Source organism: Paenibacillus sp. ACRSA (assembly GCF_022346845.1).
GTDB lineage: Bacteria > Bacillota > Bacilli > Paenibacillales > Paenibacillaceae > Paenibacillus.
In genome coordinates this window covers 1-115,343 of sequence record NZ_JAKRNP010000003.1, presented here as the reverse complement: position 1 = coordinate 115,343, position 115,343 = coordinate 1, and the positions used below count along the sequence as shown (strand labels likewise).

The following is a 115,343-nucleotide window of genomic DNA, read 5'->3' as shown; positions in this document are numbered from 1 at the left end:
AAAGAATATGCGCTACTCAATTTGAATCAATGCAAAATGCAAATGATTTTAGAGAAGTTTATTTATGTTCAGAACAAGAAAATCGTATAGAGGATGCATTTAGGGTTTATTGGGGGAAGCAAAAATCTTTGTTAGATCGAATTCTTGAGAATAATAAACAAAGAATCCCCGCGTTTGGGGATCCCGATGTACAAATTCATCACTTTTTCAGACCAGTAAAGTATTTTAAAACCGATCCGTCCCGTACAAAGTCTGAATATACTTTCTTTAATGATAATACGATTTATGAAATCATTTGGAGAGATGCTACAACTTCAATTAACCAAGGTGAGCGTAGAAAACTTATTAAAGAAATTGCTTATGCCTCGGCGAATATTCAAAACGACAGAGTTCTTTCGAATAGAATTCAATCGAAGATGAGATTGTATAGTGCAATTCAGGCAATCTGAAGCCATTAATTTCACCAAAAACATTGATATATGTTCGAAAATGTGTTATATTTTGTTTAAGATTAATCCTAGCCGGTGTATCTGGCACAATTTTTTTGGAATACATAAACAACACTAACTTTCCTGTGTATCGGGAACAAAAAGACCTTCACATAATTTGTGTAGGTCTTTTTGTGTTTTCATTTTTTTCGGATATAATTGCATAATATCCTAGTTGTCTTCTGCAATTAGGGCATTTATTTACTGGATTTAGCTCTTTTCTTAATTGTAAAGCAGTTGCACGGGCTGCATCATAGGTTATAGTGTTTATTACATGTTTGTATTTTTTGTTTGAACATTCTGGATTTCCACATCCAATAACTACATTATATTTTTTTTTCACAGAAGTATATTTCCTTCCCGGCTTATAGCCTTTTCTGACAAAAACCATATTTACTTTTGAAACTTCTAATCAATAGATTATCGCACGCTCATTATTCCCTACTCTCAGTCTATACAGAACATTAAACAAAAATGACAACAATGAATTCCTTATCATTCATTGTTGTATATTTTGAATGAAACGATGCAATGTTCTTATCGTAAGGCTGTCTGCGTGAAAAATATTGCTAGTTGATTATTCGAAGCGCATTGCAGCTTCGGTAGTTCAATGAGGTGTTTGATGCTTAGTCTAATTCGATCAAGTTTCCCCATGAAAAAGGTTTCACCGGTCTGAATTTATGAAAGGAACTTTTAAGCTCTGGTAGGTAGTTTTTAGAAACTGTTACGATATCCCTTTCTTAGCTTTATTAGACACAAAAACCTATAAAGCGTCACTTTGAAGCTCCCAATGCTGCTCTTCGGCTGAAACGCAGGCTTATCCGATCTTGCGTGTCATTAAAACAACTCCTATTCAAATATAAATGGAGTGTATCGTCAACTCGGGCTTCTATGATCGTTTTATGAATGTGCTTTCTAATCACCATGATAAAAAATCTGGAACCGCTCTGGTTCACCCGTAAACGATATAATTGGTGCATTCGGGTCTAACACAGCAAGCGTAAGAATATTCAAAAGTATTTAAAGTTATGATCGAAAGTAATTCTGGAGGGATTGCATTTACGCACTCAAGAGAATTCTTGAAACATCTAATACATCACCTATAAATAAAAGAGAATATCTCTCTAAACTGAGATATCCTCTTTTAAAATGATGGAATTTCACCTGCTTTTTGGAGTAGAGAAAAGCCTGCCAAATATCAACTGGAAAGCTAAAAAGACAAGTGAACCTACAATGATGTGTATAGTCTGAGCTGAAAAAGTAGTGAAGTTTAGTGTGAAAATTGAGTATATAATACCACCTATGAAGCCTAACACTGCATACGCAACAATGCTCATCAGCAATTCGAAATACATATTATTACTTTTTATGATCATGAGTAATCCATCCACAAGGATCGAAAGCGGTGTTATTAAGAAAAGGAAAATAGCCAAGTTGATAAGTAGCCCAATAGTAAATTTATACCCAAAAGAATAGTAGTGAGCGTTTGCAAGCCTCTCATCTAAAGGAACATAGTGATATATACCCATAACAAGTGATAATAAAATGGCGGTTAATATAGCTGCAAGAAATTTTGTCATGTCAAATACTAACCTCCATCTTGAATATGTTATTCATCAACAGACTTTGTGATTTAGAGTTTACTATATTTTAGTATACCCAGAAAAATTCAAATATTATCTTCCAAAGTATAAATTGAAAAAGAGATCCTTGGTCAGTATTGAAAAAGTATGGTTTGGAAGTTCGAAAAAGATAAACTAAAATGGAACGCTATGCAGCATCCTATAATTACCAATATGAGTATCAGAATTTTCCTGTTAGTATAATGATAAAAGGAGTATAGGAGCTAACAAAATGAAAAAAAATCGTGAATTTAAACTTTTAATCTTACTATGTCTAGCAATTGCAATTGGAGGGTGTGGTTATATAAATGAATCTAAAAGTGCAACAGATAAAATGCAGAGTTCTGAAATTGAAATGAAAAAAATCAATGAATCATTAAAATCAATATCTAAGTATATTGATACCCATGTTGAAGGGAAAAAACAATCTGTTTTCTATGAGCCTGAAACTAAAAAAAATGTCGTTCAGGCTGAATTGTCTAATGAAGAAGTTGCCGCACTTTATGCGAAATTTGATAAAAATAATATAAACATTGAGCCAATTGACGGTGAATTCATTGGAATCATGCTAAATGACAAAGAAAACCTTTTTGCTCCTAAATAAAGATTTTTCTTGCTAGAATGTACCAGCATAGTTCTAGAGAAAGTAATGTTAAAGCGTTCATTAGTGAGTATCATGGTTTGTGTCGCCTTGTTTCTAATTGGCTTCAATCGTTTCTGCTCCAAAAAAAGACCCTACATCCTTAGATGTAGGGTCTTTTTTTGGTCGTTACAGATTGAAGTAGTAGTCTATCCAGTCAAATTGCTTGGTGTCCTCTTCTCCATTCTGATTCAGATATAATAATGGCTCATCATCCACATGAACTGCGACGAAGAGATACAAATTACCATCATCAGAATATTGCTTGGCAAAAGACTTAGCTTTTTTCAAAGCATCTTTCTTTGCTACTAAAGGAGCGACTTCTGCAGGGAATACTTCGTACTCCACAAAATCTCCTGAACTGAAACTACTAACACTTACCACGTAAGACCTTGATTGTTGCTTAACCATGGGCGTCCCTCCTCAACAGAAATGTGCGAGGTGCCTCCGGTTTAGATTATTGTAATTTATTCCAATTTTAAATTCAAGTAAAAAAATCCCATTTCCCTTGTTCGCTATATGGAATCGCATCTGTCAGGTTTTTTAATAATGAGCACTTAATTTTTTCAGCGCATATGTATATAGAGATATTTTTTTGTTCACAATTCTAGTAACAAATTTAATAGAAGTGGTGAAAAAAATGATAGGTTATTTCCCTGCACCTTATCCAGATGAACTACTGTATAGCATCCTCGCTCGTTATCATGTTCGCTCAGGAAACACAGGTACAGCTGCAACGTTTCTCGAATTATTTGGAAAAGAGAAAGCGACAATTTCAATTTACTTCCCTTGTTATATCAACACGCTGATAAAAAGAATTGCTAACGAAAGTACTACTTGGAACTCAGCTAATTGTATTTATGATCATACGCTTTATACATATTTCACTTCATTTATGTCAAAGGAACGATCAGAGAATATTTATAATCTTATGCTTTCAGATACCGGAAATAAGTTAAACTTCACCTCCGGAATTACTGCTAGTTCAATTAAGAATATGGATTACCTAAGATATTGTCCTTGTTGTTCAAAAGAGCAGTTGGAGCTCTATCAAGAAATGTACTGGATACGGTTACATCAAGTACCCTCAGTAATGGTTTGTCCAACTCATCAAATACCATTACAAAATAGTACAGTCTTGATCGGATCTATAAATCGTAACCTAATTGAAGCCAACGAGCAGAATTGCCCAATAACTCAAACCCATACTTCATATAGCCAAGATTTAAATGATAAATTTCTAGTTCTCGCAAGAAATACGGAATGGTTACTAAATAATAAATCTGATGTCAAGGATATCACATGGGTGCACAAACAAATAATGGAGCATTTAAAAACATTAGATTTGGCAACCATTCATAATAGTGTTCACCAGTCAAAATTGAATTCGAAGTTTATTATGTTTTTCGGAGAAGAGTGCCTTGAATTAATTCAGTGTGGCTTGAATAAAGGGTTAACAAAAAATTGGCTCCAAAAAGTAGTTCGTGGTGATGGAGATATGGTATATAATCCACTTTATTATCTCTTGTTGGGACAATTTTTATCACAAAAAACTTTTGAAAGATTTCTTAACGAAGAAGTGAAATTTCTACCGTTTGGAACTGGTCCATGGCTTTGCTTAAATGTGGCAGCAGAGCATTATTCGAAACCAGTGATTGATAAAATAAATATCGAAATTAGCACAAATTCAAATAAACCAATAGCTACGTTTAGCTGTAAATGTGGATTCAAATATACACGAACTGGTCCAGATATTGATGATACCGATAAATATCGTTTTGGAAAAGTCATAACATACGGGAAAGTATGGGAACAAGCATTGAGAGGAATAGTAAGCAGTGAAAGACTTTCACTTAAAGATATTGGATTGAAATTGAATGCTTCTGCATTAACAGTTAAAAAATATATGACTCTGTTAGGGCTCAATTATCATAAAGGATTGAAAAAATTGAAGACAGATACACCAAACAGGAAAGCGAAATCTGACTTCAATGTTTCGCTTAACCAGTATAGGGAAAGATGGCGGAGCTTAATTGAAAAAAATCCTAAGTTAACCATTAATGAATTGCGGAAAATTGATAATGCTGCATATACGTGGCTAAGGCGTCATGACCAAAGATGGATCGAGGAAGTCTCACCGGAAAAACAAAAACCTGTAGCTACACAAAGTCGTATTGATTGGGGAACTCGTGATCAAGAAATATTACAAATTTTAAAATCTAAATTTGAAGAGATGAACAAAGAAGACAAGCCAATTCGTCTAACAAAGACGCGTATTCTAACAATGGCGTCATTATTAGATAAGTTGCAACATCTTGATAAACTGCCTTTATCTAAAAAATATTTGGATTCGATAGTTGAAGACAAGGACCAATTTCAAATGCGACGATTAAGGTGGGCTGCTAAAAAGCTCGAGGAAAGTGGAGGACCAATTACGAGAGGCACATTGCTTAAAAAAGCAGTGTTAAATGTAAATCGTTCTAGTTTGGTGAATTCAGAAATTGATAAACTAATTAATGAATATTATTTCTTTAGCACTTCATCGAAAGAAAATCTGGAAGATGAAGGATGAATACTACGATCAAAGATGAACTGTTTAAGTACGATTTAATCAAAGAAAGATGAGCTTCTTTATTCATATTCTATGGGACAAGATCATAGGATGTAGGTAAAGGAGTTGTTTTAATTGTTAGGACACTTTCCAAGATTTTACCCGGATGAACTACTACACAGTGTGTATGCACGATACCATCTTCATTCCGGGAATGGGACATTAGCAAAAACCGCAAGAGACCTATTCGGTAAAAATCATATGCCAAATTCAATTATTATACCAAGCCATCTAGACCTGTTTTGTAGTAACTTCTCTGAAAATACTCAAATTTCTTCTCAAGAGATCATCCATAACCATACGTTGTTTCCATACTTTCAATACTTTTTGCCGCTCGAGCGTGTAAACAAGGTTATTGATGGAATGAGGGGAACTACAAGTTGGGAAGCAATTTTAGCGACAGGAGTAGCACAAAGCTTAGTTCGTCCTCCAGAATTTTTGAGGTTTTGTTCGGAATGTGCAGCTGACGACCGAGAGATGTATTCCGAAGCTTATTGGCATCGAACACATCAATTACCAGGAGTGAACGTTTGCGACAAGCATGGAGTAAGACTCAGTAATAGCAATGTTTACATGACCCCTTCTAAATCGAATCTTAAATACAGAAAATGGTTGTATGATCTTGAGTCGTTCTTAAAAGAAAACTCCTTAGTTCATGTCCCTGCAGACAATCTCTCGATTTCGATTCAAGAACTTACAATAGCAAAGATTAGTCGTTTTCTATTGCATAATAAATCACTATGCATCACAGACAGGGATAAGGTACGTTCACAATATATATTCTACCTTCAAAGGAAAAATTATCTTATGCCTAGAGGTGGAATTAGGTTAACGAAATTAAGGCAAGATTTTGAGTTGTTTTTCGGACGGAGATTCTTATCGAGCCTCTATTGTAGCGAATACGAACATCCATGGATTCATAGTGCCTTTCGTAAATCAGGTTCAATTTGTTTGCATCCGTTAAGGCATATACTTCTCATGATTTTTTTGGGTATGGCAACAGAAGATTACGCTCTTTCAAATCGCCGTTTGAATAATCCATACGGAGAATCACCGTGGATTTGTTTGAATCCTACAGCTGAACACTTCCTACAACCAGTGGTGAAGGTATGTGATATTCAAAGGAAAACAGATGGTACTGGCATTATCGGGATTTTTCGATGTGACTGCGGATTTACCTATACAAGAAGTGGACCGGACAAGTCAGAGTCGGATCGTATGAGGTATGACACTGTAAGAGAATTTGGAGAATGTTTTGAAAAGAAATTACTGAAGTTGCGAGATGATGACAATTTAAAATTCAATGAAATTAGCCGAATACTTGGCATAACTGAAAAAATGGCAAGTGTTTACTATAAACGGGCAAAGAATCAGGAAGATTTAAAACCAAAGATGCAGAGGTCTAAAGGGCTATTTGCATACTATCAAGAGAAGAACAGGAATCTTTGGCTTCAAGCTTTAGTAAAATATAAAGGTGAATCTAGAACTTCCTTGGCGAAGAAAGCAGGCAGCGGTTACGTATGGCTTTATAAACACGATCGTGAATGGCTAAAAAAAAATTCGCCAAAAAAGCGCTCGAAAAAACGGAAAATTGTAAACTGGACAAAGCGAGATCAAATTTATGCTAAGAAGGTGGTTCAGACTGCGAAGGAAATTTTCGAAAGTGAGAACTATCCTGTGCGACTCACGACTTCCAGCATAACCAAAAGATTAGGGACCTACTTTGCGTTTGATAAGATGCCGCTTACTAAAAAAGCGATTTATTCGCTCATTGAGAGTGTGGAAGAATTCCAGATACGCCGAATCAAGTGGGCAGCAAGAACCTTATATAGCAGTGGCGATCGGTTGTCTTCTAACACTGTACGCAAAGCTGCAGTATTACCGGATAAAAGAAAATTATCCTCCAAAGTGATTCAAGCACTTGAAGAACATATAGATTTGTACCAATCACGCCAAGAATTGGCGTGATTGGATGTTTGAATTTTATCTTAAAAAAAGGAAAATAACCTGACTGGTTTCCCGGCAGGTCAATATTCATAAATGGGCTATTAGTTCAATAAGAAATGTAATCTAGTTTTATCGTTTGTAGCTAACCAGTCGACCACTTGGTCCTTGAGCTCGTTCATTATTGGGCAGTAAGCACCTGCATCATGGCATTTACATAAGGGCTGATCATCTTTATGGTATATTGCAATTAAATCAAGTATTTCAGAGTCGAGGGGATTTTGAATTATATCCACTTCATACCATATATTTTCGATCAACATTGCAACAACTTTGATCGTTATCTTTTTTTGTCTAGGATGAGTATATGATCCTACATATTTTATTTCGTCAATTTCCAATTTTAGAACCTCTTGTGGTCAGATTTTTTATAATCATATCACAAGTGTACTGTTTCATCCATAATGTTAAAGTATCTCTGAATTTCTCTATTATAGAAAATTTTAAAGGAGTGGGAATCATTAAGTTTGGTAGTTGTACACATTAGGTATTCTCGTATATAGATTATGATATTTCTTAGTAATTCATAATACTTTAATACAATTTCAGTCATCATATGTTTTGAATACGGTTGCTCTTCAGAAGAAGAGAGAAGGATAATTTTATAGTTTTTTGATTTTGTGCACAAAACAGCTAGATGGATACTTATAGAAGGTACACTTGGGATGTGACATTTAAACTGAATATTTTTGCATAGTGACCCAAAAGGGTTCATAAAGATCTTCTGTTTTTCAAAAGAGAAATTCTTCTCAGAAAAATGGTCTAATTTAAGCTCTTTGAGAATCTCCATGCCGATAATCTGAAATCCTATCGGAACGATTTCTTCATTTTCCAAATCTTTCACCTCTAAAATGAATTAGTATTCTTTTATATTTGTCCTTCCATACAGAATATTACAGACTTAAAGGGTTAGTAGTCGCTTAATCAAACGGAACCATTGGAAAAGCGCTAATTCCACTTTGAATATACCAATTGTTTATTGTATCCTCAATCCAGTCGATATCAGTTAGAACTTCATAGCGATTAAACGTTGTATTACTGCGTATGTCCCCATGTTCTTTGTATGTATTAGCCGGAGTATCAATTCTTTCCATTACCGATGATATCAACTCCCCTGCATCAAGGATGATGCGTCTTTTCGACCGGAAAGTCGTATTCGGAAAGAGTGTGATAATACTTCCGCAAAGCTTGGTCATGAAGTCGTCAAAATCCAATAAATTCTTAAAGTGCAGTATCTCTCCCTGATCAATTGAAGTATTTACGACAGTAACTATTAGGTTGAGGCTGGTAATAAAAAATGATCCAACTGTAATCTTACATACAGCTTGTGGGTAGTACGTGATTTCTGTTTGGGAATACAATTCACTGATTATAAGACCTTTGTTAGCATTTAGGATATCAGTAAACTCTTTCTGGACATGTTTAGATGGTTTCACGAAATAATTACCTCCTTAGATACAAAAAAGCACCACAAATGACCGGTTCATAAAAACCAGAAATTTGCGGTGCTTCCGCTGAATTGAATTAATCGTATAATAACATCTTTGTTAACATTTTTCAATTACCATGTACAGCTAATGTTTAGTTTGAATAAATCTTGCCTTGAATTCTTCATCCGAAAGATCCTCTATTTCGTAGTCGAAGTCATCCTGTACAATGAATTCTTTTCCTGAAGGGAGTAGCTTATGTTTATATCCTACATATTCACTGTTTGGAATCAAAATTTCTTTCACAAAGGGAATTTCTTCGGCGTCTTTTTTGATAAATGTTACCCCGCCGGCAATCCCAGAAATATACCAAGGTTGTTTATGGGGAGCAGAACCAAATTGAGTCTCTATAATTAAACTGAGGTATTGAATAGCCTCCAGAGCATGTTCTCGGGTATATAATAGGGTGTCTGGTGTAAAATGAATTGATCTATTTCTGATCGGTTTCAACTTCAAAAACAATTCTGTAACTTCAGGAAGTAATACCTCCCATGATGTTAAAGTATTTATAGCCAAATCCCAATTATCGAATGAGTTTTTATTATAAACTTTACGATACTCTGGTGTGTTAGCATAATACGATCTCAAGGTAATAAGTAATTGATTGAGGATTCGTTCTCCTAACGAACATGCTCCAGTAAGTGCAGGATAGTAAGATCCAATCACAAATGAATCTCGGACTTGCTGGAAAAATTCATTATGATAAGCTATGACGGAAAATGGTTTGTAACTTAAATCAAGAAAGTTTTGATACTTGGTTTCAAAGTCTACTGGACCATAAGTAGTAATTAACTGCTTCTTGATCATAGATTTATTAGCGTTCCACATTTCCCTAATATGTGGTGCCCACTCATCCTCTATTTTCATGTTTAACAAATTGGCTCTCGTATCAAAATCGTTTGTCATCACACGATATCTTCTCAATGCTTATCAGACCTCCATTCAAAGGTTAAGGCTTCCCCCCTAATAATGATTAGTTATCAGACTTTAATTAACGGCATTGGTTCTGATTTATGTTGATACGAGCACCTAGGACAGGAAATGGTGACCTCCACTTTGTCTTTTCCATATGTATTAAAAAATACACCTTTATTAGGCTCAGTTTTTAGATCAGAGGGTAGAACACCTAATCTTTCCATATCGGTACCGTGCAGAGTTCTTAATTCTAACTCCCAATCAATAAGGTGATTACAGATTATGCAAGTATGCTGACCAGCTTGTTTTATAATTAATTTTCCATTCATCACAGGTAATACACTCCTATTAATAAAATTATTCGAAAAATGTAATAATCTTCATTAATCACTTCCAAAAATAATATCCTTCATGTCGGGATATTTCTTGTATAAATCTCCATATTTAACGGCGGAGTCCCAACCCTGAAGCCCAGGTGTATTTTTGTCTTTAGATGATGCCGATGGTTTAGATCTCCATTTAAGTAAAGACGAATGCATATCCGCAGCATCCGGGTTTTGAGATTCTTTTAACTTTCTTAGAGCATCTTCATAAGTAATTCGTGACTTCTCGACAATCAGCTCGTGATGAACTAGTTCTGCCAAGAATTCCTCGGGGGACTGCTCCAATTTCTGAACAATACCAATCGTGCCTAACAGCATAACTTGTGCTTTACTTAAAGGCAACTTTTCACAAATTTGATCAATACGCTCCATCAATTCGCTTGGAACCATTAAATTGAATCGAACAGTTTCTTTAGGCATAGCTACCTCCTTGGTGTTAAAAATCGGGTCAGCATAGATGCTGACCCTTAATATTGTGTTTATCTATAGTATTTGTCGTAGAGGTGCCGATGTTCTTTTCTGGCAAGTACACCATCAGCTCCTGATTTTCCGTGTTTGGCATTGGCAATGTAATCTTCAACATCTTTAAGAGCTACAGCTGCTCCAGATACTCCTTCTGCAACATCTTTTCGAAGCATATCAACAAGCTCATCAACGGTGAAACGCGGTGTATTGCTCATGAAAAGCCTCCTATAAATAGTGATGTAAAATTTGAGTAATTGTGGTGTAATTCGACTATCACACATTATCCTTAGAATGTCAAACAAGAAGTTAAATTTATCAGTGGATTTTTAGGGGACCAACTATATTGTCTGATGTTATTTTGAAGGGACCAACTTTAATTCATTTTATAACACATGAAAGTTATTGATTTATAAGGATGTGAGGGACCAACTATATTGTATATCTACAATTAGTGAGGTACTGGGTATAGAGAACGGGGAAGTGCTGCTCAATCCTTTGTTTCGATTCCAAGAGCAAGAAGAACGTGAAGGCAAGATCATCGGGGGACTGATACAGGTTGGCATGCTGAGTCAAATCGATAAAATTCAGATGGCTGGCTTGGGGGATTGGTTTGCAGAATACATAGAACGAACAAAGGAACACAATTCATTGAAAAATACATTTTCTGATAACAACGTTAATTAGATATTTGATATTGATTGGAAGGTGATTAGTGTTGGCGGAAGCTAGACAAGCATTAACCAATTACACCGTATTCACGCTATCCCGGAGACAGCGATTTACCTGCATGTTGATCAGTGGATTGTTATTTTTCGGTATCGGGATTCTATTCTACCATCACTGGTTGGCTGGCATCATCTTGGCTGCAGGGTGTATCTGGGTGCCTAAACATTGGACTAAGGTGTTGTTGGAACGAAGGAGAACGACGCTCAGTCTACATTTTAAACAGGCATTGTATGCATTGTCTTCTGCTTTGGCTGCCGGAAAATCGGTTGAGAATGGATTTAAGGAATCCGTTGAAGATTTACGTATGTTAAACCCTGAAGCAGATACGGATCTTATTCGGGAGTTTACTATTCTTCGGACACGGATGGAGTATGGACAGCCTATTGAGGAAGCGTTGCAGGACTTTTCTGATCGAGCACAGGTCGAGGACATTACTAATTTTGCCGATGTGTTTATAACTTGTAAACGAACAGGCGGTGACCTGGTCGAGGTTGTCCGGCGAACTTCTTCGGTAATCGGAGAAAAGCTAGATATTCAGCAGGATATTATGGTTGCCATAGCACAGAAAAAGTTCGAATCCAAGGCGATGTTTGCTGCACCATTTATATTTCTTATTTTTCTTAATTTGACTGCAAAGGATTTTATGGAACCTCTATATAGCGGCATGGGATATCTAATCTCTACAGGTGCTTTAGCACTGCTTGCCTGCTGTTATCTATGGATTACACGAATTATGGATATCAAAGTATAGGGATTGAAACTTTTGATTACGAGGGATGGCTGAATACGGACTACATGAAAAGGAGTGGAAACGATGCTACTTCCCGTCATATTTGTAGGGATGCTCGGGATTGGATGGCTAATACTGGATCGTACCAAAGGACAGACTTATCGCCATTTACGCAAGCTGGATATGGAAGGATTACGATTCAAGCAACTGCACGCTCCATTCTTGTTTCTATTGGATAAGTTTGAGGTGGGTCGTCGATTGCCTGTTGTGATGTTCCGTATGCAGCATGCCATTCAGAAGATGTATGGCATACAACACAGTGGAGAAAAAACGTTGCTCTATAGCGCTGAGATGCTGACGTATACCTGGCTTATGTTATTGGTGGGTTGCTTGTTATCTCTTGTTGGGGATATAGGTCTTGGTGGATTGGCAGGTGGTATAGTGCTTGGCGCTCTCCTGCCATTTGCACTATACAAGGATCTCAGCAGTAAGGTGCAACGCAGAGATCAGGATATTCTGGTGGAATTACCAGAGCTACTGAATCGAATTGTTCTATTGGTTGGTGCTGGAGAGACGGTACAACGTGCCATTATGCATTGTGTTGCCAGTCAGGGGGAACGAGATCATCCATTATACAACGAACTGCGGAAGACAGCCCACGACTTGAATAACGGTTATTCGTTTCAACAATCGTTCGAGCAGTTCAGCCGGCGCTGTGGAGTACAGGAAGTAACGATCTTCACAACAACCGTGTTACTTAATTTTCGGCGTGGAGGAGGTGACTTTGTATTGGCGCTGCGGGATCTTTCGCATGTGTTGTGGGAGAAACGTAAGGCTGTTAGTCGGGCGAAGGGAGAACAGGCTTCTTCCAAACTTGTGTTTCCGATGGTACTGATCTTTTTTACGATCGTTGTGATGATTGGGGCACCTGCTTTTATGATGATGAATATGTAGGAGGAATTGGGATGTTGGAATTAATGAATAACAAGGTAAATGGATTTTGGAAGGAAGAGGATGGGCTTGGCACACTAGAACTCATCTTGATTATCGGCGTTATTATCATTATTGCGTTGATATTCAAGAAACAAATAACTGAATTAGTCACGGATCTCCTAGGTAAGGTGACGAAGAAAAGTGATGAATTTTTCCCGGCTAAGTAAGATGAAGAAGGAGGAAGGGAGCTTCACCATTGAAGCCTCCCTGGTCTTCCCTGTTGTATTGTTTATCCTTGTAATCCTTCTTTTCTTCAGCATGTTTATGTATCAAAAAACGTTCCTGAATCAGCATGCATATGCTGCATCCGAGCGTGCCGCTTATAGCTGGGATAACAGCCATAAGCAAGCAATGACGGGAGAGTTCGCTACAGGGGAGTACGATAACCTGTACTGGAGATTGACGGACGACCAATTGCTTGGTGCACTCTTTGGCTGGGCTGGAGCTGATAATCAAGTTACAGTTTCAGTGCCGGCGGGTGAAGGTGGTAGCTTATCTGAGACAAAGTTATCCCAAGCGGTTCAAGGCATGCCTACGGCGATGACTGGAACGATTGAATACCAGAATACGCTGATCCAGCGGAAAGTAACGACTAAGCTTGAACAGATGCTTTCTCTACCGCTACCTTCTATTTTGTTCGATTCAGGTAACAGCGTGTTTACCACCGCATCATCTGCGGTGGTTGAGCCGGTAGAGTTCATTCGAACGGTGGATTTAATCCGTTATTATGGAGCCAAGTTCAAAGGCAAAGATGGAACCGGAGCTAGTAACGCTGCGGAAGCGGGGCAGGTTGTGCAATATTTCGGAAACCGTAAAAAGTGACAGAAGGAGGGAGGAGCGCTGTTTAGAAAAAAAGATGGTGAAGCAGGAGCCGTTACCCTTTTTTTAATATTAATTTTGGCAGGCGTATATATGTTTGTTGCTGTGTTCATCGATTATGCCCGCATAGCTGCTTTTAAAGTGCAGGCTGAACGCATGACACATGCCGCATTAAGATCCGTCATGTCAGCGTATGACCCTTCACTGCGAGAATATGGGTTATTTGCTTATGGAGATAGCAGTAGCGAAGCCATTATGGCGAAAGTGTTAAACGACAGCGTGAAGCCCTCTGCGGTGAAGGATGGCTTTCCGATTCTCGATATCCAGTGGGATACAACATCCTTAAGCATGGATCGGGAAGTAGGGAAATACGACATCTTCAACCGTCAGATTCAAGAGGATATGAAATATCGAGCACCTGTTGATTTTACCCTTGAAGTCGTTAATCGTTTCAAACCGATGTCCGAAGAGTTGAAGGAAGCAGCACATACGGTAGATTTGCTCAAAAAATTGCAGAAGCTATATGACAAACGTGAAAAATTGTTGGATGAAGCAATTGATAATCAGACAGAATCGGCGGAAAAGCTGAAAAATCTTCCGGATCTGATCATGAAGCCGCCTTCGTCTGCCATATATGATGAGATGCTAAGAGAAGCACCAGAGACTGCTGCTGAAGCTGCAGCCCGTTACGCTGATTATTTTAATAAAAAGCAAATCGACGAGGGTCTGCCCTTTACCCAGCAAATGTACATAGTAGAACTGGGTCGTTATCGGACAGGGGTAGGCAAGGTGGCAACTGGCATAAGTATGACTATTCAGCCAGCGTTTCAGACCCATCAGACCAAGCTGGAGGAAGCACATGCCAAGATCGAAGAGGCTCGCCAAATTAACGAAGAGATGAAGCGAGTTATTGCTGAGGGAGAGAATCGTTCACAGAATGCCGGTTACGATAACGTAGGTAATTCAACGCTGCCTGGCGCGAGCCCTTCATCTGCTGGACGAGGTCATGAGGCTAAAAGTACGCGTTCCCTTGCTTCCGAGCTTGTGAGAGCTGATTCTTTATTCGATCAATTAAATGGGCGAGTCCGTTCACAGACGTCAGATTTCAGTCAAGTTCGAACGGATAGTATGGAACTCAATATGCAGCTTCATAGTGTCACGTCCGTAAACGGTGTTGCTATTAAACCCGCAGTTACACAAGCAAGTCGCACTACGGAGCAATATATGAATACCTATGTACGCAGTGGCTCTTCAAACGTCATTATGCAAAGTAAAAAGCAGCTTGAAGAGGGTCGAGGCTCGGATGCTCAGCGTAAAGCGAACGACAAAGAATCGAAAGGCAAGCTAAAGGAAGTTAAACGTATGTTGTCACAGATTGAAAAGGGCAGTTCAGGATCAAAGGAAGCATTCAAGCAATTAGAGACGTACTACAACGCAAATATTTCTTTTAACGAGGCGAGTCGTGAAGAGGCTAAAAAAGCTGAGATAGATGGTGATCCATACGATTCTGGCGGCAATGCCATGAACGGAATGGACAGCCTGTTTGGTGGGATGTCAGGACTACTAGACAGTCTCGGGGATGAATTGTTCCAGAATGAGTATGCGCTGGCCTATTTCAATTCAATGGATTTTGGGCAACTGTTTAGCTGGACTGAGGGTAGTGGAGATGCGGGTGATGTCTTTAAGCTTGAGAATCAGGAGCTGGAGTATATCATTTACGGTTTCCATAATCCTTCAGGTAACATTGCGGCTGCATATGCTGAGATCTTTGGAATGCGACTAGCAATTCGTACGGCGGAAGGTTTAGTGAAGAATAGCAAATTAGGCAACCCGCTTCTGGTACTCTCCGCAGCTATTTTATATGGGATTACACATGCGATTGCAGACATGGTGGCTCTTGCCAAAGAGGGTAGCGTAGAATTGTCCGATTATATCAAAGTCAAATTGACATACCGGGATCATCTCAGGCTGTTTTTGCTAATGCATAGCAATAATGAACGGAAAATGTCGCGGATGCTTGCGCTGATCAGGATGAATACGGGTGTGAACCCAGACGAGAAGCAGACCTATGCGTCTAGCACGATACGAAGCAGCATCAAATTATGGTTCCTGCCTGACGTCGCCAAAAGTATAGGTGCGGTATTAGGCAGTGCAGATGAGGTTGAGGATGGACGACTTTTCATAGATCGGAAGGCGGATTATTCCTACTGAATAATGAGGTTCTTTCTGGTGGAGGGAATATGGATAAGCAGTATCAGCAGCAGGCTCAGCAAGAGAAAATGTTGGAACGATTGCAGGCACGCCTGACACAGATCAACAGACTAGAGCGTTTGAAAAATCTAAAATCGTTGAAAGAACGTAGCCGTTCTCTGAAAAAGGAACAGGGTAGCATCGTGCTGGAAGCTTCGTTAGTGTTACCTGTATTTTTGTTCTTTGTCATGTTTCTGATCTACATTGTGCAAATGACACTGGTATCTACTGCGCTACAAAGTACAGCAGGCGAAGCCGTGAAACAGCTCTCTACTAAGATATATCCCGTATCCCTAGTATTTACCCCTTCTGATTCAGCAGGCAGCGGAAGCAGTGATTCGGGTACTGGTTGGAAAATACCTGAGTTGTCCCTCACAGAGTGGGCAGAAGGGTATGCATCTTCGCTGCCAGAGCCACTTAGTGACTGGGTACGGGCAGCAGCAGCTCGAGGGGAGCAGCCTTTACAGGAGATCAAAACATCTGTACTAGAAGCTGTACTGGACCCAGTTGTTAAGCCGTTGCTTAAACCCTTCATGAATACTTCTCTACTGGATTATGAACGAGTACATGTGAATGGGGTATCTATCCCTAATCTTAGAAACAAGACCAATCCGTATTTCAGACTTGAGTTAAGTTATGATTTGCCGCTCAAGGTACCTTTTCTCGGCAAATCGCTACGAATTCAGGCTTCTGCCGCAGAACGATTATGGATTGGAGACACAGGAGAGGGCTCTGACGGTAGTGGAGATGGCACAGATTCAACAGGTTCCGTTACGGTGTTGTCCAAGCCGGAGCCTGCATACATAGGCAATAATGCCATGATTAAGGTTAAGGTGGAGCCTGGAACCACAGCAAATCTAACGATCTTTTACAAGTCGGGGGAAAGTACAGCCAAGCACATTGGTTGGGCAACTGCAGATGAGAACGGAGAGATTCAGTGGGAATGGTTTGTTGGAACACGTACAACGGAAGGCACGTGGACGTTTGTTGTAGAGACAGCGGATGGTGTTGCAATGGAAACGGCATTCGATGTTGCTTCAAGAAAGTAATAGAAGTGAGTGGTGTTCATAAAATCGGTTTTCAGAACAACATCTAGAAGGGAGGGGAGTCGGAAGTGACATGGTTCTCTATGATTTGTGGTATCTATGTACTCGCCGCCTTTGTGACAGACGTACGTTCAATGAAAATTCCAAATCGGCTGACGTTGCCTGTAACAGCAGCGGGGCTCTTAGCTCATACGATCTGGCAGGGCTGGGAAGGGTTTATATTTTCAATAACAGGATTTGGAGTTTGTTTCGTAATCATGTTTCTCATGTATGCATTTGGAGCTGTTGGTGCGGGAGATGTCAAGTTATTTGGCGGCATTGGAGCATGGACAGGGCTTATGTTTAGCATTCATGTCTTGGTCTACTCCATTTTGTACGCTGGCGCAATTGGTTTGATCATCTTGTTGTTCCGCAGAGATTTTGCCAAACGAATACGTGCCATGGTAAGTGGGCTTGCAGGCTTCCTCATGCTTGGTTCACTCCAACTGGTAAGTCAAGATAAGACATTAAAGTTTCCGTTTATGCTGGCAGTTTTACCTGGGTTTATCAGTGTCTATGTGTACATGACTTCGATATAAATTGGATTAAATATAGTAAAGGAAAGAGAGGATCGGTATGTATGGATTAACAAGGGATTTTATCCGCAACGGAGGAGCCTTTATGGTTCTGGAGAAGCCGGAAGGCTTGAAGATGGAGAACCTAAGCCAAGTTCAGACGGGCATGCTCACTGCCAATTCGATTCCACGGTTACTACCTATCCATATTCGTGAAGTGGACAGCACGGTGACATTACAGTATGACATTTCAGGCTATAAAATGCTGTCTCAGGTGTTGAAGTCGAGCAAGATTGAGATGGTTGTATTATATGGCTTACTGTATCAGCTTGCGGACACCTTTACCGAATGTCGTCAATATATGCTAGAGTCACGTAAATTGATGCTGCATGAAGAGTATATTTTCGTAAATGGATCGCTTGATCAGGGTGAGCTTGGCTTAGTCTACGTACCTCTCATGGATACGCCAGAAGGGGATTCTACTCCTCTGCAATTTCGTGAACTGGTCATTCGACTAATGGCACATACCAAGGAATTACAAGGGCAAGGGATCCAACGTGTTTTGCAATTATGCGATACGGAGCAATGGGATATTCAGAAATTACGAGAGTTGTTGATGGGGCTATATGCAGATGAACAAAAAGGTTCAAGTAACGTTGAGTTTCTATCTTCACGGTCGACTGGAGACGGCGGTTTCGTCGTTAAGGACGCACAATTAGCAGGTAATCAAGCTTTAGAAGATGTTCGAATAGGACAGCAACAATTTAGTAGTCGGGAGTCTTACTCGCCGCAGCACGTACCTTATGAATCGGAACCTCAGCTCCATTGGCGTCAACAGTCTAAGACTCCTGAGGAAAAGGAGCTGGATATCGTGAACCGGGCGATACCTAGCTCTTCAACTACACGTGCCCAACGGGATATACTACCTCAGTCTCGATTCGGTAATGAACAATCATTAGGGCGTTCGAATAACGCGTCAGTACAAGATGATATGTATGATGAACCGTTGCACGATGAAGTCGAAAAGAAAGCAACTTCTTCCAAAGTAACTTATATCCTATTGGGCTGTATGGTGGGCATGGCATTGGTATGGAGATTCATCTATATGGAGCAGCCAGGTGAGACACAAATGATCCTATCTGCTGCATTAAGTGTTATATTGCTTGCCATTGCGGCATGGGCATGGTTGAGCAAAGGGAAATTTAATACATCCAAAGGTAACGCGAAGCGAAAAAAAGCAGATCAGGAACAGAATGCCTATCCCTACTCGGATTCAGATTCGAACGCTATGGAGCCTTCGATCGATAAAAAACCTACCTTTTTTGGGTTAGGTAAGAAACGTCCTAAAGAGGAGGAAGAGATGTTTCAGGAAAACTGGCGTTGGAATGCTCCTGCACCAGCAGTTGATCAAGCTTCCAGTGCATCTGGTTACGTAGGTCAAGGTGTGAACAATCGTTTTCAGGATTTGCATACGGAAACGCATAATAATCTGACTCCGCAGGCTACCTCTATCGCTCCATCAACTTCTGAATTACCACGTTATCATATGGCGACAGAGCCAACGGTTAATTTGCAGAATGTGTCAGGTGGGGTACAATCAATCGCAGGAACAGGTATGCCTTCATATTATCTGGAACGCCGCTCGGCGACGGGTGAGCGCAATGAACGGATGGATGTAAGCGGAGCTTCGTTTGTGATCGGTAGATCAGCAGAGATGGTGCAGTGGGTCGATACAGCAACCGGTGTGTCCCGTGCTCATGTGGAATTGAGCCGGAACAAAACGGGATATGTGATCAAGGATTTGGGATCTGTCAATGGAACGATTCTTCAAGGCAATCCACTTGCCCCGTACAAAGAATATCCGTTGCAGGATGGTGATACATTTACGTTAGCTGATTCATCATACACTTATCGATCAGTCGGATAAGTCTCGATGCTTCAGATCTTCTAACGCTTTAGTTAGTGTAGGAAATGTAAATTCGAACCCGTGATCTAGAGCCTTTTGAGGAATCACGCGCTGTCCTTGCAGAAGTACTACCGAGAGTTCACCTACCAAAGCCTTGATGAGAAAACCAGGTACGGGGAACCAATGCGGGCGATGGTATACCTTCCCGACAACGCGCCCAAACTCGTCATTTGTTACAGGGTTCGGCGATGACGCATTTACAGGCCCTGAGATGTCTTTGTTCTGGATCGTAAAATCAATAAGACGCACGATATCCATAATGTGGATCCAACTAGTCCACTGCTTGCCGCTGCCGATTCTACCTCCAACCCCTAGCATGTATGGCAGCTTCATAAGAGGGAAAGCGCCCCTTTTGTGACCGAGTACAAGACTTACCCGAATTTTCACCAGTCGTACATCCTGAATGGCATCAGCTGCTACCTCCCATTGCTCGGATACACGGGAAGGGAAATTCATTGATTGCTGCGGACTGCTCTCATCAAAGGTCTTGGTCGGGGAAGTTCCGTAGATCGCCATCGCAGAGGCTTGAACGACAACTTCCGGTTTGTTCTCAAGTGACTTTACGAGCTTGGCTACACGAGCAACGGTCGTTACTCTCGATTCCACAATTTCTAATTTCGCCTTGGTTGTCCAGCGCTGATTCAGTGTCTCTCCAGCAAGGTTAACCAAGGCATCCATTCCTTCTAATAAATGAGGCTGCTCCTCGGCTTGCTCCCAAGAGATATATGTAAGATTCTCACTAGGGTTATGAAGGTCGGGCAGTTTGCGTGTAATGATTTTCACATGGTATCCGGCCTGCAACCAATAATCGACAAGTGCCCCTCCGACAAATCCGGTTCCTCCACAAATAGCAATTTTCATGCAAAATTACCCTCCTCGTATATCATTATGCTGATAATTACCCTGACGAACGATCAACAAACAGCCCCGACTGGTAAGCAATGCCTCAAATGGGTCTTACCTGACGGAGCTTTGTGAAAATAATATCGTAATTAACTTAAGTGAAGATAGCAATTAAGATCTGTAGTGCAACTATTTAATTATCGCTCGTTTTATTTCTTATTTAATTATTTATTTGTTTATTAGATGTTTATAAGGCATATAATCAATTTTATTTTTCTCTAGGAATTTCACGAGGAACTTATTATCACGCTTCGGGGTGGCAATAATGTATCCTTTGATGCAATGATCTCTCGATACTTCTGTAGCTTGATCTTCCACGGCGATTCTACCAATCTCAGCGGCGATGGAATGTTTGGCGATATCACGAAAAGGACCGGGAACAGGTTCCACAAGTTGATCCAAAAAAGCCTTGGCTTCGTCTGTCCATAAGTGACGACTTGTCTCGACCCAATGATTCTGCCAATCTAGCTTGGACTTCCCGTCTGCCTTTGGGAGAACCTTTAGGAACTTGCGCATCATAAAAAAACCGCCAATGCACATACTGCCAAGCAAAACAAATGTCCAGAACGCCATGGTATTCATAAACCAATTGCTGGGTGAACTGCTGGCCAGCGTCAAAGCATAGGAATCGAAAATCATTGCGGAGTCACCTCGGTTCATTGATTTTCACGGATAGACGAAATCCGTCTGCCCATGTTCCAGATGTTAGCTGTAAAAAATAGCCTGTATCCCGAATTATAGCGCATTTCTAGATTTATTTCGATAATCACGTTAGAATAAGGGATAATTCAGATTAAGGGGGATCAATGATGCTGAAAATAGGCTCCCACGTGTCCTTTTCGGACAAGGGATTATTGAGTGCAACGAAGGAAGCGTCCTCGTACGGTTCTAGCTCGTTTATGATATATACAGGTGCACCGCAGAATACACGTCGTAAGCCTATCGAATCCATGTATATTGAAGAAGGCAAACTTGCTATGCAAGCAGGTGGAATGGAAGATATCGTTGTCCATGCGCCTTACATTATTAACCTGGGTTCGTACAAGGAAAATACGTACGAGCTTGCAGTAAGCTTCCTGCAGGAAGAGATTCGTCGTACGCATGCCATTGGTGTCAAAAATATCGTATTGCACCCAGGTGCATTTACGGACAAAGATGCACATTATGGTATTGAGCGGATCGCTCAGGGACTAAATGAAGTGCTGGACGGTGTGAGAGAGACTGATGTAAATATCGCCTTGGAAACGATGGCGGGTAAAGGAACTGAGATGGGCCGTAGTTTCGAAGAAATTGCCCAAATCATTGAAAAAGTGACGCACAATGAACGCCTTACTGTATGTATGGACACATGTCACATTCATGATGCCGGATATGATATCGTGCATGACATTGATGGTGTTCTGAGACAGTTTGACGAAATCGTAGGTCTTGACCGCATTGCGGTTATGCATATTAATGATAGTAAGAACCCTGTGGGTGCACATAAAGACCGGCATACGCCGATCGGCTCTGGCTGGATTGGTTATGAAGCCATTCATCGTATCGTTCACCATGAAGCACTTCAAGGTCGCCCATTCATTCTGGAGACGCCTTGGATCGGGAAGGAAGCCAAGACACAACGTCCGATGTATGAAGCTGAGATTGCTTTGCTGCGCGGCGATATTGAAGGTCGATTTGGCGGAGAGTTCCTGACAGATGTGGAGAGATTGCATCACTTCTTCCAAGGCAAAGAGATTGAAGCGCGTTCTTATGTACTCGATGTGTGGACTTTGCTCAAGAACGATGCCAAAGCCAAAAAAGCAGATCCACGTGAACCGCTAGAGCGCCTATATGACTTGGTAACTGAAGCAGCGCTGTTCCCACAGCTCAGTGAGGAACAACTGAATCAACGCTTGATTGCTTGGCTTGCAGGCAAGGAAGCACTGGTCACGGTTTAATTTGAAGGAGGAAGAATAACCCGATGGAGATTCATGCTAAACAAGTACGTCTTGATGCTAAAAACCGCGCCGATCGGGCGCGGATGCTCATTTCCTGCCCCGATGGGCCGGGAATTGTAGCGGCTGTTTCACATTTCTTGCACCAGCATGGTGCAAACATTGTTCAGTCCGACCAGTACACGATGGATCCGGCTGGCGGCATGTTCTTCATGCGTATTGAGTTTGACCTTCCACAGCTCGAAGCGAGTCTTCCTAAGCTGGAAGATGACTTTGCTGAAGTGGCGACGCGTTTCAACATGGAGTGGACTTTATCGGCTGTAAGCCGTAAGAAGAAGCTTGCTATTTTTGTATCCAAAGAAGATCACTGCCTCGTTGAATTGTTGTGGCAATGGCAGGCCGGTGACTTGGATGCAGACATTGCACTGGTTGTTAGTAATCATCTGGATATGAAAGATTATGTGGAGTCCTTTGGTATTCCGTATCATCATATTCCGGTTACAGCGGACACGAAGAAGGAAGCAGAACAACGTCAGCTCGACATCATTGGTGACGATATTGACGTCATTATCCTTGCTCGTTATATGCAGATTATCTCACCGATGTTCATCGAACATTATCGTAATCGCATTATTAATATCCATCACTCATTCCTTCCAGCCTTTGTGGGTGGTAAGCCTTATGCTCAGGCATATAACCGTGGTGTTAAAATCATTGGTGCTACGGCTCACTACGTTACAGAAGAACTGGATGGCGGACCGATCATTGAGCAGGACGTACAGCGTGTAAGCCACGGGGATGATGTAACTGAATTGAAACGAATCGGACGTACAATTGAACGTGTTGTTCTAGCGCGTGCTGTGAAATGGCATGTAGAAGACCGTATCTTGGTTCACGAAAATAAAACCGTTGTATTTTAAGCTTGTGCTTTAATACTGTGCAAGGTTGATTCGGAGCCACATAAACTGGCAAAAGAAAAAGGCGATTCCTATCGATGTACTCATAGGGGGTCGCCTTTTTTGAGCTTATTGAAGTCTTTTGCACACAAACCAAGAATTACTCCATAGATGAGATGGGCTGTGACCCAGTAGAGAATGGCTTGCGTGTCATTTAGATCAGGAACACGTGTAGATAGTTGGGATAACGGTATATAGAGAAGAGAGGAAACCCCACCAATTAGAATACCCTTGAACATGGGATGCTCAGGCCGTATCTGTACCCACCATATATAGAACACGCCGATGCAGATGGAGACAATGAGGTGGAGGGCAAATTCTACGAGTTCCGGCAAGGTGGGTGGAAGCCCTGGCACGAAATCAATGTTTAGGAGCAAGGTATAGACCGCAATGCCAGTAAATGACTGAATCGCTTTAAGCAGAAAACCAAGTACGAGACCTGAAAGTACACCTGTCCATACGCCTTTGAACCATGGGAAGGTGTGAGGGGGTGACTCGGAACGTTTAACAACAGGGTCAGAAGACATAGCGAGACCTCCAATCCATAAAATAATCTTCGATTCCTGAAGTATACTACGTTTTGAATTCCTAATCAGGATTACAAGGGCAGGTTCATACCAATAAAAACTAAAATGAAATCTACATGCCAAAAAGAGTATGGTTTTCTGGTTAAAGGTTATACTTCTTCCGATGGATTGACGAGGCTCGTCCTGACGAAAGATGGGCTGCAATGTTTTTTTGACTCGATTTTTTGGTGCTGGGAACCCATCTCTCGTAGCAAATCACCGAATTTTCCCGAACTTCTAAAAGAAGGTTATGGAAAAGCTTCACGCCAAGTGATACAATACAAAAGTGAATAAGTCAAAATGAAACACTCAAGCGGATTCACTTATTGTTATATACGGTTTGCTTGGTATTGATGAGAGGGATTCGCTTGCGCACCCGACTTATCTAAAGACATGAGGAGGACAAACCATGACTGACAAGAACGAAGCGATTCAAAAGGAAGAGAACACTACAATCGACAACCTGTCGATCACTACCGTACGTACTTTGGCGATTGATGCAATTGAGAAGGCAAATTCCGGACACCCGGGAATGCCTATGGGCTCCGCACCAATGGGGTACCAACTCTTTGCAAAAACGATGACACATAACCCGAACCACCCAACTTGGGTTAACCGGGATCGTTTTGTCCTGTCCGCAGGACATGGCTCCATGTTGTTATACAGCTTGCTGCACCTGAGCGGCTACGACTTGCCGATGGAAGAACTGAAACAGTTCCGCCAATGGGGAAGCAAAACTCCGGGTCATCCGGAATTCGGACATACAGCTGGTGTTGACGCAACTACAGGCCCACTGGGTCAAGGTATTGCAATGGCAGTTGGTATGGCGATGGCTGAAGCACAACTGGGTGCAACATATAATAAAGAACAATTTAACGTTGTGGATCACTACACATACGCAATCTGTGGTGATGGTGACTTGATGGAAGGCGTATCTCATGAATCAGCTTCCCTGGCTGGACGTTTGCACCTGGGTAAATTGATCATGTTGTTCGATTCCAACGACATCACTTTGGATGGTAAATTGGATCTGTCTTCTTCCGAAAGCATTGCGAAGCGTTTTGAAGCTTATGGCTGGCAAGTGCTGCGCGTTGAAGATGGTAACGATCTGCCTGCAATCGAAAAAGCAATTCAAGAAGGTCAAGCAGACACACTGCGTCCTACATTGATTGAAGTGAAAACTGTTATTGGTTATGGTAGCCCGAACAAACAAGGTAAAGGCGGCCACGGCGGTACTCACGGATCTCCACTAGGTGCAGAAGAAGCTAAATTGACTAAAGAATATTATAAATGGGTTTACGAAGAAAACTTCCACGTACCAGCTGAAGTTCGCGATCACTTTGCACAAGTTAAAGATCGCGGTATCGCTGCAAACCAAGCATGGGATGAGAAGTTTGCTGAGTACAAAAAAGCATTCCCAGAGCTTGCTGCTCAATTCGAAACAGCGATCAACGGCGACCTTCCAGAAGGATGGGATCGTGATCTGCCTAAATATGCAGCAACAGACAAAGCGCTCTCCACTCGTGTAGCATCTGGTAACGCTCTGAACGGTCTGGCGCACAACGTGCCACAACTGACAGGCGGATCTGCTGACTTGGAAAGCTCCACTATGACTCACTTGAACAACCTGACTAACTTCTCTCCAGAAGATTATGCAGGTCGCAACATCTACTTCGGTATCCGTGAATTCGGTATGGCTGGTGCAATGAACGGTATGGCTTTGCACAGCGGCGTAAAAGTATTCGGTGGTACGTTCTTCGTATTTACAGATTACCTTCGTCCAGCAGTTCGTTTGGCTGCCCTGATGGGATTGCCTGTAACATATGTCCTGACTCACGACAGTATTGCTGTGGGTGAAGATGGTCCTACCCACGAACCAATCGAGCAGTTGGCTTCCCTGCGTATCATTCCTAACTTGACAGTAATCCGTCCAGCTGATGGTAATGAAACTTCTGCTGCATGGGCTTATGCGCTTGAGAATAAGAGCAACCCGGTTGCCCTTGTGCTTACTCGTCAAAACCTGCCAATCTTGGAAGGAACAGTTGAAGGCTCACGTGAGAACGTTAAGCGCGGTGCTTATGTTGTTTCTGATGCAAAAGACGGTAAAGCAGTAGCACAAATCATCGCTACAGGTTCTGAAGTACAACTGGCTGTTAAAGCTCAAGCTGCACTTGCAGAGCAAGGTATCCAAGTTCGTGTAATCAGCATGCCAAGCTGGGATCTGTTCGAGAAACAGGACAAAGCGTACAAAGAATCTGTCCTGCTTCCAGACGTTAAAGCTCGTCTTGCAATTGAGATGGCTCATCCAATGGGTTGGGAGAAGTATGTTGGCGATCAAGGCGACATTCTCGGAATCAACACATTTGGTGCATCCGCGCCTGGCGATCGTGTTATCCAAGAATATGGCTTCACCGTGGATAACGTTGTTAGCCGGGTAAAAGCATTGCTGTAATAGCATGACCAACGCGCAATAGACTGAAAGCTTATTTCCGCAGAGAAGGGTGGGTAACCGTCCTGATCTGTTTTGCCTTTTGTTTTCATTAACTTCAGGGGAGCGGGTACGCATGTCACAGTTTGATCAAGTGAGTGTAGTTAAAGAGGCCAACATTTATTATGAGGGTCAGGTAACCAGCAGAACGGTTATTTTTGGAGATGGCAGCAAAGTGACATTGGGCATTATGCTTCCAGGTAGTTACGAATTTGGTACAGATTCTCGTGAGATTATGGAGATTCTGTCCGGAGATCTGAAAGTATTACTTCCCGGTGAAGAAGATTGGCAAGAGATTCAAGGTCAAGCTACGTTTCACGTGCCTGCCAATTCCAAATTTAAACTGGAGATACGCAGCGTTACCGACTACGTCTGCTCGTACCCGGCGGAATAACATAAGAAGGGTAAGCGGAACCTCGTTAGCGAGTTCGGTTTACCCTTCTTGCTATTTATAACTTAACGACAAAGTTCGCGTTGCAAGCTTGTCAGTAAGGTGGATTTGAAGTATCCTTAGGCTAAGTTGTTTGTATGGAAAACGGAAAATTACTTAACGATTATTAGGAGGTTTTTTAGATCATGGCTAAAAAAGTGACTTTTGACTATAGCACTGCATTACAATTTGTCAATCAACATGAAGTAGACTATTTCGCTGAACCAATTCGTTTGGCTCACGAGCAGCTTCATAACGGAACGGGAACCGGATCAGATTACCTCGGATGGATTGACCTTCCAACGGCATATGACAAAGAAGAATTCGCTCGTATTCAAAAAGCGGCTGCAAAAATCCAAAGCGATTCAGAAGTTCTGATCGTCATTGGTATCGGTGGTTCTTACCTGGGTGCTCGCGCAGCGATTGAAATGCTGACACACTCTTTCTACAACAACCTGTCAAAAGATAAACGCAAAACGCCTGAGATCTACTTTGCAGGAAACAACATCAGTTCCACGTATGTAACACATTTGCTGGATCTGATCGAAGGTAAAGACTTCTCTGTAAATGTAATCTCCAAATCGGGTACAACGACAGAGCCAGCGATTGCATTCCGTATCTTCCGCGCAGCTCTTGAGAAAAAATATGGTAAAGAAGAAGCTCGCAAGCGCATCTACGCTACAACAGATAAAGAGCGCGGCGCTCTCAAAAAACTGGCGAACGAAGAAGGCTACGAGTCCTTCATTATTCCAGATGATGTAGGCGGCCGTTACTCTGTTCTGACAGCTGTAGGTTTGCTGCCAATCGCTACTGCAGGAATTAACATCGAAGAAATGATGCAAGGTGCTGCTGACGCATCGAAGGAATATAGCAATCCTAACGTGGCTGAGAATGAAGCATATCAATATGCAGCCGTTCGTAACGCGTTATATCGCAAAGGCAAAGGCACAGAAATCCTCGTAAACTACGAGCCATCCTTGCACTTTGTATCGGAATGGTGGAAACAATTGTTCGGAGAGAGCGAAGGTAAAGATTTCAAAGGAATCTATCCTGCATCGGTTGACTTCTCAACAGACTTGCACTCCATGGGTCAATTCATTCAAGAAGGAAGCCGTAACATCTTCGAAACAGTAATCCAAGTAACTGAAGTTTCCGAGCACATCTCAATCGAGGCTGACGCAGACGATCTGGACGGTCTGAACTTCCTTGAAGGTAAAACGATGGACTTCGTAAACAAAAAAGCATTCCAAGGAACGTTGCTTGCACATACAGATGGTCAAGTACCTAACCTGATTGTGAACATTCCAGATATGACTCCATATTCTTTCGGATATCTGGTATACTTCTTTGAAAAAGCATGCGGCATTAGTGGATACTTGCTGGGTGTCAATCCATTTGACCAACCAGGGGTAGAAGCTTACAAGAAAAACATGTTTGCATTGCTGGGCAAACCAGGCTTTGAAGAAGAGAAAGCCGCGCTGGAAGCGAGACTTTCGGAATAATTCATCGCTCTGCTCATATGATGATATCATGTAAGTGTTAAGTCGATTGGGGAACCAAGGATCATCATTATGATTGATTGATTCAGGTGTCATCCCAAATGTCTAAAACAAGGCAGTTCGTCCGCGTTCTTACGCGGGGAACTGCTTTCTTGTAAAATGGATCAAATTAGAAAGTTGGATTGGAATGATTGAACGCTATCGCACGGTTCGAAAATCGGGCAATCTAGAGATTGTAATTAAAAAGTCCCGATTTATCGGTCATATTATGCCAGTAACGACAGAAGAAGAAGCCATAGCTTTTATCGATGACATTAAGAAAAAGCATTGGAATGCAACGCATAACTGTTCCGCTTATATGATTGGCGAGCGGGATGAAATTCAGAAGCAATCCGATGATGGAGAACCGAGTGGTACTGCCGGTAAACCTATTTTAGAAGTCATCAAAAATCAACATTTGAAAAACGTAGCTATTGTGGTTACACGGTATTTTGGGGGAATCATGCTTGGTGCAGGTGGGTTAATTCGCGCTTACACAGACGGTGCTGTTGCGGCCATCGAAGCCGGAGAGGCAATCACCAAAGTGCTGCATCGTGAAATATTTGTGGAGCTTGACTACACTTGGCTGGGAAAAGTGGAAAATGAATTAAGGAGCCGGGAAGTCCGTACAGGTGAAACTGGATTCACCGATAAGGTTACGTTGACTTGTCTTCCGCCGGATAGTGAATCTGAGGCATTTGTAGCTTGGATCACGGATTTGACGCAAGGGCAGTCCCGGATCACGGAAGGACAGCGGCTTTATTTTATTGAAGGGGAATAAAATATATGGCTAGAAGAGCAGTCGAACAGGAATTGTCGAGGGAGCGGATACTGGAGGCGGCGAGGCATCTTTTTATTACCAAAGGATACCGCGCCATATCGATGCGAAGCATCGGCCAGCATCTAGGCTATAGTCATGGGTCGCTGTATTATCATTTTAAGGAAAAGGCAGAGCTGTTTTATGCCATTGTAGTGGAAGACTTTAACCATCTGGGACATTTGCTGATGCAAGCTATGGTCAGGCCAGTATGTGATGGCGTGAGCAAAGCGGAACATATCATGATGGAGTTTATTCGCTTTGGATTGGATAATCCGTACCAGTACGAGATCATGTTCATGCTGCGGGACGAGGAATTGTTGTCTTATTGTCGTGCCGAACAGGGGCGTTGCTTTGATTTGTTTGCATCCATCATTAGGCAATACATGAAAGAGGAAGGCTGTTCAGAAGAGGATATCGAATGTGTACCACGTACACTGTTTTTGTCTATGCATGGATTCATATCCTATTTTAATCAGGATCGTGTAACCTTTGCTGAAATTGAGCCATCTGCACTGTCTCATGTTAAAGTACTCTGTCGCAATCTCCACCACCAGCCTGGCGTCCAATAATGACGCTTTTGTTGCACTCATACACTTCAGGGCGGTGAATTGTCATAACATTAATTCTTTATAACGTTGTCTCGCGAAAGTTTTATTATGCAAAACAACAAGTCAGGCGGTTCATAACCCGGGAATGGGTGGGAATCGCCTGTTTGTGTTGTGTAACGATATAGTTGAAGATCACGTAGAGTTCACTTATCCTTCCATGATTTTGAGGAAATACTGACGCTTACGTGGGCCATCGAACTCGCAGAAGTAAATTCCCTGCCACTGACCGAGTAGAAGTCTGCCTTCATGGATAATGACCGTTTGTGAAGGACCAGTTGTAATCGACTTCAGGTGAGAGGCTGTATTGCCTTCAGCATGTCGATATTCAGGGTGCTCCCAAGGATACACTTCGTTCAAACGTAGCAGAACATCATGCTTAACGTCAGGGTCTGCATTTTCGTTAATAGCAATGCCAGCAGTGGTATGAGGACAGTAGATTAGCACAGTTCCCTCTTGAACGCCACTAGTTCGGACAATCGCTTCCACGTCCCTCGTAATATCTCTCATTTCATCCCGTCGGGAGGTAGATAAACTTTCAGTATATAACACGTACACCACTCCTTTTTCACTTCTAATTATGTCTCCTAAATTGTACCTTACCCGCCACATGCGAAACAAACCATCCTCATGATTTATCCCACCTCTGGCGGCTGATTTTTTGCCATTAATACATCTCAGATCTGGCTCTAATATATTCAATAAAAGCATTGACGATTAGTACTGTAAACTGGTAAAGTATCAGATAAGCAAAAAACCAAGTAGACTAATGGGAATAATATTAAAGTAATAATACCCATATTAGGGAAAGTGTTGTGCCATAACAGGAAGACTGCCGACCGGACTAAGAACCGGAGGCTGGGAGGGAATACGGCAATGAATACCGTTCTTCGTCACAAGGGATGGACTTGGGGATTTCGCAGTACTGTATTGTTATATTTCATCGTACTTATTGTGCTTCCGATTATCGGGGTGTACGTCAATTCGTTCTCTGAAGGCTGGAGTACCTTTGTCGAGAGTATTATGGATCCAATCGCTTGGAAGGCCGTACTGCTTACCGTTCGGTTGGCTGTGATAGCCACATTGATCAACGTTGTTTTAGGTACGATGATCGCCTGGGTACTCACACGTTATCGGTTTTTTGGGAGGTCGTTTCTGAACAGTCTCGTAGACCTGCCTTTTGCATTACCAACAGCCGTTGGTGGATTGATGATTATGTTGCTCTTAGGACCGGTTAGTGCCATTGGCAAGCTGGCACAGTCCATGGGTTTCGAAATTGTGTTTCATCAACCCGCGATTGTCATTGCGATGACCTTCGTTACGTTTCCTTTTGTTATCCGAGCTGTACAGCCGCTACTTGAAGAGATTGATCCTTCCGAAGAAGAGGCGTCGTATACGATGGGTGCATCGAAGGCTCGTACATTCAGACAGGTTATCTTGCCATCAATGGCGCCAGGTATGATCAGTGGAGGGATGCTGGCATTCTCCAGGGCATTGGCTGAATTCGGTGCGGTTGTATTGGTAGCAGGCAATATTCCAGGGAGAACGTTAACGGCATCCGTATTTATATACGGGGAGATTGAGAGCGATAACCCCACCGGGGCAGCCGCTGTATCTGTTCTGTTATTGACCCTATCCTTCGTCATCCTCTGGATGATTAATCTAGTGCAGATGCGGGGGAGAAGACGATGAGACGGCTGTTAATCGGACTGACGTATGCGGTATTTGTAATTTTGCTGATTATTCCGCTTGGGCGGATTGTTATTGGTGCTTTTGAAGACGGAGCAGGAGGATTCCTGGCTGGACTGATGCGTCCTGAGGCGCTACATGCTCTAATGATGACAGGACTGGTTGTTCTTGTTGTCACTCTGTTAAATACATTGTTTGGTATTATGATGGCTATTTATTTGGTTCGTGCTGGCTGGTTAAGTGAACGAATCAAAGGATTGCTTAACAGCATCGTGGATCTGCCTTATGCGGTATCTCCCGTAATTGGTGGATTGATGATTGTGTTATTGCTCGGTCCAAGTAGCATTATGGGTGGTTTCTTTGAAGGCATTGGCTTCAATGTCGTCTATGCGTTCCCAGGTATGGTGATTGCAACATTGTTTGTCACATTTCCGCTCATGGTTAGAGAAGTTATGCCTGTCTTGCAAGAGCTCGGCTCTCAACAAGAAGAGGCGGCATCCACACTCGGAGCGTATGGTTGGAGAACGTTCTGGAGTGTAACGTGGCCTTCCATCCGTTGGGCTGTTGTATACGGTCTTGTGCTGACTGTGGCGCGATCATTGGGTGAGTTTGGAGCTGTACTGGTCGTATCAGGAAATATTATGAACAGAACACAGACAGCGACGACGCTCGTGTATCAGGATGTAGAGAATTTTAATGTGTCTGCTGCGAATGGTGTGGCATTGGTGCTGGTGACGTTTTCCGTATGTCTATTGCTCATGATGGAATGGGCCAAGAAGCGAAAGGAAGTGCATTAAGATGCATGTAGAAGTCCGTGATCTGAACAAACATTTTGGTCAATTTCATGCCGTAAAAGATGTTTCATTCGATATTGCCAAAGGCCATCTTATTGGTCTGCTCGGTCCTAGTGGTGGCGGGAAAACTTCAATTCTACGTATGCTGGCTGGGCTGGAAAGTCCAGGTTCAGGAGAGATTCGCTTTCATGGAAAAGTAGTAAACCATCTGCCACCGCAAGAGCGGGGCATCGGATTTGTCTTTCAGAACTATGCTTTGTTCAAACATATGACGGTATTTGATAACATCGCTTTTGGACTTAAGGTCAAAAAGACACCAAAAGCACAGATTCGTGAGCGAGTTATGGAGCTGGTAGAGCTGACTGGGCTGAAAGGTTTTGAGCAGCGTTATCCACATCAATTGTCCGGTGGACAGCGGCAGCGTGTAGCTTTTGCAAGAGCGCTTGCACCTGAGCCTCAGTTATTGCTATTGGATGAGCCGTTTGCTGCGATTGATGCGAAGATTCGTCAGGAGCTTCGTTCATGGTTAAGGGAATTGATTGAGCGTGTCGGCATCACTTCGATCTTTGTAACGCATGACCAAGATGAAGCCATTGAAGTCGCAGATGAAATTATGATTATTAGCCAAGGACGCTTGGAGCAAAAGGGAACCCCTTGGGATATTTACAAAAACCCAGAGACACCTTTTGTAGCTACCTTTATCGGTGAATCGACAGTCGTTGAAGATGCTTCCGAGCTGAAAGGCTTTGAACACGCGGTTGAAGGTGAGAGTACTCGTGCTCTGATTCGTCCGGAGTATATTGAAATTGGTCTCAAAAATGAATTCAGCATGTTGTCAGCAACTGAAAAGGGTACGGTGAAGCACCTTCATTTCCGCGGAAGTGAATGGATGGTTGAAGTCGAGGTACGAGGTCATAAGCTGATTACGTATCGTTCCTTGGAGAAAACAACACTGGAAATCGGTCAACAGATTCGCGTGCTAGTGCACCGGGCATATCTATTCAACAATTCCCATAGTTGGGTCGTTGAGAATCGACTTAAGGAAGATCCAATGCCTGTCATGATCTAACGAATCATACCAAGTGGGGATTCACCCAGAACGTTTAGAGAGGAAGACGTTGCCCATGCAGACGAGGAAGAAAAACACATTACCCTTCGTTGCTGTTCTCATGTTTCTGCTCGTCTGCATGACGGTTGGATGCAGTAAGCAAGAAGCTGCAAACGAACCCAGCGATGCTGCTGGAACGGATCAATCCAACACGCTCGTTATTGGGGCTTATAGCGTTGTAAAAGACGCGATGGCAGAACTGTTGCCTATTTTTAAGGCAGAATGGGAATCCAAGACGGGACAGTCGATCAATTTTGAAGAGTCTTATGAAGCTTCAGGCACACAAGCGAGAGCCATCGCAGGTGGTTTCGAGGCAGATGTAGCTCTGCTCGCAATGGAGAATGATATTGATAAACTGGTTAAGGCAGACCTGGTTAACCCTGACTGGAAGCAGGCACCTAATGATGGCATGATTACGAGATCTATTGTTGTGTTAGGTACGAGAGAAGGCAATCCACTGGGTATCCAGGATTTTGATGACTTAACCAAACCGGGTGTGAAGGTGCTGTATCCTAATCCGAAGACGTCAGGCGGTGCACAATGGGATATTAACGCGATCTATGGTGCTGGCTTGAAACTATCGGAAGAGCAGGGGAAGAAAGATCCCGCGGTAGCCAAGGCTTTTCTCGAGAAGGTGCATCAGAATGTTGAATCACTTGATAAGAGTGGTAGATCTTCTATGGCGGCATTTGAATATGGAGTCGGTGATGTCATCGTAACGTATGAGAATGAGTTGCTCGCCCGGATCGCCAAAGGAGTCAAGTATGATATCGTTGTTCCGAAGAACACGATTCTGATCGAAAACCCGGCAACCGTGGTGGATAAATACGTGGATAAACACGGAAATCGCGAATTGGCGGAGGCTTTTGTGGCGTATCTGAATACACCGGAAGCTCAGCGTATTTTTGCGAAGCATGGATTTCGTTCGGTAGATCCGGATGTATATGCGGAGACAAAGTCCACTTTTCCAACACCGCCAGGGCTATTCGATATCAACTACTTGGGTGGCTGGGCTGAAGTTCGAACCACATTATACTCCAAGCGCGGGGTGTGGTATCAGGTATTAGCGGGCTTGTAACTGCTTTGTAACTGCTTTGTTAGAACTGAAACCTTTGGTTTGCCTTGTCCGGCAGGCTGAAGGTTTTTTTGAAGTATCTGGGGTACTTTATTCTTGTGATTCGGACAGGCTATAATGAGATAGGTTGAATATGGCATGGATATTATAGGAGGGTGTGAACGAGATGAGTACAGAGGTTAAGTTGTCCCAAAGTACAGCAATCCGGCTGGAACAAGCCCGCACGAAAGGCATGTCTGATGCAGACATACTGAAAGCCATTCAGGCAAATGATGTTGCGGCTTTTGATGCTGTGTCTGAGGAGGACTATAGATATGATGAATTCCTTTCCTACGCAGCAGATCATGGTGAGAACTTGGAAGTAGCAGTTCAAGATGGCTACCGTATCACGTTTAATACACGTGGCGGATTAGGCATATATTTAGAGAAAGCTTTCGGGGTCGTAGCAGAGAAGGATTTCACGGTTGGTGAAGGTATTGTAACAGGGCTAAAGCTTACGACAGAGCAGTCAGAAGTGTTATCGGAGCGACTTGCATCCAACTGGGTTATTGCTGAATCGAAGGATGGTCCTGCGGGGAAAGAATTGACGCTGAAACTGCGGGCTTTGGTTTAATTTAAGGCGAAGGCCTACATAATACTTAGACATCCAGACATCCAGACATCCAGACATCAGGCTGTCCTGTATTGCGTAATCAATCGCAGCGGGAGAGTCTTTTTTTTGCCAAAACAGAGATTGGAGAATACAATTTAGATCATAGTGAGCTTGAGAGGGGATAGCGACCATGAATCAGCTAACATTTCTTGGAACAGGCGATGCGATGGGGGTTCCGCGTGTATATTGTGATTGCAGCGTCTGCACAGAAGCTCGGCTTACCGGCATTAATCAACGTAGACGTTCTTCTGTTCTAATCCATAGTGAGGGTGCGAATGAACCCTTTATGATTGATTGCGGACCTGACTGGAGAACACAGATGGAAGCGCAGAATCTTAGAATGGTACAGACGATGCTGATCACACATGCACACTTTGACCACATTGGTGGATTGCCTGAGTGGGCAGATGCATGCCGATGGTTGGGGGTAAAGGGCAACTTGTATGCACCACGTGAAGTGATCGCCACGATCCAAGGGCAATTTCCATGGTTAGATCGTCATATGAATTATATGGAGACAGATGATGATATTGAAGTGCACGGGTGGCACATTCACTCATGGAAAGTATGCCATGGGAAGAACGGATATTCCTACGCCTATCGTCTGGAACGAGACGGATTCCACTGGGCATACTGTTCAGATGCGATTGATCTAAAGGAGGAGGAAAAGGATCCGTTGCACGGTTTGGATCTGCTTATTCTGGGAACCAGCTTTGTGCATGAACTGGCAGAATTCTCAACACGCTCTGTATACGATATGAAGGAAGCACAGGAGCTTTTGCAGGAATTACAACCGAAGCGCACGTATTATACACACATGTCTCATGATGTGGATGTACGTCAGGATCATGCTTATGCTCAAGGTGTTACGCTTGCACTCACAGGCATGAAGGTGTCTCTTGAAAAATAAATACAGAAGAGCGTATCCTTTGCAGGAGGTTCTTCGTTTACATAGTGTAAGTCGATTACAGCAAGAGCACAGAAGGATGTAAAAGGAAAGCAAGACCAATCAGGAATCAACAAAGGGGGGCCCCGTAATGGCCTTTGTGAAATCCGTGGATTGTCGAATCAACAGATCACACGACCATGTTAATCAACCGAATAATCCATATACACCACCACACATGAATGCTGGAGATTCATTTCAAGCGGGTGATCTTCATGCTGCATTACTTGATGTACAGCGTTCGTTGTATGCGTATTGTTTGTCCATTACAGGTTCTAGAGAAGATGCTGAGGATCTGGTGCAGGAGACGTTTGCCAAAGTGTTATCTTCTTCCTCGGTTCATCAATCGAGTGCAGACAGGGACATCAATTGGGAAGCATATCTCATTCGCATTGCCCGCAATGCGTGGATGGACGTTCTTCGCAAACGCCAACGTTTACATTGTAAAATGGATGGTTTGAAGCCGCTTATCCAAGAAATGGCGGAAGAGGAGCCACTAGAAGAGCTGGATACCGCTGTTGAGATTTTAATTAAAGAGTTGCCGTCATGGCAAAGAGTGATATATATGTTACGAGAGTTATTAGGATACACGGCGGCAGAGGCTGCTGAGATGTTAGATACAACAGAAGGCGCAGTAAAGTCAGCGTTACGTCGTGCCCGGATGACCATAGCTGAGATTAGGGATCAACTAAATGATCTAGATACCGACGAGGCGAGAGAAGTTAGCGAGGAACGAATCCATATGGAAGAGTTACGCGATTATCTGCTGGCATTACGCCGCGGCGATACGGCTCGCCTAATTGATCTATGTCTGAATCAAACGGATGATCCCATGGCTGTGGCAAGTACGATTTTGCAGCAGGCTCTGCCGTCTTCAACGATGCAACCGATGATGTACAGTTATGCCATCTCAGATTGTTATGGAGGGGGTTATACAGTCAGCATGGTTGCATAATCTGAGGAGGGATATGCATGAATGTAGTGCCTTATGTTGTGGAACAAACGGCTCGTGGAGAACGGAGTTATGATATTTACTCTCGCTTGTTGAAAGACCGTATTATTATGGTATCTGGCGAAATTGAGGATCAGATGGCAAATGCGATTGTGGCACAGCTATTGTTTCTAACTGCTGAAGATCCGGATAAGGATATTCAGATGTACATCAACTGTCCTGGTGGTTCAGTAACCGCAGGATTCTCGATCTATGATACGATGCAATTTGTGAAGCCGGATATTTCCACCATCTGTACAGGTATGGCGGCTAGTTTTGGAACGATCCTGCTCGTTGGCGGCACCGAAGGCAAACGTTTGGCATTACCTAACAGTGAGATTATGATTCATCAACCACTCGGGGGGATGCGCGGGCAAGCATCGGATATGCTTATTCACGCCAACCGAATTATTCAGCACCGACAACGGCTGAACCAGCTGCTTGCAGACCACACTGGTCAGCCGCTGGATCGAATTGAAGAGGATACCGATCGTGATTATTTCCTTACCGCTGCTGAAGCTGTGGATTATGGCATCGTTGATAAGGTGATATCTAGCACGTAGGCAAGTTAGCACAAGAACGCATTTAGGACAGCAAAAGGATAGAAAGAGGACATCTCAAGGTTACTTGACATTTAAGAGGTAAGTGAGCCAGGTGTAAATCGCAGTGTTGAACGCAGAGTTGGGAGAGCTGTCAAATATATCACGACTGAATATTCACAAAGACAAAGCCCAGATGGTCTATTGACCTTCTGGGCTTTGTTGCGGATATAAACTTTGCTCGACTCGATGACTTTAAACATACTCAATGGCACGCTTGGGTAGATAGGCTGCAAAATGTATAACAGACAGTCATTTAATAACATGGGCTAACGTCTAAATGGAGCCTTATTGGTTATTATTTCAAAGCGATTGATTTGATTATTTTGGAAAAATTAAAATTAATCGTTGACCTTTCGCGTATATAGTGTATATATTAGATATATACACTATATACGCGAAACCATGAAAACACCAATGAGGTGAGAGCATATTAAAATTTTATTGTCCAACGCATCGAGCGACCCAATCTATATCCAGATCTTAACCCAGATTAGACAGAGCATCTTGAGTGGTGAGTTGGTCGAAGGAGATAGTCTTCCTTCCATCCGGCAGCTGGCCAAGGATTTACAGGTGAGCGTGATTACAACAAAACGTGTCTATGAAGAACTGGAGAAAGAGAATCTAATCGATTCCGTTGTAGGTAAAGGTAGTTTTGTCTCGGGAACCAATCAGGACTTTATTCGAGAGCAGCGAATGAGAAGATTGGAAGAGAAGATGCTTGAAATCATTCGTGAGAGCAAAGAGATCGGCATGAGTTCACAGGAGTTAATTCAACATCTCACTTTGTTGTCAGAGGAGGAACATACAGAATGAACGCCATTGAAATTCGCAACCTTTCCAAAACGTATCCTTTATTTAAAGTAGAAAATGTATCTTTGGATGTGAAGCAGGGTTATATTACGGGGCTTATCGGTCCCAATGGGGCAGGGAAAAGCACATTAATTAAAATGATTACAGGTCTAATCCACCCGGATTCTGGGAGTATTCATACATTAGGTAGTAAGATGCCTGAGCAGGAAGTGCACATTAAACAGCGTCTCGGTATAGTGTCGGACGAATGCTTTTATTATGAGCATCTGACGATTTATGAGATGAGTCGGATGATTGCTCCGTTTTATAAGAAATGGAATGATCGCACGTTCAAAGATTTTCTAGATCAATTCGAGTTATCTCCAAAGAAGAAGATTGAGGATTTATCCAAAGGGATGAAGATTAAGTTCTCCTTGGCAGTCGCTTTATCCCATGAAGCGGAATTGCTCATTATGGATGAGCCAACATCTGGACTCGATCCTGTATTTAGACGGGAATTGCTAGACCTGCTTGCAGACACGATACAGGACGAGACGAGATCGATTATTTTCTCCACACATATTACGACTGATCTGGAGCGGATCGCGGACTATATTACATTTATCCATCGCGGACAAATTGTATTTAATGAAGCCAAAGATGATGTGCTCGAACGCTACACGATTGTGAAAGGGGATATGGATCTACTGGATGCAGACACCCGTGCTCAATTGGTGGGAATACGCGAAACTGCCGTAGGTTTTGAAGGGTTGTCCGATAACAAGGCAGAAGCAGAACGGCTGTTTGGCAGTTATGCCTTATTACACAGACCCTCATTAGAAGATCTTATTTATTTTACAGCAAAGGGGGCACGGAAACATGGTTAACCTGCTTCGCAAAGACTTCATTGCACTCAAGAGTTCCCTGTGGATCATTCCTTTTTACCTAGCCGTGTTCAGTGTGGCCTTTATTCCCAAAAGTGAAATGTCGATGTATCTTGTGGGCATATACACCGCATTTGGTTCCATCATGCTTGCGACCATGATTGATGTCAAAAACCATAATCATAATTTCCTGGTCACGCTACCGATTAGTCGGAAAAATGTGGTGCAAGCGAAGTATGTATCCACCATTTTCTATACACTTTTTGGCGTTCTCGCATCGTTCGGCATTCATTCTCTCGTTAACATAAATTTCCCTGGACTCCATAAGCCAGCTTTTTCGGTATTGGATATTCTGATTTCAATCGCTATGGTACTTGGTTTAACTTCAATCTATTTGCCTCTTTTTTATGCACTTAGTAAAAAGGGCGCAGGGATCATCAATGTTGTATTCTTGGTTGCCCTCGTTGTGCTAGCCCAGCCATTTGCATTGCTTATGAACTTGGCGAGCGAGGAAGGCATGGTTACTGCACAGGTCATTGGTATGGTGGCCATCGGTATTCTGCTGTTATTCGTTGGATCATATCTGGTCACTGTTCGTTTGTTTAGCAAGAAAGATCTATAAACTTTGAATACGAATAATATTTATAATAATAATCAGAGCGATCTCTTGATCACCTGACAGTGCGGGACGATCGAGAAGGTTGCCTTGATACAAAGTCAAAGTCGCCTTGATGGCGACTTCTTTTTTTTAGAGATTGTACCTACGAACCCGCGAACTAATCCTTGTGAGTACACCCCTTATAGAAAAATGGTTTTTAATTAAGCCTTTTTCTGCGCCAGCTCAATCAGTCTACTCATACCCTCGTGAATCTGCTGCTCATGTGCATACGAGTAAGATAAACGTAATTTACGACTTGCTCCAGGATCGGAAGGATCAAACACCGTACCCGGTACAAAAGCGACGGAATGTTCCATACATCTGTGCAATAATCTACCCGTATCCATGCCTTCTGGAAGTTCGACCCAGATGTTCAGACCGCCTTTAGGTGTAGTCCAGCTCCAGTCTGTCTCTCGCAGGTACTTCTCCATCACTTCCATCCGTAATTGAATGGCGGTACACAGCTTAGAGATATGCTGATACATGCGTGGAGATTGGAAGTAGCGCAAGAACAGCTTCTGATTCAGTAGCGGTGATCCGTTATCTGCAAGTGTCTTAATCGCCTGTAATCCAGGCATGAATCGTGGGCGGCACATAATCGAGGCGATCCGAAGACCAGGGACGACATATTTGCTATAGCTGCGAATGTAGAGCGTATGCCCTGTGGTGTCGTAAGTGAAAATCGGCGCCGGAGGTTTTTCTTTAAAATAAATATCATACGTACTGTCATCCTCTACAAGGAAACATCCATATTGCTCAGCAAGTTCCGGCAATTGTTTGCGCTGTTCAGCGGGAATATTGATTCCGGTAGGGTTTTGAAAAGTTGGCGTCATATAAAAGAGTCTAGGTTTTTCTTGCTTCATCAGCAGCTCAATCTGATCTAGATCGTAACCCTCTGAAGTGATGTCGGTAAACACGAGCTTAGCACCCTGCTTGCGGAATATTTCCATAGCCGGACCATAGGTAGGTCGCTCCACAAGGACACGGTCGCCCGGTTTGACTAAACTGCGTGCAATGAGGTCGATGGCTTGTTGTGCACCCGAGGTAATCAGGACTTCATCTGCGGAGATATAGAAACGTTCCCGTGAGGTCAGATGGCTAGCCAGTTCACTTCTAAGTTCCAGGTCTCCCTGATTCGTAGAATAGGTTCCGAGCAGGCGAGGGTAATGATTGAGCAAATCACGCATTAGCTCCCCCCAATACCGGTTGGGCAAGAGAGAAGGGTCAATCAATGATTTGGAAAACTGAAACTCCGCCTCCAGTGATTGCACACGGTCGAGGGAATCCCAATGCAGCCAAGCCGAAACGGCGGGGTCATCCGCCTGATCCATAATCGGGGCAGGGTCGGCAGGGCTGACATAATAACCGGATTTGTCTTTGACGTAGACTTTGCCATGTTCTTTTAACTCCTGATAGGCTTTGAAAACGGTCAGGCGATGTACACCGAGTAGCTCGGATAGGCTGCGTACAGAAGGCAACTTCTCATGTTCCGTCCATTCTCCTGCTTCAATGCGAACAACAAGATAATGAACGACTTGTTCATATAGTTTAAGGCTGTTATCTGTCATCATGATGGTTTTGCCCACCCGGCTCACGCTCCTTTTGAACTCTATTGTAACAGCATACGGGTCTAACTGTTCTGTTTTCTTCACTCTGTTCTGTAGACAGTGCTATATGATGGAGAACAGATGAAGGAGGGGCTAGCATGATTGGAGTAGCATTTGCAATAATGTGTCTTGTATTTGGAACGACGTTTCTAGCGATTAAGATTGGAGTTGAAGCGGGTCTGCCGCCATTTCTGTCTGCGGGTTTACGCTTTATGATTGCAGGTGCGTTGATGTTTGCCTGGATGCTGATGAAAGAACGGGTTAAGATGTCCTTGTTGTGGCGCAAAGAAATGTTGCTCACTGGCGCAGGACTAACCTTTGGTACGTTCGCCGCTCTATATTGGGCAGAACAGTATGTAAGTTCAGGTGTTGGCGCCATTTTATCAGCGACAGGTCCAATTATGATTATGGTGATGCAAACGGTTTTGTTAAGACAGAAGACGTCTGCTCGCATAGTTACAGGCTGTCTAATCGGCTTTGTTGGCGTTATATTTGTTGTTATGCCTGGCGTAACGATTGGAGGCAGTCCATTGTGGTTATGGGGGTGTATTGCCGTGTTAGTTGGAGAACTGTTTTATTCGGCAGGAGCGCTGTATTCCAAAAAAGTGATTAACCAGTTCAAGGAATGTGATCCAGTAGCGCTTAATGCCGTGCAGATGATGCATGGGGGCTTGTTGTTATTCTTACTCTCAGCCTTCACAGAGTCATGGAACATATCGGTTATGGACTGGTCACCTGCAATTACCTCATTGATTTATTTGACAGTCGTTGGCTCGATGGTGGGGCATAGTCTGTTCTACTGGATCATGTCACGAACCAATCCATTGTTTCCATCAACCTGGCTGTATATCTCACCACCGATTGCGGTCGGTCTTGGCGCAGTTGTCTATAATGAGCACGTAAGTTGGATGACATGGATCGGCGTAGCACTCATTGTGTCTGGATTGTTATTCATGAATGAGAAAGTCACGAGTTGGTTCAAAAGTAGGAAAAATAGCAATACGTTAGCCGAAAATCCATAAATTGGTGTACAATAATTGGAGTGGATTTTTAGCAAACGAGGTGAGGGAATTTGAAAAGCAGGCAATGGGTGTAGCGATGGTATTTGCAGGCATCATTTTATATGGTATCGTGCATCTCTCCACGTTGATGTATCTACCCTCGGTAATGTCCTATTCAACGCAGTGGGGGAAGTATTTACAAGCGGTGTATGAAAGCGGAGGATTGATTGCGTTGATCGCGTCGATCGTACTGTTTCTAATCGGGGTAGTCTTGCTCATACCGAAGTCTTTCTTTTCTACAAAAGATGTCATGAATGAAATCCGGGAACGAGACCGTGAATTTAATGAGAAGTATGGAACTCGGGAAACGTAATAAGAAGCGTAGCATTATGAATGGTTAATTCTCATCAGAGGAGATTGTAGATGAAGATCATCTAGGATTTCCCGTGATGGGAGTTTTTTTTGTTTAGCATAGACGAATATGGAGAAAAAAAGTTTGGATTTTTTATCTCAATATACCTATATTTTCTTGTTGTATGGTGATAGGATGTTGTAGTTATTGATCGTTATCTCAGATTGGAGGGAATGAAGGTTATGGATGCCCAGCTAGATGTGTTGCCTACAGAAAAATTAAAAATTGCATTGGCACAGTGTTCTGCGGTGGATGGGAGTATACAAGAAAACGTTGATCGAGCGTATGAGATGATTGCAGAAGCGGGGGAAAAGCATGCAGAACTTATTATGTTTCCAGAGAAATATCTAACGGGGTATGTCCCCGAAATCGTACAATCCAATCTTTCTGACAATACGCTATCCATAAATGATGTGAGGATTGAAAAGCTGCGTCAAGCATGCAAAACGTATGGGATTTGGGCAATCATTGGAACGCCGATGAGAAGAGGATCGGAAGTATTTATATCTTCTATCATTATAGATTCGCATGGAAACGAAGTGGGCGTATATGATAAGACGCATTTATTTCAAACGGAGAAGAGCATGTTTTCCACCAATTATGAGCAGGTCATCATTCATCTCAAAGGCTGGAATGTTGGCATGGCCATTTGTTATGATGCTGGCTTCCCTGAACACTCACGTCGTTTAGCACAGCAAGGCTGTCATTTATATATGGGTAGCTCACTCTTTAGCAAAGGAATGGGATATAAGGAGTCACGCGTATGGTTTCCTGCCCGAGCGTTAGATAACACTATATTTACTGCGATGTGTAATCATGTTGGCAGAACCGGAGTTTGGGATACGTGCGGCCATAGCGGCGTCTGGAATCCATTAGGGGATAACATCGTTGATGGCTCACAAGACCAAGTTGAATTGTTGATCGCTGAATTAGATCCTACACTTCTTAAACAAGCTAGAGATGGTGAGATGATGCTCGCAGATTCATTTGAGTTAGATCAACAGCCATATTCGCTCGAAACGATTAAGGGCTAACCGGATCAAGGTAACGATACGTGAAGTTCGGGTCTACGCCTTTTACAGGTGAGCTGCTATATTGATAGATTTGTCCGTTCTCCTCTTTGTAGAAGTAGCGAGCAAGAGGCTCATCCTTAAAAATAACTTCTGTGCTGACGAGTGGTGCTTTACCAAAATGAGTATCGATTTGTTGAATATCTTCGTGACTATATTCTTTGAACGAGAGTAAGTACGCTTCGACTTTAAGTTCCATCGTCCGTTGGAAATTCCAAAGGTACAGAGAGACAAGCGCTACTAACGTGATAAGTAGGGACAGAACGAGTTTTGGTTTGCTCATCTTCATCGGCTCATCTCCTTCGGGTCCATCATACATGATAAGAACTAAGGCTACATATAAAATAAGCTTTTATACAAGAAAGAGCCCAATGTGCACATTTTAGGTGCAATCTGGGCTCTTTCGTGATGTGACAATCAAAATTCTAGAGTAGCTTCAATTGGACAGTAGCGTGTCCATTACTCCGCATTCAATACAAATTTCTCAATAACCTGCTTCACACCATCTTCGTTATTGCTAAGTGTGATATAGTCTGCGATCTCTTTCAGTGCAGGGATGGCATTCCCCATCGCAACACCAAGACCGGCAGCTTCGAGCATCTCATGGTCATTCCAGGAATCACCGATAGCAATGCATTCAGACAACTCAACGCCGAAATGATCTGCCAGGAAAGTGAGGGCATGTCCTTTTGTTCCTTCGCGGTGCATAATTTCAAGGAAGTAAGGCTTGGACTTCGTAATATGCACTTCAGGTCCAAGCAGCTCGCGCAGGTCAACAGCTACCTTATCCAGATAATCTGGCTCGTCGATGATCAGCAGTTTTGGTGTTTGTTGCTCAATCACTTTGATGAAATCAGATTCGATATAGTACTGTGTGCCGTTCAATTTCGCGTAATCGCGCAATTTGTCATTCTCTTCACGCGCATACAATTTATCGTCAATGTACGTTTGCAGATGAAGGTTGTGCTCCAAGCAGTAGTCATACAATTTGCGGGAAGCTTCCTGTGGAACGTAGCGCTCGTACAGAACGTTCTCGTCCAGCAGGTTTTTCACCAAAGCTCCTTGGTATGTAATGATCGGTACGTTCAGTTTGGTTTGGCGAGCCAGTGCCTGTGCAGAAGCATAAGCACGTCCAGTTGCCAGTGTTACCACTGTACCGTGTGCAACGGCTTGCTCCAGAGCAGTTTGGGTTGCGGGTGTTACTTCTTTGTTGTCGTTAATGAGTGTGTCATCAATGTCGATTGCAATTAGTTTGTAAGTCATGTCGTTTCTCTCCTTTATTTATCTGTTTATGTTCAACTAAAGAATGTTTATACTGGCCACTTCGATGACAGAACAACCTTCCGATCGCTGTTATCCCCAGATTTTTTTTGAATTCCCTCTCTTAAAGGGAAAATCCGGGGATAAAGGCGAGCGCTTCGCTTCTTCACGTTATTTCTGTCCTCTCCGTTATCGTATAAAAAGTTTAGTTGAACTTATGTGTATCGTGTAGCAAGAACGAAAGTCTATTCTTCCAGGAAAATGAGGCCAATAAAGTCCTCCAGCTCCAGGTTGCCGAAGTAATGCTTCACATCCAGATCTTGCAGTGCTGTGCGCACCTCGGATTCTTCGTAACGTTTGCCACGCAGCATATCCTCGATATCGGCTACATCCCCCACACCGAAGAAGTCACCGAAGATTTTCAGATCTTCAATCCGTCCATCCTTAATGTTCATCCGCAGATCAATGATGCCGACAGGGAATTTACGTGTGTGCTTCACATTGCTTTCTGGAGACAACCCATAGTTCCAATCCCAATTGCTGTAACGCTCAGCAGAGATTTCTTTGATCTTGTCCCAATCTTTCTCAGTGAGTTCGTATTGAGGCACATCTTGGGGCTCCATACGGAAGATATGACGGAGCAACTCGTCGCGGAATTGTTCGATGGTCATGTTGCTGTCGATCAGCTCACGAATGTTAGCAACGCGGCTACGTACGGATTTGGTGCTTTTGGATTTGAATTTCTCAGGGTTCACGTTCAGTGATGCTTGTACATGATCCAGGTTAAGATCGAACATCAATGTACCATGGCTGAACATGCGACCACGTGTGGAAAACTGGGCATTACCCGAAATTTTCTTTTCTCCCACTTGCAGATCGTTCCGCCCAGTCAATTCGGCATTGACTCCAAGCTCTTGCAGGGCCTCAACTACTGGTTGAGTGAACTTGCGGAAGTTGTGGAAGGACTGACCGTCATCCTTCGTAATGAAGCTGAAATTGAGGTTGCCCAGATCGTGATAGACTGCGCCACCTCCGGATAAACGGCGTACGACCTGAACTCCATTCTCCTGAACATATTCGATATTAATCTCTTCAATGGTGTTCTGATGCTTACCAATAATAATGGATGGGCGGTTGATGTAGAACAGCAGGTAGCTGTCGTCCATCGGCAGATGCTTCAGAATGTATTCCTCAATGGCGAGGTTTACGGAAGGATCTGTGATGCCCTGGTTATCAACAAACAACATGGTCATTCCTCCATTAATGTATGTGAGGGATAGAAATCCCTTATGTAGTGTTTGATTCGTAGAAATTAGATTCACCGAACTGACGTTCATGAAACTGAAATTCCTTCTCTATTGTAAACGAATTGCCCTAATGACACAAAGAAATTAGACAAGTCCACGAATTCAGCCAAGCATAGACAAAACAAGATTGACCCCAACCTGTGATCGACTCCATAATAAAATGGACATGCAGAAAGGATGACGGACAGAATGACCGGTATGATCGAAGTATTCGGACATGGTGGTGATGTGGAGACAGCGGCCTCCCGTTTTGGGGGCAATCCGGCTGATTTTCTCGATTTTAGCGCAAACATCAACCCGATCGGGCCACCTCAGAACGTATTACATGCATTGGAACAGGGATTACAAACCATATTGCGCTATCCTGATCCAGGGCACAGATCGTTTAAAGCACGACTTAGCGAGTATCTTGGTGTACAGCCTGATCAGATCTCTGTTGGAAATGGCGCTGCGGAGAGCATGGCATTGATCCTACTGGGTCTTGCGCCACGAACTGTAGGTACGGTGGAGCCTGGCTTCTCGGAGTATAGTGCGTTAGCTAGACAATTTGGAGCTGAGGTTCTTCATGTATATGGACGTGAAGAAATGGACTGGCGAGCAGAGGTAGCTGATATCGAGAGGCTGATGGAACAAGTGGATCTATTGTTTCTAGGGCAGCCCAACAATCCCAACGGAGTTCAATATTCGGTAGAGGTGCTTCATCGTCTGGCTCGCTCAGCAGAGAGAACGGACACGATTTTAGTGATTGATGAAGCGTTCATGGACTTTATCCCTGAAGCTCGGAGGCAGTCACTTGCACCTCAATTAAATGAGTACCCGCAGGTCATGATCATCCGTTCGATGACGAAGTTTTACGCGATTCCGGGATTACGTCTAGGTTATGCGCTGGCACGACCTGAACTAATACAAGCCATGACTGCGAAGCAAGTCACTTGGAGTGTCAATGGGCTGGCGCTGATTGCTGGGGAAGCCTGCCTCTGCGATGGGGAGGGCTTCGAACAGGAAACGCTGGCTTATGTGTCTCGTGAACGGAACCTATTGACTGAGGGGCTGGAGGCTTGTGGTTGTCAGGTTACACGCGGAGAAGCTAACTTCATATTGGCTCGTCTGCCGGAACCGTGGTCAGCGACCACAATGCAGGCAGCACTGGGAGAGCGTGGTATTCTCATTCGCAGCTGTGCCATGTATCCTGGGCTTGGCGAACGACATGTTCGGTTCGCGGTGAAGGATGCGGATGCCAATGGGCGTTTGCTGAGCGCAATGCAAAGTGTAATTGCTCAGACTAATTCACAGCATATTTCTGAGCATATCTCTCAGGCCTTTTCTCAGGACACTCCTCACGTAAAGGAAGGTGGCTCGAACGATGACCTTACCGTTTCTTGATGAAGAGTCGAAGGGGAGACAAATCTATCGTTATCCTGGTGAATACGTTTCTTCTGTATGGCCGGGATTGACAATTAGCGCACAAGAACGTCATGTAAAAGCATGCATTCCCTCTGTAGCTACTGCGATCTCCAGTGCAGTCTATGGCGGGGGCATGGTTGAACTGGATCGGATATTTAACATTTATGTAGATAAGCATTATCGCTGTGACGATCCTCCGCGCGATATACAGTGTCTACTCCGTGAGTGGAAGGAACGAGAGGATGCGTGTACCGGTTTGCTGACAGCCGTCCGTTTGGAACATACTTCAATTCAAGAGTATGCGAACTCTGACTTTGGGCTTCTATGCTGTACAACGGCAGGTGTATCGAATGCTGCACGCGCCGGTTCACCAAGAGTGGTATTTGATGCTATGGGGAATCGAACTGATGCTGTCCAGCAGCTGGATGGAGCGTACACACCTGGCACCATTAATATGATGTTGTGGTTGAACGGTCGCTTGACGAGCGGAGCTATGGTGAATGCGATACAGACTGCGGTAGAAGCGAAGGCTGCTGCACTGGCTGATGTTGGGGTGAGAGATTCCGAGAATGGTCTAACGGCTACTGGAACCACCACAGATGCAATTGTGCTCGCGGTGAGTCAGGATCAGCAGAAACCGCTTTTGACTTATGCGGGAACAGCCACCGTTCTAGGTTCAGTCATTGGCAGACTTGTCTATGATACGATTACGGAAAGTTTGCAGGCCGGGCGCTGGTGCAATGTGGCGGGAGGAACAACAAACAATGATACATGAATTAAATCAATGGTTTTCTTCGTCATTCTGGATCGGCATGACAGGAGCTTGGATCATCGTTGCAGCGTACATATTAGATCGTTGTATCGGAGATCCAAGGTGGATTCCTCATCCAGTCATCGGTATGGGGAAAGCCATTTCTGCACTGGAGCGGGTTATACGATCTCGTGTCACTTCCAATCAAGGCCTCAAAAAGGCGGGAATCTGGTTTCCGATCTTGATTGCAGGTGGTTCTTTTGCCATGACTTGGGGACTGATCTATCTCCTTGCACATATTCATCCGATGGTTGCAGTGGTAGCTGAGGTCATATTGATTGCGACAACGATTGCTTCCAAAGGATTAAAGGATGCAGGGATGGAAGTATATCGTCATCTCGTTAAGGGAGATCTTCCTGCTGCGAGGCGCGCTCTTGGCATGATTGTAGGACGTGATACAGCGCATCTAGATGAACCTGAGGTTGTAAGGGGAACGGTTGAGACGGTGGCTGAGAATATTGTGGATGCTATCGTGTCTCCTTTGTTCTACGCCCTTATCGGCGGCGCGCCGCTTGCCATGGCATATCGAGCCGTCAATACACTAGATTCCATGGTCGGTTACAAAAACGATAAATACCTGCATCTCGGCTGGGCATCCGCTCGTCTGGATGATTGGGCTAACTGGATTCCAGCTCGCATCACGGCTTTATTATTGATTAGTGGAGCATGGGTTATGAAGCTAGATGCAAGAAGAGCAGCACAGATGGTATCCCGGGATGCAAGACTGCATCCGAGCCCAAATAGCGGCTTTCCCGAGTCTGCCGTTGCAGGTGCGCTCGGGATCAGACTGGGTGGGCATAACGTGTATCATGGGGTCTCGTCTTTTCGTGCATATATGGGAGAACCGACTCGCTTAATGGGTGCAGAGGATATTGTGCGTACGACCCGCCTGATGTTCTGGTCGGCAGGTTCATTTGTCATACTGTGTGTACTTGTTTCACTTGTCGTCTGGTTGGCTGGAGGCACGCTATCATGGTGATTATGAATATGGAGAATACCCTACTTTCTTGTGATCTTATTTTTATCCGTCATGGGACGACATTGTGGAATCAGGAAAAAAGATATCTTGGGCATACGGATATCGGTCTCCTACCAGAAGCGAAACAAGAGCTCGCCCCGCTCGCTGAACTGCTGCGCAACATCGGTTGGAGCAGGCTCTATTCCAGTGATTTACTGCGTTGTCAACAGACCCTCTTAGATATCGCTCCATTGCAGCGAGAACAGGCACATTTAGATGCACGGCTCAGAGAGATTGATTTTGGAGAGTGGGAAGGGAAGACATATGATCAACTGCAACACATTCAACAATATCGAGATTGGATTGATGATCCACAGCACGTCACACCACCCAATGGCGAGTCGTGGCAAGCGTTTACTGCAAGGATTGATTCTTTTCTGAATACTTGCTTGTTGCACAATGCATTGTCCGAACCAGTAACGGTTGATGTACCTCAGATTGGCATCGTTACACATGGTGGTGTAATCCGATATGCGATATCTCGCTTAATCCCTGATCTGAACTTCTGGGATACGCAGGTTATTCCAGGGCAAGCCATTAAGGTTAGACTGGAATACGGGGAGAGCGGCTGGATCGGAAGCCGGATAGCTTTTCCTTGAATCGGCTTGTAAGGTTGTACAATATAACCTATAATCACAACAGACGTGTGACGATGCGTATAGGTCTGATGGGGCTAATTAGTGATTAGGTGCTCAACCATACGCATATAACTAATATGCTCAATTGAATGTTTATATCATAAGCGACCAAGGGTTCCGTATGCATTAGAGTTGCATGGTTATGTGTATTCATACCATGTACGCAAGCGGATGAAATAGGGAAGCTGGTGTAAATCCGGCACGGTCCCGCCACTGTGAATCAGGAATAATCCTGTAAGTCAGGTTACCTGCCCTGGACGTAAAGACCGGTGTTCCTTCGAGGAAAGGACAGCGTTTCGGGCAGTGTTCTGTGTATGAACAGCGCAGGTGATTCATCATGCGTAGAGCACGCCATATGCGAGACGTTATCCCTGATCCTGTTGTAAGGATTGGGGATTTTTATTGTTCCAATATTGGTTCTTCACTCTCCGATAACGTGTAAATGTTGAAGTTCAACCTTATACAGGAACATCAAGACATGGGCATTTAGTTTTTGAGCACGACAGAGGATTAATAGAACAGATAGAGAAGGGGAGAATGAATACAATGAGTATCAAGAATTGGAAAAGCGTAGCGTCCCTGCTTAGTGCAGCGGCTCTGGCACTGGCCTTGGCTGGATGTGGCAATGCAACAACGAATGAGGGGTCAGGAGCATCACAGCAACCTGCACAGGAACAGAGTCAAGAACAGACAACAACGGATCTCAAGACACAATATCCAATTACCGTTACAGATGCAACGGGTGAGACATTCACGTTTGAAAAGGCACCAGCCAAAATTGTATCTGTATCTCCAGCGGAGACAGAGTCATTGTTCGCCCTTGGATTGGACGAGCAGATCGTAGGTGTATCTGATTTTGATGATTACCCTGAAGCAGCTACAACGAAGCCGAAAATGGGCGGCGTATCTAAACCGAATGAAGAGTCCATCATCGCAGCGGATGCAGACATCGTATTCACAGGTATTTCCATGAATGAAGAAGCGGTGAAGAAATTCCGTGACCTGGGGATTGTTATTTTCAAGACTGATCCAAAATCAGTAGATGATGTAGCGAACAACATTGAGACATTTGGTCAAATTACAGATACACAGGAAAAAGCACAAGAGATCGTCGCGAAGATGAAGCAGGATGTAGCCGATGTTACTGAAGCGGTGAAGGCGGTTAAACCGGAAGAGAAGAAGAACGTATATGTTGAATTTTCCCCGGGCTGGACAGTGGGTAAAGGTGAGTTCATGGATGAGTTGATCACACTTGCTGGAGGAAACAACGTTGCTTCTGATTTGCAAGGCTGGAATGAAATTAATGAAGAAAATATCATTGCTGCGAACCCAGATGTAATTCTGTATGCCAATGATGTCATTGATGAGAATTCCAAAACACTGGATCAAATTATCAAAGCTCGTAGCGGCTGGGATCAGATTACTGCGGTAAAAGACGATGCGGTTATCGGTCTAGATGCCAACCTACTTAGCCGTCCAGGACCACGTGTAACAGAAGGTCTGAAAGCCGTAGCTAAAGCGATCTACCCTGATCTGTTCCAATGAGTAAAAAGCTAGCGGTGTACGGGACGGCTGGGATAGGACTACTTGTGTTGACGGTGCTGATCTGCACGGGCATTGGTTCAGTATCCTTGCCTGTCCGTGACATTGCAGGTATTCTGCTGCATCACATTCCGTGGATTGGGGATTGGATTACTCCCGATTGGAGCACAGCAGCAGAACAGATTATATGGAAGGTACGTTTCCCGCGCGTACTGCTTGCCGTGCTCGTGGGTGCCTCTCTAGCAATAGCGGGTGCTGGCTTCCAAGGGGTGCTTCGTAACCCTCTTGCAGATCCGTTTACGTTAGGCGTATCATCTGGTGCATCGGTGGGTGCAGCGTTTCTGATTTTCTTCGGATTACAATATGCATTAATCGGAATCTGGACCTTGCCTTTGGTTGCGTTCCTAACCGGCGTGTTGACGCTATGGTTCGTATTGGCACTGGCTCGTGAGGGTCGAAAAATACCAACTCATAGCCTGATTCTGGCGGGCGTGGTCATGCAAAGTTTCCTAGGGGCAGTTGTCTCCTTCCTATCGACCATGTCGAAACAGACGATTAACGAAATTATATACTGGACGATGGGAAGTCTGGCACTGCGTGGGTGGTCGTATACGGCCATCCTTTTCCCATATTTTCTGCTTGGTCTGATCTTCCTCTGGAGTCGTGCACGCTCGTTAAATGTGCTTGCTCTGGGAGAGCGGCAGGCAGCTCATATTGGAGTAAAGGTGGATGGATTGAAGCTATCGGTGCTGGCGGTTGGCACATTGCTCACGGCAGGAGCTGTATCAGTGTCAGGTGTCATCGGATTTGTAGGACTTGTGATTCCGCATATTCTTCGATTGATCGTAGGACCTGATTATCGCCTGCTGGTTCCACTATCTGCAATTGGCGGAGCCATCTTCATGGTGTGGGCGGATACGATTGCTCGAACGGTATTGGCGCCAACTGAAATTCCGCTGGGCGTTGTTACCGCATTTGTCGGTGCCCCATTCTTCGCCTACCTTTTGCACAGAAATAAGAAGCTTCGTAAAGGGATGATGCCATGAGTAAAGACACGAACCAAACGGTGCATGCCAATCGGAATGAACCTAATTATACGGGGAAACAGGCAGATCCGAGCTTCAATGCTCAGCGCAACATCAGTAAACCTTTGATTGAAGTAGATGGGGCAGGTAAACGGTATGGTGAGCATCAGGCGTTAAATGGTGTGAGCTGGCAGATCGCAGAAGGCGATTGGTGGGGTGTTGTAGGTCCTAACGGAAGTGGCAAATCAACCTTGCTTCAACTATTGGCTGGCACGGAGTCGGTTAGTGAGGGCAGTATTCGACTGAATGGCAGGAATATCACTTCGTATAGCCGGAAGGATCTGTCTCGTATGATTGCTGTTCTGCAACAGGATGGCCTACCTGCAATCTCATATCCGGTAAGGGATGTTGTGGAAATGGGGCGTTATCCTTACCAAAACTGGCTTGGCCGTGATTCTAGAGACGGCGAGAAGATCGTTGATCGTGTGCTGGAGGAATTAGGTCTATCCGAGCTTGCGGATCGTCCTCTGGATGCACTCAGTGGAGGACAACGACAGCGAGTAGCCCTTGCTAAAGTGATGGCACAGGAACCAAGTATTCTTTTGTTAGACGAGCCTACAACGTTTCTGGATATTCGTTATCAATTACAATTTATGGAGTTATTATCGACATGGCGTCAAAGAAATCCAATTACGATTGTGGCAGTGCTGCATGATCTGAACCTAGCTGCACAATTTTGTGATCATATTCTGGCTTTGAAAGAAGGCGAAAATGCTGGCTCTGGAACCCCTCATGCATTGATGACTGAAGAACATATTCGGGAGATTTTCCAGGTGAACCCAGCGATGGTGAAGCATCCAGATCATGGTATCCCTCAGTTGCTGCTGCGCCGGGAGCATGAAGAGCCGAAGAATTGATCGGGGTATATACTCACATATTGATGAAGGAAGTGCTAGTTGTATGCGTAATGAACAGGTGTTGGAGCAGTTAATACGTCGAATCACTGGTCCTCATGAGCAGGTCGCGGCAGAAGCTGCAGCTCATGTGGATATCCTCACGAAGCCGCCAGGCAGTCTTGGCAAACTGGAGGAACTCGTTATTCGTCTAGCAGGCATTACGGGACAGAGTCGTCCTTGCTTGGAACGTCGAGCGGTGATCGTGATGGCAGCAGACCATGGTGTAGTTGCCGAAGGTGTCAGTGCATTCCCTGCTGAGGTAACACCGCAGATGGTTCTTAATTTTCTGGCGGGCGGAGCTGCCGTTAACGTACTTGCCCGGCATGCTGGGGCAGATGTACTCTGTGTAGATATTGGAGTGAATGCTGAGCTAGAACACCCCGAGCTCATTTCCCGCAAAGTCCGCAAAGGCACAGCTAACATGGCGAAAGGCCAGGCGATGACTCGGGACGAAGCGATCCAAGCGATCCTGGTTGGTGCCGAAGTGGTCACGTCAGAAGTGGACAGAGGCACGCAGATATTTGTAACTGGAGAGATGGGGATTGGCAATACAACGGCAAGTGCTGCTGTAATGTGTGCTTTAACGGGAATATCACCGGCTTCGGCTGTTGGACGCGGAACGGGGATTGATGATGTTGGGTTACAGCGCAAGGCAACGGTGGTAAGCCAGGCTCTAAGTCTGAATGCACCCCATGCGGAGGATGCGCTGGATGTGCTTAGTAAGGTTGGCGGATTAGAAATTGCCGGACTAACAGGTGTAATTCTTGCTGCTGCAGCGAATGGATGCCCTGTTGTGGTCGATGGCTTTATCTCAACAGCTGCAGCGTTGATCGCAAGACAGCTTGCACCAGTAAGTACGGCTTATATGATTGCTTCCCATACATCCGATGAAAGTGGACATGCAGCACTGCTTCGCGAGATGGATCTGAAGCCAATGCTTGATCTGAATATGCGACTGGGTGAAGGGACAGGAGGCGTGCTCAGTCTTCATCTCATCGATGCGGCTTGCCGTATTCTTAATGAGATGGCGACCTTTGCCAGTGCAGGTGTATCCGATGGCTCGCCTCAAGGAGAGGTTTCTTCATGAGTGTGCTTGTAACTGGAGGGGCGCGAAGTGGCAAGAGCTCGTTTGCTGAGCGTCTATGCATGCAACGCTCCTCAGAGGCTTGGTATGTGGCTACAGCTCAAGCCTATGATGACGAGATGCGTGAGCGAATCCGTATGCATCAGCAGGGACGTGAAGAAGCGGGATACCTGTGGCATACGGTAGAGGAACCATTGGCATTGCCTGAATGGATCACACGTATGGGAGCTTCTCATACGGGGATGTCAGCTCCTACAGTATTAGTGGATTGCCTGACGTTATGGTTGACCAATATTTTACTTGCCCATGAACATGATCCTACGCATGTCATACAGGGACATATGGATGCACTCATATCGGCTGTAGAGTCATATCCGGGGCTACTTGTGCTTGTAACCAATGAAGTAGGGGATGGCATCGTTCCTGAATATGCTCTTGGACGAAGATACCGTGATCTTGCAGGCATATTGAATCAGCGGATTGCAGCGATTTGCGGGGAAGTATTTCTAGTTACGGTGGGGATTGCGATTGAATTAAAGAGCAAGGAGTACCGTCTATGAGTGACCGCAAGCACGATGGGAGAAAACAGCCAGCGGCGGCAGCCTTCCAATTTTTATCTCGCTTCCCGGTTAAAATGCAGATTGATTTTGTCCCACTATTGCTACGTGAAAGCGTAGTTTATTATCCCCTTGTGGGTGCCGCAATAGGGTTAGCTGTCTGGCTTGGAGCGGCTATTTCGGGTGTACTCCTACCCTCGTTTCCAGCAGCGGTATTAACGCTGACCCTATGGGTCTGGTTGACCGGAGGGTTGCATCTGGATGGCTGGATGGATACAGCAGATGGTCTGCTCAGTTATCGCTCTCGTGAGCGAATGTTAGAGATCATGAAGGATAGCCGCGTAGGTGCCATGGGAGTGATAGCCTGTGTTCTTCTCTTAATGATGAAGGCGGCTCTAATTGCAGATTTCATCGCACGTGCTAACTGGATGTATGGAGCACTACTGATCTTACCGATGATCTGGAGCCGATGGTTCATGGTCTATGCCATCTCGGCATGGCCCAATGCGCGAGGGGATGACGGACTAGCTGTTTTGTTTAAAGGATTGGGTGAGCAGCGAGAAGTTCAGCGTGCACGGAGCAGTGCAATTGGACTTACTGTTCTCGTAGGTGTAATCACTCTAGCAGTCGGAATGCTTTTCCAGCCGGAGATGCCGGTAGTAGAGGGGTTAGATATCTGGAACAGTCCAATAACCCTACCGTGGTGGCTGTATCCTGTAACTGCTGTAATTGTTGTTCCGCTTGCTTGTTATATCATAGGAAAATGGATTGCTGGACGTATAAGTGAACGTCTAGGCGGATTAACAGGAGATACCTATGGCGCGATGAATGAGCTGCTGGAAGCTGTCTTGCTTACAGTTCTTAGTGTATTACAAGGATTCTTTTGGATATAAAATATAATCGGTGACTGGGGGATGGATCGTGGACAGTGCGTCTGTACAGAAAACAGCGGCAGTCTTAATGCTGCAAGGAACCGCATCGGATGTAGGGAAAAGTGTAATAACGACGGCTCTATGCCGGATATTCAAACAGGACGGCTTCAGACCTGCACCGTTTAAATCCCAGAATATGGCGCTGAATTCCTATGTCACAGAGGACGGTAAGGAAATAGGTAGAGCGCAGGGAGCACAGGCAGAGGCATGCGGTATTGAGGCAACGACAGACATGAACCCAATCCTCATTAAGCCTGTTCGTGATATGCACTCCCAGATTGTCGTACACGGTGTCCCCTTTGCTCAGATGAGCGCGTCAGACTATCGGCAGCATTTTCTGCCAGAGGCCAAGCAGACCGTGATGGAAGCATTGGATCGTCTACGGTCTACTTATGATGTCGTACTAATGGAAGGTGCAGGCAGCCCTGCAGAGATTAATCTAAAGGATCGGGATATTGTTAATATGAACCTGGCCGGATGGGCAGATGCACCGGTTATTCTGATCTCTGATATTGATCGCGGCGGCGTATTTGCCTCCATTGTAGGTACGCTTGAGTTGTTGGAGCCACATGAGGTACAGCGTGTAAAAGGTTTCATTATTAACAAATTCCGGGGCGATCTGTCCCTGTTACAGCCAGGACTGGATTGGTTGGAGGAACGGACAGGCATTCCAGTACTCGGCGTGCTACCTTACATAAGAGATATACAGATTGAAGCTGAAGATTCAGTCGTTTTGGATTCCCTGCGTCATGGTAAGTCGGGTCAACAGGAATTGGATCTTGCCGTGATCCGGTATCCGCGAATTTCAAATTTTACAGATTTCGATGCATTGTCTCGGGAACCCGACGTCAATATCAGGTACGTTACTTCACCGGAGGAGCTTGGTTCACCAGATGCAATTCTATTACCCGGGACAAAGGACACTATAGGTGATCTGGAATTCTTGCGTGAATCAGGCTTGGAGCAAGCGATTGCCCGTCATATCGAGCGTGAGCATGTGCAACTCGTAGGGATCTGTGGAGGCTATCAGATGCTTGGTCAGCACCTTAAAGATCCTTTTGCCGTTGAGGCGAATCAGGTTCAGGAGGCAAGAGGCATGGGCATGCTGCCGCTATCCACGGCCTTCCTACAGAACAAACAGACCGTTAGAGCTTCGGGTTGGGTACAGGTTAAACATCCAATTCGTTTACACCAGGAAGTAGATGGAGCCCATTTGCCTGGTCAATCAGCTTCTCCGCTGCCCATTGAAGGTTATGAGATTCATATGGGAGTTACGGAATGCCATGAACCGGAGCGTGTGTCGGCTTTATTTGAAATACGTCATCCAGGAGGACAGTCGTTTGATGAAGGTTGGGGAACCCAGGATGGCAAGATTTGGGGAACGTATCTACATGGATTGTTTGAAAGCGATCAGTTTCGGCGTTCCTGGCTTAACGGTTTGCGGGAAAGTAAAGGGCTTGCTCCTCTCCTTAAAACGTACAGTGCACGTGAGCGTAAGGAAATGGAATTTGATCGCGTAGCGGAATCCTTGCGTTCTGCACTGGATCTGGAGCGGATATATGAAATTATGGGTCTGCAAACTCCACAGTAGACTGTGACTTAATAATACGGTGAATATAATAGTATTCAAAAAAAGTCCCCCATGCGGGCATTGATCCTTTATCAAAGGAACCTTGCCGTGTATGGGGGACTTTCCTATCTAGTTGCGACTCCGAGTTCAGCCAGTTGAAGATTGTGAGCATTCCCTTTACGTTCAGTATTGATTCAAACCGTAGAACGATGGGTTAATGGTACATTTGATTAGTTAATTTTGAATTTCTTCATGGCAGCCTGTAACTCTACCGCTTGTTCATGCAAATGACGAACCGTTCCAGAGTGGGAATCCATCTCATTCAGTTGCAGATCTGCGGTGGAAGCAATCTCCTGCATGCTCTGACGGGACTTGGACGTAATCTGTGCAGTCTCTTCAACAGAGGCACTTACTTGTTCTGCCCCAGCAGATACCTGTTGCGTGGAAGCTGATACCGTCTGGATCGTTAAGTTTACATTCTGAATTAATTCATTCAATTGCTGGAAGGCTGAGCCTGCTTGTTGAACAACATGAGTACCTGAGCCAATCTCTTGCGTTACCCGGTTCATGGCATCAACAGAACGCTCGGCATCCTCGCGAATCGTATTCAGATAATCCGAGATTTCCTCGGTTGCTGTCTTGGATTGTTCCGCAAGCTTACGAACTTCTCCAGCAACGACCGCGAATCCACGACCATGTTCCCCAGCACGTGCAGCTTCAATGGAAGCATTGAGCGACAGCATATTGATCTGTTTCGTAATTTCGAAGATGGATGTGACGATGGTACCGATGGCGATGGAGCGTTCATTCATCGTTTCGACATAACGCAAGGATTCACTTGCGGTCTGGCCTACACGTTCCATCTGCTCTACAGCATTCTGTGCCAGGCGATTACCGTTCACAGCTTCACTAGCCGCCTCACCAATCTGCTCTGACACTTCAGCAGAAGAAGAAGCGATATGCATGATTCCCTGGGTGATTTCCTCCATAGCTCTTGCATTCTCAGCAGCACTTGTGGCAATGCTTACACTGCCTTTCTCGGCTTCTTCGGCAGATTGACTGGAGTTCTTAACCATACTGGACATGGATTCAACCCGATTCAGCAGATCATTTGAACCTTCAACCACTTCGTCGGAGGTGGAGAGAACACGACTAATCATTTCTTTGAGATTATGAGTCATCGTCTGGAAGCTAGTCGCGAGTTGAGCAATTTCGTCTTGACCTTTAATCTGGAGCTGGGTCGTTAGATCGCCCTGCGAAATTTGTTTACTATGTTGAACGAGTGAAATAATCGGACGGGTAACTCGCTTAATCATACTCGTTGAGATCAGCCATCCAAGTACAAAGGTCAGAGCTGTAATACCGAGGCACAGCCAGAAAATTTGCGCAATCTTGGACTGGATGAATTGTGCATCCATGCTTACGGCCATGAGCATATTGCTACCTGCTACAGGTATAAATGCAGCCTTATGTACACCAAAAGAGTCGGAATAAACTTCACTAATAGCTAATGCTTTCGTTTCAATAGCTGTATTCATTGCAGATTCAACTGCAATTTCTTCTCCAGCCTTCATACCTGAGGCGTTGTTGGCAATTACGATCTTGGCATTTCCGTCTTGAATAGCAACAACGTAAGCTGCATCCAAGCTATGTTCCTTAGCTTTCTCAGCCAGGTAGGATTCAACCGTTAGAGCAGCACCATCGGAACCGGCTCCGCCGCTTTCGACTTGCGAAATTTTGGAGGAAGAGATGTTTTTGTATATATCCTGAATCGACGTGTTTAAGACCTTGTCGAATTGCGGGAGTACATAACTATTAATAATATTCATCGATACTGCATAAAAACTAATACTAAACAACAGGGATGCAACTAGCAATACGAGGAACAACATTCCTCTGATTTTGCCAGCGACCGTGCGATTACGAAACATAAAATCATCCTTTCACGTCAAGTTCATTAACATAGTCGCTTTTCCGTACTCATCAGTCCTATCTATCAACGAAGAAAGACCTAATTTTTACATTGAGAAAACTTGGGAATAAGCGGATATACCTATATTACATAATTAACCTGAGGTTGAATACAACAAATTTCATAAAACGCTCAGTTTTTTTCAGAAATGCGCAATTAGTTTACATACATATTACACATATTAAATTAATACCTACCGGAATAGTTTGTTATGTGTTATATTGTTCAATACAATATAAGTAAATAGAAAGCCGGAGGTTTCGGCAAGCACATTTAAGAGGAGGATTTACAGTAGTGGATACATTTTTAATCATTTTGAACGTCGTGGTTATGCTCATTCTTCTGGGTGTCCTGTTCTGGATGCAGAAGAAACACATCTCTTTTACGAAGCGTGTATTTACAGGTTTGGGCATCGGGGTAGTATACGGCGTTATACTTCAACTGATCTATTCATCGGGTTCTGATATTATTACCAAGTCAGTCGATTGGTTTAACCTTGCCGGTTCAGGCTATGTTCGTTTGCTACAAATGGTTGTTATTCCTTTGATTATGGTGTCGATCATTTCGGCAATCATGAATCTGAAGGGTAAGCAAAATCTAGGTAAGATGAGTCTATCCATCATTGCAATTCTTCTTATTACAACTGCAATCGCTGCAAGTGTGAGTATCGTAACAAGCTTGAGCTTTAACCTGACTTCCATTGAGATTGAGGGAGGAGATCGGGAGCTAGCACAAGGTCAACGGATGGAGGAACGTCTCGTCGATGTGAAAGATCAGACGATTCCGCAGCAGGTATTGGAATTTATTCCATCCAACCCGTTCGCAGATATGACAGGTGAACGTCGTACATCTACATTGGCAGTTGTTATTTTCTCTGCATTTATCGGTGTAGCGGTACTTGGCTTGGATCGCAAAAAACCACAGCAGGCTGAAACGTTCCGTGGAATGGTGAACGCGGTGTATGCCGTAGTTATGCGGATTGTTACGCTGGTGCTTCGGTTGACGCCGTATGGTATTTTGGCATTGATCACGAAGGTCACAGCGACAACCAATCCGGATGAGATATTGAAGCTCATTAAATTTGTTATCGCGTCCTACGTTGCGTTGTTCGTCATGTTCATTATTCATCTGATTATTATTGCTCTGTTTGGTTTCAACCCGATCACTTATGTGAAGAAGGTTCTGCCAACACTGGTATTTGCCTTTACTTCCCGTTCCAGTGCAGCGGCTATCCCGCTTAATGTAGAGACACAGACGAAGAAGTTGGGCGTCTCCGATGGTATTGCGAATCTGTCGGCAAGCTTCGGGGCTACAATTGGTCAAAACGGCTGCGCCGGGATATATCCGGCCATGCTCGCCGTTATGATTGCTCCTACGGTCGGCATCGATCCGCTTAGCTGGGACTTCATTATTACCCTGATCCTTGTGGTCATGATCAGTTCATTCGGCGTAGCCGGTGTAGGTGGCGGGGCAACCTTCGCTTCCCTGATCGTGTTGTCCACGATGAATCTGCCTGTTGCTCTGGCAGGATTGTTGATCTCCGTTGAACCGCTCATCGACATGGGTCGTACGGCGCTGAACGTCAATGGTTCGATGACATCAGGTCTCGTTTCCAGTAAATTGTTGAAAGAGAATGATCAGGATACCTTCAGCAACCCAACGCCTGATCTGGATGGTGCCGCTCAGGCATAAGCCAAAGTCTCACTGAAGTAATGGCTTAAGCAGCCATCTATTGCACCACGACGATAGTATTACGAGAACCGTCCTTCGGATAACCCGGAGGGCGGTTTTTTGAGCTTGAATGTTTTTAATGTGAGATACATTAGAACAGAAGGTACACCAACGGTTCATTTTTAGCTTAGCAGTCATGGTGTAATTTAGTGCTGTTCAATAGGCAGGAAATATGATAGAGTAATCATGTTTTGGCTCTGTGCCAGACCGCGGTTCGTAACCATCCCGCGTAATCAAAACTAGGAAGGCAGTGTATGTATTTATGTTTAATTTAGGGTGGGGAGCGTTATTCGTTCTCGTCACTTATGGTTTCTTTTTGTTGTGTTATCGCTTGTTCGGTAAAAAAGGTCTATATGCTTGGATTGGTGTGGCAACGGTTATTGCCAACATTCAGGTGACCAAAACGATAGATATTATGGGGATTGTGTTGACACTAGGCAACACGATGTATGTAAGTCTATACCTTACCAGTGACTTGCTTAATGAGAAGTACGGTTCAGGGGAAGCGCGAAAAGCTGTATGGTTCGGTTTCTTTACGTTAATTATGACCACTGTACTCATGCAGATGGTGTTGTACTTTGACCCAGCGTCTACAGACTTCGCTCAAAAGCCAATGGAGAAAATATTCGGTCTACTGCCAAATCTAGCACTGGGAAGCCTGTCAGCGTACTTTATTAGTCAATTCCTGGATGTACGCTTGTACTCTTGGCTACGCAAAATAACACCTGGTCGCAACCAGCTGTGGATTCGTACGAACGGAAGCTCGATTATCAGTTCATTTGTGGATACGCTAGTGTTCACTGCGATTGCGTTTGCATTCATTTATCCATGGGATGTGTGGATTGAGATTTTCCTAACTACCTATGTGATCAAATTTGTACTGACTGCAGTGGGAACGCCGTTCCTATATGCTGCGCGTAACTTTAAATTTAAGGATGAGTCTTAGATTCGAAGACAATCTACGTGCAGATGGTTACCAGAAGTAAATGAATGCGTGCATGTTCATAGACGAAACTAAAAATGTCCCGCAGAGCCATGTCATCATGGACTTGCGGGACATTTTGCATGATAGGTGGCGATCCATCATCGTGTGGCGGGATTTCCTGTATGATGAGGTGATGAATAAAGAATGTTAGTCAGTCAAAATTTGCAGTTCTTTAGGATATGAAGTCAGTACTTCTACACCCGTTTCTGTTACGAGTACATCATCCTCAATACGCACGCCGCCAGCTCCAGTTACATAAATACCCGGTTCAATAGTGAATACGGTCCCTTCTTGCAAGAGATCTGTATTCTGACCATGCAATGACGGATATTCGTGAACATCAATGCCGAGGCCATGACCCACGCGGTGCATGAAGCGTTCACCGTAGCCAGCATCTTCTGTAACTTGCCGCGCAGCACGATCAATCTCTGCACAGGTTACGCCAGGCTTGACTGCTCGAATAGCGGCTTCATTCGCTGCCAGTACCGTATTATAAATTGTTCGCAGCTCAGGAGAGATATCTCCAAATGCAAACGTACGTGTAATATCGGAAGCATATCCACCAGCATATACGCCCATATCAAACATCAACAGATCACCATGTTGAAGCTTACGTTCGCCCGGTGTACCGTGTGGCAATCCCGTTTGTGGCCCAGTGAGCACCATCGTGTCGAAGGAAGGGCCGTCTGCACCCAGCTTCTTCATCTGATATTCCATCTCGGCAACGAGTTCAATCTCGGTTACACCTGTACGAACGTGGGAAAGCCCTTGGCGTAGAACTTCCTCAATTAGATGAATAGCATGACGAATTCGAGCAATCTCGTCTGGCGTTTTCTTCACGCGTAGGGAGCGCAGCAGTGGACCAACATCTTCATATTGGGTGCCGCCCAAAGCAGCGGTTAACTGCTCATAACGTGCAACGGTAACGTATTCCTTTTCCAAACCGACTCGACCAAGACGTCCTTGGTAACGCTCCAATAGCGTGTATGGATTGTCTGTATCCGTATGTGTCGCGATGTTGGAAACGGAAGAAGCAGCAGCTGCGGCATCGGCATCAAGTGCAGGAACAATTAGAAGAGGTTCTTCGCCGCGTGCGAGTACGAGTCCAAGGAAACGTTCATGCGGGTTACTTGCGAATCCTGTTAAGTAGTAGATATGTTTAGGATCTGTGATCAGCGTGGCATCCAGTCCTTGCACAGAGAGGCTAGCTTCTAAGCGGGATAAGGGTGTTTGGTTCGTCATAGGTACGTCCACCTTTCAATTGTCTATATCATCTAATCTATTATAAATTAAATCTTCCCAATTCCATAGGCACGCGTATATGAGAACATTTATATAGAAGAAAGTAAGGAAATCGGACTATCTCTAAATAATGAGAATTAGGGCGGATTTTTCGTTTGAGTACATATTGGGGCGGGTAACGGGTAATACAGGACGAAACCTTGTTATGTCTGAAGCCGTAGAGTTAACGGTCATGATTGTGTTATATCCGTAACTCCATTAAATATGGACTCATATCCATTCATTCCAATTCGAAGGGAGAGGTATACATGAGTAATCGATTAAGCGTTCCTCTATATGCTTCGCTATTAAGCGTTGCGTTATTGACTGCGTGTGCTTCGGGTGATGGCTCCGCAGGATCGCAACCCACGTCTCAGGGCGCAGGTGGAGGTCAGGGACAGACAGCTAACGGCGGTTCTACTAACGTAGAGAGCAGTGAAAATGAGGCACAGGAGAATGCAGTTGTTCCTTATGAGACTTCAGTTCTGGTAGAAGGGCTTAATGCTCCATGGGAATTGGTCGAAGTGTCCGATGGTCGTATGTTTGTAACCGAGCGTCCGGGTACAATACGGGTCATTGAGGATGGCGAGTTGTTGTCTGAGCCATTGATTGAATTTACTGAACCGTTTAATGAGGAAGGTGAGGGCGGGTTATTAGGGCTTGCCGCTGACCCGGAGTTTGAGGATAACGGCTATCTGTATGCCTATCATTCGTACATTGAAGGCAATAACATTGCGAATCGTGTATTACGATTGAAGGTGAGTGATGGGACAGCAGTCATTGATAAGGAATTACTTGGTGATATCCCTGGCGGTGTGAATCATAACGGTGGGCGCATCAAGATCGGACCGGACAATCTGCTCTATATAACATCAGGTGATCGGTATGAGCCTGAATTGGCACAGGATGAGAGTAGCATTGGCGGTAAAATATTGCGAATTGGTCTGGATGGTTCGATCCCGGAGGATAACCCTTGGCCTAATTCTCCTGTATATAGTATGGGACATCGTAATGCACAGGGTCTTGCGTGGAATCCGAATAACGGCTATCTCTATGCGACGGAGCATGGTCAGCGGAATAATGATGAGATCAATCGAATTGAAGCGGGCACTAATTACGGCTGGCCTGAAGTCGAGGGAGATGAACATCAGAACAGTGATTATGTTGCACCACTCGCGCACAGTGGCGATGATACCTGGGCTCCCTCGGGTATTGCCTATATAGAGGAAGGGCCGTGGGCGGGATCGCTGCTTGTAGCTAATCTTCGCGGTCAACAACTGTTAAAAGTTACGTTGTCCGAGGATGGAACTAAAGCGGAAAAATTAGAGCCAGTGTTCAAGGATGAATGGGGACGCATTCGGAATGTAACGACTGGAGCAGATGGACAAATCTATGTACTAACCAACAATCGGGATGGTCGTGGCTCCCCACGTGATGGTGATGATAAGCTCATCGTGCTTACCCCGCAGGATCAGGCGAAGTAACCCGATATGGTATTGGCTTGCTAGGTCTCAAACCCTGAAAAATTGAATGAATCGACGAAATAACGCCTCTGTGATTCATTAGATCTCAGATCTGGGGAAATGGGAGCGAATAGCGTGTGTCAGATTCATTACATCAAAATAATGCTAAAGGGGATGTCCCCAGTCATATTCATGACTTATGGGACATCCCCTTTATTCATTATTTCATCTCTGTAGAGAGATGCCATTACAGGTGATAAGTCAACGTCTGCATGACGATGCACTGTCTGTATCCGTTAACTTATTCACCAAGCTCAGCGAGTTCAGCCACTCGTTCACTTGCGGCTTGGGTGTATTCACCACCGTGGTAACACAGGACGGTATCGATTTTCAAGCCGATTAATCGTTTCAGGCTGCGCAGTGCCTCAGGCATGTCCGGCGTTGCCGGAGGAGCGGGGCCTACCAATTCGTCATCAACTACACGAAGCTCATCGGCTGCGAGTAGAAACTGCTTCTCGCGGAAGTACAAGCAGATATGTCCAGGAGTATGACCTGGTGTATGAATGACTTGGATGCCTCCTTGTAAAGGCAACATGTCCCCATCTTCCAGAATGCGAGCGATGGGGAGCGTAGGAAGCTCGGAGAGCAGTTGCTCAGCTAGCTCCAATGTAGGTGGGGCTAGCATGGCTCTACGTTCAGGGGTAAACTTGATCAGTGGAAGCTTCCCTTGAAGATAGGGGATTTCATCAGCATGTGCCCAGATTTCGACGTCAGGTACAGCTTCAACTAGGGCACCAAGATTACCGATATGGTCGATATCCTGATGCGTGATAATAATGCGTTTAAGCTCATGAAGCTTCGCACCCGCTTCTTCGAGTGCAGATTGCAATTCGGCAAACTGTCCAATCATGCCTGTATCCACCAAAGTAATTCCATCTTCATCACGCAGCATCACGGGAAAGATCGGACTATTACCAGTGGGTGTAGGAATGTTGAGATGAAGAATGGTGATATCAATAGGTTGTATATTCATATTTGTTACCGGAGTCGTTCCGGAGCACCTCCCTAAATAGTATATTGCTTATATTCAGTACCGAAAATGTACACAGTCGGAATGACATGTAGGTAGTGAGTTCATCCCGTCTTCGCATTACTAAGAACGGGGATTTCGTACTTTAAGTGTTTTCTGTATTGTTTAAAGGTATTCAAGATCCACTCTAGCGTTTGTTCCGCATGGCTATCCTGCCCAACGATTGAGGCGAAGGAAAAGTTGGAATGAATTAGTTTGTTTCTTGCTTTGAATACCTTGACTAGTTCGTCATCATCATTCTCTGTCCCAGATTTCACAGCAATGTGTTGGCTTTTTAATTCGGCTTGAAGAATCTCGATATTAGATAAAGAGCGGTATGCAGGAGTTTTCATAAGTTGAACCGAATTGAATGTTTTTTGATAGGTTTGTTCATAGAGGCGAAGTAACCATTGTTCAATGATGGAGCATAGTTCAATCGTCCATGAAGCATACTTTCGATCCTTACGATCATAAGTCAATCGATGGATCTCTTCCTCGTCCCATAGGTCATGTTTCTTAAGCTGGCTTGAAGCATCCTTTTGCTGGAGCTGTTCATACTCTTGTTCAATCCATTTGATCTCATGCTTAGCTTCTTTTTTCAGTTTTTTGAAGTTTTGTTTGGTTAGCATAAGTCATAGCCTCCCTATAGGATCAGATGTAATACTTCTTGAGGTTGTTCAAAAAGTCCGCTTTTGATTACGAAGGATGCCTAGCGACATCTCAGCATCGAATATGGGATTCAGTCGAAATAAGTGGAGGCTTACGAAGCTTGTTTCCGTAGGAAACAATGTAGTTGCTCACGTAGTTTTGCCTACGCTCTGCTACTCCATTTCTATCTTCATCCCATCTTCTTGGTACTGAAAACCGCCCTTTTTGAACACGCACTTCTATTATCTCACATTGTCTTCTTTAGCTCAAAAGTCAACTCATTACTCATTTAGGTTCATACTCATTCAAGCCTCAGTTTAAGAAGGGAAGTGTTATGATGTCCAACATAATCTCCAATACCATGTCCACGCCAGAGACCGATTCAATGTCCAATACAATGCTCAATCCCAACGCCGATCATAAGAAGAATCCTATCGCGATTGTAACGGGAGCGAACTCCGGCATGGGGCTGGCGACCACGATAGAACTTGCGCGAAAAGGTTATCATGTGATCATGGCATGCCGCAGTGAGCAACGTGGACAAGAGGCGCTTCAGGAAGCACTCCGTCAGTCTAACTCAACTGCCATTGAACTGATGCTGTGTGATCTCGGTTCATTGGACAGCATTCGCAAGTTTGCCCATTCGTTTAATGAGCGTTATGACATGCTGGATGTGCTAATGAATAATGCCGGCGTAGTTATGGTAAAGCGCAAGGAGACCTCAGATGGTTTTGAGCAAAGTATAGGGATTAACCATTTGGGTCATTTCCTACTGACACTTCTTCTGATTCCACCTTTGCGGCGTGCGCAGCAGGGACGGATTGTGAATGTATCATCTGGTGCCTACAAAGCAGGCAAGATTCACTTTGAAGACCCACATTTACATAAAAGGTATAACCCGATCAAGGGCTATGCTCAGTCCAAACTCGCCAATGTGTTATTCACTCGGATTCTGGCTCGCAAAGTAGCCGATAGCCGAATAACCGTTAACTGCCTGCACCCTGGTGCGGTTGGCACAAGTATTGGTGTGGATCGGAACACGGGATTTGGTACCCGTATTATGGCTATTGTGGGCAAGCTCCCGTTCTTTCTTACCCCCGAAGAGGGGGCAAAAACGGCAATCTACTTAGCAACCAGCCCTGAAGTTGCAGGAGTGACCGGAAAGTACTTTTACCAGCAGAAGGAACAGAAATTGCAAGCCCACGCCACGGACGATGCTGTAGCTGAACGATTCTGGACGTGGAGCGAGCAGCAAGTAGGACTTGGATCGAACGATCAATTGTAATGCCCTGTCATTGGTTTACATGATAATCTAGCATGTCGGATGTTTTATCTTTTGGCTTGCACAGCTTCATGAATTTGTTGAATCAGATTGTCTATCCGCTGAATGCCTTGATCGCCCTGACCGTACGCACGGACAGAGGCTGACGAGGCATTTTTCTCATTCTCACCAAGGACGAGGGAGTAGGGCACTTTCTCCATCTGAGCCTCACGAATTTTGTACCCTAGCTTCTCGTTACGCAAGTCTGTCTCTACGCGAATTCCTGCTGCTCGCAGCGCTTGTTGAACTTCTAGAGCATACTCAGCGTAATGGTCTGAGATTGGTAGCAGCTTCACTTGTACGGGCGCAAGCCATAGAGGGAATGCACCGGCAAAATGCTCAGTAAGAATGCCGATAAAACGGTCAATGGAACCGTAGATTGCACGGTGAATGACGACCGGACGGTGCTTCAGACGATCTTCACCAATGTAAGTAAGATCGAACTTCTCTGGCATTTGGAAATCAAGCTGGATTGTGCCGCATTGCCAACTGCGTTTCAGTGCATCAAGGATATGGAAATCAATTTTGGGGCCATAGAATGCGCCATCCCCTTCGTTAATGCGGTAGCTGACTCCGCGCCGATCCAGAACATTTTGCAGTGCACGTTCTGCCTGATCCCATAATTCCTCTGACCCCATGGAGTCTTGCGGTCGTGTGGATAGCTCGATGCTATATTCGAATCCGAAAATATCGTACATACGTCCAATCAACGAGATTGCGCGGTTAATCTCTTCTTCGATCTGTTCAGGCATGACATACAGATGAGCATCATCCTGACAGAATGTCCGTACACGCATCATGCCGTTTAACGCACCCGAGTATTCGTGGCGATGAACCTGACCAAATTCCATCATGCGAATAGGTAATTCGCGATAGGAATGAAGCTTGTTTTTGAAGATTAGCATATGACCTGGGCAGTTCATCGGTTTCAGTGCAAACGTAGCATTGTCCACCTCGGAGAAGTACATATTGTCTTTGTAATGCTCCCAGTGACCAGATTGCTCCCACAGCCGATTATTCATCATAAGCGGAGTGCGAACCTCCTGATATCCTTCTTGTAGCTGTAATTCACGGGAGAAATTCTCCAGCTCAGTGCGGACAGTCATGCCTTTGGGTAGATAGAACGGCATGCCGGGTGCTTCCTCCGAGAACATGAAGAGCTCCAGCTCTTTGCCTAGTTTCCGATGATCTCGTTTTTTCGCTTCTTCAAGCATGTGCATATGCTCATCCAGTTGTGCTTGGTTTGGAAAGGCAGTACCGTAAATCCGTTGAAGCATTTTATTGTCCGAGTTACCACGCCAGTATGCGCCTGCTACATGAAGCAGCTTGAAGGCTTTAATACGGCCAGTTGACGGAAGATGTGGACCTCGGCACAGATCGAGAAACTCACCTTGTTCATACAACGAAATCTCTGCGTCCGCGGGCAAATCGTGAATCAACTCCAGCTTATATGGATCCTGCATGTCGGCAAAAATCTCAAGAGCCTGTTCACGGTTAACGACGCGACGACTAATCTTCCAATTTTCCCGCACAATCTTGTGCATCTCCTGTTCAATAACCGCGAGATCATGAATGGAGAGGGCATGCTCCAGATCCACATCGTAATAGAATCCATCGGCAATGACAGGACCAATGCCAAGTTTCACGTGCTCGGCACCGTAAATTCGTTTGATTGCCTGAGCTAGAACATGTGCAGCTGTGTGACGATAACGGTGAAGACCTTCTTCACTTTCGAGTGTAACGATCATGAGTTCGCAGTTCTCTTCAAGCTGTCGATCTAGATCGACATGTTGCCCATTCACAATACCTCCTACAGCCTGCTTGCCCAGACTTATACGGATGGACGAAGCGACTTCTCCCACAGTAATGCCTGCATGGTAATCCCGCACGGCCCCGCCTGGGAGACGGACTTCGATGCGCTGATTTGGTTGATTGGCATCATTTTCTTTTGCTTGGCTAGATAGACTGAACTGTTCTTGATTATTCATGTGAACCACACTCCAATTCTCAAATTAGAAGCGCAAAAAACACCCGTCCCGGAAAAGGGACGAGTGCGCTCAGCTCGTGGTTCCACCCTAATTTGGTTATGAAGCCATCCTTATTCGGCCAGCCGCCGGATACAGGAAACATCATAACCCTCATTGGAATCCGTTAACGGGGATTAGGCGGTGAACTCTACTGGCCCATGTAAGCTCCGAATTCGAATAGGAACTCGTTGCTTAAAGTGCGTGTTCAAAAAGGTCGGTTTTCAGTACCAAGAAGATGGGATGAAGATAGAAATGGAGTAGCGGAGCGTAGATTAAGCTACGTGAGCAACTACATTGTTTCCGAAGGAAACAAACTTCGTAAGCATCCCACTTATTTCGGCTGAATCCCATCTTCGATGCTGAGATGCCGCTAGGGCATCCTTCGTAATCAAAAGCGGACTTTTTGAACAACCTCTTAAAAGGGTGGTTCGAGATCACGGCTGCAGAGGGGTAACGCCGTTTCGTTCGCTGAAGAAGGTTTCACCAATCCCTTCTCTCTCTGGGCAGCACGCAAGCGGAATCATGTCTCTGGTCATCGCCAAATATACGAAATGATAAGGTTGATCCGTCCGATGTGGAGGACTCCATATCAATTTTTTGGGAAACAGGTGTTACTTGAGTGTCGATTATATAGATTGAAAATTCAAAGGTCAAGTGATTTTATTTTGAGAGTCGTGTGAAATACCGTTCCAGATCAATCGAATCTGTGTGCCCTGCTCGGGTACGGAATGCACTTCAATTCGACCTTTCATCGCCTCAATCAGACCCTTGGTCACAGCCATACCTAGCCCGGATCCCACATCAGGAGTTCCCGTATCGGTTCCACGATAATAACGTTCAAATAACCTCCATACCGTCTTTGCATCCATACCTCTCCCATTATCGGCAAACTGTATGCTGAAGTCTCCATCTCGTTGCCCAGCATGCACGCTGACGATGAGCTTGGTGTCTGTAGGGTTATGCAACAGAGCATTGGCGGTCAGATTATCTACAATTCGTTCAAATGAAGGGATGTGCACTTGCCCGTACACAGGAGTCGGTGCCGGTTGAAACTGGATGCGACCTTGTCCATAGGCTGGATTGCGTTCAGCGCGCAGCACGAGATCATGAAGTAGCGTATTCACGTCAGTTCGTTCCACGTCGGGTTGATATCTACCACTGCGTAAGCGGTAAGTCATAGCAAGATCATTGACCAACCGATCCATATACATCGATTTGTCCAACATGATTGCAGCGAACTCCCGTACTTCCTCTGGGGACCAGCTATATTTATCTGCTTCAAGCATGTGGGCATAACCCTGTATAGAGGATAAAGGTGTCTTTAGATCATGCGTGATGCCTGCAATCCATTCCTCGCGAAGAGACTCCGTTTGCTTGCGAAGTTCCTCGTCTTGTTTCAGCGTACTGGATAACATTTGCATCGAGTGTAACACTTCGGCGTATACACGATATTTACGCTTCCATTTGCCATTACGTCGTTGACTGCGAGGTATGCCGTTCAGTCCAGTAGGCTCTTCGTAGTGTCCCTTTTCCAGCCGCTGTAGCCATTGGAGCATGTGCAACATCGGGGAGCCAAAACGATTGGCGTACCAGAGAGCCAGCAGGATTAACAACATGATTACGGACAGAACCAATACCAGCAGTGCTGGCTCCCAAATAAAAGCATAGGGATCTCTCTCATCTTCCGCTGCTGACAAACCGCTAGGGACACTGATCATCCAGGTCGTTCCAGTCTGTTCATCATACATAGTAGATGTGAATGCTCCATATCGGCTAGGGTAGCGGGCACGCAAAACGAGATCCTGAATGTTATATTCGCTCGGCACACCCATTGTAGGTTTATTATAGGAATCTAGCTCCTTACCAGAGGAATCCAATAGCTGAAGGTAGGCCTTGGCTTCGCGAATGGACGTTTGTTGTTCTGGCGCTACGACAAGCTTGCCGTTGGTAAAGGTACTAGTCTGATGAACCTGGTTAAGTAAGGGGTTGGCAACACTGCGTTCTCCATATATCAATGTAAAAACAATGCCGTTTCTTTCTCGAATGATCATGACGATCTGATAAGGAAATGGCTTAGTTCCTTGCCAATAAGCAATTAGCTCTCCTGGTGCATAGTGAGTCGGAATATCGGAGGGGGTATGAAAGGCGTCGATAACCTTACCTTTATCATCGAGCATTTGCAGCCACCCTTGGTTTTGCTCCACCTGCTTCAGAAGATCGGGGGCATAGTGAACGGTGCCATCAGACGAGATTTTGGCGGTATCAATTAATTGATCTAGACCTGTGGTCGCAAAATCATCGACGAGGTTCACTTCATTCACCTTTTGCACTACCCAATATGTCGCAGCTGATCCAAGTATCACAATCAAAAGAACTGCGCCAGCGAGCATGCCGATAAATCGGGTCATCAATCTGCGCCGAATGCTCATGATTGTGGAACCTGCTCAGGCTTAATGAGCTTGTATCCGAGACCTCGTACGTTGACTAGAAGCTCAGGAGTGGAAGGGTCGGCCTCAATTCGTTCCCGAATGCGATGGATGTGAACCATAACGGTATTGTCGTCACTAATGGCTTCCGATCCCCAGACCCGTTCATATAATTCAGACTTGGTAAAAATACGATTGGGATGCTTACAGAAAAAGAGCAGCAACTGATATACAAGTGCCGGGCAGGTAACAGTCATTCCCTCAACTCGTAGCTCTCCAGCCTGTTCCAACACCTGAAATCGTCCAAAATCATATATGTCTTCTTGTGGACTTGAATTTGACGTACTTGCGTCATATTTTGTGTTTAAGGTGTTTGAGGAGTTCGCTGTTTTTGAAGGCAAGTAACGCTTGAGTAGCGACTTGATTCGGGCGACGACTTCGAGTGGATTAAAGGGTTTGACGACATAATCGTCACCGCCCACAGCGAATCCAGTTAACTTGTCATAATCCGTTGTTTTGGCGGTGAGGAACAGAATGGGTGCATCGGTTACCTCGCGCAGAAATGGGCAGATTTCGAGTCCGCTTTTCCCTGGAAGCATGACATCCAGCACGATGCAATGATAGGTTTTACTTTTGCAGGCTTCGAGTGCTGCTTCACCTGTTGTAACGGTATCGATATCAATAAACTGCTCTTTCAGCAGAACGGTGCGGAGCATATGTAGTATGGCTTGTTCATCATCTACAAGGAGTAATGAGACGTGATTCATGCTTGAAAGTGACCTCCTTAGGCTTCTGTCTGGCTCAGTTCATCATATCACTAAGATCGTTGATCTGGAGCATGCGCTATCTTAACAGAATCTTAATTATGAGTTCCTTGGAAGTCAAAGAGTTATGTTAGGTGTAAGCATATGTTAGACGCAGGATAAGATTCATTGTGTACAGTTAACTTCAAGAGATACGATTTTAATAAGGGGTGTGGAACAATGAACAAGATACATGAAGAATTTGAGCGTATGAGGCAACGGCAAGATGAATCAACCGCAGATTCAAAATCCAAAAATGCTGTACAAGTGAGACCACAGTCGAAGAAGAGCTGGAAGTTATTTGCGATGTCACTGGCAGCCTGTATGATTCTCTCTGCTTGTAGCAGTTCCGTGACATCGAATCAGGCAGAGCAACAGTCCACAGCGCAGACATCTGATTCTACTCCAGCAGTTGGAAATGAAGAAAATGATAAGCAAGAGGGCGCTGAAGAACAATCGGGAACAGAGGTGCAAGCGGTGATCACACCAGATAACTTCTTGGATACATTGTTGAATGGTTCGAAGGATGAAATTTATAGTCAGATGAGCCCTGAGCTGAAAGAAGTGGTATCGCTAGAGGAGTTCAAATCATCTGCTGACAGTTTTTTGCAGGGGGTAACTACGTTAGATCAAGTGGTAGATGCCGAGATGAATAATTTAACTGAACGTGTCTGGAAGGATGCAACTGGAACGAAAGCTATTCGGGCTTATTTCTCAGAAAAACAAATTGAAGGTTTATCCATTCATGCTCTGAAACCTCATGAGGATACAGATAACAAGTTTACCCAAACGGAGTTCCAGTTTCCTATGAAGGGCGACTGGTTTGTATTTTGGGGAGGCAATGATGTTCTGTCCAACTACCATTATGAGCATGAGACTCAGCGCTATGCACTTGATATCGTTCGAACGAAAGACAGTTTCAGTTATCAAGATGATCCGACCAAAAATGAAAACTACTATGCTTTTGGTGAGCCGCTCTACGCTGCAGCAGACGGAACTGTCGTGGAAATTAAAAATGATCTCCCGGATAACACACCGGGTGTGATGAATGCGGAAGAACCAGCCGGTAACTTCGTAGTCATTGACCATGGTAATGAGGAGTACAGCATTACAGCGCATTTGAAGGAAGGGAGTGTAGCGGTTAAGAAAGGGGGTAAAGTGAAGCAAGGCGACCTCATTGGAGAGTTAGGCAACTCAGGTAACTCCAGTGAAGCACATTTGCATTTCCAAGTATCTGATGGGGCTGATCTGTTCACGTCCCGATCCATCAACATTCGCTGGGCAGATCAGAGTCAGCAGTTAACACGTGGTAACACCATTCAAGCGAGGTAGTTTCTGCATCATCCCATAATGGCTTAGAGCATCTCGATCAAAGGCGATAGGAGGAAGGAGGCAAACCTTAATCTATCGCCTGTTTTCTTCTATGTGTAAGTATACAAATGTTATGGGTGACGATTGCGCCTGTATCCCGTTATAATATCGTCATAAAGTCGGATTGGACTGGATGATGGAGGCGTTATGATGATGTTAGATCGTGTGCAGATTGAATATGCCCGTATTGAGGATTTGCCAAGAATTGTGGAGATTTATAACTCGACGATTGAGAGTCGTATGGTAACAGCCGATTTGGAGCCGGTAACGGTTGAACAGCGTATTCCGTGGTTTGAGGAACACTCATCCGATCGGCGTCCACTGTGGGTGATGAAGCAAGACGGACAGGTTGTAGCCTGGGCGAGTTTGAGCTCTTTTTATGGACGGCCTGCCTATAATGGGACTGTGGAAGTGAGTGTCTACGTAGATCAAAATTGCCGGGGAATTGGCGCAGGAAGCCGACTGCTGAATACCATCTTTGCGGCGTGTCCACAACTTGGCATAAGTACTATTTTGGGCTTTGTCTTTGGACATAACGAACCTAGCTTAGGTTTACTGCGCAAGCATGGTTTTGAGCAATGGGGCTATTACCCGGAAGTAGCTGTATTAGATGGGGTGAACCGAGATCTAGCGATTTTAGGCAAGAAAATATAGATAGCTCATCATGGTAAATCATTGATTAGTTATATCCTTGAACGAGATAGATGATGAATTGCAGCCAAAGGGAGGCAGTTTCGTGATGTTGCTGGATGATATTGAAATTGTAATGAAGCCTGAGATCAAGCTGGTGGGATACCAGGCGCAGGCAAGTCTGAACGAGGACATTCAGGGCAGCATTGTGAGGAATTTACGCGCAAAATTAGAGTTGAATGCTCCGCACGTTCCTAATATGAAGCATGCTGGGATGTACCTTATCCAGATCTATCCGGATATAGAGTGGACGCCAGATGTGGTGTTCACTCATATTGTCGCGATTGAAGTCCAGGAATCTCAGCAGATCGCTGATGAGATAATTACACATACTGTGCCAGCAGGGCGCTTTATACGATTTATACATGAAGGCTCAGAAGCTGAGATTGATGACACGTATCTTGCGGTCAATGAATGGCTTGCCAATAACGGATATGATGAGCCGCGTGCATTTGATATGGAGCTTTGGACAGAAGAGATGATGTCTGGAGAAATGGGTGCGCAGATTCACATTTATGTCCCTATTACATAAACGGTTGTGTGGCAATCAACATGACATGAAAACTCTGATACGCCTAAATGGCATGTCGGAGTTTTTTTTGTTAAGCAGGCTTCGGCATGGAAGATATTGCTTAGAAGAGGGATGCTGTCCTTATGTTTGGCTCAGAATATGGCTGTTAGAGGTATTTACCTATACAAAAAAAGCTCGTTCTCTGTCAATGAGCTTCTCTCAATAATTACCATCACCAAAAAAGGATTGACGGTTAGACTATGGCATTCTATAATCGGTAGCAAGTAACTCGATATGTAAGGAGTCCTGACATGATATGTTAGTAATTGACGAGGTGTATCACCATACAGCATTGCAAATATCATCGTCCGATTTATTGTACCTTATGGAACAGCTTAAGGTCAAAAAAGAAAATGAAATAGAAACTCTCAAACATAAAATTGAACAATTCGAGCAGAAAAAACGTGCAGAAGAAGTAGCTTATCAGTCATTATCACCAGTACGTAAATGGTTCGCAGGACGTCCGGCTTCACATCATCAGGCCGTAGAATATATGGTTCAGGTGAAGGAGCGTTTTCGTAAAATGGAGCAAATCAGAAGACGGATTCGAGATCTGGATCGTATAATCGAACGAATTCAACATCCTGACAGCATTGAGCGAGATGAGATTGAGCTTTCGCCCGATACCATCCGTGAGATTAGGCAGCTACGTGAAACGGAGGATGTACAAGCATGACGTTAGAGAGCTTGAGCACGGGAATTGATACGGTCTGGGTAGTCCTGAGCGCGGCCATGATTTTGTTGATGGAGGGTGGCTTCGCCCTGTTAGAGGCTGGCTTTGTACGTTATAAAAATAGTGTGAACATTATTATGAAAGTATTTGCTGACATTACAATTGGTACATTATTGTTCTATGCGATCGGCTTTGGCTTGATGTACGGTTCGGATGTTGGTGGTTTGGCTGGTGTTACCGGCTTCTTCTTAAATGGAGACTTATCTCACATTGATGTACCTGTCTCATTAGAGACGTTCTGGTTGTTCCAAGCTGCGTTCACCATCGCCGTCATTTCGATCGTTTCAGGTGCGGTAGCTGAACGGATTAACTTCCGTGCTTACCTGCTATATATCATCTTAATGACTGCGATTATTTATCCGATTGGTGGACACTGGGCATGGGGCGGCGGTTGGCTCAGCAAATTGGGAATGCAGGACTTTGCTGGATCGGCAGTCATTCATGCCTTAGGTGGATTCTCTGCCTTGGCCGCTGCAATTATCATTGGCCCGCGTAAAGGGAAGTACACCCCACTTGGTGTAAGTGCAATTGCGCTTCCTAGTAACTTGCCGTTAGCCTCGGTAGGAGCCTTTCTGCTGTGGTTTGGTTGGTTCGGTTTCAATGCGGGAAGTACGCTTAGTGCAACAGATGTAAGGATCGGACATATCGCCATTGTGACTATGCTATCGGCCGCCTCTGGCGGAGCAGCAACATTGCTGTATACGTTATTCCGCTTTAATCGTTCAGATGCGCCTTCTGTCATTAACGGATCGCTTGCTGGACTTGTTGGGATCACGGCAGGTTGTGCCTTTGTAGGTGATCTGGCAGCCATCTTTATTGGTGCAGTATCCGGTCTGCTCATGATGGCTGCTACGAACTGGCTTGATCGTCGTCAGATTGATGATCCTGTAGGTGCTTTTCCTGTGCATGCTGTATCCGGCATGTGGGGCACGATTGCGGTAGGGTTATTTGCAACCGATGGAGGTTTGTTCACTGGTGGAGGGTGGAGACTACTTGGTGTTCAAACGCTAGGGCTGGTTGCCCTCGTTGTCTGGGGATTTGTCATGACCTGGTTCGGACTGAAGCTGATTGGCAAGATTGTACCTGTTCGTTCGACAGAAGAAGAGGAGGATCTGGGTCTAGATATCAGTTACCACGGGGTGATGGCAGCTCATCAATCCCATGAATTTCTAGATGGAGAAGAGCATATGCGTGCTTTTCGAGAGAGTAATAGAGACTAACGGCTATGCCGCTGGTCTTTTTTTATAACTTCTATGTTTCAGTTCTATTGATTTTTACAATTAGGCAGGGAAAGATGTCTTGGCGGAAGAATATACAGGTGTGAACCTGAATATGTCTCACCATAGATGTATTGTATTGTCTGAAGGGGAGGATCTTGATGATTAAGCCTGAACAATGTGAACGCTTGACTAACAAAGCTCGTAAAACACTAGAAGAGTATGGATTAGGTGAAGTTTCCGACCTGCTCCTAGCATCTGGCCGCTGGGGCATTCGCCTCGATGTGTCCACGATTGATGAGTACCGTAGAACGGGCAATTCGCGAGTTGGTGGGAGTCCTGATCTGCCTGAAAAAATGGAGTGGCCCGTGACACAGGAAGGTGTACCGATGACCTTTTTGGCACAGTTGAACCTTGTGGATCTGTCACCTTATACACCGAATGATGGGCGTGGAAGTTTGCCGGAGCGAGGAATGTTGTACTTCTTCGTAGGTGTGGATGAACCCGCTTATAATATTGAACATCGTGTAATATTTGAGCCGGAAGCTCGGCATTTGGTAAAACGTGAACCAGAAGGCAACACAGCTCTAGAACAAGCTGAATTTGTAGGTCATGCCGTAACAGTACTGCCGAATCTTGAGTTTCCTACATATGCCTATGTTGACTCTAAGGCGCTGAGTGCAGCAGCTGTTACACAACCTGATGTACAGCAAGAAGGGGAAACAGATATTGATCTGTACGACCGATATCTGGACTTCGAGTCCCATTGGAATCATCCGAGTTCAAAGAACTGGGGTGGGATGTTTGGTTACCCTGATGGCCAGCACCCTGATGCTGAACATCAAGCGCTGCTTCAGATTGCGACTGGTGAAGAGTATGGTTATGACGAAAAGGCATGTGAGGAGAAGTTAACCGCTCATTATGATGGGGATCGGAACCAAGCCTTGCAAGAACTTGAGGATACACTGTTGCTGCTGAAGATTGATACACATGACGAGATTGGTTTCCAGTGGTGGGATTGTGGAGAGTTGCAGTTTTTCATCCGTAAGGCTGATCTGCTGGCAGGTCGGTTCGATCAAACGTATTGCTCCTTATATTCTAGCTGAGACAGAATCATATCTATTCGTATAATAAGCGTGCAATCCAAAGAGGAACGTCTCTGAAAGAAATGAATTATAATTGCGTGTTCAAAAAGGTCGGTTTTTTCAGTGCCTAATTTAAAAGCGGACTTTTTAATCAACCTATATAAGCAACAAAATGTCCCGAAACCCGTCTAATAGAGGGTAGAGGGGCTTTTTTTATTCGTAAATGTTAAGTTTCAGATAACAATGGTTTATATATAAAGGAGGAATATCTTGGTTGTAAACCGATCATATGTTCTGTATAATGGAACGAAAAGGAAGTGTAGCTGTTGATTCAATCTGCATTTAAACATATCGACGTGGCAGTGACTTCACTTATTGATATATGTGACCAGCTGTCTGAGCAAGATCTAAAGTTAACTCCAATCGAAGGGAAGAGACCTGTTGGAGAATTGCTATCCCATCTATCGGTGATCTGCCGAGCGGATGTATACATATCGGAAGGCGCGTCCGAAGAGGATATGGCTGCTTTTTACGAAGAAAACAAACCGCATACTTTATGTCAGATCAAGCAGGCTCTTGTGGACAATCAGATGTATCTGTATCAGCGGTATAGGCAGTTTAATACAGAGGAATTATTACAAGTGACCGATTCATATTGGGGTGCTTCGTATAGTCGGCTGGAATGGTTGCTAGAAATTATGGGGCATGTCTATCATCACAGAGGTCAACTGTATACAATGCTTAACATGACAGGGAAAGATCTGAAGGTGGAGTTATTTGAATAGAATAGAAGGTTTGTATGATCCAATGCACGACTAATGAAGGATACATTTTGTGAACCATCGAATACATAGAAGATAAGTTTCTTCAGAATATAGACGCCCACCAATGAGATGTCTCTGCGACGTACATACGGAATATTTACTGTGCGGGAAGAAATGTAAATGGTTAGAGCAACGGAGGTTTCCAAGATGGAAGAGCAGGATACATATGATGTGTTGCACGAGTTGATGGCGAAGATTCCCGAACTACAGGGAGCTTCGGCGTTTGAACCGATTCACAAAGGATACTCGACCGACTTGAAATTCAAAGTCCGACTGTCGGGAGAGAAAAGTTATTTGTTGCGGATCTATGAATGGTCTGAGCAGCCTGTGAAGCAGAAAGAGTATCGAATCATTGCGGAATTGCATCGGAGAGGAGTTCGTTGCCCCCAAGCAATTAGCTTGGGACAATTGAACGAGCAACAAGGTTATATGCTACTTAGCTACATCGATGGGGAAGATGCGGAAGAAGTGTTGCCTCGAATGGACGAACAGAAGCAGCGGAGCATCGGTATCGAAGCAGGGGGACAATTGCAGCGTATGCATGAATTGCAGATCGGAGAGCCTACTGAATCCTGGTACATGCGTAAGAGTAAGAAGCATCAGCGCTATGTAGATAAGTATCATCATTGCCCTATTCGTATGCGGAATGATCAAGCTATATTGGCATTTATCGAAGAGAATATGAAGTGTATGAAGAACCGTCCTGATCGATTCCAGCATGATGACTTTCATCCAGGGAATCTGATCGTGAAGGACGAAAGGTTCGCGGGAGTTATTGATTTTAATCGTTATGATCAGGGTGATCCAGTTCATGAGTTTCTTAAGCTGGGTCTATTTGCTTCGGAGACAAGTACGCCGTATTCGATTGGACAGATCCAGGGGTACTTCAACGGTGGAGATCCGGATGAGCTATTCTGGCGTATGTACTCTCTGTATATGGCTATGGCACTTATATCTTCTGTAGTCTGGATTCAACAAGTGAAGCCGGAGGAAACGGAGGATATGATGGCTAAGATTGAGCGAGTTCGGGAAGACCATGATGATTTTCGCAGATGGATTCCTAGATGGTATAATGTGAAGAATTACTGATTCGGGATAGAATGGAAAGGAACAATGCCGTGGCACATCCAGCAACTATTCTGCTTGTGGATGATGAGCAGGAAATTATTAAACTCATGGAGATTTATTTTGGCAATGAAGGTTATCGCATTCTTACAGCACATGATGGTATTGAAGCTCTTGCACAATTGAAGAATGAGAGGGTTGATCTCATTATCCTCGATGTCATGATGCCCAATATGAACGGCATTGAAGCGTGCATGAGGATCAGGGAAGAACAGAAGATGCCGATCATTATGTTGTCTGCCAAAAGCATGGATATGGACAAAATAACAGGGTTAAGCATCGGAGCGGACGATTATGTGACGAAGCCATTTAATCCGCTTGAACTTGTTGCTAGAGCGAAATCTCAGCTTCGGCGGTATCATACGTTTAATGAAGGTCGGGAGAAAACGGAGCATGAGTTGATCATCGATGATCTTGTTATTAATACAGATACACATGAAGTATGGGTAGACGAGCAGTCTATTCGTTTAACGCCCCGTGAGTTTGCGATTCTGGAGCTCTTGGCACGCCATCAGGGTTCCGTTCTGAGTATGGAGCAGATCTATCAACAGGTCTGGAAGGAAGAATTCATGGAGTCGAACAACACCGTAATGGTGCATATACGCAAAATTCGTGAGAAGATCGAGATGGATAGCAAACATCCCAAGTTCATACAGACCGTGTGGGGTGTGGGCTATAAGATGTTCAAGCCATAACGTGCAAGGATATGAGCGGTGTTATACTGCCAAAGACCTGAACAGGGAGTATCTGAGATGAATTCGACATTGATTAATACGGTTCGCTGGAAATTTATCTATGCATTTCTGCTGAGCGGCATACTGACAGCGGCTATTTTGTATGGGGGCAGCAAGGTTGTTCAATCGATCCTGGGAGCACAGACCTATCCCAATTATTCGATCCCTGCAAGGGGAGTACGGTGGTTAATCAACAACATTGGTTCTATACCGTTAATGATGGTGATTGGTATTTTGGGGTTTGTGCTGTTCTTTTTCTTATTCACACGTAGGACGATCATGGTGTTGAATGAAATCACTGCGGGAATACAAGAAGTTGCCAAAGGGGAGCTATCGCATCGAATTGAAGTGAAGTCATCCGACGAATTCGGTGTAGTGGCGGCCAGCATTAATCAGATGGCAGAGCAATTACAAATATCGTTAGAAGAGGAACGGAGTGCGGTTGCCGCCAAAAATGATCTGATCACAGGTGTGTCTCACGATCTGAGAACACCATTAACGTCAATTCTTGGGTTCTTGGAATACATAGAGAAGGATCGTTATCAGGATGAGATTGAAATGCGTTATTACGTTAGTATTGCTTATGAAAAGTCCCTAACGTTAAGGAAACTCATTGATGATTTATTTGAATACACCCGTGTAAGTGGTGGGAATCTGCCTTTATCTATGACAACACTGAATCTGAACTCGTTTCTAATGCAGCTTGCCGAGGAGTTTACGCCTATGTTAGAGGAGGCAGGTATGACGTATACGTTTGTCGGGGAACAGGAGCCACTATGGATTGAGGCTGCACCGGGAGAATTAGTACGTGCATATGAGAATCTATTTAGTAATGCTATTCGTTATGGCTCCAAAGGAAAGGTTATGGAGATTGGATTAGGGCTTGAAGGAGAAGAGGCTGTCGTGCGAATTAGCAATTACGGTGACCCGATCCCTGCACAGGATTTGCCTTATTTATTTGATCGTTTCTACCGGGTGGACAAGTCTCGTTCGCGTGAAACAGGAGGTACCGGGCTTGGTCTTGCCATTGCCAAATCCATGATTGAGCTACATCACGGCACGATCGCGGCATATAGTGGCAAGGGCAGAACCGATTTTGTGACTCGCTTTCCAATAGCCTCGCCACTTGCAAGTGCTCAGTCAGCGGATAATCAAACTATCCGTTCTTAGATGACCTGTACAATTATAGGCAGGTTAAATGCGCGTGAAGCTTCTAGCACAATCGTATGAGGGTTATTAGTTTAATGCATGTTAAGGAAAAGATAAGAAGTTAATTACATTTTTATTAAGAAGTACCCGGTATCCTAAACTCAATGATCGAAGTTAAATAGATATCTACATTGAGGAGGATACCGATATGAATTCATTACTACGTACGGTTAGATCGCGATACATATACATCTGTGGAGCAAGTGCGCTGCTTAGCGTGGTGCTCTTTTTTGTCGTTTATCAAATGTTACGATTCGCGCTTACTCATCTGTCTGCAGGGGGGACATCATGGTTACCTCACCTCATTCGCTGGGGAATCCATAATATTGGAACTCGGCCTATTATTATCGTTGTCGGAGCGGCCTTATTCTTAACATTCTTCTGGATTCGATCGCAGAAAATTACGGATGACCTTCAGCGTATCTCCCAAATGACCCATGCTTTAGCAAATGGGGAGACGGATTCGCGCGTTGATGTTCTGAGTGGTGGAGAACTACGCCAGATTGCTGCTCAGTTGAACGAGATTGCTTTTCAGATGGAGCAGGATCGAATGAATGGGGAAGGGAGTGAAAGCGAGGGTGATTGGCATAAGAAACAGATATCCAGCAATGAGCATACCACAAGTGTGCAGGTTAACCCCGTAGAGGTAGACTTACCGGTGAAGCTTACCATCTATAGCATTCTCTCTTCTCTTGAAACCATTATTGAAGGACGGTACCAGGATGAGGCTGAGATCCAGCATTGGGTTCGATTGACATATCAGAAAACATTAAGCCTTCAACAAGCCCTCGACGTCGCAGCGGTGCACCAACAGGTGAGCAAGGGGGATTAACATTGAAATTCGAAATGATACCCAAGGCTAGCCATGATCGATCTGCAGCAAAATATTCCAAAACGCAAACCCGAGAGCGTGTACCGATCATGCGAGAGAAATTATCTAGACTAGAAGACTCTACTGTTAAGGGAGCACTCGGATTACGGCGTAGAGTGAAGTTCAATTTCAAAGTTAAACGCGGAATTTATTATGCTTTTGATGCATCAGTGGTTATCGTGATGATGTTATTGATTGGATACATGTACATGGTGACCTATGGTGAACGTATGATTCGAAGTCATCCTGCGATAACCTCCACGATATCCTCAACGACGATTCTGAACTCAGAGGGAGCAGAAATAACGCGGCTACAAGCTGGTAAAAATGGCTATGCAGCGCATGCTGATCTTAACGAAATGCCGGATGTATTGAAACAGGCTTTCCTAGCTACAGAGGATCGACGCTTCTATAAGCATGATGGATTGGACTACATCGGTATTGGGAGAGCAGTGGTACAGGATGTAATTAACCTTGATCTAAGTCAGGGAGGGAGCTCCATTACGCAGCAACTAGCGAGGAACCTGTATCTCAATGGAGACAAAACAATGGTTCGTAAAGTGAATGAAATGTCCATCGCCATAGCCTTAGAGAAGAAGTATGCAAAGGATGACATTCTCGAATCGTATCTGAATCAGATTTACATGGGACAGGGGCAATATGGCGTAAAGGCAGCGACTTGGCGTTATTTTGGCATTAAGGATCTGCGTCAATTAGAGCTCTGGCAGGTCGCAACGTTAGCAGGAATTCCTAAAGGGCCATCCATCTATAACCCGTTAGATGACGCAGACTTATCTAAGGATCGACGTGCAGTAGTGCTCACCCTTATGCATGAACAAGGAATCATTACGAGAAAACAAATGCAGGAAGCTCGCAAGGTGGATTATGTGCCTCCGGCTACTACTGCTAATTCGTCTGCACCCCAGCCTGCTTACGCCTCTGCTATAGATGCAGTCATACAGGAAGCCTCACAGTTAACTGGCAGAAGTGTCACAGATATTCAATCAGCAGGCTGGGTCATACATACTGGATTGAACAGTCGTGCCCAGTCGGCGATGGAAGAGGAGTTTCGCCAATCTGCTCACTTCACAGATGACCGTGCCGATGAACGGGTTCAGGCGAGCATGGTCATTATCGACCAACGAAATGGAGAAGTGAAAGCGATGATGGGTGGACGTAACCCTCGGAGAGGAGACATGAATCGGGCCACGAGAGATGCTCGGCAGCCTGGATCGGCATTTAAACCTATTATTGCGTATGGGCCAGCGCTGGAATCGGGGAAATTCAATGCAAATAGTATCTTACAGGATAAACGTGTGCGATATGGTAGCTATCAACCGAGTAATCTGGGAGGACATTATCAAGGTTCAATCACCATGACTGAAGCAATCCGAAATTCAGTGAATGCACCAGCAGTATGGTTGCTAAATGAGACCGGGATGCAGCGTGCCCAGCAGTTTGCTGCGCATTTGGGGATCGAGCTGGGTCAAGAGGATCTTCACTTGTCGAGTGCTCTAGGGGGATTGCATCAAGGGGTGTCTCCTCTGAAAATGGCTCAAGCGTATACCGTATTTGCGAACCAAGGAAGATTCAATACCGCTCATCTCATTCGAGAGATTACCGATGCACAGGGACGGAACATATATGTGCGTAAGGCAGAGAATCAGCAGGTCGTTTCTCCCAATACAGCAAACGTTATGACTGCTATGCTACAGAATGTAGTCAGTCATGGCACAGGAAACAAGGCGCAATTACATGGATATCAGGTGGCGGGCAAAACAGGTACAACCCAGGCAGCATTGCCTGGCGTGAAGAGAGAGGCGAATCGGGATCTATGGTTTGTAGGTTATACGAATAAATGGACTGCGGCAGTGTGGATGGGGTTTGATCATACGGATGCGGAACATTATATGCTAGCAAGCAGCGGAGCAGCGGCAAATTTGTATGCATCGGTCATGAGGCGTGCGCTGCCATAGCCAAAAATGCGAAGAGGTGAAGAAGTTCTCTGGAAGAAAGTGACTTCCCGAGAATTGCTTCGCCTGAAAGTATTTGAGCAGAAAGTTACATCAGTAGCGTAAGCTTTGCCTGCATCCCCGAAATTCATCTGTGTAGGCTTACAAGCGCGTGTTCTTAAGTGAACTTGTTGAACGGCCTTTAAATCTAAACTATAGGGATAACAGGCGACATTTACGAGATCAATGTATACGAAGTGTTGCGTAGTCATGTTCCTGGGTTTTTATTGTAACTAATCTAACCTAACTAGGTTGTTGCTACTACGTTGGTGTAATTAGGTCTTGGATCGGAATAAATGCGGCGTACGTCGAATCATCTGATTCAGCACCTCGGATAATACCAGTCCAACGGCGATCGCGCCGGATAACATGAGTGCTTTGGCGGCGAGTTCTACAGCGGCATTATAATCGTTTTGCACAAAACTACGCATCGCATTGTAGGCCAGTCCACCTGGAACGAGGGGAATAATACCGGCTACGCTGAAAATAATGACAGGGGAACGGAACATCCGGGAGAATAACTGGCTGATCACACCAACTGCAATCGTGGCAGCAAGCGTAGCAGGAACTGCATCGGCTGCATACTCCAGCACTACATAGATGATCCAACCAATCATGCCAACAAAACCGCCGTGTAACAACATCCGCCGCGGGGCGTTGAAGATAATTCCGAACGCTGCCGAAGCAACAAAGCTGGTCAGGGCTTGCTCTATAAAATGAAGCATCATCTGCACTCCTTCGTCTTACATAAAAAGTGAAAATACAACGGCTATACCTGTGCCGATGGCAAACGCAGTTAGAAATGCCTCGGCTCCCTTAGATAACCCAGACACGAGATGACCTGCCATCAAATCCCGCACAGCATTGGTAATAAGCAGTCCAGGTACGAGCGGCATAACAGAACCGATAATGATTTTGTCCAGCTCGTGGCCTAATCCAAGATAGACCAGCAGAAATGCGAGTAGACCGATCACAAATGAAGCTGTTAGCTCGGCAAAGAATTTTACCAGCACGAGCCGGTGGAAAGCGATCACTGCTGCATAACCGGTGCCACCACAGATCAGCGCCGGGATAAAGTCACCCCAGCCTCCGCCAAACATGATCGTAAAACAGCCACTAGACAATGCAGCAGCCGTAAGCTGCACAGCAAAGGAATAGGAGGAAGGCTGTCCTTCGATTTGTTGTAACAACCCGTAGGCATCAATGGCAGATAACTCACCTTGCCCAATTCGCCTTGATATGGCATTCACCTCGGATACCTTGTGCAAATCCGTTGTTCGTTCGGAGATGCGAATGAGTTTGGCCGGTTCGGTTGCATCCACTGAGAAAAAAATGCCTGTAGGCACAACATAGCTATGCGAATGAGGTAATCCAAGCGCTGCAGCCATACGTTTCATCGTGTCTTCTACACGGTAGGTTTCCCCGCCGCTCTGCAGCATAATTTTTCCTGCGAGCAGACATGTAGCAATCACACGCGATTGTTCTGAAGTTGTCGTACTATTTCCCGCCATTTCCGTCTCAGGCTGAGGGATGGGGGGAGGGTCATGCGGTATGTATTCCAACCGGATCATACTCCGTTTCTTATAAGATAGGGCTTAAGCCGACACCATTGTATCATATTTCACACGAGAGGACGGAAACATACTGTACGAATGGGTGAACACCTATATAAGCCACACGAATTAACACGATAAACCGAATGGAAAGGCTCCGCTTCAATAACCCATAGGGTCGAAACGGAGCCATGTTAAACTTGAAAATGAATTCAAACTACATCAACAACGTAATGACCAGCAGCTCATACAGCACTAATGGCAAAATCGTTGGTCCAAACAAAGCTCGTGGCTCAGGATAGCCATGCATCGGCGTAACTTGAAGATATAGAATCCCCCGGTCTGCGCTAATGATAACACCTTCCCATACCTGACCATCGATATTCTGAACGTGGACTTTCTTGCCTATATGTTGCCGAGCTGTATGATGAATCATATTCCGCACGCTATGTACGGATTGAAGCATAGGTGTATTCGCCTGATAGACAACGCGTGCCGACGGTGTGGATGTAGACTCAGACATGATGCACAACCCTTCCTTTGAATAAACTTCTTACTTCAAGGTATGCATCTGCCTATAAAAGGTGACTACACCAGCATTATTCCATAAATACGCCAACGGAGAGGTCAAGATGGGTGCTCCCATCTTCACATATCATCAATGCAATGACTTCCGATGAAGTAACTAAGTTTCTAGATTCAGTATCAATGAACCTATGGATTCACCGGAATATCAACCGAGAACGGTGATGGGCTTAGTACCGGGTAGGAGAATAACTCCATATCCAAAGCGCCTTGGGCAGAAGCAGCATTTTCAATCGTGATCGATGCTTCAGCTTCGGAAGGATGCCAGCTAACTCCTTTGACCTCAAATGCCTTTCCTTCACTATCCTTAATATCCGTAAATGACAAACCTGAGTTGGCATTCTCTGAATCTGTGACGGAGAAGTGCAATATCATATCTTTACCTTTAATTTCTTTCTTAAGGAATTTCAAATTCTCTGGACCGCCCTCGATCTCACCTGATTCTGGATCAATCTGAAGATGCAGTTTATCTTTGTCCACGGCTCTAATCCCAGACGCATGTAGGGTCAGTTTTTTTGGAGTAGAGAAATACATACTCTCGAAGAAAACCGACATCCCATTCTCGGGAAGCGATGCCTCATTCGTTGTCCAGATTCTACCTTGCTCATCCACGAGCTGTAGATCATCAATGCCAAAGATTTTTTGGGTATTTTTCGGATCGTAGGTCATGTCCAGTACAAGTCGAGTGGGATATAACGTCGCTTGGTTTACATTAATTTGTTGACCATCTACCACTAAGGTTTGGTTAACAGGAATGACTCTTTTCATACCTTTCGTTAAGCTGTGATCGACGGGAAATGTAATTCTCCACTCATTCGCGTCGGTTTCTTTTTGCTCTTTAAACACAACGGTTAACTCTTGTGGAGGGGATGATTCAGTAAAGGATACATTGATCATATTCTCATAGATGTCCTCATCTGAAGTTGGATTAGGGTACGAATAACTAAATCCAACAGGAAGATCTTTACCGTCTTTATCAAGTAATTTAATGTCGTACATGAGATTTTTGGGATTTTGGATGCCTTTCATCGTGTAGAAAATCACCATGCGTGACTCATCCGTAATTACACCTTCAATGGTCACAGAAGTACCATTATGCTCGTCAGTTATCCCGACCTTCTGTAATAAGGATTGATCAATTGCCATCATCAGCCCTTTATCCTGACGAATCAGACTCACAATGCTATCCATCCCAGGCAATTGCTCTACGAAGGAAGCAAAAGCAGGGGATACCCGGATACATCCGGTGAAAATAAGAACGATCGCAGCGGCTGACACGGAGCTCATCATCCAGCGCAACCGGGATTTACGCCGGCTTGTAGCCTTTCGGATACCAGCCTGCACAGCCTGCTGCGTATCGGGTTCAGGTATAGTCATGGCATCGTATTCTAATCTACGACGATGAAGTCGTTGTTCCAGATCTTCGATAGGCTTCATTTCATCAGACATATTATGTATCTCCTTTCGTTCCTAGTTGATCACGGAGCTGTCCGAGTGCTCGATGCAGTCGTGATTTTACGGTTCCGGTCGGAATTTCGAGTATCTCAGCAACTTCTGTTAACGAGAAACCTTCAAAATAACTCAGGATAATAATCTGTTTGCAATCTCGATCCAATGAAGATACGGCAGCAGCCAAGTCAGGGTCTTCGGGTTGATCCCAGCTACTGGATTCCTGAATATCGGTGATCTGGCTGAATCGGCTTTTGCGTTTGCGTTCATCGGCACAATAATTGAGGAGAATGCGAATGAACCAGGTGCCGAAGTAGGACGGTTCTTTTAACTTTTTGAGTTTGCGAAAGGCTCTATAGGTGGATTCCTGTATCGCTTCCAGTGCATCGGCCTCGTTATGCAGATACGCATAGGCGATGCGATATAGTCGGTTCTGATGCATCTCCATTAAGGCTGTAAAAGCTTCGGCATCCCCTTGTTGTGCGGCAACAGTAAGCTCAGCAGGGGTCACATGGCTCCTCCTTTCGTGGATGTGTTGCGTATTAGACGGCGCAGCTCGCCAAACGGTTCTTGAATTTTCCAAAAAAGTTATAAAAATTTCGTTTCGTTGATCCATTTGTTTATTTTCATCACTCAAAAAATAACCGCTAGACTCCATAATACAGCCTAGGAGCCTAGCGGTTAAACTGGGTTTAGCTTACGGGAGATGAAGTTATGACGTTGCTCCAAGGGCATCTCTCAGACATTTAGCTGTTAAATGATTGCCTTTGTCTAATGCAATATCCAGCGCAGTCTGTCCTGAATTGGAAAGGGCTGATGGATCAGCGCCATGCTGTAAGAGAAGCTCAATCAGTTCTGCTTGATCCGTATGGAACGTAGCCGTATGAAGAGCGTTCTGCCCGTCGCTATCAAGAATGTTCGTCGATGCGCCATGTTCTAACAATAAGCGCACAACCTCCACTGAGCGTTCACCCGCAAGTGCGGCATGGAGCGCAGTGTTGGACGGGATAAATGAGATTTTTGAATGAGAAACAGCGTTAACACCGGCTCCCTGTGCTAGAAGAATACGCACCGCTTCAGCTTGTCCATAATGCGCAGCGTACCCAAGTGGGGTGAGGCCATCACTGTTTTCCGTATTGGCGAGATCAGGCAGAGAGGTAAGTAATGTCTTTATTTTGACGATATCCCCGTTCTGACTAGCTTTGAATAGTTCGTTAATCTGTTCTTCGTGTTTCAAGTGGCAGACCTCCAGTCATTCTCCGAAATACATTTTCTTGACAGCATCAAGACCAGGAACAGCGAAGCAAGCGAGTGGAGATGGTAGATCATCCAGCGGGAACCATCCGATCTCACCGATGGCTCCGCCTTCTTCTAGATTCCGAGCGATGCCGCTAATCATTCGGGTAGAGTAGAGAAGAGAAATCCAATGCTCCTGCTGGTCAGGCTGAATCGTCTCTGCTGTGCAGAGCAATCGGTCGATGGCGATATCTAGATCGACTTCTTCCTTAATCTCCCGAATCACAGCTGTTTCAGCAGACTCGTAAGGGTCGATTTTACCTCCGGGTATGCTCCAGGTGAATTGTTCTGGTTCACGGTTGCGCCAGACCAGTAGTACTTCTCTGCGATCGTTAACAATGACCGCGCCTACGCCAATGCGAGGTTGAACAGTGGTGTTCTCACTCGTCGTGGGCAGGGGCTCAGATGCATCACCAGAAGTAGAAGCAGAGACTGCGGCAGCGCGTTGAAATGGTTTTATGTTAACTGACGTTTCGTTTGAGACATTCGCACGAGTAGATTGAAAAGATAGAGGCAGTTCGGTCTGCTTTGACCATTCCTCCGCAAGGATACTCATAGAAATGAGGTCATAGTGCCTCCCATCTCGTAATACGGCTGAGCGCTGACGTCCTTCTACCTGAAACCCAGCTTTTAGGTACGCCTGCATCGCAGTCTCGTTATATTCAATCACTTCCAGTGCAATTCGGTTCAAATTCAATTCATGAAACCCATAGCGCATAATCAGGGCAAGCGCATCACTACCGTAGCCTTTGCCACGATCCTTTTCATCCCCAATAGCAATGGCCAGACGCGCGGAGCGGTTATTCCATTCGATCCGGTAGAGAGCGGTGAAGCCAATATATCGATTGTCCTCTAATGTACGCAAGGAAAACTCAAATCCATTATCTCTGCGGACAGAAGAAGAACCTGTTTCATCCGGCGTTAGCGGTACTGCAATGTCCGTATCGAGATTACGTAGATATCCATAATCGTCCGTAAAACGGGATAATCGCATACAATCTTCCGGACAGGGTGCTGCTAGTCGAACCTTGGAGCCTTGAAAATGATTGAAATGAAGTGGAGCCATGTTGCACCTCTTTTATCGATATGAAATCGTTCATTAGATATCATTATACTACGAATGAGCCCAGATCCGAAAAAAGGAGGAGCAGGACTCACCTTTTAATTAAACTTTCCGTTCATTTTGAGATGAACTAGTTATTCGCGGTTATGTACTTACCCTGCCAAATAAAAAAGCAGCCTACAGGCTGCAGAGTCATGCATTATTTAAGATCATTTAGAAGATTCTTTATCTTTTTGTAGTGTCCACTTACTCGATCGACCATGTAATTGTACATCAACTGATTCTCCGCAAGGTTCGACATTTCCTTGTCAATGTCAACGTTGTTGCCGTTGTTGTTCATCGTTGTGTTGTTGTTCTCTACGATGCGGTATGGCACGACTGGACCAGGGGTACTCACTGGAAAATGTTTCGGATGAGTCCGGTGTAAATTCAAATGATCTGTGTTGCCTTGCTCAACGATGCGTCTAAGCTCTTCTTGGAACTCTACCGACTTCTTCTTATAATTCGGTGTGTCCGCATTGGCTATGTTGTGAGCAGTTACATTATGCCGGGCGGTTAATACTTGTAACAGCGATTCGTTACGCTTGGAAGTGTTCGTTTCGATCACGGCTCATTCTCCTTCACTGCAAAGTAATACCGTTACTCCTATAATAAGAAAATATGTTGCGTCATGTCAACAAATGACGAAAAGACAAGCGTATGCCGAAGGCTTTCACGAAGTGAAGAACCTTACGGCACTATTGCTTGTCTTTAGATATTACTTAATTAGTCACCTTCTAAGGTCAGTCATGGAGTAGGACGGTTAATGTTTTTGCCGTAATAGATCTCGTCCATCTCCAGCTTCAGCCACTCCGTAATTTCATGTTGTTCTGCCTTGCTTAGCTTATCCTTGGTGTACCCAAAGAGATAGTTATCCAGATCAAATTCCCTCAGCTTACATTTGGTATGGAAAATGTTCTCCTGATAGACGTTCACATCAATCATATCAAAGCTGCTCTTGATCTCATCCGGAATGTAGTTCTGGATAGAACCAATCTCATGGTCGATGAACAACTTGCGTCCGCTTGTATCACGTGTAAATCCACGCACACGGTAATCCATCGTCATAATGTCCGTGTCAAAGGAATGAATGAGGTAGTTCAGCGCTTTGAGAGGCGAGATTTCCCCGCAAGTGGACACGTCAATATCGGCACGGAACGTACTGATCCCTTCGCTTGGATGGAACTCTGGGTACGTATGAACCGTAATATGGCTTTTATCAAGCTGCATCACGACGTTATCGGGCAACGGCCCTGGGGATTCATCGAAGGATTCCTCCGGAATTTCCACTATCGGCCCTTCGGATACGAGCATGGTTACACTAGCGCCTTGTGGGACGTAATCCTGCTGCGCCACATTCAAAACGTGTGCACCAATAATGTCGGATACATTTCTGAGAATTTTACTTAATCGTGCCGCATTATACTGTTCATCAATATATTCAATATAAGCCTCACGTTCATCTTTGGTTTTGGTGTAACAGATATCGTACATGTTAAAGCTCAGCGATTTGGTCAGGTTGTTGAATCCGTGCAGTTGAATGCGCTGCTCGGGAGTTAATGTCATGGCTGCAGTTCCCCTTTATCCATACGACATAGTAATCGCAGTTTTAATACTACTTATACCCATATTGCTGCCAAAAAAAACATGAGTAAGCCATTCGAGGCTTTTACAGCCTGCCATGACTTTAGAGAGACCTTAGCGATTCAGTTCCTCTCGTTTCACGTGATCTGGGATAGAGAAACCAGGGGCTTATAGTAACATTAAAGCTTTAACTACAGAAATTAAATTGTTTTTACATCCATCCTTACTTTTTGGTAAAATAAACCTTTCAATGTATAACATACGATTGTTGATGTACGAGGCGATTACTGATGAAAAGGAGGGCTATGCCACATGGAATTCAGATTTGGTGACGTTTTTATTGTTCTCCCACCAATATACATTTCGATTATCTTGATCATTATTATTTTTTTGTTAGTAAGGTGGAGCAGACAATTAGAAACAAGACGTTTTACCATTTTCTTTTACTTTTTGATCAGTACGTCTACTATAATAATTTATTCTCATGCTACAACCAATGGTCTCTTTCAGTTAAAGCTACCCATTGGATTTTTATTGATTTTATTATATCTGTCTAACAAACAAAATTACCATCCAGCTAAAATGAAAGCGAGTCTATTAGGGCTCTGCGTAGCGCTATATAAGCTAATTCTTGAATATTTCGGATAGATAGATGAATAAGGATATATAGGAGTTGAAGGGAATGTCTATTTGGAAAAAGCAAATGATAATCTATATGGAATTCATAGGATTTTTGGTTATTGGTTTCATTGTTACAGAAAATGTAATGAGAAACATTTATGAGAGTTTCAGTATTCCTTTTATGGGGAACGTATGGGTTAATTGGTTTGGGGTCTCCTATTTTTTGTTTTTCCTTTACACACTCATTTGTGCGCTATGTGCAAGAAAGAATGCTAATTTCTTCAGGAAACGTTTGAAATCGGTAATTTTCTGGGTGTTTCTAATGGGCTCGTTGTATGTTATTTTTGTTCCATTTGTTAAAGGAGAGAATCCATTTTGAATAATACACAAAAAGGGCCATCCCCAGTCATTTAAATGACTCATGGGATAGCCCTTTTTACATCCATACAACACTGATTCAGAAGGAAGTATCTTCGTAATGCTGCACATCATTCATCCGTTCATCCTCCGCGATGGATTGAATATCCTCCGACGTTACGCTGATGATGGTATAGTCTTCATTCTGCTGTTTCTTAATCGCCTTTTCCTTCATAAAGCGTGGGCTGCCTTCGCCGGCATCCTCATCGTACACAAGCAATACACCGTCGCTTTTGCGTAGCAAAAGATCGTCCCGGGCTGTGAACTGCCATGGACCAATATAGGGCTGACGACTAATTGCACCATAGTAATCAACCCCTTGCAGGATGGAGCGATAATACTCCTGTTTATCTTCCTTCCATTGTTCCTCGGGATTTTGAAAAGCAGTGATGATCGACAATTTCAGATCAGGGAATGTCTCCTTCAGCTCCAGTACTACTTCACATGCCCACAGATCCACGCCATATTGCCCTGGAGTTAGCACCCATTCCAGCCCGTCTTCCACAAGCGGTGTGAGGCGAGAGGCGATGGCTTTTTTGATATAAGGAATGCCTTCATGCTTCTGTCCAAAAATCTGCAGTTCATGTGCCCGATAACCGGTAATCAGCAAGTTTTTCAGCATCGGTTACTCCTTTCAGCGCGACTCCGTACCCAAGAGCTTCAGTTACTCCGCGGTTGCGTTATCTGCACGGAAAGGATACAAGAATTGCTTCGGAATATCGGTCTCAAATGTCATCAGCTTATCGGTTGTTGGATGGATAAACGAGAGCACACGTGCATGGAGCCCAAGGCGTCCCAGGTCTCTCGTGCGCGCACCGTACTTTTTGTCTCCTGCAATTGGATGTCCGAGGTCTTCCATATGCACACGAATCTGATTTTTGCGTCCTGTTTCCAATCGAACTTCAAGCAGAGAAAACTCACGGTTGGATTTGAGACGTTTGTAGTGCGTTATCGCGTGCTGTCCATCATTCGCACGTGGGCTTGAGTACATTTTCAGCGTTTTGGTTTCCTTCAGCCAGGAGGAGATCGTACCTTCCTCTTTGCTCACAGCACCTTCAACGAGAGCAACATAAACGCGATCCTGTACATTATCTTTCCAGTTGTTTTGCAGCTTCTGTTGTACCTCTTCACTTTTGGCAAACATCATCACGCCAGATGTGTCCCGATCCAGACGATGCACAACAAATATCCGATTGTTTGGATTCGTACGGCGCACATGCTCCATCAACTGGCGGTAAGCTGTAAGGTCGTTGCTACGGTCAGCGGCGATCGATAATAGCCCAGCTTCCTTACGAATGACGATGATGTCATTATCCTCATGCAAAATGTTTACTCCGGTCATGGAAGGGGCAGCTACGGCGCCTTCTTTGCTAATGGATACGGTCTGACCCGGCGTGAGCGCCAGGTTGAACTTCGTCACGACCTTCTCATCTACGGATACCTGACCACGACCTAGAATGGACTTCACGGCATTACGACCATCCTTCAGATGCTTCAGCAGGAACGGTAACAATTCTTCTGGCTCTGTCACTGGGTACTGGCGAGGTGGCTCTTGTTTACGATAATAGGAATTGCCAGAGCGTTTAGACGCACCTGATGATTTGGCTTTGCCAGATCTTGCTTGGTTGCCTGTTGTTGAAGACTTGGCAGCTAGTGGCTTGTTCGTATCCGCTGTATTACGAGATGTGGATGCAGAGGATCTGGATGATTCGGCAGATGAAGCACCTGATCTCTTAGAACGTCCCGTAGAGGGGCGGTTCGATGACTTTCCTTTGGATGATGAATGGCCTGTGGAACGTTTACGTGTATTCATAAATAATAATCTCCTTCTGAACAGCCTGTACCGCTTGCGTGCATACGATCCGTTCATTTCGTTATGCAGTTCAATATACCATTAACCGGGTGTAAATAAAAATAGGTGTATAGAAACTGTTATTTATCCAATCGAACGAGAGTTGAGATTCATAGAATAGGATATCTCATTGCATTGGAGGTGTTACTCTTGGGTGTATTTCTCGATATGAGAACCTCAATGAACTCAGGAAGCGTAGGATCGCCAAACACATCTTTATCCTTATCACCAGAAGTGTTCGGGTCAATTGGGCTGCAGACCTTAGGTGTTGCGAATCCCATTATCACCCTGAATGGCACGGTTGGTGTGACGGGAGAGCAAGGAGATACCTTCGTTGTTGAGTTGGTACGTGGTACGGTATATGATCCGTTCTTTGTCATCTATCGTGCCGAAGGTACGGTGGGACAGACGGGCGGCGCTGAATTTCATTCCTTTACCGCACAGGATTTGGCTGCACCACCCGCACTGGAAAGTGTGTACACTTCATTTATATCCGGGGTGTCTACAGTGGCAAGAACAGGGCCTGAGATGTTCTACGGCATTGCAGCTACTAACTAGCTTATCAGCAGTAGTAAAAGGTTAAAGTCAAAAATCCCGGCTCCAGTATCGAAGGAGTCGGGGATTTTTTTTTGACCATATTTCAGCCGTATTGTGATGTAGCAAGAGCATGAACATAGCCAGCTGTAATTCAAGAAGCAAAGAGCAAACTCAGTTAGCACGGCCTTTCAGAATGATATTGCCTGCTTTGCCAAAATCAATAGCAACTTTGCCCGCTAGGGCGGCTGTGCGCTCAGCGAGAACAACGGCATTAACGCCACAGGAGAAAAGGGCAACATCGAACGTATGCTGGTTCGTGACGATCCATTGTAGCGTTTCATCCGTCTGACCCCAGTTATCAAAGGGAAGCGCTGCTGCGATCTGGAGATGATACGGTTCTTGTACAAGCCGTTCGCGAAGGGCGTCGATCTCACGAGTCACGAGCAGTACCCGTTTACCAGCAAGCATAGACCAGAACCGTGGCATCTGCACGAGTTCCCGATTGACGCAAGCATGGCAGGTGAGTGCAGGAGCGATACCATAGTGAGCAAATACCATATCCGTGAGCGGGCGTTTGAGATAATCCGGTGCTTTAATCGTCATATCCCCTGGGGGAAGCACACCAACAATATTAGCTCGTTGTATAGAAGCGGCAACGTGATCTCTGAGCTGAAAATCGGGGAGACGAAGTCCCTTTTGCCCTAAATTGGCTTTGATCGCCCAGCGCTCTTGAAGCACCTGCTCCACCGTCCAGACCGTTTCCTGAGACATGACAATATTCTCGCCATCGCCCACGCGAACGAGAGAAAATGGACGCTTCTCTACAAGTGCTGCTTCGAGCTGATCAAGTACACCATCTGTCTCCAGATAAATAGCATTCATCGTAGATTTAAACCTCCTTCGTATTCTATTGACCTATTCTATGTAATGGCTGCGCTAACGTTTTGTACGTTCGACCTGTAAAAGGCTGTTCCATAAGTCCACTTTTGATGAAGTGATTACGTTCATCCCATCTTCTCGATAATGAAAACCCGACCTTTTTGAACAAGCAATATAAGGCGAATCTTCGGGTGTATATCAATCTATTTTGTGAAAAGTAGTTCAAGTGTACTGACCGATGCTACCTCTGTTTCATACCTTGTAGAGATGGCAGATAAGAGAATTGCGCTATGAAAGTTGGGTGGAATGCAGCAACGTATTACGTTTATTTCTGCAAGGCATAGGTTGCAAAACTATGAAAATGGTTCAAAGGCAACCAGAAGAGGTTGTTCAAAAAGTCCGCTTTTGATTACGAAGGATGCGGGAGTGGCATCTCAGCATCGAATATGGGATTCAGCCGAATCTACGCTCCGCTACTCCATTTCTATCTTCATCCCATCTTCTTGGTACTGAAGACCGACCTTTTTGAACACGCACTAGAAGAAAGGCTGCTTAAACAAGGAGGGATGTTATGTCTAGGAAAGTCGTTATTGAGATTAACTTCAACAATTATGGAATGGATCCGCAGCGGTTAACGAGAGGATGGCTAGAGCGACGGATGAATATCTTTCGCACCTTTACGTTGCATTGCCTTAAGGCGCAGACGAATCAGGATTTCCTTACTGTTGTGAAGCTGGCGAAGGAATCAGGAGAGTTGATGCAAGAAATTCTTGCGGAACAAGAGCCATTACCTTCTAATATTCGCTTTGGAACCAATATTGAGAGTGTGCGTGCCATTCTAGCTTTTGCACAAGGGGCAGAACATATCTATATTGCCCGTCTAGATTCGGATGATCTGTACCACCGTACCTTTGTTCAACAGTTATACGATATACAACCACAGCCGGGGACAATGGCCTTAATTAATCAGAACGGCTACTTGTGGGATAGTGTGAATCATGAGATGGCACCCGCATTTCATCGTTCTCCGCAGTTCTATGTCTACCTATACCGGACGGAGGAGTACGCTTCAGGCTATCGAGTGAAGCTGCCAGGCCGCGGTACGCATGGAAATGTAATTGATCTACCGCATGAGCTGCTCGCACCCCGCAATTATGTCAATATCGTGCATAGCAGCAACACATCGGTCAAAAAGGTTCCACCCAAAGATCGGTTAAGCCGAGAAGAGATGGCTCAGGTATTACGTGAATTCATGATCTAATGAAGGAGGCATTCTTGCATGATTAAAGGACAAATCATTTTGATCACTGGAGGAACAGGCTCCTGGGGACAGAAGCTGACCGAAGTACTGCTGGAACAGGATCCGGCTGAGATTCGCATCATGTCGCGTAATGAGTATGCTCAGATTGCGATGCAACGTGATTTTGGTCATGATGCAAGGCTACGCTTTGTTATCGGAGATATTCGGGATTATGGAGCAGTGGAGGAAGCGTGCCGGAATGTGGATGTTCTCTTTCATTTGGCCGCACTGAAGCATGTACCTGTATGTGAAGACCAGCCGGATGAAGCCTTCAAAACCAATGTCATTGGCACACAGAATATCATTAAAGCAGCCATTCGTATGAAGATTCCTAAGGTGATTGATGTCTCCACCGATAAGGCGGTCGATCCAATCAATGTATATGGCATGACCAAGGCGCTCGGTGAGAAGATGATGATTCGTGCGAATGGGCTGAGTGAGCATACACGATTTGTCTGCATCCGCGGTGGCAATGTGTTAGGAACAAGCGGCAGTGTTGTGCCATTGTTCCGTCGTCAGATTGATGAGGGCAAGACGCTTACCATTACGGACAAAGGCATGACTCGCTTTTTTCTGACACGGACAGAAGCGATACATTTGCTGCTTAAGGCGGCTGAGGCGGCGGTAGGCGGCGAGACATTTGTGATGAAAATGAAAGCCTGCAAGATGACCGATCTAGCCTCGGTCATGTTAGAGAAGGCAGGTCGCCCATCTTTTGACTACCAGGTTACAGGCATTCGCCCTGGCGAGAAACTACATGAAGTGCTCATCTCACCCTTCGAATCACCTCGAACCTATAAGTATGATACGCAATATTATGTCATATTGCCGCAGGAACCGGACAAGCGCCTGAAAGATCAGTACAGCAGCCTGCCTCGTGTCACACTTTCCGAATACCGGTCAGACACTGCCATGATGAACAAACAAGCGATAGCTCAGTTTTTGCGTGCAGGCGGCTTTATCAATTAATAGAAGGGAGGCGGAGCGTTTGGAGATGGAAGGATTGCAAGACAGCATACACAACCGCTCCCTTCTTGCTGCTGTCATTGGGCTGGGTTATGTGGGGCTTCCGATGGCGGTGGAGATGGCGCAGGCTGGTTATCGAGTACATGGCATTGATATTGATACACTCAAGGTTGCGAGACTTCGAGCGGGAGATTCCTATGTGATTGGTATTGAGGATCAAGTGGTGCAGTCATTAACCGCAGAAGGATTATTCACGGCAACAACGGATTATACGGCAATCGCTAAGGCGGATATCGTTGTCATCTGTGTACCAACACCACTAACGCCAGGTCATCAACCAGATATTTCATATATCGCCGCAGCAGTCGAAGGCATAACTCCTCACCTGAAGCAAGGAAGCCTCATCATCTTGGAGAGTACCACGTATCCGGGAACGACGGAGGAACATGTGAAGCATCCCATTGAAGCGGCCACAGGCTGGACAGTGGGCAAGCAGTTTCATGTCTGCTATTCTCCTGAGCGGGTCGATCCAGGTAGTGTGAATTATGGGGTGAAAAATACACCGAAGATCATCGGAGGTGCTACAGCCTCCTGTTTAGCCTATGGAACAGCGTTCTACGGCTCGTTCTTGAATGAAATTGTGCCGGTGAGTTCTACCACCGTAGCTGAGACCGCCAAGCTGTTCGAAAATACGTTTCGCAGCGTGAACATTGCCCTTGTGAATGAGCTTACACCTGCATGCGAGCAGATGGGCGTGAACATCTGGGAGGTGCTGGACGCTGCTGCAACGAAGCCGTTTGGATATATGCCTTTCTACCCCGGGCCAGGGATTGGTGGACACTGTATTCCGATTGATCCAATCTATCTATCCTGGGCGGCAGAGCGACAGGGGTCGGAGCTGCAATTCATCAAACTAGCCGATGCAACGAACCGGGAGATGCCGGAGCGCATGGTGGCGAGGGCAGTGGAATTGTTAATGAAGAGTGGAATTTTCGTAAAGGATGCACGGATTGTGCTGGCAGGTATGGCGTACAAAAAAGATATTGATGACTTGCGTGAATCTCCCGCACTGGATGTCTTCAGACTGCTGAGTGCAGCGGGAGCAGAGGTCGTCTTCACAGACCCGATGGTGCCTGTCTTCCGCAAGGACGACGGTACGATTATCCAAGCTCAGCCAGCCTCACCTGAACTATGGGCATGGGCGGATCTTGTGATCATCACAACGGATCATAGCGCATTTGATTATCAAGAGATGGCTGACCACGCGAAACGCATCTTCGACACCCGTAATGCTACCCAAGGCATCCATGGGGGCAACATTGTGGTGCTTGGACAGCCAGTCTATGCACGGATCCCTACTGAAATAGAGAAGATGTCTACTAGCCACTCGCCCGAACAAGTTGGAGACAGCGATGGCGAATCATGACCGGGTGAATGAGCGGTACTATGGTGAGATTAATTCAGAAGAATCTCATGAAGCAACGAGGACACGTATTCACTGGATGTGCCGGGAAGCGACAGGTGAGCGAATGCTGGATATCGGATGCAGTCAGGGGATTACCTCTATACTGCTAGCGCGTGAAGGCTTTCGGGTAACCGGCATTGATCTAGAGGAAGAGAGCATCAGGTTTGCGAAGGAAGAACTGGCGAAGGAATCGAAGCCTGTGCGAAGTAAAGTGGATTTCCGGCTGATGGACATTACGCAGTGGAAGGAAAGGGCTGTCTTCGACACGGTACTGCTTGGAGAAGTGTTAGAGCATTTCGCACATCCCGAGAAGTTATTAATGCAGATCCATCGATTATTGCATGAAAAGGGAACGTTAGTCTTGACAGTTCCTTATGGATATCATCCGTTTCATGATCATAAACAGACCTTCTATGCAGGCAAGCTTGCGATGTGTCTGCTCCCATATTTCGAAGTGGTGAAGCTGGAGGTTCATCATAAGTATCTATGCTGCGCTGCACGTAGACGCTGTGAAGTGAATCCATATATGTCCCCTACGCCAAGTGAAATGAAGTCATGGATGGAACTGGACTATGCGCATTTTGCTGAAATTGAACGGAGCCACCTACGACTGATGAATCAACGGAAGAAGGCACTCGACAATGCTGTTGAACAGGTTAAGCGTCTGCGCAAACAAGAAGCGGAGAAACAGTAGTCAGAACAGTAAAAGTAGTAAGGATAGTAAGAACAGTTAGAGATGTAAGATAAGGCGGACACAAAAAGTATAGAGGGAGAGTACGATATATCAAGCTAAGCTGCACCAAGGAGACTTATAGAATGGATGTACAACCGGAGGCTATGTTGAAAAATTGGGCAAGTCTCCAGGGTAACAACTCGGAATATGAAAGTTATCACGAACGTTGAATAAGATGCTTCATCGCATAAGGTGTAGGGGCAAGGAAGGGGTTAATCCGTGATCACTATCAGTCTATGTATGATCGTGAAGAACGAAGAACGCACGTTGGCACGTTGTCTCGATTCGGTGAGTGGAATCGTGGATGAGATCATCATTGTTGATACAGGCTCATCTGACCGAACAATGGATGTGGCTGCGCAGTATACCGACCAAGTCTACACATATGAATGGCAGGATGATTTTGCTGCTGCTCGTAATTACTCATTCGAGCAGGCCACGCAGGAGTATATCCTCTGGTTGGATGCAGATGATGTGCTGTTGCCGGGTGATCAGGCGAAGCTTCAAGCACTGAAAGAGCAGCTTCCGTCAGATGGTAGGACGGAAGCTGTGGTTTTGAACTACACGCTGGCCGAGGGGGCGGAGGCAAGTCCGTTAGTGACGGACCGCCGGAACCGCCTGGTCAAGCGCAGCGCAGGGTGCCGCTGGCATGGCCGGCTGCACGAGCAGCTGAGCTTTCCGCGGAGCGGGGTCATGACGGCAGACATTGCCGTTACGCACCGCCGCGAAGCGAGCAATCATTCGGCGCGTAACGTGCGCATCCTGCGCAAATGGATCGCCGAAGAGGGCGTAGCCCAGGGTCGCCTGCTGTTCTATTATGCAGGCGAATGTTATGACCGCAAGCGCTACCGGGCTGCGTTGCAAGGCTACGAGAAGCTGCTGCAGGAGCCGCAGGGTTATCGCGAGGATCGATTAATCGCCTGCGCGCGGCTCGCGGAATGTTATGAACGGCTGGGCAAGCCGAGTTATAAGCTTCGTGCCTTATTGCAGTCGTTCCAGTTTGACCTGCCTCATGCAGACTTCTGCTGCGCGATTGCGTCTTGTTTTCAAGAGCGTCAAGAGCACATGACCGCAATCTATTGGTATATGCAAGCCCTAGATGTAGGCACTCGTGATCCGGGGTTCCGCCCCGTACCAGCAGCATGTCGAACCTGGCTTCCTCATGCCCGGCTCTCCTTGTCGTATGCTCAATTGGGACATTGGGAACAGGCGCTTAAGCATAATATTCAGGCGCTGGCATATGTGCCGACTGATCCCGGATTGCTCAGTAATCGAGAGAAGCTGGAAACGATGGTGCGTCAGACGACATCTGCACCTCGCCAGGACTGACAGTGAGTAGAGGGAAGGAAAGCGTAGAGCAAGAGCAGAGAAAGAGCAAAGGAAGAGAAAAGGAAGAGCCAAAAGTGGAGAAAAAAACAAGCACAAGGCCGTGATTAATGAGTAAGCTACGTGCTAGAATGTCTGCTCTAATCGTTTGATCTCGTTGTACTGCAAAAGGAAAAAAATTATTTAAGCATCCCTGCTACTACTGCTTCTCAGGAGAGAGGCAACGCACGTATTCACCTTTCATACGCAGGCTTTTACATGCAAAGTTCCATCCATCATAGATGTCCTCTTCAATATTCAGCGTTACGCTGTCATCATTATATTCGTTCCGGTTTTCAATCCGGAGCGTTTTTTCATTTTCCCATTCAAGGTGGTTAGCTCCGCGATGTTTAGCGCGATAGATGGTTTTCACAAAACTGGCGTCTGCACCAGCAGATCCGTTTCCGGTTGACCGAACATCGACCCAGATGGTTACTCCCCCCGCACCCGCACCACCGTAAGGAACACCATAGATTTCGGCTACATACTCTCCGTTCCGTGAAGGCATTGAATAACCAAGGTGGCCTTGTTCAGAACGATCGAATGTCGAGAAGTATGGACGAAGCATGAAGGAAGCGAAGAGAATCAGTAATAAGAACAGAAATGCAGTCAGAATAGGATGTCTACGTATCCAGGGTTTACGTATGTTGGTCGTGGGAGTACCAGACGCATTTTGAGTCATGGGATCAAGTCTCCTTTGTAAGAGATCATATCGTTTGCAAGTTTAAGCTATGAGTTCAGTTCACACTAAAAACTTGTAATAATGATAGCATAGAGAGTAATTTAATGATTACAAATAAGTTAAAATTATCCTAATTCAAAGTGGTACGAGTTAAGTAATGAGGTATTCAAAGAAACGAGATTCATCCGTATGATATATGTTGGAACTGAGAAGATTCGTTAGACATGAAAACGCGGTTGCTCATTCGGGTCTGTCCCGTTAAACTAAAGGGAGCGGCGTTTTGCTTGACGGACAAGTCATGAGAACGCCATTTTGTTGTCAAGGATACGGCAATGGTGCCGTGTTCGGATGTCAGAATCGGATCGGACCAAGCTGGTGGAAGAACACCGGTGACAAGTAAGGAGTCTTTACATGAGTGTGCAAGCACCTACTTTAGAAGAAGCGCAGGGTCTCCTGCAAAAATATTATGGTTACCCCGACTTCCGCGAGGGCCAGAAAAAAATCGTATCCAGCCTGCTCGAATATGAGGATACGCTGGGCATTATGCCAACCGGGGGCGGTAAATCGATCTGTTACCAGATTCCCGCTCTGTTATATCCGGGGCTGACGCTGGTCGTTTCCCCGCTCATCTCACTGATGAAAGATCAGGTCGATGCACTGACGACCGCGGGTATTGCCGCCGCTTATATCAACAGTACGTTAAGCGGCAAAGAAGTGAATGATCGTGTCCGCGCAGCGCAGCGCGGTGATCTGAAGTTGCTCTACGTCGCGCCGGAGCGACTGGAGCTGGATTGGTTCCGCGATGAGATGGCGCAGTTGCCCATCTCGTGCGTGGCTGTGGATGAGGCGCACTGTGTGTCACAGTGGGGTCATGATTTTCGGACAAGCTACCTGGCGGTAGCACCGTTTGTGGATAGTTTGCCGGAGCGGCCGGTGGTTGCGGCCTTTACGGCGACGGCAACGCCCGAGGTTATGGGCGATATTCTGCGGCTGCTGCGTTTGCAGGATCCGCAGACATACGTGACCGGACTTGGGCGGGATAATCTGGCGTTCAGCGTGCTGCGCGGTGAGAGCAAGAAGGATTTTGTGCTGAACTACGCGCGCGAGCATGAGAGTGAGCCAGGTATTATATATGCCGCGACCCGTAAGGACGTGGATGATCTACATCAACGTTTATTGCATGCAGGCTTGCCAGCAGGACGTTATCATGCAGGTATGACAGACGATGATCGAGCTCAGAGCCAGGAGCAGTTTTTGTACGATGATATCCGCGTGATGGTGGCAACGAATGCCTTCGGCATGGGGATAGATAAATCCAACGTGCGTTACGTACTGCATTACAGCATGCCGAAAAATATGGAGGCATATGTGCAGGAAGCTGGCCGTGCCGGACGGGACGGTGAGCCGAGTCAGTGTATTTTATTATTCGGTGCACAGGATATTATCACCCAGAAATTCCTGATCGAACAGAATCCGATGGAAGGCGACCGGAAGCAAAACGATTATCGGAAGCTGCAACAGATGGTGGATTACTGTTATACAACACGTTGTCTGCGCAGTGCGCAGTTGGACTACTTCGGTGAGGTGCATGAGGACAAGCCTTGCGGCATCTGCAGTTCCTGTACGGATGATCGCGAGTTAGTAGATATGACGATTGATGCACAGAAAATATTCAGTTGCATTCATCGTATGCGTGAACGGTATGGGGTATCTCTGGTCGCTTCGGTACTCAAGGGCTCTCGTGCCAAAAAGGTGCTGGATTACGGCTTCGATTCCCTGCCAACATACGGTGTGATGGGCAATCGCACGGAGCGTGAAATTGCGGAGATCATCAACGTGATGGTATCCGAAGGTTATCTGATGCTGTCTGAGGGGCAGTATCCAGTGGTGCGTTTGCAGCCATTAGCGGTGGAAGTGCTCAAAGGGCAGCGTGAAGTGATGCAGCGTGTGGTGCGCAAGACGGCAGCTACAGCTTCGGGTACCAACTATGGTGGACGTCGTGGTCGGGATGCGATGCCGTCTGCGGTTAACGAAACGGTATTTGAGCAACTACGCTTAATCCGGCGTGACTTGGCAGCGAAGGAACATGTGCCGTCCTACATCATCTTCAATGATGCAACGCTGCGCGAGATGAGTGTGGTATGTCCGAAGACAGAACGTGACATGCTGACTATTAAAGGGGTCGGTGAGGTCAAGTACCGTAAGTACGGATTACCGTTCCTGGAATTTTTCCAGAAGCAGTCTGGCGAAGAGGTTGACACGGATGATGATGCCTTTTACGAGTATGAGTAAGTTGCTGGATTGGTAGATGAACACTGCTCAAGTTGCTGGATCGATAAATGAATACTCCTGGTATTGCTTCGGTGGATAAATGAGTAATCAAGAGAATGCAACAGTTCTAAGTAAGAGTAAGAGTAAGAGCACGGGGATGAGGTATGACTGCATGATCTAGTGATCTAGCGATCTAGCGGGCATAGAGGTGAATGAGCTTGATATTTGAGTTTGTTAATCAGGCTCGGTATTCGGAGTTTGTATGTAAGTTGGTTATTTGATTTCAGTCCCTGGGTGATGGACAAATGGAGAAAGAATGTCTTTCATAAGGTGGACATTGTCGATCGAGAGCGTGAACCCAAGGGTGTACAGTATGTAGTTTGATTCGTTGTTGATTGGTCTATATGTTGTAGTTGGATGAGGCTGAGAGAAGGGTGTCTTTTTAAAAAGTGTGTCCACTCTTTGAAAGACAAAATTCAGATATGTCCATGAGGTGTGGAATAGATACCTATGGAAGCTGAGGTATATGTATATTTAGTCGTGCAAGTGCAACGAAGGTGTAGATAGCGGTACAGGTTTATTCTATGAGAAGGCATGGGCTTGGATGGCTGTGGAGCTTTACTTTTCCCAAAAAAATATGGTCTGGGTGTCCAGGCAAAGGTTGTGAACCATGAAGGTTATTCTTTCTACATTAAATGCAAAGTACATCCATACCTCGCTGGCTTTGCGTTGTCTGAAGGCGTACAGTGAGAAGGATTTTGATATTGATATCGCGGAGTATACGATTAAAGACCCTGTCATGAATATTGTGTCTGATTTGTACCAGCGTGGTGCGGATGTGATTGGATTTTCGTGTTACATCTGGAACATTGAAGAGACGATTAAGGTCATTGATAATCTGAAAAAGGTTATGCCTGACGTGAAAATTTTGCTGGGTGGCCCGGAAGTATCCTACGATACGGAATATTGGATGAACCGGATTTCCAATGTCGATTTCATCGTTATGGGTGAAGGCGAAGAGACGCTGCATCAGCTGTTGACGGAGCTTACGAGCAGTAATAAGTTCCACTTTGTATACGGGCTGGCTTATCGCAAAGGGGAAGAGGTCATTCTCATGCCAGGACGCCCGAAGGCGGATCTGAACGATCTGCCGTCACCGCATCGATTTGAAGAGGATATCCCGGATCTCGGGAAGCGGGTTGTTTATTTTGAAACGAGTCGTGGTTGTCCATTCAGCTGTCAGTTCTGTCTGTCCAGTATTGAGGTCGGCGTGCGGTATTACGATATCGAGCGGACGAAGTCGGACATTCTGTACCTGATTGAGAAGGGTGCGAAGCTGATCAAGTTTGTAGACCGGACGTTCAACATTAAGCGGGATTACGCGCTGGAGATGTTCAAATTCCTGATTGAGAATCATCAGGGGACGGTGTTTCAGTTTGAAATTACCGCTGACATTATGCGTCCTGAGGTACTCGATTATCTGGCAGAGAATGCGCCGCCGGGCACGTTCCGGTTTGAAATCGGGGTACAGTCCACAAATGATCCAACGAATGAACTGGTGAAACGCCGTCAGAACTTTACCAAGCTGAGCCGTACGGTGAACAAGGTAAAAGCCAGCGGCAAAATCGATCAGCATCTGGATCTTATTGCCGGACTACCGGAGGAAGATTACAATACGTTCCGTAAGACGTTTAACGATGTATTTGCTCTGGGGCCAGAAGAGCTTCAGCTCGGATTCCTCAAAATGTTGCGCGGTACGGGTCTGCGTCTGGATGCAGAGAAGTACAACTATACGTATATGGATCACGCGCCATATGAGATTCTGGGCAGTGATGTGTTGCCGTTCAGCGATATCGTGCGCTTGAAGCGTCTGGAGGATGTGTTGGAGAAATACTGGAACGCACACCGGATGGATCATACGCTGAAGTATCTGATGGAGCAGGAATTCAACTCGCCGTTTGATTTCTTCCAAGCATTCGGGGATTACTGGGAAGGTCAGGGCTGGCAGAAGATTGGTCACCAATTGGAGGATCTATTCACCCGCCTGCACAGCTTCCTAGAGTCGCGGAATACGCCGCATATGGATATTGTGCTTGGTCTGATGAAGTTGGACTATTTCCTCGGACACAAGTACAAACCACGCAAAATCTGGTGGGATGACGTACTCCAGAAAGACCAGTGGGCGGGTTATATGAAAACGTTGGCTGAACGTCCGGAAGACGTTCGTCTGCCACGTGTTGCCGGTGCCGCAGGCTCGGCATGGCTGGAAAGCAGCGGCACGGGTGCGAGTGCCGCTGTGGGAAGTTCGGCTGCTGCCGGGGAAGACTCTGCCGCAAATGCGGCGGGTATGATCGGCAGTGATGGCGTGGATGCTGCGGCGCATGCAGCGCGCGCCGCAGGGGCTTTGTCCGCCGCGGATGGAGCGGCGGACGGGGGTGACGGCAACGCTTCGCGTGCGTTGCCGATGACCTCGGCCATGACCGCACAGACGGTCATGGATGCCCGTGATTTCGCCGACCTTGGTCTCGGCGAAAAGGAACTGCAGAAGCACGCCGTATTGGACGTGCTTCCGTTCCGGCTTGAGCGGGTGCTTGCTGGCGCTAGCCCGCTTGCCGCGAAAGGTCGGACGCTGCTGGTCGTTGTATACCAGCAGCATGAAGGGCAGCAGGCGCAGTATTACACGCTGCCGCTGGGAGAAGAAGCCGCTGCTATGTAGGTTGCAGCGGCAGGGATGTGCACCGCGAACATTCACGCGGTGCATCTCCATGAGGTGCTGCCCATTGAGCGCAGCACCTCACCCTTACGCGGCTTGGTATTGCACAAGCCGCGCTCCGTTCTACTTTTACAACAGCATATATGTTCCGAAAGCATCGGAAGGTCGTCTGATTCCCTAGGGGAGGAAGAAAGGCCTTCCTTTTTGTTTTTCAGAACGTTAGCCCAACTTAATCCATCCAAACGAAGGAGAGATTCCTATGAGTGAACTTGCTACGACCAAGAGACGATTACGATATCAAAAGGTTCTGCTGAGGTATTGCACATTTCTATCCCGTATAGCCCTGCACATATTGAGCGAATTCGTCGGATCACGGGCAGAATGTGGCAAGCGAAAGAAAAAGTATGGTTCATCCCCTATACCACATCTGCTATACAGGAATTTATGAATCAATTTAATCCAAATGATGTTCAGATTGCTCCAGAGTTGTGGGTGGAGAGTGAGGATTTACAGCAATGGAAAGCTAGCAAAGAGAGCAGTGCATGGAGCAAAGAGCCATTACAGCAGGCATTAACATTACGAGGATACAGTCGCAAAACGATCAAAGCCTATTGTAAACAGATCGAACGCTTTCTGAGTATCTGCCAAATTGAAAGTACAGCCGTAACTACTTCAGTAGTTCAAACGTATTGTTTAAATTTGCTTGAGCGAGGGATCTCACATTCTAGTGTAAACCAGACGATCAGCGCGATTCGCTTCTATTGCAAACATGTACTCCATCATCCTACAGAGATCCAGTATATTCGTCCCAAGAAGCAGACCAAGTTGCCACAAGTATTGTCTGAAAAAGAAGTAGCTCAATTACTCACATCCGTAACTAATCTCAAGCATAAAACGATTCTGTTTCTCACGTATTCGTCTGGCCTTCGTGTAGGTGAAGTCGTTCGTCTGCGGTGTAGCGATCTGGATATTGAGCGCCAGACGCTTATTGTAAGACAGGGAAAGGCCAGAAGGATCGAAGAACGCTCCTCTCCCATCTAGCTTGGGAAATTGTGCAGGAATACATAAGCGAGTATAAACCCCAGCGATGGCTGTTTCCGGGACAATCTTCGGATCGGCATCTGACCAAGCGTAGTGCGCAAAAGGTTTTTGAAGGAGCTAGACAACGCGCAGGCATTGTGAAAAAGGTTAGTATTCATGTCTTACGACACTCTTTCGCCACGCATTTACTGGAAAACGGAACAGACCTGCGCTATATCCAAGAGCTGCTTGGTCACACGAGTGCACGAACAACCCAGCGATATACGCATGTGAGTACCAAGAATATTCAGCGTATTCAGAGCCCGCTGGATCGTCTGGATCTGGGAGATTGAGTGTTGCTATAAATCTACCTTTTTCGCCAAATTCTTCTTCGCAAATACCAGTGCTTGGGGTATCATATACGTAGTCGGATATCAGCCAGGACATGTGGTATTTAAGAAGTACATAAATTAGATGTTATCTGCAATTTCTCAAATACATAGTAGGAGAGAATAAAAATGCGAAATCACAACGATGAAAAATCTGCTTTAGAAGAAGCTGCTATTAGCATATTTATAGACATATACAATTTCAACCGACAAGAAGATTTAAAAGTTGTAGAAAAACAAGAATGTCCAGACTATATTTTAAAGAATATAAAGGGCGATTTTATAGGCGTAGAAGTAACTCACTTATTTTATGACTCAGAAGAAGCTAAAATGTTATTAGGAAGATCTGATAAAGAATTTCACGGATTAGAAAGCTCAACACATTATATAAAAACTCTTAATGAATTGTTAAAGCAAAAGGAAAAAAAGATAGATAAGTATGATGTGGTTTATCCTGTAGCGCTTTTAGTCAGGAATGCTTCTCCTGTATATGGGATGAGTGACTTCCTTAAATACAAAAATGAAATATACAAGCCAAAAAAGTATAGTCATATTTGGTTTGTTTCTAAAGATGGAAATAATAATGAGTGGCTATTGAAAGACTTACTGACTGATTAGATTGATCGAAGAAGGCAGAAACAGCAGATAACATAATATTCACGCTACGGACATTCGTCCTTGGTCCGGCATTCGCCGGACACTCGACATGCGTCGAGTCGCGAATACAGGAACGTTATGTGTAACTTCTGAAGGGCAGATTTAAGAGCAATTTAAAAGCTGAGAATTGTTAAAGAGATGATCAAACTAATGTAGCAGATTCGGAATCGAAGCGCGCCCAGCGAGAGTAAAGCAAACGAAGCAAATTCGGAACCGAAGCACGCCCGGCGGTGAGTAGAGCAAACGAAGCAGATTCGGAATCGAAGCACACCCGGCGGTGAGTAGAGCAAACGAAGCAGATTCGGAACCGAAGCACGCCCGGCGGTGAGTAAAGCAGACGAAGCAAATTCGGAACCGAAGCACGCCCGACGGTGAGTAAAACAGACGAAGCAGATTCGGAATCGAAGCACGCTCGGCGGTGAGTAAAGCAGACGAAGTAGATTCGGAATCGAAGCATGCCCGGCGGTGAGTAAAGCAGACGAAGTGGACTCGAAACCGGAGTATGCCCGGCGATGAAGGAACCTTTGAGGGTAACCCAAGAAGACAGAAGCAACACATAACATAATATTCACGCTGCGGGCATACGCCCTTGGTCCGGCATTCGCCGGACACCCGACAATTGTCGGGTCGTGAATACAGGAACGTTATGAGAAATCGGCGCCAAGCAATTAAAACTAGAAGTACAATTGGAGGAATAATAATTGTTTTCTGATTTTAGATACAATCCTAACTCAAAACAAGTTCATGATTTTTGGAAAGACAATTTCAATAATTTAAATGATTTTTATGTGAATTGGGAAATGAAATCTTATGAATTGAAACTTGCTTCTGAATTAATTTATCAAGAATTTAAAAGTGCAGTAGATACTCTTGTAAGTCAAATAAATGTTGATGAGGAGGAAGATGAGTCACTTTTCTATAGACAAAGTTTTGGATCAATATGGATGATGTTGTGTGGGTATAGTTTAGAATGCCTTTTGAAAGGAATGTATTTCATTGTAAACCCAAATGAAAATATTAGGGATGGTAAAGTAGTAGTTGATTGGAAAGGATCCGGTCACGACCTAATAACTCTGATGAATTTGTACAATGAAATTGTAACAGAGGAAATCAGAATTAGTTTAAATGAAAATGAAATAAGTTATTTGAGGAGAGCTAGTGAGCATTCATTATGGATAGGAAAATATCCTTTACCCAAAAAATATCATAACACAATTCCAGTATTACAAGAAGGCGAAGGATATGCACCACTTGGATTAATTAATGTTAACGGAGATAAAGATATTTACGAAGAGATATATACAAAATTACAACAGCTTTTTAAAACTTGCTATAAGGAGAAAAAAGCAGAAATTCAAAAAGAAGAATAATATTATAGTATTTCAATGAAGGCGCCAACATCTTATAACATAATATTCAAGCATCGGCTCCTAACGGAGCCTTGGTCTTCGGGAAGGATTTCGGAGAAGAATTTCAGAAGACAACCCCGTTGGGGTTCATGAATACAGGAACGTTATATGAAATAGCATTAGATTATATATATTTTAGGAGAGTTGAAAAGTGGAAGTAACAGGGACTGTTAAAACGAAAGCTGTCTACTCTGACGCCAATAGACGCTACAGGTATTATTTGGAAAAGAGTGCCGTAGAGAAAGCTGAACAAGGTGAGAAAATCGCAACAATTATTATGTTAAATCCTAGTTATGCCGATGAATACAAATTAGATTTATCTATAATGAGAGTATTTAATATGCTTCTTAAAGAAGGCTATACAACTCTAAGAGTAGTCAATTTATTCGCTTTAGTAGCTACTAAACATTCGGCTCTTGTTAGTACTGTAGATAATACTGGAGGAGAAAATGATAAGTGGATTAAAAAGGCAATCCCAAACATTGATTTATTAATAATTGCATGGGGCTCTAATGAAAAACAATATAAAAGAAGAAAATTTCAAGTGAATAAAATTATAAATAGTATAAATATAGAAGAAAAACCAAAGCAAATAAAGTGCTTTATTGACAAACAAAAACGTAAAGGTAGACATCCAAGTAGATTAGGTGAATTAGAACTTATTAATTATTCATAAGAGCATGCTACATCATATAACATAATATTCACGCGACGGACATTCGTCCTTGGTTCGGCATTCGCCGAACACCCGACATACGTCAGGTCGTGAATACGGGAACGTTATACGAAAGGACCGAAGCGAGTGATATTCAATAAACCATTAGATCCATACGATTTTTTTCTTCAGTCCGAAGATAAAAAGTCACACATCCTTTTTTCATTTAAAGATATTGAATTAGAACGATCTAAATCCATTAACTACTTGGTACATATTAAGGACGATCAGTTTGCTGGGCAAGTTGAGATCTGGATCGATCATGAAGAACTCTATAACTTTATGGAAGGACTTTTAAAAGCTGAAAATAGCGAAGTCAAACTGATCCATTTGAAAGCAATGAGTACTGAGGAATTTGAAATGACTTTTGTAGATCAAAAAATGGGGCATTATGAAATTGCCTATTCGATTATGAACAGAAGATATTTAAAAAACAGATTAATAGAAACGACATTAAAGGGGTCTTTTGACTACGACAGTGAATTTTTAAACCAATTAAAAGAGAGTTTGAAGGGCATTCAAAAACTTTTATCTTAAACATTTGTAAGTAATTCAAGGTCCCTTCGTATAACATAATATTCACGCTGCGGGCATACGCCCTGGGTCCAGCATTCGCTGGAACACCCGACATACGTCGGGTCGTTAATACGGGAACGTTAGATGAAATTACTGAAAAGTATTAAATGGAAAGAAGGTGAGTCATTATAGTGAATTCCAATGACAATAAATTAAAAGATTTTTTTCAGCAGCTCGAAAACATTAAACAAACTTATAGTGATCTATCCTCTTCATGCTTACATAAGGGATCAAAAATGTCGTGGACTGAATTTGAAAAAGAATATAAGACGATAGGGGAAGTAATTAACCCAGACAAGTTCAAAGACATTCAATCAGAATTAATAGAAGAAGTCATGTATTCAATATTAGAAATGCTTGATGGGTATAGTGATTTAGATTTTGAGCTTGATGTTGTAGATAAACAAACAGGAGAATCTATAAAAAACGGAATACAACTACATGATAAATATAGAGATTTTGTGGACAAGAATAAGTAGTGGAAGCAGATCAAGAAGACAGTAACATCATCTAACATAATATTCACGCTGCGGACATTCGTCCTTGGTCCGGCATTCGCCGGACACTCGACATGCGTCGAGTCGTGAATACAGGAATGTTAGCAGAAACCTCTGTTAAGAACATGTTAAAGACCAGGTTCAAACACAAAAATTATTAGATTTGAGACAACATGATGTAAAAACTATTTAAACAGAGGAGTTGATAGTCATGAGCAAAA

110 protein-coding genes, 1 pseudogene and 1 riboswitch (1 of these 112 running past the window's edge) are annotated in these 115,343 nt (G+C 44.8%); of the genes and pseudogenes, 75 read left to right on the top strand and 36 right to left on the bottom strand.

Features of this window, described 5'->3' with window-relative positions:
* Positions 1 to 449, top strand: the 3' end of a protein-coding gene (locus MH215_RS10165) for a type II toxin-antitoxin system PemK/MazF family toxin (protein WP_239290033.1). It extends 541 nt beyond the left edge of the window; 449 of the gene's 990 nt are visible here — the last part of the coding sequence; the start codon falls outside the window, past its left edge; its stop codon occupies positions 447 to 449.
* Between the two features lie 148 nt (positions 450 to 597).
* On the opposite strand, the gene MH215_RS10160 is transcribed toward MH215_RS10165, so the two are convergent.
* Positions 598 to 831: a hypothetical protein gene (locus tag MH215_RS10160; protein ID WP_239290032.1), complete on the bottom strand. Its 234-nt coding sequence runs from the start codon at positions 829 to 831 to the stop codon at positions 598 to 600.
* An 817-nt stretch (positions 832 to 1,648) separates the two neighbouring features.
* Complete coding sequence (locus MH215_RS10155) at positions 1,649 to 2,068, bottom strand: hypothetical protein (protein WP_239290030.1); 420 nt, start codon at positions 2,066 to 2,068, stop codon at positions 1,649 to 1,651.
* A gap of 274 nt (positions 2,069 to 2,342) precedes the next feature.
* Between MH215_RS10155 and MH215_RS10150 the strand changes: the two genes are divergently transcribed.
* Complete coding sequence (locus MH215_RS10150; RefSeq protein WP_239290028.1) at positions 2,343 to 2,714, top strand: hypothetical protein; 372 nt, start codon at positions 2,343 to 2,345, stop codon at positions 2,712 to 2,714.
* A gap of 165 nt (positions 2,715 to 2,879) precedes the next feature.
* Here MH215_RS10150 and MH215_RS10145 read toward each other — a convergent pair whose 3' ends face one another.
* Entirely contained in the window at positions 2,880 to 3,161 is a 282-nt protein-coding gene (locus tag MH215_RS10145; protein WP_239290026.1) for a hypothetical protein, read from the bottom strand.
* Positions 3,162 to 3,345: 184 nt separating this feature from the next.
* On the opposite strand from MH215_RS10145, the gene MH215_RS10140 reads away from it, so the two are divergent.
* Positions 3,346 to 5,322, top strand: coding sequence for a TnsD family transposase (locus tag MH215_RS10140; protein WP_239290024.1), 1,977 nt, complete (start codon positions 3,346 to 3,348; stop codon positions 5,320 to 5,322).
* Between the two features lie 114 nt (positions 5,323 to 5,436).
* On the top strand, positions 5,437 to 7,329 hold the full coding sequence (locus MH215_RS10135) for a TnsD family Tn7-like transposition protein (protein WP_239290023.1): 1,893 nt from the start codon (positions 5,437 to 5,439) through the stop codon (positions 7,327 to 7,329).
* A gap of 80 nt (positions 7,330 to 7,409) precedes the next feature.
* Here MH215_RS10135 and MH215_RS10130 read toward each other — a convergent pair whose 3' ends face one another.
* The 5 genes from MH215_RS10130 to MH215_RS10110 form a co-directional block, all read right to left on the bottom strand.
* A complete protein-coding gene (locus tag MH215_RS10130; RefSeq protein ID WP_239290022.1) occupies positions 7,410 to 7,706 on the bottom strand; it encodes a hypothetical protein in 297 nt (98 codons plus the stop codon).
* A gap of 579 nt (positions 7,707 to 8,285) precedes the next feature.
* Positions 8,286 to 8,801 (bottom strand): hypothetical protein, encoded by a 516-nt coding sequence (locus MH215_RS10125; protein WP_239290021.1) that lies wholly within the window; start codon positions 8,799 to 8,801, stop codon positions 8,286 to 8,288.
* A 138-nt stretch (positions 8,802 to 8,939) separates the two neighbouring features.
* Positions 8,940 to 9,776, bottom strand: a complete 837-nt coding sequence (locus MH215_RS10120) for a hypothetical protein (RefSeq protein ID WP_239290020.1) — start codon at positions 9,774 to 9,776, stop codon at positions 8,940 to 8,942.
* Positions 9,777 to 10,150: 374 nt separating this feature from the next.
* On the bottom strand, positions 10,151 to 10,570 hold the full coding sequence (locus tag MH215_RS10115) for a hypothetical protein (protein ID WP_239290019.1): 420 nt from the start codon (positions 10,568 to 10,570) through the stop codon (positions 10,151 to 10,153).
* Between the two features lie 59 nt (positions 10,571 to 10,629).
* The gene (locus MH215_RS10110) at positions 10,630 to 10,830 is read right to left on the bottom strand and encodes a hypothetical protein (protein ID WP_239290018.1); all 201 of its coding nucleotides are present in this window, start codon (positions 10,828 to 10,830) and stop codon (positions 10,630 to 10,632) included.
* 202 nt (positions 10,831 to 11,032) lie between these two features.
* On the opposite strand from MH215_RS10110, the gene MH215_RS10105 reads away from it, so the two are divergent.
* The 9 genes from MH215_RS10105 (at position 11,033) to MH215_RS10065 (ending at position 19,660) form a co-directional block, all read left to right on the top strand.
* A complete protein-coding gene (locus tag MH215_RS10105) occupies positions 11,033 to 11,299 on the top strand; it encodes a hypothetical protein (RefSeq protein WP_239290017.1) in 267 nt (88 codons plus the stop codon).
* Positions 11,300 to 11,330: 31 nt separating this feature from the next.
* Complete coding sequence (locus tag MH215_RS10100; RefSeq protein WP_056699548.1) at positions 11,331 to 12,092, top strand: type II secretion system F family protein; 762 nt, start codon at positions 11,331 to 11,333, stop codon at positions 12,090 to 12,092.
* 63 nt (positions 12,093 to 12,155) lie between these two features.
* Positions 12,156 to 13,025 carry a type II secretion system F family protein gene (locus tag MH215_RS10095; protein WP_239290015.1) on the top strand — a complete coding sequence of 290 codons (870 nt, stop codon included), beginning with the start codon at positions 12,156 to 12,158 and terminating at the stop codon, positions 13,023 to 13,025.
* An 11-nt stretch (positions 13,026 to 13,036) separates the two neighbouring features.
* Positions 13,037 to 13,231 (top strand): Flp1 family type IVb pilin, encoded by a 195-nt coding sequence (locus MH215_RS10090; RefSeq protein WP_239290013.1) that lies wholly within the window; start codon positions 13,037 to 13,039, stop codon positions 13,229 to 13,231.
* On the top strand, positions 13,209 to 13,886 hold the full coding sequence (locus MH215_RS10085; protein ID WP_239290799.1) for a TadE family protein: 678 nt from the start codon (positions 13,209 to 13,211) through the stop codon (positions 13,884 to 13,886). The genes MH215_RS10090 and MH215_RS10085 overlap by 23 nt, the downstream gene beginning before the upstream one ends.
* A gap of 90 nt (positions 13,887 to 13,976) precedes the next feature.
* Positions 13,977 to 16,094 carry a hypothetical protein gene (locus MH215_RS10080; protein WP_239290011.1) on the top strand — a complete coding sequence of 706 codons (2,118 nt, stop codon included), beginning with the start codon at positions 13,977 to 13,979 and terminating at the stop codon, positions 16,092 to 16,094.
* A 101-nt stretch (positions 16,095 to 16,195) separates the two neighbouring features.
* Complete coding sequence (locus MH215_RS10075) at positions 16,196 to 17,182, top strand: TadE/TadG family type IV pilus assembly protein (RefSeq protein ID WP_481857432.1); 987 nt, start codon at positions 16,196 to 16,198, stop codon at positions 17,180 to 17,182.
* Between the two features lie 65 nt (positions 17,183 to 17,247).
* Positions 17,248 to 17,757: an A24 family peptidase gene (locus tag MH215_RS10070; protein ID WP_239290009.1), complete on the top strand. Its 510-nt coding sequence runs from the start codon at positions 17,248 to 17,250 to the stop codon at positions 17,755 to 17,757.
* Between the two features lie 37 nt (positions 17,758 to 17,794).
* Positions 17,795 to 19,660, top strand: a complete 1,866-nt coding sequence (locus tag MH215_RS10065) for a DUF6382 domain-containing protein (RefSeq protein ID WP_239290008.1) — start codon at positions 17,795 to 17,797, stop codon at positions 19,658 to 19,660.
* Here MH215_RS10065 and MH215_RS10060 read toward each other — a convergent pair.
* The gene (locus MH215_RS10060; RefSeq protein ID WP_239290007.1) at positions 19,649 to 20,560 is read right to left on the bottom strand and encodes a TIGR01777 family oxidoreductase; all 912 of its coding nucleotides are present in this window, start codon (positions 20,558 to 20,560) and stop codon (positions 19,649 to 19,651) included. The two genes, MH215_RS10065 and MH215_RS10060, sit on opposite strands and share 12 nt — an antisense overlap.
* Positions 20,561 to 20,770: 210 nt before the next feature.
* Complete coding sequence (locus tag MH215_RS10055; protein ID WP_145050571.1) at positions 20,771 to 21,241, bottom strand: DUF2621 domain-containing protein; 471 nt, start codon at positions 21,239 to 21,241, stop codon at positions 20,771 to 20,773.
* 170 nt (positions 21,242 to 21,411) lie between these two features.
* Between MH215_RS10055 and MH215_RS10050 the strand changes: the two genes are divergently transcribed.
* Together MH215_RS10050 and purU are read left to right on the top strand one after the other, a co-directional pair.
* Positions 21,412 to 22,539 carry a deoxyribonuclease IV gene (locus MH215_RS10050; protein WP_239290795.1) on the top strand — a complete coding sequence of 376 codons (1,128 nt, stop codon included), beginning with the start codon at positions 21,412 to 21,414 and terminating at the stop codon, positions 22,537 to 22,539.
* Between the two features lie 23 nt (positions 22,540 to 22,562).
* Positions 22,563 to 23,456, top strand: coding sequence for a formyltetrahydrofolate deformylase (gene purU / locus MH215_RS10045; protein ID WP_239290006.1), 894 nt, complete (start codon positions 22,563 to 22,565; stop codon positions 23,454 to 23,456).
* An 80-nt stretch (positions 23,457 to 23,536) separates the two neighbouring features.
* Here the strand turns inward: purU and MH215_RS10040 are convergent, their stop codons facing one another.
* The gene (locus tag MH215_RS10040; RefSeq protein WP_239290005.1) at positions 23,537 to 24,019 is read right to left on the bottom strand and encodes a hypothetical protein; all 483 of its coding nucleotides are present in this window, start codon (positions 24,017 to 24,019) and stop codon (positions 23,537 to 23,539) included.
* A 448-nt stretch (positions 24,020 to 24,467) separates the two neighbouring features.
* Between MH215_RS10040 and tkt the strand changes: the two genes are divergently transcribed.
* The 5 genes from tkt (at position 24,468) to MH215_RS10015 (ending at position 29,903) form a co-directional block, all read left to right on the top strand.
* A complete protein-coding gene (gene tkt / locus MH215_RS10035) occupies positions 24,468 to 26,510 on the top strand; it encodes a transketolase (RefSeq protein ID WP_239290004.1) in 2,043 nt (680 codons plus the stop codon).
* A gap of 112 nt (positions 26,511 to 26,622) precedes the next feature.
* Positions 26,623 to 26,940, top strand: coding sequence for a pyrimidine/purine nucleoside phosphorylase (gene ppnP / locus MH215_RS10030; RefSeq protein WP_239290003.1), 318 nt, complete (start codon positions 26,623 to 26,625; stop codon positions 26,938 to 26,940).
* Between the two features lie 182 nt (positions 26,941 to 27,122).
* A complete protein-coding gene (locus MH215_RS10025; protein WP_128100791.1) occupies positions 27,123 to 28,478 on the top strand; it encodes a glucose-6-phosphate isomerase in 1,356 nt (451 codons plus the stop codon).
* 184 nt (positions 28,479 to 28,662) lie between these two features.
* The gene (locus tag MH215_RS10020; RefSeq protein WP_239290002.1) at positions 28,663 to 29,295 is read left to right on the top strand and encodes a YigZ family protein; all 633 of its coding nucleotides are present in this window, start codon (positions 28,663 to 28,665) and stop codon (positions 29,293 to 29,295) included.
* Positions 29,296 to 29,300: 5 nt separating this feature from the next.
* Positions 29,301 to 29,903 (top strand): TetR/AcrR family transcriptional regulator, encoded by a 603-nt coding sequence (locus MH215_RS10015; RefSeq protein ID WP_239290001.1) that lies wholly within the window; start codon positions 29,301 to 29,303, stop codon positions 29,901 to 29,903.
* 186 nt (positions 29,904 to 30,089) lie between these two features.
* Here the strand turns inward: MH215_RS10015 and MH215_RS10010 are convergent, their stop codons facing one another.
* The gene (locus tag MH215_RS10010) at positions 30,090 to 30,491 is read right to left on the bottom strand and encodes a secondary thiamine-phosphate synthase enzyme YjbQ (RefSeq protein ID WP_145410114.1); all 402 of its coding nucleotides are present in this window, start codon (positions 30,489 to 30,491) and stop codon (positions 30,090 to 30,092) included.
* A 324-nt stretch (positions 30,492 to 30,815) separates the two neighbouring features.
* Between MH215_RS10010 and cysT the strand changes: the two genes are divergently transcribed.
* From cysT to MH215_RS09955, 11 genes are all read left to right on the top strand, one after another.
* Positions 30,816 to 31,631, top strand: coding sequence for a sulfate ABC transporter permease subunit CysT (gene cysT, locus MH215_RS10005; protein WP_056699496.1), 816 nt, complete (start codon positions 30,816 to 30,818; stop codon positions 31,629 to 31,631).
* Entirely contained in the window at positions 31,628 to 32,425 is a 798-nt protein-coding gene (locus MH215_RS10000) for a sulfate ABC transporter permease subunit (protein WP_056699493.1), read from the top strand. The genes cysT and MH215_RS10000 overlap by 4 nt, the downstream gene beginning before the upstream one ends.
* 1 nt (position 32,426) lies before the next feature.
* Positions 32,427 to 33,491, top strand: coding sequence for a sulfate/molybdate ABC transporter ATP-binding protein (locus MH215_RS09995; protein ID WP_239290000.1), 1,065 nt, complete (start codon positions 32,427 to 32,429; stop codon positions 33,489 to 33,491).
* A 55-nt stretch (positions 33,492 to 33,546) separates the two neighbouring features.
* A complete protein-coding gene (locus tag MH215_RS09990) occupies positions 33,547 to 34,608 on the top strand; it encodes a sulfate ABC transporter substrate-binding protein (protein WP_239289998.1) in 1,062 nt (353 codons plus the stop codon).
* 163 nt (positions 34,609 to 34,771) lie between these two features.
* Positions 34,772 to 35,218, top strand: a complete 447-nt coding sequence (locus MH215_RS09985) for a hypothetical protein (RefSeq protein WP_239289996.1) — start codon at positions 34,772 to 34,774, stop codon at positions 35,216 to 35,218.
* Between the two features lie 169 nt (positions 35,219 to 35,387).
* Positions 35,388 to 36,167 (top strand): MBL fold metallo-hydrolase, encoded by a 780-nt coding sequence (locus tag MH215_RS09980; protein WP_239289994.1) that lies wholly within the window; start codon positions 35,388 to 35,390, stop codon positions 36,165 to 36,167.
* 127 nt (positions 36,168 to 36,294) lie between these two features.
* Positions 36,295 to 37,158: an RNA polymerase sigma factor gene (locus MH215_RS09975; protein WP_239289992.1), complete on the top strand. Its 864-nt coding sequence runs from the start codon at positions 36,295 to 36,297 to the stop codon at positions 37,156 to 37,158.
* A 17-nt stretch (positions 37,159 to 37,175) separates the two neighbouring features.
* Positions 37,176 to 37,757, top strand: a complete 582-nt coding sequence (gene clpP, locus MH215_RS09970) for an ATP-dependent Clp endopeptidase proteolytic subunit ClpP (protein ID WP_239289990.1) — start codon at positions 37,176 to 37,178, stop codon at positions 37,755 to 37,757.
* 468 nt (positions 37,758 to 38,225) lie between these two features.
* A complete protein-coding gene (locus MH215_RS09965) occupies positions 38,226 to 38,609 on the top strand; it encodes a GntR family transcriptional regulator (protein WP_056699462.1) in 384 nt (127 codons plus the stop codon).
* Positions 38,606 to 39,472, top strand: coding sequence for an ABC transporter ATP-binding protein (locus MH215_RS09960; RefSeq protein ID WP_239289988.1), 867 nt, complete (start codon positions 38,606 to 38,608; stop codon positions 39,470 to 39,472). Before MH215_RS09965 ends, MH215_RS09960 begins: the two co-directional genes overlap by 4 nt.
* Positions 39,465 to 40,091, top strand: coding sequence for an ABC-2 transporter permease (locus MH215_RS09955; protein WP_239289986.1), 627 nt, complete (start codon positions 39,465 to 39,467; stop codon positions 40,089 to 40,091). Before MH215_RS09960 ends, MH215_RS09955 begins: the two co-directional genes overlap by 8 nt.
* A gap of 197 nt (positions 40,092 to 40,288) precedes the next feature.
* On the opposite strand, the gene MH215_RS09950 is transcribed toward MH215_RS09955, so the two are convergent.
* Positions 40,289 to 41,713 (bottom strand): aminotransferase-like domain-containing protein, encoded by a 1,425-nt coding sequence (locus MH215_RS09950; protein ID WP_239289984.1) that lies wholly within the window; start codon positions 41,711 to 41,713, stop codon positions 40,289 to 40,291.
* A 119-nt stretch (positions 41,714 to 41,832) separates the two neighbouring features.
* Between MH215_RS09950 and MH215_RS09945 the strand changes: the two genes are divergently transcribed.
* From MH215_RS09945 to MH215_RS09935, 3 genes are all read left to right on the top strand, one after another.
* Positions 41,833 to 42,756 carry a DMT family transporter gene (locus MH215_RS09945; RefSeq protein WP_239289982.1) on the top strand — a complete coding sequence of 308 codons (924 nt, stop codon included), beginning with the start codon at positions 41,833 to 41,835 and terminating at the stop codon, positions 42,754 to 42,756.
* A gap of 40 nt (positions 42,757 to 42,796) precedes the next feature.
* Positions 42,797 to 43,108 carry a hypothetical protein gene (locus tag MH215_RS09940; protein WP_239289980.1) on the top strand — a complete coding sequence of 104 codons (312 nt, stop codon included), beginning with the start codon at positions 42,797 to 42,799 and terminating at the stop codon, positions 43,106 to 43,108.
* 221 nt (positions 43,109 to 43,329) lie between these two features.
* A complete protein-coding gene (locus MH215_RS09935) occupies positions 43,330 to 44,181 on the top strand; it encodes a carbon-nitrogen hydrolase family protein (protein ID WP_239289979.1) in 852 nt (283 codons plus the stop codon).
* On the opposite strand, the gene MH215_RS09930 is transcribed toward MH215_RS09935, so the two are convergent.
* The 3 genes from MH215_RS09930 to lplA all read right to left on the bottom strand — a co-directional run bounded on the left by MH215_RS09930 (position 44,171) and on the right by lplA (position 46,724).
* Entirely contained in the window at positions 44,171 to 44,506 is a 336-nt protein-coding gene (locus MH215_RS09930; protein WP_239289978.1) for a DUF3139 domain-containing protein, read from the bottom strand. The genes MH215_RS09935 and MH215_RS09930 overlap by 11 nt on opposite strands.
* A 170-nt stretch (positions 44,507 to 44,676) precedes the next feature.
* The gene (locus MH215_RS09925) at positions 44,677 to 45,480 is read right to left on the bottom strand and encodes a Cof-type HAD-IIB family hydrolase (RefSeq protein WP_056699446.1); all 804 of its coding nucleotides are present in this window, start codon (positions 45,478 to 45,480) and stop codon (positions 44,677 to 44,679) included.
* Between the two features lie 242 nt (positions 45,481 to 45,722).
* Complete coding sequence (gene lplA / locus MH215_RS09920; RefSeq protein ID WP_239289977.1) at positions 45,723 to 46,724, bottom strand: lipoate--protein ligase; 1,002 nt, start codon at positions 46,722 to 46,724, stop codon at positions 45,723 to 45,725.
* A 258-nt stretch (positions 46,725 to 46,982) separates the two neighbouring features.
* Here lplA and cobD point away from each other — a divergent pair, with 258 nt between their 5' ends.
* From cobD to MH215_RS09865, 11 genes are all read left to right on the top strand, one after another.
* Positions 46,983 to 48,167, top strand: coding sequence for a threonine-phosphate decarboxylase CobD (gene cobD / locus MH215_RS09915; RefSeq protein ID WP_239290794.1), 1,185 nt, complete (start codon positions 46,983 to 46,985; stop codon positions 48,165 to 48,167).
* Complete coding sequence (locus MH215_RS09910) at positions 48,148 to 48,963, top strand: adenosylcobinamide amidohydrolase (RefSeq protein ID WP_239289976.1); 816 nt, start codon at positions 48,148 to 48,150, stop codon at positions 48,961 to 48,963. Before cobD ends, MH215_RS09910 begins: the two co-directional genes overlap by 20 nt.
* A gap of 37 nt (positions 48,964 to 49,000) precedes the next feature.
* On the top strand, positions 49,001 to 49,978 hold the full coding sequence (gene cbiB / locus MH215_RS09905; protein ID WP_239290793.1) for an adenosylcobinamide-phosphate synthase CbiB: 978 nt from the start codon (positions 49,001 to 49,003) through the stop codon (positions 49,976 to 49,978).
* On the top strand, positions 49,972 to 50,616 hold the full coding sequence (locus MH215_RS09900) for a histidine phosphatase family protein (protein ID WP_239289975.1): 645 nt from the start codon (positions 49,972 to 49,974) through the stop codon (positions 50,614 to 50,616). Before cbiB ends, MH215_RS09900 begins: the two co-directional genes overlap by 7 nt.
* A 159-nt stretch (positions 50,617 to 50,775) precedes the next feature.
* Positions 50,776 to 50,925, top strand: a riboswitch (cobalamin riboswitch).
* A gap of 276 nt (positions 50,926 to 51,201) precedes the next feature.
* Positions 51,202 to 52,200, top strand: coding sequence for an ABC transporter substrate-binding protein (locus MH215_RS09895; protein WP_239289974.1), 999 nt, complete (start codon positions 51,202 to 51,204; stop codon positions 52,198 to 52,200).
* Positions 52,197 to 53,243 (top strand): FecCD family ABC transporter permease, encoded by a 1,047-nt coding sequence (locus MH215_RS09890; protein ID WP_239289973.1) that lies wholly within the window; start codon positions 52,197 to 52,199, stop codon positions 53,241 to 53,243. Before MH215_RS09895 ends, MH215_RS09890 begins: the two co-directional genes overlap by 4 nt.
* Positions 53,240 to 54,139 carry an ABC transporter ATP-binding protein gene (locus MH215_RS09885; RefSeq protein WP_239289972.1) on the top strand — a complete coding sequence of 300 codons (900 nt, stop codon included), beginning with the start codon at positions 53,240 to 53,242 and terminating at the stop codon, positions 54,137 to 54,139. Before MH215_RS09890 ends, MH215_RS09885 begins: the two co-directional genes overlap by 4 nt.
* Positions 54,140 to 54,182: 43 nt before the next feature.
* Positions 54,183 to 55,265 carry a nicotinate-nucleotide--dimethylbenzimidazole phosphoribosyltransferase gene (gene cobT / locus MH215_RS09880; protein ID WP_239289970.1) on the top strand — a complete coding sequence of 361 codons (1,083 nt, stop codon included), beginning with the start codon at positions 54,183 to 54,185 and terminating at the stop codon, positions 55,263 to 55,265.
* On the top strand, positions 55,262 to 55,822 hold the full coding sequence (gene cobU, locus MH215_RS09875; RefSeq protein WP_239289968.1) for a bifunctional adenosylcobinamide kinase/adenosylcobinamide-phosphate guanylyltransferase: 561 nt from the start codon (positions 55,262 to 55,264) through the stop codon (positions 55,820 to 55,822). Before cobT ends, cobU begins: the two co-directional genes overlap by 4 nt.
* The gene (locus MH215_RS09870; protein WP_239289966.1) at positions 55,819 to 56,712 is read left to right on the top strand and encodes an adenosylcobinamide-GDP ribazoletransferase; all 894 of its coding nucleotides are present in this window, start codon (positions 55,819 to 55,821) and stop codon (positions 56,710 to 56,712) included. Before cobU ends, MH215_RS09870 begins: the two co-directional genes overlap by 4 nt.
* A 67-nt stretch (positions 56,713 to 56,779) precedes the next feature.
* Entirely contained in the window at positions 56,780 to 58,342 is a 1,563-nt protein-coding gene (locus MH215_RS09865; RefSeq protein ID WP_239290792.1) for a cobyric acid synthase, read from the top strand.
* A gap of 209 nt (positions 58,343 to 58,551) precedes the next feature.
* Here MH215_RS09865 and MH215_RS09860 read toward each other — a convergent pair whose 3' ends face one another.
* Positions 58,552 to 60,252: a methyl-accepting chemotaxis protein gene (locus MH215_RS09860; RefSeq protein ID WP_239289964.1), complete on the bottom strand. Its 1,701-nt coding sequence runs from the start codon at positions 60,250 to 60,252 to the stop codon at positions 58,552 to 58,554.
* A gap of 335 nt (positions 60,253 to 60,587) precedes the next feature.
* Here MH215_RS09860 and MH215_RS09855 point away from each other — a divergent pair, with 335 nt between their 5' ends.
* Together MH215_RS09855 and MH215_RS09850 are read left to right on the top strand one after the other, a co-directional pair.
* On the top strand, positions 60,588 to 61,985 hold the full coding sequence (locus MH215_RS09855) for an L-cystine transporter (RefSeq protein ID WP_056699415.1): 1,398 nt from the start codon (positions 60,588 to 60,590) through the stop codon (positions 61,983 to 61,985).
* Positions 61,986 to 62,286: 301 nt separating this feature from the next.
* The gene (locus MH215_RS09850) at positions 62,287 to 62,970 is read left to right on the top strand and encodes a queuosine precursor transporter (protein WP_239289962.1); all 684 of its coding nucleotides are present in this window, start codon (positions 62,287 to 62,289) and stop codon (positions 62,968 to 62,970) included.
* Between the two features lie 186 nt (positions 62,971 to 63,156).
* Here the strand turns inward: MH215_RS09850 and MH215_RS09845 are convergent, their stop codons facing one another.
* Complete coding sequence (locus tag MH215_RS09845) at positions 63,157 to 64,251, bottom strand: M24 family metallopeptidase (protein ID WP_239289960.1); 1,095 nt, start codon at positions 64,249 to 64,251, stop codon at positions 63,157 to 63,159.
* 308 nt (positions 64,252 to 64,559) lie between these two features.
* Here MH215_RS09845 and MH215_RS09840 point away from each other — a divergent pair, with 308 nt between their 5' ends.
* Positions 64,560 to 65,774 carry a PQQ-dependent sugar dehydrogenase gene (locus MH215_RS09840; RefSeq protein WP_239289958.1) on the top strand — a complete coding sequence of 405 codons (1,215 nt, stop codon included), beginning with the start codon at positions 64,560 to 64,562 and terminating at the stop codon, positions 65,772 to 65,774.
* A gap of 280 nt (positions 65,775 to 66,054) precedes the next feature.
* Here the strand turns inward: MH215_RS09840 and MH215_RS09835 are convergent, their stop codons facing one another.
* Together MH215_RS09835 and MH215_RS09830 are read right to left on the bottom strand one after the other, a co-directional pair.
* Positions 66,055 to 66,786, bottom strand: a complete 732-nt coding sequence (locus tag MH215_RS09835; RefSeq protein ID WP_239289956.1) for an MBL fold metallo-hydrolase — start codon at positions 66,784 to 66,786, stop codon at positions 66,055 to 66,057.
* Between the two features lie 101 nt (positions 66,787 to 66,887).
* Positions 66,888 to 67,451, bottom strand: a complete 564-nt coding sequence (locus MH215_RS09830; RefSeq protein ID WP_239289954.1) for a hypothetical protein — start codon at positions 67,449 to 67,451, stop codon at positions 66,888 to 66,890.
* A 416-nt stretch (positions 67,452 to 67,867) separates the two neighbouring features.
* Between MH215_RS09830 and MH215_RS09825 the strand changes: the two genes are divergently transcribed.
* Positions 67,868 to 68,755: an SDR family oxidoreductase gene (locus MH215_RS09825; RefSeq protein WP_239290791.1), complete on the top strand. Its 888-nt coding sequence runs from the start codon at positions 67,868 to 67,870 to the stop codon at positions 68,753 to 68,755.
* Positions 68,756 to 68,799: 44 nt separating this feature from the next.
* Here MH215_RS09825 and thrS read toward each other — a convergent pair whose 3' ends face one another.
* From thrS to MH215_RS09810, 3 genes are all read right to left on the bottom strand, one after another.
* Positions 68,800 to 70,779 (bottom strand): threonine--tRNA ligase, encoded by a 1,980-nt coding sequence (gene thrS / locus MH215_RS09820; RefSeq protein ID WP_239289952.1) that lies wholly within the window; start codon positions 70,777 to 70,779, stop codon positions 68,800 to 68,802.
* A 689-nt stretch (positions 70,780 to 71,468) separates the two neighbouring features.
* Complete coding sequence (locus MH215_RS09815) at positions 71,469 to 73,247, bottom strand: sensor histidine kinase (protein WP_239289951.1); 1,779 nt, start codon at positions 73,245 to 73,247, stop codon at positions 71,469 to 71,471.
* Positions 73,244 to 74,011 carry a response regulator transcription factor gene (locus MH215_RS09810; RefSeq protein ID WP_239289950.1) on the bottom strand — a complete coding sequence of 256 codons (768 nt, stop codon included), beginning with the start codon at positions 74,009 to 74,011 and terminating at the stop codon, positions 73,244 to 73,246. The genes MH215_RS09815 and MH215_RS09810 overlap by 4 nt, the downstream gene beginning before the upstream one ends.
* Positions 74,012 to 74,227: 216 nt before the next feature.
* Here MH215_RS09810 and MH215_RS09805 point away from each other — a divergent pair, with 216 nt between their 5' ends.
* From MH215_RS09805 to MH215_RS09750, 12 genes are all read left to right on the top strand, one after another.
* Complete coding sequence (locus MH215_RS09805) at positions 74,228 to 75,379, top strand: M23 family metallopeptidase (RefSeq protein WP_239289949.1); 1,152 nt, start codon at positions 74,228 to 74,230, stop codon at positions 75,377 to 75,379.
* Between the two features lie 189 nt (positions 75,380 to 75,568).
* Positions 75,569 to 76,072, top strand: a complete 504-nt coding sequence (locus MH215_RS09800) for a GNAT family N-acetyltransferase (RefSeq protein ID WP_239290790.1) — start codon at positions 75,569 to 75,571, stop codon at positions 76,070 to 76,072.
* 85 nt (positions 76,073 to 76,157) lie between these two features.
* The gene (locus tag MH215_RS09795; protein WP_239290789.1) at positions 76,158 to 76,640 is read left to right on the top strand and encodes a GyrI-like domain-containing protein; all 483 of its coding nucleotides are present in this window, start codon (positions 76,158 to 76,160) and stop codon (positions 76,638 to 76,640) included.
* A 295-nt stretch (positions 76,641 to 76,935) separates the two neighbouring features.
* Entirely contained in the window at positions 76,936 to 77,355 is a 420-nt protein-coding gene (locus MH215_RS09790) for a hypothetical protein (RefSeq protein ID WP_239289948.1), read from the top strand.
* Complete coding sequence (locus MH215_RS09785; protein WP_145050685.1) at positions 77,352 to 78,632, top strand: ammonium transporter; 1,281 nt, start codon at positions 77,352 to 77,354, stop codon at positions 78,630 to 78,632. Before MH215_RS09790 ends, MH215_RS09785 begins: the two co-directional genes overlap by 4 nt.
* Positions 78,633 to 78,790: 158 nt before the next feature.
* Positions 78,791 to 79,735 (top strand): YwqG family protein, encoded by a 945-nt coding sequence (locus tag MH215_RS09780; RefSeq protein ID WP_239289947.1) that lies wholly within the window; start codon positions 78,791 to 78,793, stop codon positions 79,733 to 79,735.
* A 305-nt stretch (positions 79,736 to 80,040) separates the two neighbouring features.
* Positions 80,041 to 80,499, top strand: coding sequence for a DinB family protein (locus MH215_RS09775; RefSeq protein ID WP_239289946.1), 459 nt, complete (start codon positions 80,041 to 80,043; stop codon positions 80,497 to 80,499).
* Between the two features lie 159 nt (positions 80,500 to 80,658).
* Positions 80,659 to 81,627, top strand: a complete 969-nt coding sequence (locus MH215_RS09770) for an aminoglycoside phosphotransferase family protein (RefSeq protein ID WP_239289945.1) — start codon at positions 80,659 to 80,661, stop codon at positions 81,625 to 81,627.
* Between the two features lie 11 nt (positions 81,628 to 81,638).
* Positions 81,639 to 82,358 carry a response regulator transcription factor gene (locus MH215_RS09765; protein WP_239289944.1) on the top strand — a complete coding sequence of 240 codons (720 nt, stop codon included), beginning with the start codon at positions 81,639 to 81,641 and terminating at the stop codon, positions 82,356 to 82,358.
* 57 nt (positions 82,359 to 82,415) lie between these two features.
* Positions 82,416 to 83,567: a sensor histidine kinase gene (locus MH215_RS09760; RefSeq protein ID WP_239289942.1), complete on the top strand. Its 1,152-nt coding sequence runs from the start codon at positions 82,416 to 82,418 to the stop codon at positions 83,565 to 83,567.
* 187 nt (positions 83,568 to 83,754) lie between these two features.
* Positions 83,755 to 84,438 carry a HAMP domain-containing protein gene (locus MH215_RS09755; protein ID WP_239289940.1) on the top strand — a complete coding sequence of 228 codons (684 nt, stop codon included), beginning with the start codon at positions 83,755 to 83,757 and terminating at the stop codon, positions 84,436 to 84,438.
* 2 nt (positions 84,439 to 84,440) lie between these two features.
* Entirely contained in the window at positions 84,441 to 86,453 is a 2,013-nt protein-coding gene (locus MH215_RS09750; protein WP_239289938.1) for a transglycosylase domain-containing protein, read from the top strand.
* A gap of 311 nt (positions 86,454 to 86,764) precedes the next feature.
* Here MH215_RS09750 and MH215_RS09745 read toward each other — a convergent pair whose 3' ends face one another.
* From MH215_RS09745 to MH215_RS09685, 11 genes are all read right to left on the bottom strand, one after another.
* Entirely contained in the window at positions 86,765 to 87,214 is a 450-nt protein-coding gene (locus tag MH215_RS09745; protein ID WP_056699357.1) for a threonine/serine exporter family protein, read from the bottom strand.
* An 18-nt stretch (positions 87,215 to 87,232) separates the two neighbouring features.
* On the bottom strand, positions 87,233 to 88,000 hold the full coding sequence (locus MH215_RS09740; protein WP_239290788.1) for a threonine/serine exporter family protein: 768 nt from the start codon (positions 87,998 to 88,000) through the stop codon (positions 87,233 to 87,235).
* A 259-nt stretch (positions 88,001 to 88,259) separates the two neighbouring features.
* On the bottom strand, positions 88,260 to 88,565 hold the full coding sequence (locus tag MH215_RS09735) for a hypothetical protein (protein WP_239289936.1): 306 nt from the start codon (positions 88,563 to 88,565) through the stop codon (positions 88,260 to 88,262).
* Positions 88,566 to 88,756: 191 nt separating this feature from the next.
* Positions 88,757 to 90,076 carry a DUF4179 domain-containing protein gene (locus MH215_RS09730; protein ID WP_239289935.1) on the bottom strand — a complete coding sequence of 440 codons (1,320 nt, stop codon included), beginning with the start codon at positions 90,074 to 90,076 and terminating at the stop codon, positions 88,757 to 88,759.
* A 1-nt stretch (position 90,077) separates the two neighbouring features.
* Positions 90,078 to 90,587, bottom strand: a complete 510-nt coding sequence (locus MH215_RS09725; RefSeq protein WP_239289934.1) for an RNA polymerase sigma factor — start codon at positions 90,585 to 90,587, stop codon at positions 90,078 to 90,080.
* A 201-nt stretch (positions 90,588 to 90,788) separates the two neighbouring features.
* Positions 90,789 to 91,313 (bottom strand): ankyrin repeat domain-containing protein, encoded by a 525-nt coding sequence (locus MH215_RS09720; RefSeq protein WP_239289933.1) that lies wholly within the window; start codon positions 91,311 to 91,313, stop codon positions 90,789 to 90,791.
* 15 nt (positions 91,314 to 91,328) lie between these two features.
* Complete coding sequence (locus MH215_RS29205) at positions 91,329 to 92,438, bottom strand: GNAT family N-acetyltransferase (protein WP_343224556.1); 1,110 nt, start codon at positions 92,436 to 92,438, stop codon at positions 91,329 to 91,331.
* A gap of 196 nt (positions 92,439 to 92,634) precedes the next feature.
* On the bottom strand, positions 92,635 to 93,042 hold the full coding sequence (flgB, locus tag MH215_RS09705; RefSeq protein ID WP_239289932.1) for a flagellar basal body rod protein FlgB: 408 nt from the start codon (positions 93,040 to 93,042) through the stop codon (positions 92,635 to 92,637).
* Between the two features lie 179 nt (positions 93,043 to 93,221).
* The gene (speD, locus tag MH215_RS09700) at positions 93,222 to 94,040 is read right to left on the bottom strand and encodes an adenosylmethionine decarboxylase (RefSeq protein ID WP_128100841.1); all 819 of its coding nucleotides are present in this window, start codon (positions 94,038 to 94,040) and stop codon (positions 93,222 to 93,224) included.
* A 1,096-nt stretch (positions 94,041 to 95,136) separates the two neighbouring features.
* Positions 95,137 to 95,718 (bottom strand): SLOG family protein, encoded by a 582-nt coding sequence (locus MH215_RS09690; protein ID WP_239289930.1) that lies wholly within the window; start codon positions 95,716 to 95,718, stop codon positions 95,137 to 95,139.
* A 42-nt stretch (positions 95,719 to 95,760) separates the two neighbouring features.
* A complete protein-coding gene (locus MH215_RS09685; protein WP_239289929.1) occupies positions 95,761 to 96,909 on the bottom strand; it encodes an RluA family pseudouridine synthase in 1,149 nt (382 codons plus the stop codon).
* Between the two features lie 207 nt (positions 96,910 to 97,116).
* On the opposite strand from MH215_RS09685, the gene MH215_RS09680 reads away from it, so the two are divergent.
* Positions 97,117 to 97,506 carry a hypothetical protein gene (locus tag MH215_RS09680; protein WP_307215074.1) on the top strand — a complete coding sequence of 130 codons (390 nt, stop codon included), beginning with the start codon at positions 97,117 to 97,119 and terminating at the stop codon, positions 97,504 to 97,506.
* A 150-nt stretch (positions 97,507 to 97,656) separates the two neighbouring features.
* Here the strand turns inward: MH215_RS09680 and MH215_RS09675 are convergent, their stop codons facing one another.
* A complete protein-coding gene (locus MH215_RS09675) occupies positions 97,657 to 98,367 on the bottom strand; it encodes a GT-D fold domain-containing glycosyltransferase (RefSeq protein ID WP_239289927.1) in 711 nt (236 codons plus the stop codon).
* Positions 98,368 to 98,935: 568 nt separating this feature from the next.
* On the opposite strand from MH215_RS09675, the gene MH215_RS09670 reads away from it, so the two are divergent.
* The 5 genes from MH215_RS09670 to MH215_RS09650 all read left to right on the top strand — a co-directional run bounded on the left by MH215_RS09670 (position 98,936) and on the right by MH215_RS09650 (position 104,157).
* Positions 98,936 to 99,625 carry a glycosyltransferase gene (locus MH215_RS09670; protein ID WP_239289926.1) on the top strand — a complete coding sequence of 230 codons (690 nt, stop codon included), beginning with the start codon at positions 98,936 to 98,938 and terminating at the stop codon, positions 99,623 to 99,625.
* 18 nt (positions 99,626 to 99,643) lie between these two features.
* Entirely contained in the window at positions 99,644 to 100,633 is a 990-nt protein-coding gene (locus MH215_RS09665; RefSeq protein WP_239289924.1) for a polysaccharide biosynthesis protein, read from the top strand.
* Positions 100,634 to 100,658: 25 nt separating this feature from the next.
* A complete protein-coding gene (locus MH215_RS09660; protein WP_239290784.1) occupies positions 100,659 to 102,056 on the top strand; it encodes a nucleotide sugar dehydrogenase in 1,398 nt (465 codons plus the stop codon).
* Positions 102,043 to 102,789, top strand: a complete 747-nt coding sequence (locus MH215_RS09655) for a class I SAM-dependent methyltransferase (protein ID WP_239289922.1) — start codon at positions 102,043 to 102,045, stop codon at positions 102,787 to 102,789. The genes MH215_RS09660 and MH215_RS09655 overlap by 14 nt, the downstream gene beginning before the upstream one ends.
* A gap of 258 nt (positions 102,790 to 103,047) precedes the next feature.
* Positions 103,048 to 104,157, top strand: a complete 1,110-nt coding sequence (locus MH215_RS09650) for a glycosyltransferase (protein WP_239289921.1) — start codon at positions 103,048 to 103,050, stop codon at positions 104,155 to 104,157.
* A 196-nt stretch (positions 104,158 to 104,353) separates the two neighbouring features.
* On the opposite strand, the gene MH215_RS09645 is transcribed toward MH215_RS09650, so the two are convergent.
* Positions 104,354 to 104,875, bottom strand: a complete 522-nt coding sequence (locus MH215_RS09645; protein ID WP_239289919.1) for a hypothetical protein — start codon at positions 104,873 to 104,875, stop codon at positions 104,354 to 104,356.
* Positions 104,876 to 105,286: 411 nt separating this feature from the next.
* Here MH215_RS09645 and recQ point away from each other — a divergent pair, with 411 nt between their 5' ends.
* The 8 genes and pseudogenes from recQ to MH215_RS09600 all read left to right on the top strand — a co-directional run bounded on the left by recQ (position 105,287) and on the right by MH215_RS09600 (position 115,104).
* Entirely contained in the window at positions 105,287 to 107,167 is a 1,881-nt protein-coding gene (gene recQ / locus MH215_RS09640) for a DNA helicase RecQ (RefSeq protein WP_239289917.1), read from the top strand.
* Between the two features lie 649 nt (positions 107,168 to 107,816).
* Entirely contained in the window at positions 107,817 to 109,862 is a 2,046-nt protein-coding gene (locus tag MH215_RS09635; RefSeq protein ID WP_239289916.1) for a B12-binding domain-containing radical SAM protein, read from the top strand.
* Between the two features lie 378 nt (positions 109,863 to 110,240).
* A pseudogene (locus tag MH215_RS09630) lies at positions 110,241 to 111,232 on the top strand (tyrosine-type recombinase/integrase).
* 165 nt (positions 111,233 to 111,397) lie between these two features.
* The gene (locus MH215_RS09620; RefSeq protein WP_239289913.1) at positions 111,398 to 111,886 is read left to right on the top strand and encodes a hypothetical protein; all 489 of its coding nucleotides are present in this window, start codon (positions 111,398 to 111,400) and stop codon (positions 111,884 to 111,886) included.
* Positions 111,887 to 112,626: 740 nt separating this feature from the next.
* Positions 112,627 to 113,295, top strand: a complete 669-nt coding sequence (locus MH215_RS09615) for a hypothetical protein (RefSeq protein WP_239289912.1) — start codon at positions 112,627 to 112,629, stop codon at positions 113,293 to 113,295.
* A gap of 190 nt (positions 113,296 to 113,485) precedes the next feature.
* Positions 113,486 to 114,010: a DUF1643 domain-containing protein gene (locus MH215_RS09610; RefSeq protein ID WP_239289911.1), complete on the top strand. Its 525-nt coding sequence runs from the start codon at positions 113,486 to 113,488 to the stop codon at positions 114,008 to 114,010.
* A gap of 126 nt (positions 114,011 to 114,136) precedes the next feature.
* Positions 114,137 to 114,586 (top strand): hypothetical protein, encoded by a 450-nt coding sequence (locus MH215_RS09605; RefSeq protein WP_239289910.1) that lies wholly within the window; start codon positions 114,137 to 114,139, stop codon positions 114,584 to 114,586.
* Positions 114,587 to 114,756: 170 nt separating this feature from the next.
* Positions 114,757 to 115,104 (top strand): hypothetical protein, encoded by a 348-nt coding sequence (locus MH215_RS09600; RefSeq protein WP_239289909.1) that lies wholly within the window; start codon positions 114,757 to 114,759, stop codon positions 115,102 to 115,104.
* Positions 115,105 to 115,343 lie beyond the last annotated feature (239 nt).

Coding starts and splice junctions, on each gene's coding strand:
- MH215_RS09995 (WP_239290000.1), top strand. CDS start 32,427: ATGCATGTAGAAGTCCGTGATCTGAACAAACATTTTGGTCAATTTCAT.
- MH215_RS09935 (WP_239289979.1), top strand. CDS start 43,330: ATGGATGCCCAGCTAGATGTGTTGCCTACAGAAAAATTAAAAATTGCA.
- MH215_RS10025 (WP_128100791.1), top strand. CDS start 27,123: ATGGCTAAAAAAGTGACTTTTGACTATAGCACTGCATTACAATTTGTC.
- cysT (WP_056699496.1), top strand. CDS start 30,816: ATGAATACCGTTCTTCGTCACAAGGGATGGACTTGGGGATTTCGCAGT.
- MH215_RS09755 (WP_239289940.1), top strand. CDS start 83,755: ATGAATTCATTACTACGTACGGTTAGATCGCGATACATATACATCTGT.
- MH215_RS09800 (WP_239290790.1), top strand. CDS start 75,569: ATGATGTTAGATCGTGTGCAGATTGAATATGCCCGTATTGAGGATTTG.
- MH215_RS09685 (WP_239289929.1), bottom strand. CDS start 96,909: ATGAATACACGTAAACGTTCCACAGGCCATTCATCATCCAAAGGAAAG.
- MH215_RS09955 (WP_239289986.1), top strand. CDS start 39,465: ATGGTTAACCTGCTTCGCAAAGACTTCATTGCACTCAAGAGTTCCCTG.
- MH215_RS10015 (WP_239290001.1), top strand. CDS start 29,301: ATGGCTAGAAGAGCAGTCGAACAGGAATTGTCGAGGGAGCGGATACTG.
- MH215_RS09845 (WP_239289960.1), bottom strand. CDS start 64,251: ATGACGAACCAAACACCCTTATCCCGCTTAGAAGCTAGCCTCTCTGTG.
- MH215_RS09805 (WP_239289949.1), top strand. CDS start 74,228: ATGAACAAGATACATGAAGAATTTGAGCGTATGAGGCAACGGCAAGAT.
- MH215_RS09815 (WP_239289951.1), bottom strand. CDS start 73,247: ATGAGCATTCGGCGCAGATTGATGACCCGATTTATCGGCATGCTCGCT.
- MH215_RS09760 (WP_239289942.1), top strand. CDS start 82,416: ATGAATTCGACATTGATTAATACGGTTCGCTGGAAATTTATCTATGCA.
- MH215_RS09795 (WP_239290789.1), top strand. CDS start 76,158: ATGTTGCTGGATGATATTGAAATTGTAATGAAGCCTGAGATCAAGCTG.
- MH215_RS09910 (WP_239289976.1), top strand. CDS start 48,148: ATGACCTTACCGTTTCTTGATGAAGAGTCGAAGGGGAGACAAATCTAT.
- MH215_RS09870 (WP_239289966.1), top strand. CDS start 55,819: ATGAGTGACCGCAAGCACGATGGGAGAAAACAGCCAGCGGCGGCAGCC.
- cobD (WP_239290794.1), top strand. CDS start 46,983: ATGATCGAAGTATTCGGACATGGTGGTGATGTGGAGACAGCGGCCTCC.
- MH215_RS10050 (WP_239290795.1), top strand. CDS start 21,412: ATGCTGAAAATAGGCTCCCACGTGTCCTTTTCGGACAAGGGATTATTG.
- MH215_RS09765 (WP_239289944.1), top strand. CDS start 81,639: ATGGAAAGGAACAATGCCGTGGCACATCCAGCAACTATTCTGCTTGTG.
- MH215_RS09770 (WP_239289945.1), top strand. CDS start 80,659: ATGGTTAGAGCAACGGAGGTTTCCAAGATGGAAGAGCAGGATACATAT.
- MH215_RS09930 (WP_239289978.1), bottom strand. CDS start 44,506: ATGAAGATGAGCAAACCAAAACTCGTTCTGTCCCTACTTATCACGTTA.
- MH215_RS09780 (WP_239289947.1), top strand. CDS start 78,791: ATGATTAAGCCTGAACAATGTGAACGCTTGACTAACAAAGCTCGTAAA.
- recQ (WP_239289917.1), top strand. CDS start 105,287: ATGAGTGTGCAAGCACCTACTTTAGAAGAAGCGCAGGGTCTCCTGCAA.
- MH215_RS09975 (WP_239289992.1), top strand. CDS start 36,295: ATGGCCTTTGTGAAATCCGTGGATTGTCGAATCAACAGATCACACGAC.
- MH215_RS09825 (WP_239290791.1), top strand. CDS start 67,868: ATGCTCAATCCCAACGCCGATCATAAGAAGAATCCTATCGCGATTGTA.
- MH215_RS09865 (WP_239290792.1), top strand. CDS start 56,780: ATGCTGCAAGGAACCGCATCGGATGTAGGGAAAAGTGTAATAACGACG.
- MH215_RS09895 (WP_239289974.1), top strand. CDS start 51,202: ATGAGTATCAAGAATTGGAAAAGCGTAGCGTCCCTGCTTAGTGCAGCG.
- MH215_RS10110 (WP_239290018.1), bottom strand. CDS start 10,830: ATGAGCAATACACCGCGTTTCACCGTTGATGAGCTTGTTGATATGCTT.
- clpP (WP_239289990.1), top strand. CDS start 37,176: ATGAATGTAGTGCCTTATGTTGTGGAACAAACGGCTCGTGGAGAACGG.
- cbiB (WP_239290793.1), top strand. CDS start 49,001: ATGACAGGAGCTTGGATCATCGTTGCAGCGTACATATTAGATCGTTGT.
- MH215_RS09730 (WP_239289935.1), bottom strand. CDS start 90,076: ATGTCTGATGAAATGAAGCCTATCGAAGATCTGGAACAACGACTTCAT.
- ppnP (WP_239290003.1), top strand. CDS start 26,623: ATGTCACAGTTTGATCAAGTGAGTGTAGTTAAAGAGGCCAACATTTAT.
- MH215_RS09680 (WP_307215074.1), top strand. CDS start 97,117: ATGAGAACCTCAATGAACTCAGGAAGCGTAGGATCGCCAAACACATCT.
- MH215_RS10150 (WP_239290028.1), top strand. CDS start 2,343: ATGAAAAAAAATCGTGAATTTAAACTTTTAATCTTACTATGTCTAGCA.
- MH215_RS09885 (WP_239289972.1), top strand. CDS start 53,240: ATGAGTAAAGACACGAACCAAACGGTGCATGCCAATCGGAATGAACCT.
- MH215_RS09655 (WP_239289922.1), top strand. CDS start 102,043: ATGGCGAATCATGACCGGGTGAATGAGCGGTACTATGGTGAGATTAAT.
- MH215_RS10055 (WP_145050571.1), bottom strand. CDS start 21,241: ATGATTTTCGATTCCTATGCTTTGACGCTGGCCAGCAGTTCACCCAGC.
- MH215_RS10080 (WP_239290011.1), top strand. CDS start 13,977: ATGTTTGTTGCTGTGTTCATCGATTATGCCCGCATAGCTGCTTTTAAA.
- MH215_RS09745 (WP_056699357.1), bottom strand. CDS start 87,214: ATGCTTCATTTTATAGAGCAAGCCCTGACCAGCTTTGTTGCTTCGGCA.
- MH215_RS09660 (WP_239290784.1), top strand. CDS start 100,659: ATGGAAGGATTGCAAGACAGCATACACAACCGCTCCCTTCTTGCTGCT.
- MH215_RS09675 (WP_239289927.1), bottom strand. CDS start 98,367: ATGAATGCTATTTATCTGGAGACAGATGGTGTACTTGATCAGCTCGAA.
- MH215_RS09850 (WP_239289962.1), top strand. CDS start 62,287: ATGTTTAATTTAGGGTGGGGAGCGTTATTCGTTCTCGTCACTTATGGT.
- MH215_RS09790 (WP_239289948.1), top strand. CDS start 76,936: ATGTTAGTAATTGACGAGGTGTATCACCATACAGCATTGCAAATATCA.
- thrS (WP_239289952.1), bottom strand. CDS start 70,779: ATGAATAATCAAGAACAGTTCAGTCTATCTAGCCAAGCAAAAGAAAAT.
- MH215_RS10090 (WP_239290013.1), top strand. CDS start 13,037: ATGTTGGAATTAATGAATAACAAGGTAAATGGATTTTGGAAGGAAGAG.
- MH215_RS09835 (WP_239289956.1), bottom strand. CDS start 66,786: ATGAATATACAACCTATTGATATCACCATTCTTCATCTCAACATTCCT.
- MH215_RS09645 (WP_239289919.1), bottom strand. CDS start 104,875: ATGACTCAAAATGCGTCTGGTACTCCCACGACCAACATACGTAAACCC.
- MH215_RS09890 (WP_239289973.1), top strand. CDS start 52,197: ATGAGTAAAAAGCTAGCGGTGTACGGGACGGCTGGGATAGGACTACTT.
- MH215_RS09960 (WP_239289988.1), top strand. CDS start 38,606: ATGAACGCCATTGAAATTCGCAACCTTTCCAAAACGTATCCTTTATTT.
- MH215_RS09665 (WP_239289924.1), top strand. CDS start 99,644: ATGATTAAAGGACAAATCATTTTGATCACTGGAGGAACAGGCTCCTGG.
- MH215_RS10115 (WP_239290019.1), bottom strand. CDS start 10,570: ATGCCTAAAGAAACTGTTCGATTCAATTTAATGGTTCCAAGCGAATTG.
- MH215_RS09635 (WP_239289916.1), top strand. CDS start 107,817: ATGAAGGTTATTCTTTCTACATTAAATGCAAAGTACATCCATACCTCG.
- MH215_RS10060 (WP_239290007.1), bottom strand. CDS start 20,560: ATGAAAATTGCTATTTGTGGAGGAACCGGATTTGTCGGAGGGGCACTT.
- MH215_RS09670 (WP_239289926.1), top strand. CDS start 98,936: ATGTCTAGGAAAGTCGTTATTGAGATTAACTTCAACAATTATGGAATG.
- MH215_RS09840 (WP_239289958.1), top strand. CDS start 64,560: ATGAGTAATCGATTAAGCGTTCCTCTATATGCTTCGCTATTAAGCGTT.
- MH215_RS10040 (WP_239290005.1), bottom strand. CDS start 24,019: ATGTCTTCTGACCCTGTTGTTAAACGTTCCGAGTCACCCCCTCACACC.
- MH215_RS10020 (WP_239290002.1), top strand. CDS start 28,663: ATGATTGAACGCTATCGCACGGTTCGAAAATCGGGCAATCTAGAGATT.
- MH215_RS10065 (WP_239290008.1), top strand. CDS start 17,795: ATGTATGGATTAACAAGGGATTTTATCCGCAACGGAGGAGCCTTTATG.
- MH215_RS09785 (WP_145050685.1), top strand. CDS start 77,352: ATGACGTTAGAGAGCTTGAGCACGGGAATTGATACGGTCTGGGTAGTC.
- MH215_RS09980 (WP_239289994.1), top strand. CDS start 35,388: ATGAATCAGCTAACATTTCTTGGAACAGGCGATGCGATGGGGGTTCCG.
- MH215_RS09810 (WP_239289950.1), bottom strand. CDS start 74,011: ATGAATCACGTCTCATTACTCCTTGTAGATGATGAACAAGCCATACTA.
- MH215_RS09620 (WP_239289913.1), top strand. CDS start 111,398: ATGCGAAATCACAACGATGAAAAATCTGCTTTAGAAGAAGCTGCTATT.
- MH215_RS10155 (WP_239290030.1), bottom strand. CDS start 2,068: ATGACAAAATTTCTTGCAGCTATATTAACCGCCATTTTATTATCACTT.
- cobU (WP_239289968.1), top strand. CDS start 55,262: ATGAGTGTGCTTGTAACTGGAGGGGCGCGAAGTGGCAAGAGCTCGTTT.
- MH215_RS10000 (WP_056699493.1), top strand. CDS start 31,628: ATGAGACGGCTGTTAATCGGACTGACGTATGCGGTATTTGTAATTTTG.
- MH215_RS09945 (WP_239289982.1), top strand. CDS start 41,833: ATGATTGGAGTAGCATTTGCAATAATGTGTCTTGTATTTGGAACGACG.
- MH215_RS09925 (WP_056699446.1), bottom strand. CDS start 45,480: ATGACTTACAAACTAATTGCAATCGACATTGATGACACACTCATTAAC.
- MH215_RS09740 (WP_239290788.1), bottom strand. CDS start 88,000: ATGGCGGGAAATAGTACGACAACTTCAGAACAATCGCGTGTGATTGCT.
- MH215_RS09690 (WP_239289930.1), bottom strand. CDS start 95,718: ATGCTGAAAAACTTGCTGATTACCGGTTATCGGGCACATGAACTGCAG.
- MH215_RS09985 (WP_239289996.1), top strand. CDS start 34,772: ATGAGTACAGAGGTTAAGTTGTCCCAAAGTACAGCAATCCGGCTGGAA.
- cobT (WP_239289970.1), top strand. CDS start 54,183: ATGCGTAATGAACAGGTGTTGGAGCAGTTAATACGTCGAATCACTGGT.
- tkt (WP_239290004.1), top strand. CDS start 24,468: ATGACTGACAAGAACGAAGCGATTCAAAAGGAAGAGAACACTACAATC.
- purU (WP_239290006.1), top strand. CDS start 22,563: ATGGAGATTCATGCTAAACAAGTACGTCTTGATGCTAAAAACCGCGCC.
- speD (WP_128100841.1), bottom strand. CDS start 94,040: ATGACATTAACTCCCGAGCAGCGCATTCAACTGCACGGATTCAACAAC.
- MH215_RS10145 (WP_239290026.1), bottom strand. CDS start 3,161: ATGGTTAAGCAACAATCAAGGTCTTACGTGGTAAGTGTTAGTAGTTTC.
- lplA (WP_239289977.1), bottom strand. CDS start 46,724: ATGTTGTTTGTTGATAACCAGGGCATCACAGATCCTTCCGTAAACCTC.
- MH215_RS10095 (WP_239290015.1), top strand. CDS start 12,156: ATGCTACTTCCCGTCATATTTGTAGGGATGCTCGGGATTGGATGGCTA.
- MH215_RS09830 (WP_239289954.1), bottom strand. CDS start 67,451: ATGCTAACCAAACAAAACTTCAAAAAACTGAAAAAAGAAGCTAAGCAT.
- MH215_RS29205 (WP_343224556.1), bottom strand. CDS start 92,438: ATGGCTCCACTTCATTTCAATCATTTTCAAGGCTCCAAGGTTCGACTA.
- MH215_RS09900 (WP_239289975.1), top strand. CDS start 49,972: ATGGTGATTATGAATATGGAGAATACCCTACTTTCTTGTGATCTTATT.
- MH215_RS10085 (WP_239290799.1), top strand. CDS start 13,209: ATGAATTTTTCCCGGCTAAGTAAGATGAAGAAGGAGGAAGGGAGCTTC.
- MH215_RS09735 (WP_239289936.1), bottom strand. CDS start 88,565: ATGTCTGAGTCTACATCCACACCGTCGGCACGCGTTGTCTATCAGGCG.
- MH215_RS09990 (WP_239289998.1), top strand. CDS start 33,547: ATGCAGACGAGGAAGAAAAACACATTACCCTTCGTTGCTGTTCTCATG.
- MH215_RS09860 (WP_239289964.1), bottom strand. CDS start 60,252: ATGTTTCGTAATCGCACGGTCGCTGGCAAAATCAGAGGAATGTTGTTC.